Source organism: Telluria sp. B2 (assembly GCF_051789535.1).
Taxonomy (GTDB): Bacteria; Pseudomonadota; Gammaproteobacteria; order Burkholderiales; family Burkholderiaceae_D; genus Telluria.
Map to the genome: position 1 here is coordinate 1,700,080 of NZ_CP196525.1, position 112,138 is coordinate 1,812,217.

Annotated in this window: 103 protein-coding genes and 1 tRNA gene (2 of these 104 running past the window's edge); 66 read left to right on the plus strand and 38 right to left on the minus strand. The window is 65.5% G+C overall.

Features of this window, described 5'->3' with window-relative positions; all coding sequences use genetic code 11:
* The 8 genes from ACSUZJ_RS07590 to ACSUZJ_RS07625 form a co-directional block, all read left to right on the plus strand.
* On the plus strand, window positions 1-812 hold the final stretch of the coding sequence (locus ACSUZJ_RS07590) for a RecQ family ATP-dependent DNA helicase (RefSeq protein ID WP_499414821.1). 898 nt of this gene lie to the left of the window's left edge; the window shows 812 of its 1,710 coding nt (coding positions 899-1,710); its start codon lies beyond the left edge, outside the window; it ends in the stop codon at window positions 810-812.
* A gap of 16 nt (window positions 813-828) precedes the next feature.
* Complete coding sequence (locus ACSUZJ_RS07595; protein ID WP_499414823.1) at window positions 829-1,893, plus strand: ligase-associated DNA damage response exonuclease; 1,065 nt, start codon at window positions 829-831, stop codon at window positions 1,891-1,893.
* The gene (locus tag ACSUZJ_RS07600; protein ID WP_499414825.1) at window positions 1,886-3,520 is read left to right on the plus strand and encodes an ATP-dependent DNA ligase; all 1,635 of its coding nucleotides are present in this window, start codon (window positions 1,886-1,888) and stop codon (window positions 3,518-3,520) included. Before ACSUZJ_RS07595 ends, ACSUZJ_RS07600 begins: the two co-directional genes overlap by 8 nt.
* Window positions 3,517-5,985 (plus strand): ligase-associated DNA damage response DEXH box helicase, encoded by a 2,469-nt coding sequence (locus ACSUZJ_RS07605; RefSeq protein WP_499414827.1) that lies wholly within the window; start codon window positions 3,517-3,519, stop codon window positions 5,983-5,985. Before ACSUZJ_RS07600 ends, ACSUZJ_RS07605 begins: the two co-directional genes overlap by 4 nt.
* Window positions 5,982-6,638 carry a ligase-associated DNA damage response endonuclease PdeM gene (gene pdeM, locus ACSUZJ_RS07610; protein ID WP_499414829.1) on the plus strand — a complete coding sequence of 219 codons (657 nt, stop codon included), beginning with the start codon at window positions 5,982-5,984 and terminating at the stop codon, window positions 6,636-6,638. The genes ACSUZJ_RS07605 and pdeM overlap by 4 nt, the downstream gene beginning before the upstream one ends.
* Window positions 6,639-6,771: 133 nt before the next feature.
* On the plus strand, window positions 6,772-7,896 hold the full coding sequence (locus ACSUZJ_RS07615; protein WP_499414831.1) for a sensor histidine kinase: 1,125 nt from the start codon (window positions 6,772-6,774) through the stop codon (window positions 7,894-7,896).
* Window positions 7,893-8,684, plus strand: coding sequence for a LytR/AlgR family response regulator transcription factor (locus tag ACSUZJ_RS07620; RefSeq protein ID WP_499414833.1), 792 nt, complete (start codon window positions 7,893-7,895; stop codon window positions 8,682-8,684). The genes ACSUZJ_RS07615 and ACSUZJ_RS07620 overlap by 4 nt, the downstream gene beginning before the upstream one ends.
* A 127-nt stretch (window positions 8,685-8,811) precedes the next feature.
* Complete coding sequence (locus tag ACSUZJ_RS07625) at window positions 8,812-9,612, plus strand: outer membrane lipoprotein (protein WP_499414835.1); 801 nt, start codon at window positions 8,812-8,814, stop codon at window positions 9,610-9,612.
* Between the two features lie 120 nt (window positions 9,613-9,732).
* On the opposite strand, the gene ACSUZJ_RS07630 is transcribed toward ACSUZJ_RS07625, so the two are convergent.
* From ACSUZJ_RS07630 to ACSUZJ_RS07640, 3 genes are all read right to left on the minus strand, one after another.
* A complete protein-coding gene (locus ACSUZJ_RS07630) occupies window positions 9,733-10,530 on the minus strand; it encodes a Crp/Fnr family transcriptional regulator (RefSeq protein WP_313703357.1) in 798 nt (265 codons plus the stop codon).
* Between the two features lie 548 nt (window positions 10,531-11,078).
* Window positions 11,079-11,723, minus strand: a complete 645-nt coding sequence (locus tag ACSUZJ_RS07635; protein WP_229438905.1) for a response regulator — start codon at window positions 11,721-11,723, stop codon at window positions 11,079-11,081.
* Between the two features lie 93 nt (window positions 11,724-11,816).
* Window positions 11,817-12,284 carry a universal stress protein gene (locus tag ACSUZJ_RS07640; RefSeq protein ID WP_499414837.1) on the minus strand — a complete coding sequence of 156 codons (468 nt, stop codon included), beginning with the start codon at window positions 12,282-12,284 and terminating at the stop codon, window positions 11,817-11,819.
* A 389-nt stretch (window positions 12,285-12,673) separates the two neighbouring features.
* On the opposite strand from ACSUZJ_RS07640, the gene ACSUZJ_RS07645 reads away from it, so the two are divergent.
* From ACSUZJ_RS07645 to ACSUZJ_RS07705, 13 genes are all read left to right on the plus strand, one after another.
* Entirely contained in the window at window positions 12,674-13,513 is an 840-nt protein-coding gene (locus ACSUZJ_RS07645; RefSeq protein ID WP_499414839.1) for a protein phosphatase CheZ, read from the plus strand.
* Complete coding sequence (locus ACSUZJ_RS07650) at window positions 13,513-15,402, plus strand: chemotaxis protein CheA (RefSeq protein ID WP_499414841.1); 1,890 nt, start codon at window positions 13,513-13,515, stop codon at window positions 15,400-15,402. The genes ACSUZJ_RS07645 and ACSUZJ_RS07650 overlap by 1 nt, the downstream gene beginning before the upstream one ends.
* 241 nt (window positions 15,403-15,643) lie before the next feature.
* Window positions 15,644-17,044 (plus strand): 3-isopropylmalate dehydratase large subunit, encoded by a 1,401-nt coding sequence (gene leuC, locus ACSUZJ_RS07655; protein ID WP_499414843.1) that lies wholly within the window; start codon window positions 15,644-15,646, stop codon window positions 17,042-17,044.
* Window positions 17,045-17,087: 43 nt separating this feature from the next.
* Window positions 17,088-17,210: an entericidin A/B family lipoprotein gene (locus ACSUZJ_RS07660; protein ID WP_499414845.1), complete on the plus strand. Its 123-nt coding sequence runs from the start codon at window positions 17,088-17,090 to the stop codon at window positions 17,208-17,210.
* A 57-nt stretch (window positions 17,211-17,267) separates the two neighbouring features.
* Complete coding sequence (gene leuD, locus ACSUZJ_RS07665; protein WP_499414847.1) at window positions 17,268-17,915, plus strand: 3-isopropylmalate dehydratase small subunit; 648 nt, start codon at window positions 17,268-17,270, stop codon at window positions 17,913-17,915.
* Between the two features lie 23 nt (window positions 17,916-17,938).
* Complete coding sequence (leuB, locus tag ACSUZJ_RS07670; protein WP_499414849.1) at window positions 17,939-19,012, plus strand: 3-isopropylmalate dehydrogenase; 1,074 nt, start codon at window positions 17,939-17,941, stop codon at window positions 19,010-19,012.
* 142 nt (window positions 19,013-19,154) lie between these two features.
* Entirely contained in the window at window positions 19,155-20,282 is a 1,128-nt protein-coding gene (gene asd, locus ACSUZJ_RS07675; protein ID WP_499414851.1) for an aspartate-semialdehyde dehydrogenase, read from the plus strand.
* A 395-nt stretch (window positions 20,283-20,677) separates the two neighbouring features.
* Entirely contained in the window at window positions 20,678-23,800 is a 3,123-nt protein-coding gene (locus tag ACSUZJ_RS07680) for a motility hub landmark protein FimV (protein ID WP_499414853.1), read from the plus strand.
* Window positions 23,801-23,808: 8 nt separating this feature from the next.
* Window positions 23,809-24,609: a tRNA pseudouridine(38-40) synthase TruA gene (gene truA, locus ACSUZJ_RS07685; protein WP_499414855.1), complete on the plus strand. Its 801-nt coding sequence runs from the start codon at window positions 23,809-23,811 to the stop codon at window positions 24,607-24,609.
* A 15-nt stretch (window positions 24,610-24,624) separates the two neighbouring features.
* Window positions 24,625-25,329 (plus strand): phosphoribosylanthranilate isomerase, encoded by a 705-nt coding sequence (locus tag ACSUZJ_RS07690; protein WP_499414857.1) that lies wholly within the window; start codon window positions 24,625-24,627, stop codon window positions 25,327-25,329.
* Window positions 25,301-26,557: a tryptophan synthase subunit beta gene (gene trpB, locus ACSUZJ_RS07695; RefSeq protein WP_499414859.1), complete on the plus strand. Its 1,257-nt coding sequence runs from the start codon at window positions 25,301-25,303 to the stop codon at window positions 26,555-26,557. The genes ACSUZJ_RS07690 and trpB overlap by 29 nt, the downstream gene beginning before the upstream one ends.
* Window positions 26,558-26,749: 192 nt before the next feature.
* Entirely contained in the window at window positions 26,750-27,550 is an 801-nt protein-coding gene (trpA, locus tag ACSUZJ_RS07700) for a tryptophan synthase subunit alpha (RefSeq protein ID WP_499414861.1), read from the plus strand.
* Between the two features lie 118 nt (window positions 27,551-27,668).
* A complete protein-coding gene (locus tag ACSUZJ_RS07705) occupies window positions 27,669-27,944 on the plus strand; it encodes a hypothetical protein (protein ID WP_499414863.1) in 276 nt (91 codons plus the stop codon).
* A gap of 50 nt (window positions 27,945-27,994) precedes the next feature.
* Here ACSUZJ_RS07705 and ACSUZJ_RS07710 read toward each other — a convergent pair whose 3' ends face one another.
* Entirely contained in the window at window positions 27,995-28,345 is a 351-nt protein-coding gene (locus tag ACSUZJ_RS07710; RefSeq protein ID WP_499414865.1) for a hypothetical protein, read from the minus strand.
* Window positions 28,346-28,553: 208 nt separating this feature from the next.
* Here ACSUZJ_RS07710 and ACSUZJ_RS07715 point away from each other — a divergent pair, with 208 nt between their 5' ends.
* From ACSUZJ_RS07715 to ACSUZJ_RS07750, 8 genes are all read left to right on the plus strand, one after another.
* Window positions 28,554-28,829, plus strand: coding sequence for a hypothetical protein (locus tag ACSUZJ_RS07715; RefSeq protein ID WP_499414867.1), 276 nt, complete (start codon window positions 28,554-28,556; stop codon window positions 28,827-28,829).
* Between the two features lie 96 nt (window positions 28,830-28,925).
* Window positions 28,926-29,798, plus strand: coding sequence for an acetyl-CoA carboxylase, carboxyltransferase subunit beta (accD, locus tag ACSUZJ_RS07720; RefSeq protein WP_499414869.1), 873 nt, complete (start codon window positions 28,926-28,928; stop codon window positions 29,796-29,798).
* Window positions 29,799-29,888: 90 nt separating this feature from the next.
* Complete coding sequence (folC, locus tag ACSUZJ_RS07725) at window positions 29,889-31,187, plus strand: bifunctional tetrahydrofolate synthase/dihydrofolate synthase (RefSeq protein WP_499414871.1); 1,299 nt, start codon at window positions 29,889-29,891, stop codon at window positions 31,185-31,187.
* Between the two features lie 10 nt (window positions 31,188-31,197).
* Window positions 31,198-32,181 (plus strand): SPOR domain-containing protein, encoded by a 984-nt coding sequence (locus ACSUZJ_RS07730; protein WP_499414873.1) that lies wholly within the window; start codon window positions 31,198-31,200, stop codon window positions 32,179-32,181.
* A 16-nt stretch (window positions 32,182-32,197) separates the two neighbouring features.
* Window positions 32,198-32,686, plus strand: coding sequence for a CvpA family protein (locus ACSUZJ_RS07735; RefSeq protein ID WP_499414875.1), 489 nt, complete (start codon window positions 32,198-32,200; stop codon window positions 32,684-32,686).
* A gap of 38 nt (window positions 32,687-32,724) precedes the next feature.
* A complete protein-coding gene (gene purF, locus ACSUZJ_RS07740) occupies window positions 32,725-34,248 on the plus strand; it encodes an amidophosphoribosyltransferase (RefSeq protein ID WP_499414877.1) in 1,524 nt (507 codons plus the stop codon).
* A 15-nt stretch (window positions 34,249-34,263) separates the two neighbouring features.
* Window positions 34,264-35,505 (plus strand): cystathionine gamma-synthase family protein, encoded by a 1,242-nt coding sequence (locus tag ACSUZJ_RS07745; RefSeq protein WP_499414879.1) that lies wholly within the window; start codon window positions 34,264-34,266, stop codon window positions 35,503-35,505.
* Between the two features lie 96 nt (window positions 35,506-35,601).
* Window positions 35,602-36,345: a tetratricopeptide repeat protein gene (locus ACSUZJ_RS07750; protein ID WP_499414881.1), complete on the plus strand. Its 744-nt coding sequence runs from the start codon at window positions 35,602-35,604 to the stop codon at window positions 36,343-36,345.
* 300 nt (window positions 36,346-36,645) lie between these two features.
* Here the strand turns inward: ACSUZJ_RS07750 and lexA are convergent, their stop codons facing one another.
* Window positions 36,646-37,281, minus strand: coding sequence for a transcriptional repressor LexA (lexA, locus tag ACSUZJ_RS07755; protein ID WP_499414883.1), 636 nt, complete (start codon window positions 37,279-37,281; stop codon window positions 36,646-36,648).
* Window positions 37,282-37,512: 231 nt separating this feature from the next.
* Here lexA and rpsF point away from each other — a divergent pair, with 231 nt between their 5' ends.
* The 7 genes from rpsF (at window position 37,513) to ACSUZJ_RS07790 (ending at window position 42,317) form a co-directional block, all read left to right on the plus strand.
* Complete coding sequence (rpsF, locus tag ACSUZJ_RS07760) at window positions 37,513-37,899, plus strand: 30S ribosomal protein S6 (protein ID WP_136219823.1); 387 nt, start codon at window positions 37,513-37,515, stop codon at window positions 37,897-37,899.
* A gap of 43 nt (window positions 37,900-37,942) precedes the next feature.
* Complete coding sequence (gene priB, locus ACSUZJ_RS07765; protein WP_499414885.1) at window positions 37,943-38,236, plus strand: primosomal replication protein N; 294 nt, start codon at window positions 37,943-37,945, stop codon at window positions 38,234-38,236.
* 42 nt (window positions 38,237-38,278) lie between these two features.
* On the plus strand, window positions 38,279-38,569 hold the full coding sequence (gene rpsR, locus ACSUZJ_RS07770) for a 30S ribosomal protein S18 (RefSeq protein ID WP_036249492.1): 291 nt from the start codon (window positions 38,279-38,281) through the stop codon (window positions 38,567-38,569).
* A gap of 41 nt (window positions 38,570-38,610) precedes the next feature.
* Window positions 38,611-39,063 carry a 50S ribosomal protein L9 gene (gene rplI / locus ACSUZJ_RS07775; protein WP_499414887.1) on the plus strand — a complete coding sequence of 151 codons (453 nt, stop codon included), beginning with the start codon at window positions 38,611-38,613 and terminating at the stop codon, window positions 39,061-39,063.
* 130 nt (window positions 39,064-39,193) lie between these two features.
* Complete coding sequence (locus ACSUZJ_RS07780) at window positions 39,194-40,579, plus strand: replicative DNA helicase (protein ID WP_499414889.1); 1,386 nt, start codon at window positions 39,194-39,196, stop codon at window positions 40,577-40,579.
* A 77-nt stretch (window positions 40,580-40,656) separates the two neighbouring features.
* Window positions 40,657-41,283: a DUF47 domain-containing protein gene (locus ACSUZJ_RS07785; RefSeq protein WP_312549315.1), complete on the plus strand. Its 627-nt coding sequence runs from the start codon at window positions 40,657-40,659 to the stop codon at window positions 41,281-41,283.
* A 23-nt stretch (window positions 41,284-41,306) separates the two neighbouring features.
* A complete protein-coding gene (locus ACSUZJ_RS07790) occupies window positions 41,307-42,317 on the plus strand; it encodes an inorganic phosphate transporter (protein ID WP_499414891.1) in 1,011 nt (336 codons plus the stop codon).
* A gap of 67 nt (window positions 42,318-42,384) precedes the next feature.
* Here the strand turns inward: ACSUZJ_RS07790 and ACSUZJ_RS07795 are convergent, their stop codons facing one another.
* Window positions 42,385-42,540: a hypothetical protein gene (locus ACSUZJ_RS07795; RefSeq protein WP_499414893.1), complete on the minus strand. Its 156-nt coding sequence runs from the start codon at window positions 42,538-42,540 to the stop codon at window positions 42,385-42,387.
* Between the two features lie 175 nt (window positions 42,541-42,715).
* On the opposite strand from ACSUZJ_RS07795, the gene ACSUZJ_RS07800 reads away from it, so the two are divergent.
* A complete protein-coding gene (locus ACSUZJ_RS07800) occupies window positions 42,716-45,448 on the plus strand; it encodes a bifunctional diguanylate cyclase/phosphodiesterase (RefSeq protein WP_499414895.1) in 2,733 nt (910 codons plus the stop codon).
* 300 nt (window positions 45,449-45,748) lie between these two features.
* Here the strand turns inward: ACSUZJ_RS07800 and ACSUZJ_RS07805 are convergent, their stop codons facing one another.
* The 4 genes from ACSUZJ_RS07805 to ACSUZJ_RS07820 form a co-directional block, all read right to left on the minus strand.
* A complete protein-coding gene (locus tag ACSUZJ_RS07805; protein ID WP_499414897.1) occupies window positions 45,749-47,521 on the minus strand; it encodes a PhoH family protein in 1,773 nt (590 codons plus the stop codon).
* 228 nt (window positions 47,522-47,749) lie between these two features.
* Entirely contained in the window at window positions 47,750-48,172 is a 423-nt protein-coding gene (locus tag ACSUZJ_RS07810; RefSeq protein WP_499414899.1) for a peroxiredoxin, read from the minus strand.
* A gap of 564 nt (window positions 48,173-48,736) precedes the next feature.
* Window positions 48,737-49,780 (minus strand): IS110 family RNA-guided transposase, encoded by a 1,044-nt coding sequence (locus ACSUZJ_RS07815; protein ID WP_499408564.1) that lies wholly within the window; start codon window positions 49,778-49,780, stop codon window positions 48,737-48,739.
* 272 nt (window positions 49,781-50,052) lie between these two features.
* Window positions 50,053-50,430, minus strand: a complete 378-nt coding sequence (locus ACSUZJ_RS07820; protein ID WP_499414901.1) for an Mth938-like domain-containing protein — start codon at window positions 50,428-50,430, stop codon at window positions 50,053-50,055.
* Window positions 50,431-50,596: 166 nt separating this feature from the next.
* Between ACSUZJ_RS07820 and ACSUZJ_RS07825 the strand changes: the two genes are divergently transcribed.
* Both ACSUZJ_RS07825 and ACSUZJ_RS07830 read left to right on the plus strand, forming a co-directional pair.
* Window positions 50,597-51,823, plus strand: a complete 1,227-nt coding sequence (locus ACSUZJ_RS07825) for a pyridoxal phosphate-dependent aminotransferase (RefSeq protein ID WP_499414903.1) — start codon at window positions 50,597-50,599, stop codon at window positions 51,821-51,823.
* Window positions 51,824-51,840: 17 nt separating this feature from the next.
* Window positions 51,841-53,148: a homoserine dehydrogenase gene (locus ACSUZJ_RS07830; protein WP_499414905.1), complete on the plus strand. Its 1,308-nt coding sequence runs from the start codon at window positions 51,841-51,843 to the stop codon at window positions 53,146-53,148.
* A 32-nt stretch (window positions 53,149-53,180) separates the two neighbouring features.
* Here the strand turns inward: ACSUZJ_RS07830 and ACSUZJ_RS07835 are convergent, their stop codons facing one another.
* Window positions 53,181-53,405, minus strand: a complete 225-nt coding sequence (locus ACSUZJ_RS07835) for a hypothetical protein (protein WP_499414907.1) — start codon at window positions 53,403-53,405, stop codon at window positions 53,181-53,183.
* A 315-nt stretch (window positions 53,406-53,720) separates the two neighbouring features.
* Here ACSUZJ_RS07835 and ACSUZJ_RS07840 point away from each other — a divergent pair, with 315 nt between their 5' ends.
* Window positions 53,721-55,607, plus strand: coding sequence for an MFS transporter (locus tag ACSUZJ_RS07840; protein WP_499414909.1), 1,887 nt, complete (start codon window positions 53,721-53,723; stop codon window positions 55,605-55,607).
* 112 nt (window positions 55,608-55,719) lie between these two features.
* A tRNA-Pro gene (locus ACSUZJ_RS07845) sits at window positions 55,720-55,796 on the plus strand.
* A gap of 109 nt (window positions 55,797-55,905) precedes the next feature.
* On the opposite strand, the gene ACSUZJ_RS07850 is transcribed toward ACSUZJ_RS07845, so the two are convergent.
* Window positions 55,906-56,574, minus strand: a complete 669-nt coding sequence (locus ACSUZJ_RS07850; protein WP_499414910.1) for a glutathione S-transferase family protein — start codon at window positions 56,572-56,574, stop codon at window positions 55,906-55,908.
* Between the two features lie 309 nt (window positions 56,575-56,883).
* On the opposite strand from ACSUZJ_RS07850, the gene ACSUZJ_RS07855 reads away from it, so the two are divergent.
* A complete protein-coding gene (locus ACSUZJ_RS07855) occupies window positions 56,884-58,341 on the plus strand; it encodes an SGNH/GDSL hydrolase family protein (RefSeq protein WP_499414911.1) in 1,458 nt (485 codons plus the stop codon).
* Window positions 58,342-58,534: 193 nt separating this feature from the next.
* On the opposite strand, the gene ACSUZJ_RS07860 is transcribed toward ACSUZJ_RS07855, so the two are convergent.
* The 8 genes from ACSUZJ_RS07860 to ACSUZJ_RS07895 form a co-directional block, all read right to left on the minus strand.
* Window positions 58,535-59,638 (minus strand): glycosyltransferase family 9 protein, encoded by a 1,104-nt coding sequence (locus ACSUZJ_RS07860; protein ID WP_499414913.1) that lies wholly within the window; start codon window positions 59,636-59,638, stop codon window positions 58,535-58,537.
* Entirely contained in the window at window positions 59,635-60,195 is a 561-nt protein-coding gene (locus ACSUZJ_RS07865; protein ID WP_499414915.1) for a D-glycero-alpha-D-manno-heptose-1,7-bisphosphate 7-phosphatase, read from the minus strand. The genes ACSUZJ_RS07860 and ACSUZJ_RS07865 overlap by 4 nt, the downstream gene beginning before the upstream one ends.
* Window position 60,196: 1 nt before the next feature.
* On the minus strand, window positions 60,197-60,964 hold the full coding sequence (locus tag ACSUZJ_RS07870; RefSeq protein WP_499414917.1) for an SDR family oxidoreductase: 768 nt from the start codon (window positions 60,962-60,964) through the stop codon (window positions 60,197-60,199).
* Window positions 60,965-60,972: 8 nt separating this feature from the next.
* On the minus strand, window positions 60,973-62,295 hold the full coding sequence (locus ACSUZJ_RS07875) for a glycosyltransferase (RefSeq protein WP_499414919.1): 1,323 nt from the start codon (window positions 62,293-62,295) through the stop codon (window positions 60,973-60,975).
* Between the two features lie 12 nt (window positions 62,296-62,307).
* The gene (locus tag ACSUZJ_RS07880; RefSeq protein WP_499414921.1) at window positions 62,308-63,261 is read right to left on the minus strand and encodes a glycosyltransferase family 4 protein; all 954 of its coding nucleotides are present in this window, start codon (window positions 63,259-63,261) and stop codon (window positions 62,308-62,310) included.
* A 7-nt stretch (window positions 63,262-63,268) separates the two neighbouring features.
* Window positions 63,269-64,276 carry a glycosyltransferase family 2 protein gene (locus tag ACSUZJ_RS07885; protein WP_499414923.1) on the minus strand — a complete coding sequence of 336 codons (1,008 nt, stop codon included), beginning with the start codon at window positions 64,274-64,276 and terminating at the stop codon, window positions 63,269-63,271.
* Window positions 64,277-64,331: 55 nt separating this feature from the next.
* Window positions 64,332-66,119, minus strand: coding sequence for an ABCB family ABC transporter ATP-binding protein/permease (locus tag ACSUZJ_RS07890; RefSeq protein WP_499414925.1), 1,788 nt, complete (start codon window positions 66,117-66,119; stop codon window positions 64,332-64,334).
* Between the two features lie 404 nt (window positions 66,120-66,523).
* The gene (locus ACSUZJ_RS07895; RefSeq protein WP_499414927.1) at window positions 66,524-67,417 is read right to left on the minus strand and encodes a hypothetical protein; all 894 of its coding nucleotides are present in this window, start codon (window positions 67,415-67,417) and stop codon (window positions 66,524-66,526) included.
* Window positions 67,418-67,761: 344 nt separating this feature from the next.
* Between ACSUZJ_RS07895 and ACSUZJ_RS07900 the strand changes: the two genes are divergently transcribed.
* From ACSUZJ_RS07900 to ACSUZJ_RS07920, 5 genes are all read left to right on the plus strand, one after another.
* Window positions 67,762-68,034, plus strand: a complete 273-nt coding sequence (locus ACSUZJ_RS07900; RefSeq protein WP_499414929.1) for a KGG domain-containing protein — start codon at window positions 67,762-67,764, stop codon at window positions 68,032-68,034.
* 238 nt (window positions 68,035-68,272) lie between these two features.
* Window positions 68,273-68,635, plus strand: a complete 363-nt coding sequence (locus tag ACSUZJ_RS07905) for a hypothetical protein (protein WP_499414931.1) — start codon at window positions 68,273-68,275, stop codon at window positions 68,633-68,635.
* A gap of 84 nt (window positions 68,636-68,719) precedes the next feature.
* Window positions 68,720-69,841, plus strand: coding sequence for a M14 family metallopeptidase (locus ACSUZJ_RS07910; RefSeq protein WP_499414933.1), 1,122 nt, complete (start codon window positions 68,720-68,722; stop codon window positions 69,839-69,841).
* Window positions 69,842-69,849: 8 nt separating this feature from the next.
* Window positions 69,850-70,326, plus strand: coding sequence for a CYTH domain-containing protein (locus ACSUZJ_RS07915; protein WP_499414935.1), 477 nt, complete (start codon window positions 69,850-69,852; stop codon window positions 70,324-70,326).
* Window positions 70,323-71,495: a serine hydrolase domain-containing protein gene (locus tag ACSUZJ_RS07920; RefSeq protein ID WP_499414937.1), complete on the plus strand. Its 1,173-nt coding sequence runs from the start codon at window positions 70,323-70,325 to the stop codon at window positions 71,493-71,495. Before ACSUZJ_RS07915 ends, ACSUZJ_RS07920 begins: the two co-directional genes overlap by 4 nt.
* Before the next feature lie 72 nt (window positions 71,496-71,567).
* Here ACSUZJ_RS07920 and ACSUZJ_RS07925 read toward each other — a convergent pair whose 3' ends face one another.
* Window positions 71,568-72,824 carry a DUF2863 family protein gene (locus tag ACSUZJ_RS07925; RefSeq protein ID WP_499414939.1) on the minus strand — a complete coding sequence of 419 codons (1,257 nt, stop codon included), beginning with the start codon at window positions 72,822-72,824 and terminating at the stop codon, window positions 71,568-71,570.
* Window positions 72,825-73,141: 317 nt separating this feature from the next.
* On the opposite strand from ACSUZJ_RS07925, the gene ACSUZJ_RS07930 reads away from it, so the two are divergent.
* Both ACSUZJ_RS07930 and ACSUZJ_RS07935 read left to right on the plus strand, forming a co-directional pair.
* Entirely contained in the window at window positions 73,142-75,460 is a 2,319-nt protein-coding gene (locus ACSUZJ_RS07930) for a TonB-dependent receptor (RefSeq protein ID WP_499414941.1), read from the plus strand.
* 105 nt (window positions 75,461-75,565) lie between these two features.
* Window positions 75,566-76,246 (plus strand): Fe2+-dependent dioxygenase, encoded by a 681-nt coding sequence (locus ACSUZJ_RS07935; RefSeq protein WP_499414943.1) that lies wholly within the window; start codon window positions 75,566-75,568, stop codon window positions 76,244-76,246.
* A gap of 179 nt (window positions 76,247-76,425) precedes the next feature.
* Here ACSUZJ_RS07935 and ACSUZJ_RS07940 read toward each other — a convergent pair whose 3' ends face one another.
* A complete protein-coding gene (locus ACSUZJ_RS07940) occupies window positions 76,426-76,896 on the minus strand; it encodes a hypothetical protein (protein ID WP_499414945.1) in 471 nt (156 codons plus the stop codon).
* Between the two features lie 174 nt (window positions 76,897-77,070).
* On the opposite strand from ACSUZJ_RS07940, the gene ACSUZJ_RS07945 reads away from it, so the two are divergent.
* Window positions 77,071-77,409: a hypothetical protein gene (locus ACSUZJ_RS07945; RefSeq protein ID WP_499414947.1), complete on the plus strand. Its 339-nt coding sequence runs from the start codon at window positions 77,071-77,073 to the stop codon at window positions 77,407-77,409.
* Between the two features lie 122 nt (window positions 77,410-77,531).
* Here ACSUZJ_RS07945 and acnA read toward each other — a convergent pair whose 3' ends face one another.
* The 4 genes from acnA to ACSUZJ_RS07965 form a co-directional block, all read right to left on the minus strand.
* Complete coding sequence (acnA, locus tag ACSUZJ_RS07950; RefSeq protein ID WP_499414949.1) at window positions 77,532-80,240, minus strand: aconitate hydratase AcnA; 2,709 nt, start codon at window positions 80,238-80,240, stop codon at window positions 77,532-77,534.
* Window positions 80,241-80,333: 93 nt separating this feature from the next.
* On the minus strand, window positions 80,334-80,885 hold the full coding sequence (locus ACSUZJ_RS07955) for a hypothetical protein (protein ID WP_499414950.1): 552 nt from the start codon (window positions 80,883-80,885) through the stop codon (window positions 80,334-80,336).
* Complete coding sequence (locus tag ACSUZJ_RS07960) at window positions 80,885-81,874, minus strand: HpcH/HpaI aldolase/citrate lyase family protein (RefSeq protein WP_499414952.1); 990 nt, start codon at window positions 81,872-81,874, stop codon at window positions 80,885-80,887. The genes ACSUZJ_RS07955 and ACSUZJ_RS07960 overlap by 1 nt, the downstream gene beginning before the upstream one ends.
* A gap of 116 nt (window positions 81,875-81,990) precedes the next feature.
* Window positions 81,991-82,980 carry a malate dehydrogenase gene (locus tag ACSUZJ_RS07965; protein ID WP_499414953.1) on the minus strand — a complete coding sequence of 330 codons (990 nt, stop codon included), beginning with the start codon at window positions 82,978-82,980 and terminating at the stop codon, window positions 81,991-81,993.
* Window positions 82,981-83,278: 298 nt separating this feature from the next.
* Between ACSUZJ_RS07965 and ACSUZJ_RS07970 the strand changes: the two genes are divergently transcribed.
* The 8 genes from ACSUZJ_RS07970 (at window position 83,279) to rnk (ending at window position 90,777) form a co-directional block, all read left to right on the plus strand.
* Window positions 83,279-84,046: a GntR family transcriptional regulator gene (locus ACSUZJ_RS07970; RefSeq protein ID WP_499414954.1), complete on the plus strand. Its 768-nt coding sequence runs from the start codon at window positions 83,279-83,281 to the stop codon at window positions 84,044-84,046.
* A gap of 465 nt (window positions 84,047-84,511) precedes the next feature.
* Window positions 84,512-84,934, plus strand: a complete 423-nt coding sequence (gene sdhC / locus ACSUZJ_RS07975; RefSeq protein ID WP_499414956.1) for a succinate dehydrogenase, cytochrome b556 subunit — start codon at window positions 84,512-84,514, stop codon at window positions 84,932-84,934.
* 2 nt (window positions 84,935-84,936) lie between these two features.
* Window positions 84,937-85,305: a succinate dehydrogenase, hydrophobic membrane anchor protein gene (gene sdhD / locus ACSUZJ_RS07980; RefSeq protein WP_312548893.1), complete on the plus strand. Its 369-nt coding sequence runs from the start codon at window positions 84,937-84,939 to the stop codon at window positions 85,303-85,305.
* A gap of 2 nt (window positions 85,306-85,307) precedes the next feature.
* On the plus strand, window positions 85,308-87,086 hold the full coding sequence (gene sdhA, locus ACSUZJ_RS07985) for a succinate dehydrogenase flavoprotein subunit (RefSeq protein WP_499414958.1): 1,779 nt from the start codon (window positions 85,308-85,310) through the stop codon (window positions 87,084-87,086).
* Window positions 87,087-87,161: 75 nt separating this feature from the next.
* The gene (locus tag ACSUZJ_RS07990) at window positions 87,162-87,872 is read left to right on the plus strand and encodes a succinate dehydrogenase iron-sulfur subunit (protein ID WP_499414960.1); all 711 of its coding nucleotides are present in this window, start codon (window positions 87,162-87,164) and stop codon (window positions 87,870-87,872) included.
* A 342-nt stretch (window positions 87,873-88,214) separates the two neighbouring features.
* Window positions 88,215-88,484, plus strand: a complete 270-nt coding sequence (locus tag ACSUZJ_RS07995; RefSeq protein WP_499414962.1) for an FAD assembly factor SdhE — start codon at window positions 88,215-88,217, stop codon at window positions 88,482-88,484.
* Window positions 88,485-88,539: 55 nt separating this feature from the next.
* Window positions 88,540-89,841, plus strand: coding sequence for a citrate synthase (gltA, locus tag ACSUZJ_RS08000; RefSeq protein ID WP_499414964.1), 1,302 nt, complete (start codon window positions 88,540-88,542; stop codon window positions 89,839-89,841).
* Window positions 89,842-90,369: 528 nt separating this feature from the next.
* A complete protein-coding gene (gene rnk, locus ACSUZJ_RS08005) occupies window positions 90,370-90,777 on the plus strand; it encodes a nucleoside diphosphate kinase regulator (RefSeq protein ID WP_499414966.1) in 408 nt (135 codons plus the stop codon).
* A gap of 22 nt (window positions 90,778-90,799) precedes the next feature.
* Here the strand turns inward: rnk and ACSUZJ_RS08010 are convergent, their stop codons facing one another.
* Window positions 90,800-91,096 (minus strand): hypothetical protein, encoded by a 297-nt coding sequence (locus ACSUZJ_RS08010; RefSeq protein WP_499414968.1) that lies wholly within the window; start codon window positions 91,094-91,096, stop codon window positions 90,800-90,802.
* A 242-nt stretch (window positions 91,097-91,338) separates the two neighbouring features.
* On the opposite strand from ACSUZJ_RS08010, the gene ACSUZJ_RS08015 reads away from it, so the two are divergent.
* Together ACSUZJ_RS08015 and gluQRS are read left to right on the plus strand one after the other, a co-directional pair.
* On the plus strand, window positions 91,339-91,833 hold the full coding sequence (locus tag ACSUZJ_RS08015) for a nuclear transport factor 2 family protein (protein WP_499414970.1): 495 nt from the start codon (window positions 91,339-91,341) through the stop codon (window positions 91,831-91,833).
* A gap of 48 nt (window positions 91,834-91,881) precedes the next feature.
* Window positions 91,882-92,793: a tRNA glutamyl-Q(34) synthetase GluQRS gene (gluQRS, locus tag ACSUZJ_RS08020; protein WP_499414972.1), complete on the plus strand. Its 912-nt coding sequence runs from the start codon at window positions 91,882-91,884 to the stop codon at window positions 92,791-92,793.
* Here the strand turns inward: gluQRS and ACSUZJ_RS08025 are convergent.
* The 6 genes from ACSUZJ_RS08025 to ACSUZJ_RS08050 all read right to left on the minus strand — a co-directional run bounded on the left by ACSUZJ_RS08025 (window position 92,790) and on the right by ACSUZJ_RS08050 (window position 99,459).
* A complete protein-coding gene (locus ACSUZJ_RS08025; RefSeq protein ID WP_499414974.1) occupies window positions 92,790-93,377 on the minus strand; it encodes a CHRD domain-containing protein in 588 nt (195 codons plus the stop codon). The two genes, gluQRS and ACSUZJ_RS08025, sit on opposite strands and share 4 nt — an antisense overlap.
* A 224-nt stretch (window positions 93,378-93,601) precedes the next feature.
* Window positions 93,602-94,063: a DUF421 domain-containing protein gene (locus ACSUZJ_RS08030; protein WP_499414976.1), complete on the minus strand. Its 462-nt coding sequence runs from the start codon at window positions 94,061-94,063 to the stop codon at window positions 93,602-93,604.
* A gap of 101 nt (window positions 94,064-94,164) precedes the next feature.
* Window positions 94,165-94,605 (minus strand): hypothetical protein, encoded by a 441-nt coding sequence (locus tag ACSUZJ_RS08035; RefSeq protein WP_499414978.1) that lies wholly within the window; start codon window positions 94,603-94,605, stop codon window positions 94,165-94,167.
* Window positions 94,606-94,855: 250 nt separating this feature from the next.
* Window positions 94,856-95,509, minus strand: a complete 654-nt coding sequence (locus tag ACSUZJ_RS08040) for a response regulator (protein ID WP_499414980.1) — start codon at window positions 95,507-95,509, stop codon at window positions 94,856-94,858.
* Window positions 95,506-97,044 carry an ATP-binding protein gene (locus ACSUZJ_RS08045; RefSeq protein WP_499414982.1) on the minus strand — a complete coding sequence of 513 codons (1,539 nt, stop codon included), beginning with the start codon at window positions 97,042-97,044 and terminating at the stop codon, window positions 95,506-95,508. The genes ACSUZJ_RS08040 and ACSUZJ_RS08045 overlap by 4 nt, the downstream gene beginning before the upstream one ends.
* A 135-nt stretch (window positions 97,045-97,179) precedes the next feature.
* Window positions 97,180-99,459, minus strand: a complete 2,280-nt coding sequence (locus tag ACSUZJ_RS08050) for a catecholate siderophore receptor Fiu (protein WP_499414984.1) — start codon at window positions 99,457-99,459, stop codon at window positions 97,180-97,182.
* A gap of 304 nt (window positions 99,460-99,763) precedes the next feature.
* Here ACSUZJ_RS08050 and ACSUZJ_RS08055 point away from each other — a divergent pair, with 304 nt between their 5' ends.
* Both ACSUZJ_RS08055 and ACSUZJ_RS08060 read left to right on the plus strand, forming a co-directional pair.
* The gene (locus ACSUZJ_RS08055) at window positions 99,764-100,300 is read left to right on the plus strand and encodes a hypothetical protein (protein ID WP_499414986.1); all 537 of its coding nucleotides are present in this window, start codon (window positions 99,764-99,766) and stop codon (window positions 100,298-100,300) included.
* On the plus strand, window positions 100,297-101,703 hold the full coding sequence (locus ACSUZJ_RS08060) for an NAD(P)-binding protein (protein WP_499414988.1): 1,407 nt from the start codon (window positions 100,297-100,299) through the stop codon (window positions 101,701-101,703). Before ACSUZJ_RS08055 ends, ACSUZJ_RS08060 begins: the two co-directional genes overlap by 4 nt.
* A 157-nt stretch (window positions 101,704-101,860) precedes the next feature.
* On the opposite strand, the gene ACSUZJ_RS08065 is transcribed toward ACSUZJ_RS08060, so the two are convergent.
* The 5 genes from ACSUZJ_RS08065 to ACSUZJ_RS08085 are packed head-to-tail and all read right to left on the minus strand — an operon-like array spanning window position 101,861 to window position 106,324.
* On the minus strand, window positions 101,861-103,204 hold the full coding sequence (locus ACSUZJ_RS08065; protein ID WP_499414990.1) for a sulfite reductase subunit alpha: 1,344 nt from the start codon (window positions 103,202-103,204) through the stop codon (window positions 101,861-101,863).
* A 29-nt stretch (window positions 103,205-103,233) separates the two neighbouring features.
* Entirely contained in the window at window positions 103,234-104,235 is a 1,002-nt protein-coding gene (locus ACSUZJ_RS08070; RefSeq protein ID WP_499414992.1) for an FAD:protein FMN transferase, read from the minus strand.
* 12 nt (window positions 104,236-104,247) lie between these two features.
* The gene (locus ACSUZJ_RS08075) at window positions 104,248-105,075 is read right to left on the minus strand and encodes a DUF4198 domain-containing protein (protein ID WP_499414994.1); all 828 of its coding nucleotides are present in this window, start codon (window positions 105,073-105,075) and stop codon (window positions 104,248-104,250) included.
* Between the two features lie 38 nt (window positions 105,076-105,113).
* Complete coding sequence (locus tag ACSUZJ_RS08080) at window positions 105,114-105,629, minus strand: DUF2271 domain-containing protein (protein WP_499414996.1); 516 nt, start codon at window positions 105,627-105,629, stop codon at window positions 105,114-105,116.
* 17 nt (window positions 105,630-105,646) lie between these two features.
* Window positions 105,647-106,324 (minus strand): PepSY-associated TM helix domain-containing protein, encoded by a 678-nt coding sequence (locus tag ACSUZJ_RS08085; protein ID WP_499414998.1) that lies wholly within the window; start codon window positions 106,322-106,324, stop codon window positions 105,647-105,649.
* Between the two features lie 298 nt (window positions 106,325-106,622).
* On the opposite strand from ACSUZJ_RS08085, the gene ACSUZJ_RS08090 reads away from it, so the two are divergent.
* From ACSUZJ_RS08090 to lpdA, 4 genes are all read left to right on the plus strand, one after another.
* Window positions 106,623-109,478 (plus strand): 2-oxoglutarate dehydrogenase E1 component, encoded by a 2,856-nt coding sequence (locus ACSUZJ_RS08090; protein ID WP_499415000.1) that lies wholly within the window; start codon window positions 106,623-106,625, stop codon window positions 109,476-109,478.
* A 71-nt stretch (window positions 109,479-109,549) separates the two neighbouring features.
* Entirely contained in the window at window positions 109,550-110,809 is a 1,260-nt protein-coding gene (gene odhB / locus ACSUZJ_RS08095) for a 2-oxoglutarate dehydrogenase complex dihydrolipoyllysine-residue succinyltransferase (protein ID WP_499415002.1), read from the plus strand.
* A gap of 94 nt (window positions 110,810-110,903) precedes the next feature.
* Complete coding sequence (locus ACSUZJ_RS08100) at window positions 110,904-111,284, plus strand: PspC domain-containing protein (protein WP_499415004.1); 381 nt, start codon at window positions 110,904-110,906, stop codon at window positions 111,282-111,284.
* Window positions 111,285-111,300: 16 nt separating this feature from the next.
* Window positions 111,301-112,138, plus strand: the 5' portion of a protein-coding gene (lpdA, locus tag ACSUZJ_RS08105; RefSeq protein WP_499415006.1) for a dihydrolipoyl dehydrogenase. Its footprint extends 596 nt past the window's final position; the window shows 838 of its 1,434 coding nt (coding positions 1-838); it begins with the start codon at window positions 111,301-111,303; its stop codon lies off the right edge, out of view.

A 112,138-nucleotide genomic window follows, 5' to 3' on the forward strand; every position in this document is an offset into this window, starting at 1 on the left:
TGGTCGCGACCAATGCCTTCGGCATGGGCATCGACAAGCCCGACACCCGCTTCGTGATCCACCTGCAGATTCCGGCCAACCTCGAATCCTATTACCAGGAGTCGGGCCGGGCAGGGCGCGACGGCCAGGATGCGAAATGCACGCTGCTCTTCCTGCAGGACGACAAGCGCGTCCAGCAGTTCTTCCTGGTGAAGCACTATCCGGACGCGCTTGAAATCCGCTCGGTCTACGAGGCCGCGAAGGAACTGGCCGAGGAGGGACCGGTGACGAGCGAGCGCATCGAGGAAAAGCTCGGCGACCTGAACGAGGCCAAGGTCAAGGTCTGCCTCAAGCTGCTGAAGGACGGCAAGCTGGTGCGCCAGAACCGCAAGCTCGAGTTCGTGCTGACCCATGCCGAGCCGAAGGCGGCGGTGTTCGAGCAACTGGCCGAGGTCTACGTGCAGAAGCAGGAGCACGACCGCGAGGCGCTGGAGAAAATGGTGAGCTATGCGGTGAGCGGCTTCTGCCGCTGGAAGCTGCTGCTCGACTACTTCGGCGACGAGGTCGAAGGCTTCGAGAAGTGCTGCCGCTGCGACAACTGCCGCAATCCGCCGGCGCTGACCCTGCTTGATGACATCGAGATCCGCGACGACGAGTTCGACCACGAGCCCGAACCCGAGCCGGCCGGCCCGCAGTTCGAGGTGGGCGCGCGCGTGAAGGTGGCCAAGTACGGGGAGGGCGTGGTGAGCTCCTTCGCGGGCGGCCAGGTCGGCATCGACTTCCCGGACGGCGAGCACCGCAGCTTTATGGCAGACTTCGTGGAACCCGTATAAGCAAAGAAGGGACCGCATGGCTGACATGGTGGTAGTGCGCAAGGAGGGCCTGTACTGCGTACCTGGCCAGTTCTACATCGACCCCTGGCGGCCGGTGGAAAGGGCCGTGATCACGCATGCGCACGGCGACCACGCGCGCTACGGCCACGGGCGCTACCTCACGGCCGCCAGCGGTGTGCACGTGCTGCGCTCGCGCCTGGGCGAGATCGCGGTCGACGGCCTGGAATACGGCGAGCGCATCGTCCACAACGGCGTCACCATCTCGCTGCACCCGGCGGGACACGTGCTGGGATCAAGCCAGGTGCGCATGGAGTGCGGCGGCGAGGTCTGGGTCGCTTCCGGCGACTACAAGGTCGAGCCCGATAAAACCTGCGCGCCCTTCGAACCCGTACGCTGCCACACCTTCATCACCGAATCGACCTTCGGGCTGCCGATCTACCGCTGGGAGCCCGAGCAAAGCATTTTTGACGACATCAACCGCTGGTGGCGCAAGAACGCCGAGGAAGGGCGCTGCAGCGTCATCTTCGGCTATTCCTTCGGCAAGGCCCAGCGCATCCTGTCGGGACTCGATCCCGCGATCGGCCCCATCGTCTGCCATGGCGCGGTCGAGCCGCTGAACCGGGTTTACCGCGAGGGTGGCGTCGAACTGCCGCCGACGCTGATGGTGAGCGAGGTGTCGAAAGCCGACCTGAAACGGGCCATCGTCGTCGCGCCGCCGTCCGCATCCGGTTCGCCCTGGATGAAGCGCTTCGGCGACTACAGCGACGCCTTTGCCAGCGGCTGGATGCAGTTGCGCGGCGCGCGCCGGCGGCGCGGCGTCGACCGAGGCTTCGTGCTGTCCGACCACGCCGACTGGCCCGGCCTGATGAGCGCGATCGGCGCCACTGGCGCGCAGCGCATCATCGTCACCCACGGCTCGATTCCGGTGCTGGTGCGCTGGCTCTGCCAGCAGGGGCTGGATGCGGCCGGCTTCGACACCGAGTATGGCGACGACGATGACGACGTCGCCATCCCGCCGCAGCCGGCCGAAGCTGCCCAGGCGGACGACAGCGCGGAGGCAAAGGAGGCGAGCGATGCGTGAATTCGCCCGCCTCTACGCCGAACTCGACGAAACCACCGCCACCAACCGCAAGCTCGACGCACTGCAGAACTATTTTGCGAACGCCGCGCCCGAGAACGCCGCCTGGGCCGTCTACTTCCTCGCCGGCGGCAAGCCGCGCCAGGCCGTGCCGACCAAGCTGCTGCGCCAGTACGCCATCGAATACGCGGTGCTCGACGACTGGCTGTTCGACGAATCCTATAACGCGGTCGGCGACCTGGCCGAGACCATCGCCCACATCCTGCCGCCGCCGGAAAAGCGCAGCGACGTGGGACTCGCGCAGTGGATGGAGCAGCGCATCGGCCCCTTGCGCGGCGCCGACCCCGGCGCGATCCGCGAAGCCCTGTTCGGCTACTGGAACGAGCTCGACTGGCGCGAGCGTTTCCTCCTCGTGAAACTGATCGGCGGGGGCTTCCGGGTCGGCGTGTCGAAACTGCTGGTCACGCGCGCGCTGGCGAACATCGCGGCGGTGGACAGCAAGCTGATCGCCCAGCGCCTGATGGGCTGGACCGACGGCAGCGTGCGCCCGACCGCCGCCGGCTTCCTGCAATTGATCGCCGCGCAAAGCGACGAGGAACACAAGCTGCGCGGCGGCCAGCCTTACCCCTTCTTCCTCGCCCATCAGCTGCAGGGCGACCCGGCGGCGCTGGGCGAACTGGCCGACTGGCAGGTCGAGTGGAAGTACGACGGCATCCGCGCCCAGCTGGTGCGCCGCGGCGGCCAGAACTACCTGTGGTCGCGCGGCGAAGACCTGATCTCGGAGCGCTTCCCGGAGCTGTGCAACGCGCGCCTGCCCGAAGGAACGGTGCTCGACGGTGAAGTGCTCATATGGGATCACCAGCACGACGTGCCGGCCCCGTTCGCCGAACTGCAGCGCCGCATCGGCCGCAAGACCCTGAGCGCCAAGCTGCTCGCCGAGCTGCCGGCGGTGCTGGTCTGCTACGACCTGCTGGAACTCGACGGCGTCGACCTGCGCGCGCTGCCCCAGATTGAACGGCGCGCCCTGCTGGAAACCCAGGTGGCGCAGCTGGACCTGCCGCAGATCAAGCTTTCTCCGCTGGTCCATGCCGACTCCTGGGAGGCGCTGGCCGAGCTGCGCGCCGAGTCGCGCGCGCGCGGCGTCGAGGGCATGATGGTCAAGGCCAGGAATGCCCAGTACGGCGTGGGCCGCACCAAGGACGTCGGCACCTGGTGGAAGTGGAAGATCGATCCCTATTCGGTCGACGCGGTGCTGATCTATGCCCAGGCCGGGCACGGCCGGCGCGCTTCGCTCTACACCGACTACACGTTTGCGGTCTGGGACGGGGAGGAGGGCGAACGCCGGCTGGTGCCCTTCGCGAAAGCCTATTCCGGGCTGACCGACGCCGAGATCGCCCAGGTCGACAATGCGATCCGCAAGACCACGGTCGAGAAGTTCGGCCCGGTGCGCTCGGTAAAACCGACCATGGTGTTCGAGATCGGCTTCGAGGGCATCGCCCTGTCGAGCCGACACAAGGCGGGCATCGCGGTGCGCTTTCCGCGCATCCTGCGCCGGCGCGACGACAAGACGGTCGAGGATGCCGATACCCTCGACACCCTGAAGGGGCTGCTGGGGGCGGCCGGGGCATGAGCGGGCCGACGGCAAGCGCGGTGCGCGCCTGGTTCGCAGCGCGCGGCTGGAAAGCCTTTCCCTTCCAGCGCGCCGTGTGGAAGGCGGCGCTCGCCGGACAGTCCGGGCTGCTGCATGCAAACACCGGTGCCGGCAAGACCTTCGCGGTCTGGCTCGCGGCCCTGCAGCGCGGCGCCCTCGGCAAGGGCAAGAAGATGAGCGGCCTGCGCGTGCTGTGGATCACGCCGATGCGCGCGCTCGCCGCCGACACCCAGCGCGCCCTCGAGGAATCGGCGGCCCAGCTCGCGCCCGGCTGGACGGTCGGGGCGCGCACCGGCGACACCGGTTCGGCCGAGCGCGCACGCCAGTCGCGCAGCTGGCCGACCGCCCTCGTCACCACGCCGGAGAGCCTGTCGCTGCTGCTGTCGCACGCGGCGGCACGCGAGCAGTTCAAGCACCTGGACATGATCGTCATCGACGAGTGGCACGAACTGATGGGCAGTAAGCGCGGGGTGCAGGTGCAACTGGCGCTGGCGCGCCTGCGCACCTGGCGTCCGGAGCTGGTGATCTGGGGCGTCTCGGCGACGATGGGCGACCTTGATCTCGCGCGCCAGGTGCTGCTGGGCGGCGAACTTGCAAAATCAGGCGTACTGGTCGAGGGCGACACGAAGAAGCAGATCGTGGTCGACTCCCTGATCCCGAAGGATGTCTCGCGCTTTCCCTGGGGCGGGCACCTGGGCATGCAGATGCTCCAGCCGGTGATCGACGAGATCGAGCACTACGACGCCACGCTGGTGTTCACCAACACCCGCGCCCAGTCCGAGATCTGGTACCAGAACATCCTCGATGCGCGTCCCGACTGGGCCGGCGTGATCGCGCTGCACCACGGCTCGCTGGCGCGCGAGGTGCGCGACTGGGTCGAGATGGGCCTCAAGAAGGGCGAGCTGAAGGCCGTGATCTGCACCGCCAGCCTGGACCTGGGCGTGGACTTCCTGCCGGTCGAGCGCGTGCTGCAGGTCGGCAGCGCCAAGGGCATCGCGCGCCTGCTGCAGCGCGCGGGACGCAGCGGCCACGCGCCGGGACGGGTCTCGCGCGTGACGCTGGTGCCGACCAACAGCCTGGAAATCCTGGAGGCGGCCGGCGCCAAGGTCGCGGTCGCCCAGCGCAGGATCGAAGGCCGGTATGTGCCCAATAAACCCTTCGACGTGCTGGTGCAGCACCTGGTGACGGTGGCGCTGGGCGGCGGCTTCCGTTCCGAGGAGCTGTTCGAGGAGGTGAAGCGCGCCTGGTCCTACCGCGAGCTCAACGAAGAGGAATGGCAGTGGGCGCTCGATTTCGTCGCACGCGGCGGGCAAAGCCTGACCGTGTATCCGGAATACCGGCGCGTGCTGCCGGACGAGGAGGGCGTCTACCGGGTGCCCGACGTCGGCATCGGCCGGCGTCACCGGATGGGCATCGGCACCATCGTCTCGGACGCGACCATGCAGGTGAAGTACGTGAGCGGCGGGCGCATCGGCAGCATGGAGGAGTCCTTCATTTCGCGCCTGAAGCCGGGCGACCATTTCCTGTTCGGCGGGCGCATCCTGGAATTCGTGCGTGTGCACGAGATGACGGCTTTCGTGAAACGCGCGACCGGCAGCCGCGGGGCGATCGCGCGCTGGCAGGGCGCGAAGATGCCGATGTCCTCGGAGCTGGCGCACGCGGCGCTCGAGCAGCTGCGCCAGGCGGCGCAAGGGCGCTTCGAGGGGCCGGAAATGCAGGCGATCTGTCCGCTGATCGAGATCCAGCAGCGCTGGTCGGCGCTGCCCACCATCGATACACTGGTGATCGAGACCATGAAGAGCCGCGAAGGCTGGCACCTGTTCATCTACCCGTTCGCCGGGCGCTCGGTGCACACCGGCCTGGCCTCGCTGTTCGCCTGGCGCATCGGGCGGCGCCAGCCGATCACCTTCTCGATCGCGGTCAACGACTACGGCTTCGAGCTGCTGTCGCCGGACCCGGTCGACTGGGCCGGCGAGTTCGACGGCGAGACTGGGCTGGAAGTCGGCCTGTTCGATACCGGCCGCCTGCTGGAAGACGTGCTGGAAAGCCTGAACGCGACCCAGCTCTCGCAGCAGCGCTTCCGCGAAGTGGCGCGCATCGCCGGACTGGTGTTCCAGGGCTACCCGGGCCAGCCAAAGTCGACGCGCCAGGTGCAGGCCTCGTCTTCGCTGTTCTTCGAGGTCTTCCGCAAGCACGACCGCGGCAACCTGCTGCTCACCCAGGCCGAACGCGAGGTGCTCGAGCAGGAGCTGGAGCTGACCCGCCTGCGCGACACCTTGCTCGAGCTGCATGCCCGCAGGATCGCCTACCGCGAGGTGCGGCGCGCCACGCCCTTCGGCTTCGCCCTGATGGTCGAGCGCTTCCGCGAGAAGGTCAGCACTGAGAAGCTCTCGGACCGGGTGGCGCGCATGGTGCGCGAACTGGAAAAGGCGGCGGCTGCATGAGCACGGGTGCGTTGGCTGTGGAGGTGGCGGGCGAACACCTGCTGCTGTTGCCGGAAAAAGCCGTCTACTGGCCGGCGCAGCAGATGCTGGTCATCGCCGACATTCACTTCGGCAAGGCGGCCTCGTTCCGCGCGCTCGGGGTGCCGGTGCCGCGCGGGACCACCACCGAGAACCTGAACGCGCTTGACGCCCTGATCGAGACCCACGGCGCGCGCCAGGTCGCCTTCCTCGGCGACTTCCTGCATGCGCGCGCGGCCCACGCTTCCAGCACCCAGCAGGCGATGCTGGCCTGGCGCGCGACTCGGCCAGGGCTGCGCCTGCTGCTGGTGCGTGGCAACCACGACCGCCATGCCGGCGACCCGGCGGCGGCGCTCGGCATCGAGCTGGTCGACGAGCCGCATGCGCTTGGCCCCTTCGCCTTCTGCCACCACCCGGACCTGGAGACGCCGGGCTATGCGCTGGCCGGACACGTGCATCCGGCCTGGGTGCTGGCCACCCGCTTCGACGCGCTGCGCCTGCCGTGCTTCGTGGTCGGGAGGCGCCGCATGATCCTGCCTTCCTTCGGTTCCTTCACCGGCGGGCACGTCGTCACACGCGAGGCGGGCGACGCGATCTACGTCACTTCGGGCGAAGCGGTGCACGCGGTGCGCTGAGGCGCATACCCGGCTTCGCGCCGGATTCTCCCCGTTTCGCTCCTGCGCAAGCCGGCTTCGTCGCAGCCGGCTTGCCTGCTGGCGCGGCGCTCGGCACAATCGTCACTATTGCCATCCAGACAAAGCGAAGCCGATGTCCACGACCGTTCACACTGCCGCCGCCGGCGCGCCTGCGGCCCCGCTGCCGCTGCTGCGGCGCCTGCTGGCCGACCTGCGCATCGGGGTGCCGGTCAGCCTGTTCGCCGGCCTCCTTGTCACGCTCGCCACCGGTTCTCCCGAGCAGCTCTACCAGCAGCTGCTGTATTCGCTGTGTATCGGCATGGCCAGCTTTGCCATGGTCGACCTGGCGCGCCTGCTGCTCTGGCCGGACCCGGCACGACGCGCGCACCAATGGCTTGCCTTCCTGGGCCTGATGCTGGCCGCGTCGGTGCTCGGGCATTTCATGGGGCACCACGCTGCCGCGACGATGCTCGGCCACAAGGTGCCGACGCTGACCGAATACCCGTCGGTCGGCCGCGTCAGCATGATCCTGTTCACCTTTGTCGGCATGGTCACGATGATGCTGCTGGTCGAACACCGCGAGCGCGTCGCCCGCATCCGGCGCGAGCACCAGGAGGCGCGCCTGCGCGCCGAAGTGGTCGAGCGCCAGGCCCTGCAGGTCCAGTTGCGCCTGCTCCAGGCCCAGATCGAGCCGCACATGCTGTTCAATACCCTGGCCAACCTGCAGGGCCTGATCGCGCTCGATCCGGACCGCGCCAGTCTCATGCTCGACCAGCTGATCCAGTACCTGCGCGCCACGCTGGGCGTCTCGCGCTCGGAAAGCACCACGCTGGAACAGGAATTCGCCGCGATGGAAGCCTACCTCGGCCTGATGGGCGTGCGCATGGGCGAGCGCCTGGCCTACCGCCTGGACCTGCCGCCGCGGCTGCGCGCCGCGCGCCTGCCGCCGCTGCTGCTGCAACCCCTGGTCGAGAACGCCATCGTGCACGGGCTGGAACCGAAGATCGAGGGCGGCGACGTCCTCATCAGCGCCGAGGCGCGCGACGGCCTGCTCGAGATCACCGTGCGCGACAGCGGGCTCGGCCTCCCTGCGGCAGGCGAGGGCGGCAAGCGCGCGCACCGCGGCGGCGGCGTGGGCGTGGCCACCACCCGCGAGCGCCTGCAGGTGCTGTACGGCGAGCGCGCCAGCGTCCTGCTCGCCCCCGCCCAGCCCGAGGGCACCATCGTCCGCCTCACCCTTCCACTGGAGACCCCATGAGCATCCGCGCCCTGATTGCCGAAGACGAACCGATCCTTGCCGCCACCCTGGCGCGCAGCCTGCAACGGCTCTGGCCGGAACTCGAGATCGTCGGCACGGCGCCGAACGGCGTGGCCGCGGTCGAGCAGGCGCTGGCCCTGAAACCGGGCGTGCTCTTCCTCGACATCAAGATGCCGGGCCAGACCGGGCTGGAAGCGGCCGAGGAACTGGCCGAGCGCTGGGAAGGTCCCGAGCCTTTCCCGCAGGTGGTGTTCGTCACCGCCTACGACGAGTACGCGGTCCAGGCCTTCGAGCATGCCGCCGCCGACTACGTGCTCAAGCCGGTCAACGATGCGCGCCTGGCGCGCACGGTCGAGCGCCTGCGCACCCTGCTGGCGGCGCGCCTGGACGATGGCGGCCTTTCCGGTCTTTCCGGGCTGGTCAGCCAGCTCCGGGCCCTGCTGCCGGCGTCGTCAGGCCCGGAGCGCCTGACGACGATTCGCGCGGCGGTCGGCAACATCGTACGCATGATTCCGGTGGAGGAGGTCGTGTTCTTCCAGGCAGTCGACAAATACGTGAATGTCGTCACCGCCGACAGCGAAGCCCTGATCCGGCTCAGCCTGAAGGAACTGCTGCCCCAGCTCGACCCGCAGTGTTTCCACCAGGTCAGCCGCGGCGCGGTGGTCAACATGCGCTGCGTGGCCGCGGCCTCGCGCGACACGATGGGGAAGGTGGTGCTGGCGCTGCGCAACCGTCCCGAGAAGCTGCGCGTCAGCCCGGTCTATGCGCACCTGTTCCGGCAGATGTAGGCGTCGGCCGCGGTAATACGCTTGTGCTCGCCGCGCACGGTACGCTGGCGCACGGTCACGGCGGCTGCACAGGCGTAATTTCCTCTCATGCCTCGGGTGCAAGTACCCGCCTTATCCGATGGAGGCCATGATGAGATTACGAGCCACCCTGCTGTGCGCGCTGCTGCCGCTGGTGCCGATGACGCTGGCGCCGCTGCCTGCCCAGGCCCAGCACACCGCGCGCGACAACCTGCCCACGCCAGCGATCCGCGGCTTCAACGTCGAGGAAGTGCCGCGCATCGCGCCCGGCGTCGAGCTGCATTTCGACCTGTATGGCACGCCCGGCGGCAACGCGACCGTGAAGATCGATGGCGCCACGCGCAACCTGCACCTGACCGAAACCGATCCCGGCCAGTACGTCGGCACCTATACGGTCGGCGCCCACGACCGCATCCGCAACGACAGCGCGGCCAGCGCCGACCTGCGCCTGGGCGCCCGTTTCGCCAGCGCGACGCTGCCCGAAACCCTGGTGCGCAACGGCGCGCCGCCGGTGGCCCGGCGCGAGCTGACCGCCCAGCGCACGACCACGGCGCCAAGGACGGCGCGCTACTGCACCAACTGCGCGACGGTCGAAGCGGTGAACGTGGTCGAGGCCGAAGGGCAGGGCGGCATGCTGGGCACGGCCGGCGGCGCCGTCATCGGCGGCTTGCTGGGCAACCAGGTCGGCAGCGGCAGCGGCAGGACTGCGGCGACCGTTGCCGGCGCGGTGGGCGGCGCGATGGTCGGGCGCAACGTCGAACGCAATGCGCGCCGCAGCCAGCGCTACGAGGTCGTGGTGCGCTATGCGGGCAATGGCGCTACCCAGACCCTGCAGTACGAGAACGATCCGGGCTTCCGGGTCGGCGACGCCGTGCGCGTGAACGACGGGGTGCTCTCGCGCGACCAGTGAAGGGGCGGTGTTCCCCCTCGAGGTCAAAAAATCAGCCCCGGAGGTTCGCGGTCTCGTATCGAAACCCTGAACTTCCGGAGCCGACGATCCGTACACCGGGCCTGGCGATGAGGATGTCGTTCAGGCCGTGGCGAGGATCTGATCGTCGCCGGCGGCGTCCAGCTCGGCCTTCTGCTTGGCGCCCGCCTGCTTGGTACGCGAACGCGAGGGCGGCAGGCGGCGCAGGGTCTTGAGCGCTTCGGCGTCCTTGATGCCGATGGTGCGCTGGTCGACGGTGATCAGGCCGATCTCGTTGAAGGCCGACAGCGTGCGGCTTACGGTTTCCAGGGTCAGGCCGAGGTAGCTGCCGATCTCGTGGCGCGTCATGCGCAGGTTGAACAGCTTGCTCGAGTACCCCATGGCGGCGAAGCGGTCGGCCAGCGACACCAGGAAGCGCGCCACGCGGGCTTCGGCGGAGAGCGCGCCGAGCATGCCGATCATGGCCTGTTCGCGCACCAGTTCGCGGCTCATGACGCCGTACATCAGGTTTTCCAGCTCCATGTGCACGCGGCCCAGGGCGGTCAGCTTCTTGAACGGCAGCAGGATCAGGTCGCAGTCCGACAGCGCCACCGCCTCCGAAGCGTAGTGGCGGGTGTGGATGCCGTCGACGCCGAGCATGTCGCCCTTCATGGGGAAGCTCAGCACCTGTTCGTTGCCGAACTCGTCGATGAGGACGGTTTTCAGGAAGCCGGAGTTGACGATGTACAGGGTGTCGAAGGCCTGGCCGATGGTGTGGACGCGCTGGCCGGTCTTGAACTGCACGTGCTGGAACAGCAATTCTTCGGAATTGACCGAGACCGCGGCCGGGATATGGAGCAGGTCGCAGACCTCCTTCAGGTTGGACCACAGCCGGCCCTGGCGTTGACGCCCTGCTTCCATTGGGGCCGAATGCATGGTCGACGTGCTGGCATTGCGTTGATCTGTCGTTGGCTGGGACTGCATGCTCATCTCCAGTGAAGGAATCATTCGGGCTTGGCCAACCGGGCCGCACCGGTACTTCAATAGGAATTCAGAAAAGCGGCAGGCTTGGCTTACGGTGAGAAAGTAGATCGCAAGCAAGTCGAAACGCTGGATTCAGTATGCCAACACGAGTTCGGCAGGGGTATCAGCAATGGCTGAATGTGTAGGTAGGACGGTTGGTAGGAGTGTAGGAATATTCTTACCGAAACAGGCTGCCTCCGAAGGAGGGAGCGGCGAAAACATACCGGACACGATATCCGGTTTGCGCAAGCTGCGCGTTGCGCTGGTGGCACGAATGCGACTGGACGGTGTCAAACTTCATTCACCCAACGCTTCGTGCCGGCGACATCCATCAGTGCATCCGACCGGTCATTCAGGGCCGGCGCCTGGGCCGCGGCGCGGCGTCGAAGACGGCACGCCCCCGCGGCGACACGCTGCAGCGCAGCCACCGTGTCCTGCCAGGCGCATCATGCCTTCATCGGCGCCAGAAGGCGGTGCGCCACCGCGTACTGGACCATTTCCGACAGCGAGGTCATGCCCATTTTCTGCATGATACGCGTCTTGTGGGTGCTGACGGTCTTCACCGACAGGTGCAGGTTGTTGGCGATCTCGGTGATCGACTTGCCCCCCACCAGTAGCGAGAATACCTCGAATTCGCGGTCCGAGAGCTGTTTGTGCAGCAGCTGCTCGTTCGGCGCCATGATGTTCAGGGCCAGCTGCTCGGCCACCTCGGTGCTGATGTAGGGGCGGCCCGAGGCAACCTTGCGGATCGCCCCGACGAGCTGGGTGCCCGCGCTTTCCTTGGTCAGGTAGCCCTGGGCGCCGGCGCGGATCGCGCGCACCGCGTACTGTTCTTCCTCGTGCATGGTCAGGATGAGGATGGCCAGCTTCGGCGCCTCGCTGCGCACCTGGCGGATCAGGTCGACGCCGCTGCGCCCCGGCATCGACAGGTCCAGCAGCAGCAGGTCGAAGCCGCCCTGGCGCACCAGCGACAGGACCTCGAAGCCGTTGGTGGCCTCGCCGACGATCTCGACGTCGAGCGCGCCGTCGAGGATGCGCTTGAGCCCTTCGCGCATGATGGTGTGATCATCTGCGATGACGATTCTTATCATGTTGCATTCCCCCAGTGCCGCGGCAGGCCGTGGCTGTCTCCATTATCAGTGCGCGCCGCGGGCGGGTGCGTCCCGGCGCGCTCCCTTTTCGGCTCAGCTTGCGGCCGGCTCGCTGATCAGGCGGTGCACCAGCACCGGCTTGGTCGTATGCGACAACACCTTGTTGGTCACGCTGCCGAGCAGGAGCTGGCCCCAGCCGCTGCGTCCGTGCGAGCCCATGAAGATCAGGTCGCAGCCCTGTTGCTCGGCGACTTCGACGATTTTCAGCGCGGTGGCGTCGGAAAACGCCGTCATGCAGCTGTGCTGCAGGTTGGCTGCGGCGCAGGAACGCATGATGCGGCCCATGTAGTCCTCGCCCATGCGCTTCATCTGCTCGACATACTCTTCCTCGCTGGGATAGGAGGGCGGGATGATTTCGACGTAGACGGGGTACTGGTACTCGGGCGCCACGAACAGGGCCAGCACTTCGGCGCCCATCTGCTGCGCGAACTTGACGCCGGCGCAGGCCGTGTGCTGCGACACGGCCGAACCGTCGGTGGTGATCAGAATTTTCCGGTACATGATGAGCCCTCCCTGACAGCACGTATTGTGGCGTCTACTTTGCGGCCAGAGGATTGTGATAACGCAACCTATTGACTTTGCTCAAACATGAGTTCGCTTACGCAAGAGCCCTCGGGAAAACAGTGCACAATCGACGCGACCACAAAAACAACACCTGGCTTGTAAAAAGATGCAGGAACCGCATGGTTTTATTGTCGCGGAATTAAGTTTCCTTGTCCATTTTGTTGTACCTCGATCTCCGACATTTACCTAGAGCAACTACGCTGCTACACTCGCTCACTACGATTTGGGCTTCCAGCGAGGTGAATTCACGCGCGCGGAAGTCCGCATTACCCAACGGACCGAAGCACGCAGATCGTGACATTTATATATATGGAGAAGCAGGGATTATGACCGACGCCGCTGACGATTTCGACGCACTTTTCGAGGAAGTGGCGGCCCAGCGTGCCAGCGCGACGGCACCGGCTCCTGCCGCGCCGGCCCCGGCCCCGGCCAGCGTCGACGAAGACGACCTGGACGCGCTGTTCGAACAGGTGGCGGCAAGCCAGCCGGCCGCTGCAGTGCCCGCTGCAGCGGCTGCCGCGCCAGTTGCCGTTTCTGCTCCCGCCGCCGAAGGCGAGGGCGACAAGAACATGTACGAACGCCTGGGCGGCATCGTGCGCCTCCTGCATGACTCGCTGCGCGAGCTGGGCTACGACCGCGCGCTGACCGAAGCCTCGTCGCAGATCGTGGACGCCCAGGACCGCCTGGAATACGTCGCCACGCTGACCGAACAGGCCGCCAACAAGGTGCTCAACACCCTCGACGACGGCATGCCGGCGCAGGACAAGCTGTCGAAGCAGGCCCAGGACATGGAAACGCGCTGGGACGACCTGTTCTCCGGCAAGCTCAGCCTCGAGCAGTTCAAGGCCCTGGCCGGCGACTCGCGCCAGTTCGCCAAGGCCGTGTCCGAAGCGACCGAAGCCGAGAAGGCGCGCCTGCTCGAGATCATGATGGCCCAGGACTTCCAGGACATCACCGGCCAGCTGATCAAGAAAGTGGTCGCGATCACCAAGACCGTCGAGAACGAGCTGGCCCAGCTGCTGCGCGACAACGCACCGCCGGAAACCCGCGCCAAGCTGGCCGAGAAGGAAGCCGCGCCGGCGCCGCTGATGCAGGGGCCGTCCGTGCCGGACGTGGCGCTGGACCAGGACAATGTCGATGACCTTCTTGCCGAGCTGGGATTCTAATGGACGATATGCTCAAGGATTTCGTCGTCGAGGCGATGGACCTGGCAGTCAATGTTGAAGAGCATCTGCTGCGCCTCGAACGCGACCCTGAAAACAAGGAAACGCTGAACGCGGTCTTCCGCTCCTTCCACACGATCAAGGGCGGCGCCGGCTTCATGGGCCTGCCGGCCCTGGTGGCGGCCTGCCACCTGACCGAAAACCTGTTCGACGCGCTGCGCACCGGCGCCGCTCCCGTGACGCCGCTGGCGATCGAGGCGGCGCTGCAGGCCTCGGGCTTCGTGGCCGACCAGCTGGGCGACCTGAACAACGGCACCCCGCCGGAACAGCTCGCGTCCATGCCGCAGGACCTGGAACGCATCCTGATGGACGCGATCGAAGGCAAGACCGAGGCCGCGCCGGCCGCGCCCGCACCGGCTGCCGCGCCTGCGGCTGCACCTGTTGCCGAGGCCGCTCCAGCCGCCGCATCCGCCGCTTCGTCGGTCGGTGAAGACGGCCTCGACTGGACCGCGATGTACAACGCCGTGGTCCCGGCCGCAAACGCCATCGCCGCCGATGCGCCCGCGGCCGTCGCCGCCGCTCCGGTGGCCGCGCCCCAGGCCGAGGCCGCGCCGGCTGCCGCCGCCGCCGGCAACAAGCCGGGCTGGGACGGCATCGAACGCCGCCAGGAAAACAAGGTGGCCGAAGCGCGCGCCGCCGCCGCGCCGGCCAAGGACGAGAGCATCCGCATCGACGCGGTCAAGCTCGACGCGCTGCTGGAAGTGGCGGGAGAATCGGTGCAGGCCGCCAACCAGGCCGCCGTGCTGCTCGAGCGCCTGTCGCAGTTCAAGTTCGAAGGCCAGGCCGCCACCCTGATGGCGACCCTGACCGAAACCCTGGAACGCGCCTCGCGCTACTCGGCCGAACTGCAGCGCGCCACGCTGGCGACCCGCATGCAACCGGTCGGCCGCCTGTTCCAGAAGTTCCCGCGCCTGGTGCGCGAACTGGCGAAAGACCTCGGCAAGGACGTCGAGCTGACCATCGAAGGCGCCGAGACCGAAGTCGACCGCGTGGTCGTGGACAGCCTCTACGACCCGCTGGTGCACATGCTGCGCAACGCGCTCGACCACGGCGTCGAGTCGCCGGAGGAGCGCGTTGCAGCCGGCAAGCCGGCCAAGGCCTTCATCCTGCTGAAAGCCTGGCAGGAAGCCAACAGCGTCATGATCGTGCTGCAGGACGACGGCAAGGGCATGGATCCGGCCAAGCTGCGCAAGAAGGCCTTCGAAAAGGGCCTGATCGGCGAGAACGGCGCCCCGAACGACGAGGATGCCTACCAGCTGGTCTTCCTGCCGGGCTTCTCGACCAAGGAAGTGGCGTCGTCGGTCTCGGGCCGCGGCGTGGGCATGGACGTGGTCAAGACCGCGGTGGAAAAGAACCGCGGCGCGATCCGCATCGATTCCCGGCTCGGCTCGGGCACCAAGTTCGCGATCCGCCTGCCGATCGAACTGTCGATCGTGCCGACCATGCTGGTCTCCACCTCGGGCGCCTCGCTGGCGCTGCCGATGGCGGTCGTCGAGCGCGTGGTCGAGCTGCCGGAAACCTTCTCGAATGTCGGCGGCGCGCCGGTGCTGAAAGACCAGGGCCGTCCGCTGCCGGTGCGCTCGCTGGCCGGCGCCCTCGGCTACGAGGAAGCGCCGGAACGCGTCGGCATCGTCATCAACGCCCCGCAGCCCTACATCCTGGCGGTGGAAGCGGTTGATGGCACGGCCGACCTGGTGATCAAGCCGATGACGGCGCTGACCGTCGAAGGCATCACCGGCACCGCGCGTTCGGCCGAAGGCGAGCTGGTGCTGGTGGTCGGCCTGTCCTTCCTGATGGACGGCTGCCGCAGCACGGTGCGCATGGCGGCCTGATTTCGCCGCGGTCGCACCATCCGGGTGAAAAAGGGCCACCCCGGCCCTTGCAACAAAAAGCCTGTGCATCCGATGCGCAGGCTTTTTTTATTTGCATGCCTGTCTTTACATGCAAACAAAATTTGCATTAGAAAGCATTAATTGGCAGAATCGTGCGGAAGGCTGCCGCTTGCCGCACTGCACAATTATGTGCATAATCAAAAACGCTTCCCCATTTCAGGCGCCTGCCACAGGAAACCGCATGTTAAAGACCCTCTACGACAAACTCTGGGATGCCCACGTCGTGCGTGCCGACGCCGACGGCACGACGGTGCTCTACATCGACCGCCACCTGGTCCACGAAGTGACGAGCCCCCAGGCCTTCGAAGGCCTGCGCGAAGCCGGCCGCGGCCTCTGGCGCACCTCCGCCAACCTGGCGGTGGCCGACCACAACGTCCCGACCACCGACCGCCGCGAAGGCATCCTTGATCCGACCTCGCGCCTGCAGGTCGAGACGCTCGACGCCAACACGAAGAGCTTCGGGCTCACCTACTTCAACATGAACGACAAGCGCCAGGGCATCGTCCACGTGATCGGGCCGGAGCAGGGCGCGACCCTGCCGGGCATGACCGTGGTCTGCGGCGACTCGCACACTTCGACCCACGGCGCCTTCGGCTGCCTGGCGCACGGCATCGGCACCTCGGAAGTCGAGCACGTGCTGGCCACGCAAACCCTGCTGGCCAAGAAATCGAAGGCCATGCTGGTCCAGGTCGACGGCGAACTGCCGCCGGGCGTGACCTCGAAGGACATCGTGCTGGCCGTGATCGGCAAGATCGGCACCGCCGGCGGCACTGGCTACGCCATCGAATTCGCCGGCTCGACCATCCGTTCGCTCTCGATGGAAGGGCGCATGACGGTCTGCAACATGGCGATCGAAGCGGGCGCGCGCGCCGGCATGGTGGCTGTCGACGACACCACCATCGAGTACGTGAAGGGCCGTCCCTTCTCGCCTGTCGGCCCGCAGTGGGAGCAGGCGGTGGCTTACTGGCGCACCCTGCACACCGACCCGGGCGCGAAGTTCGACATGGTCGTCACGCTGAACGCCGCCGACATCCGTCCGCAGGTCACCTGGGGCACCTCGCCCGAGATGGTCACTTCGATCGACGGCCGCGTGCCCGATCCGGAACAGGAAAAGGACGCGGTGCGCCGCGACGCCATGGAAAAGGCGCTGACCTACATGGCGCTGGAGCCGAACACGCCCATCGAGAACATCCGCATCGACAAGGTCTTCATCGGTTCCTGCACCAACTCGCGCATCGAGGACCTGCGCGCCGCCGCCGCCGTCGTGCGCGGCCGCCAGCGCGCCTCGAACGTGAAACTGGCGATGGTGGTGCCGGGCTCGGGCCTGGTCAAGGAACAGGCCGAGCGCGAAGGGCTTGATAAAATCTTCAGGGCCGCCGGTTTCGAATGGCGCGAGCCGGGCTGCTCGATGTGCCTGGCGATGAACGCCGACCGCCTCGAACCGGGTGAGCGCTGCGCCTCGACCTCGAACCGCAATTTCGAAGGGCGCCAGGGGCAGGGCGGACGCACCCACCTGGTGTCGCCGGCCATGGCCGCGGCAGCGGGCATCGCCGGTCACTTCGTGGACGTGCGTGCGCTCTGATGTCGCATCACTTCTGTCTGAATACTGATCTACTGGAAACATCATGAAAAAAGCAATCGCCCTCTCCCTCCTTGCCCTGGCCCTGACGGGCTGCAACACCATTTCGGGCATCGGCAAGGACGTGCAAAAGGTCGGCCAGGTCGTCACCAGCGCCGGCGGCAAATAAGCAAACGAGAAGCCGCGCGCAGCGGCGATGCAAGGCGAGGACATTCAAGGCTAGGACATGGATAAATTTACCGTACACGAAGGACTGGTGGCGCCGCTCGACCGCGCCAATGTCGACACCGACGCCATCATTCCCAAGCAGTTCCTGAAATCGATCCGGCGCACCGGCTTCGGTCCGAACCTGTTCGACGAGTGGCGTTACCTCGACCACGGCGAGCCGGGCCAGGACAACAGCAAGCGTCCGCTGAACCCGGACTTCGTGCTGAACCAGCCGCGTTACCAGGGGGCCTCGATCCTTCTGACCCGCAAGAACTTCGGCTGCGGCTCCTCGCGCGAGCACGCGCCCTGGGCCCTGCAGCAGTACGGCTTCCGCGCCATCGTCGCGCCGAGCTTCGCCGACATCTTCTTCAACAACTGCTACAAGAGCGGCCTGCTGCCGATCGTGCTGACCGAAGCCCAGGTCGACCAGCTGTTCAATGAGGTCAAGGCTTTCAGCGGTTTCAAGCTGGTCGTGGACCTCGAGAACCAGGTGCTGCGCACCCCCGACGGCCGCATCGGCTTCGAGTTCGCCATTGACGAATTCCGCAAGTACTGCCTGCTCAACGGCCTGGACGACATCGGCCTGACCCTGCGCCACGCCGACGAGATCCGTGCTTTTGAAGAACGCCACCTGGCGCGCCAGCCCTGGCTGGCCAACACCATCTAAAAGAAGAACGCATGACGACGCATATGAGTAAGATCGCAATCCTGCCGGGCGACGGCATCGGTCCCGAAATCATGGCCCAGGCCGTGCGCGTGCTGGAAGCACTGGGCGAATCCTTCGAGATGGAGCGCGCGGAAGTGGGCGGCGCGGGTTATGCGGCCCACGGCCACCCGCTGCCGGAAGCGACCCTGAAGCTGGCGAAGGAAGCGGACGCCGTGCTGTTCGGCGCCGTCGGCGACTACAAGTACGACACGCTCGAGCGCGCCCTGCGCCCGGAACAGGCGATCCTCGGGCTGCGCAAAGAACTGGGCCTGTTCGCCAACCTGCGCCCGGCCATCCTGTACCCGGAACTGGCCGGCGCCTCGACCCTGAAGCCCGAAGTGGTCTCGGGCCTGGACATCCTGATCATCCGCGAGCTGACCGGCGACATCTATTTCGGCAAGCCGCGCGGCGTGCGCGAATGCCCGGACGGCCCGTTCAAGGGCCAGCGCGAAGGCTTCGATACCATGCGCTACGCCGAAGGCGAGATCCGCCGCATCGCCCACGTGGCCTTCCAGGCCGCGCAGAAGCGCGACAGGCGCGTGACCAGCGTCGACAAGGCCAACGTGCTGGAAACCTTCCAGTTCTGGCGCGATATCGTCACCGATGTGCACAAGGACTATCCGGACGTCGCGCTCGAACACATGTACGTCGATAACGCCGCGATGCAACTGGTGCGCGCGCCCAAGAAATTCGACGTCATCGTCACCGGCAACATGTTCGGCGACATCCTGTCCGATGCCGCCGCCATGCTGACCGGCTCGATCGGCATGCTGCCCTCGGCCTCGCTCGACGCCAATAACAAGGGCCTGTATGAGCCCTCGCACGGCTCGGCGCCGGACATCGCCGGCCAGGGCATCGCGAACCCGTTGGCGACCATCCTGTCCGCCGCGATGATGCTGCGCTTCTCGCTGGGCAAGGCCGAACAGGCCGACCGCGTCGAAACCGCAGTCAAGAAGGTCCTGGCGCAAGGCCTGCGTACCGCCGACATCTTCGAGGAAGGCACGACCCGTGTCTCTACCGAACAGATGGGCGACGCCGTCGTCAACGCGCTGGCCTGAAGCGCCGTTGATGCGAAACGCTTAGAATAACGTCGATGCGGGCTGCGCGCCCGCGCGCAATGTTGACAATCCGAGAACCGTAGGGTGGGCGCCCCGTGCCCACGCGTGAACGATGATCATCGTTGAAATGTAAAGGAACAAAATGAAGTTAGTAGGCCTAGTTGGTTGGCGCGGCATGGTCGGGTCGGTCCTCATGAAGCGCATGCAGGACGAGGGCGATTTCGATCATATCGAGCCGGTGTTCTTCACCACGTCGAACCCGGGCGGCGACGCCCCCAAAATGGCGAAGAACGAAACCAAACTGAAAAGCGCCACCGACATCGCCGAACTGTCCAAGTGCGAGATCATCATCTCCTGCCAGGGCGGCGACTACACGACCGAGGTGTACCCGCAACTGCGCGCGGCCGGCTGGAACGGCTACTGGATCGACGCCGCGTCGACCCTGCGCATGAAGGACGACGCGATTATCGTGCTCGATCCGGTCAACCTGGACGTGATCAAGAACGCCATGGGCCGCGGCGTGAAGAACTTCGTCGGCGGTAACTGCACCGTCTCATGCATGCTGATGGGCCTGGGCGGCCTGTTCAAGTACGACCTGGTCGAGTGGATGACGTCCATGACCTACCAGGCCGCATCGGGCGGCGGCGCCCAGCACATGCGCGAACTGCTGACCCAGTTCGGCACCATCAACAGCTCGGTCAAGCACCTGCTGGACGATCCGGCATCGGCCATCCTCGAAATCGACCGCACCGTGCTGGCGACCCAGCATGGCCTGTCCGCCGAGGAAACGAAACAGTTCGGCGTACCGCTGGGCGGCAACCTGATCCCCTGGATCGACAAGGACCTGGGCAACGGCCAGTCGAAGGAAGAGTGGAAGGCCGGCGCCGAGACCAACAAGATCCTGGGCCGCGGCGAAGGCTTCGGCACCAACGCCATTCCGGTCGACGGCCTGTGCGTGCGCATCGGCGCCATGCGCTGCCACTCGCAGGCGCTGACCATCAAGCTGAAGAAGGACGTGCCGCTGGACGAGATCAACGACATCATCGCCTCGGACAACGAGTGGGTGAAGTTCGTGCCGAACTCGCGCGAAGACTCGATGCGCGACCTGACCCCGGCCGCCGTCACCGGCACCCTGAGCATCCCGGTCGGCCGCGTGCGCAAGATGTCGATGGGCCCGGACTACCTGTCGGCCTTCACCGTCGGCGACCAGCTGCTGTGGGGCGCCGCCGAGCCGCTGCGCCGCATGCTGCGTATCGTGCTGGACAAGTAATTCGTCCGAAGCCGGCGCCGCAAGCAAACCGCGGCGCCGGGTTTCGTAGGGTGGACACCTGTGTCCACGCGGTATGGTACTGATGATCAATCGGGAACTCTGCCTTGATCTACGTTCGCTTGCACATGATCTTGTCGGAACATCGGCTGATTCAATGCCGTACAGCGTGGACACAGGTGTCCACCCTACAAAAGCATTGACCCCTCGACCACACCCGTTGGCACCCCGCCAATTCCCCGCCTCCCGCGGCGATGTCGATTCGATATCGTTAGCTCATCCATCCCACAGTTTGATCCCTCTACGCCCCGTGGAGCTTGCATGCTCCAGTGCATGATGATATGTTGAGACTTCCGGGAAACCGTCCTTTCCCCAGCTAACCATTTCCGCTCTCAACTATGCCATTGAACCGCCGCCCTCAGATCATGTCGTCTGCGTTGAAAACACTCACCGCCGCGGTCGCAAGTGCAGTGCTGCTGTCGTCGGCAGGGATGGCAGCGGCAGCGGGACTGGGCAAGCTGACCGTGCTGTCCGCCCTCGGCCAGCCGCTGCGCGCCGAGATCGAGCTGACCTCGGTATCGAACCAGGAAGCCGCCGGCCTGGTCGCCAGGCTGGCCACGCCCGAGGCCTACCGCGCGGCCAACATCGAATTCAACCCGGCGCTGCTGTCGCTGCGCTTCAATGTCGAACAGCGCGCAGGGCGCCAGTTTATCCGCGTCACCTCGACCCAGCCGCTGAACGAACCCTTCGTCGACCTGCTGCTGGAGCTGGCCTGGGACAACGGCCGCCTGGTGCGCGAATACACCTTCCTGCTCGATCCGGCCGAACTGCGCGCGCCGCAGCCGGCCCAGGTTGCCGCCGCACCGGCTGCAGCAGGGCGCCCGCGCGCCGCTACGCCGGCGCCGGCAGCCCAGCCGCAGTCCCAGCCGCAGTCCCAGCCGACCCCCGCGCCGGCCCGTCCGCAACGAAGCGCCCGTGCAGAAGAGACCGCCGCCGCAGCGAACGCCGCGCCGCGCCCGCCCGCCGCCGCGCGCTACCGCGTCAGGTCGGGCGATACCCTCAGCCGTATCGCCAGCCGCGTCAAGCCGGTCGACGTCTCCCTCGACATGATGCTGGTCGCCCTGTACCGCGCCAATCCCGAGGCCTTTATCGGCAACAACATGAACCGCCTGAAGTCGGGCCAGATCCTGTCGGTGCCCGATGCGGACGCCCTGCGCGGCATCGACGCCGGCGAAGCTCACGGCACCGTGGTCGCCCATGCGGCCGACTTCAACGCCTACCGCGCCAAGCTGGCAGGGCAGGTCGCCACCAGCACGCCGGCGCGCGAAGCCCCGGGCGGCCAGAGCGCGACCGGCCGCATCACGGCCAAGGTCGAGGAGCGTCCGACCGCCGCCAACGAATCCCAGGACCAGCTGCGCCTGTCGAAGGCGCTGCCGCCGCCGGCAGCGGGCGGCGGCGACAAAGCCGGCGCCACCACCAGCGCCGAAGACACGATCGCCAGGGAAAAGGAACTGGCCGAGGCCCAGCAGCGCGTCAAGGAGCTGGAAAAGAACGTCAACCAGCTCGAAGAGCTGATCACCGTGAAGAGCGGCGCCGGCGCCGCCGCGACCCAGCGCTCGCTTGATGCCATGAAGCCGATCACGCCGGCCGACGCTCCTGCCGCAAACACGGCCGCCAATACGGCCGACACCAAGCCGGCGCCGAAGATCAAGCCCAAGGCCAAGCCCGCGCCGCAGGAGAAGTCGCTGCTCGATACGCTGATGGACAACATCGTCTATATCGGCGCCGGCGCCGCCGTGCTGCTGCTGGCGGCCCTCGGCGTGTCGCAGCGCCGCCGCAAGCAGGCGGCGCCGAAAGCCGCCGCGGCCGAGCCGAGCATCCTGGGCGCCGCCGCCCAGCCGTCCGGCCAGGCCCTGTTCGCCGAAACCGGCGGCCAGAGCGTCGACACCAACGACAGCGTGTTCAACTCCAGTTTCGCGCCGTCGGCGAGCCAGCTCGACACCAACGAGGTCGATCCGCTGGCCGAGGCCGAGCTCTACCTGGCCTATAACTTCGACACCCAGGCCGAGGATATCCTCAAGGAAGCCCTGCGCAACGACCCGCACCGCCATCCGGTGCGCCTCAAGCTGCTGGAAATCTACGCCGCGCGCAAGGACGTGCGCGCCTTCGAAACCCAGGCCACCGAGCTGTACAGCCTGACCGGCGGCAAGGGCGACGAGTGGGTCCAGGCGGCGGCCATGGGCCATGCCCTCGACCCGGCCAACCCGATGTACGCCACCGCGGCCGGCACCGGCATCGGTGCGGGTGCCGCCAGCGGTGCAGCGCTGGCCGCCGGCGCTGCCGCCTTTGCCACCGAATCCAGTCCGCAGAGCCTGCTCTCCCAGCAGCTCGAACAGGCCTTCCGCAACCGCGTCGAGAGCAGCGAGATCATCGAGCCGGCCACGACCCTGGACGCGGTCACCGGCGCGCCGCTCGACACCAGCTTCAACCTCGACAGCCTGGGCCTCGGCAACGACGCCATCGCGCTGCCGCAGGCGGGCGCCGATGCCAAGGCGGAAGCGAAGTTGGACGATAACCTGCTCGACTTCGACCTGGGCGGCCTGAGCTTCGAGCCGGTCCCGGCGCTGGACCCGGCCGCGGCCGGACGCAACGACGCGACCGCCGTGCCTACCGCCGTGCCGGACCTCCAGTTCGACATGGAGCCGTTCGCGCCCCTGGAGCCGGCCGCTGCCACGACTGCCGCGGCGGCCTCGGCCGCCAGCCTCGACGACCTGGCCTTCGACATGGATTTCGACGCGCCGGCAGCGCCCAGGCAGGCCGCCGAGCCGGGTCCGGCCGACCAGGACGAGGGTTTCGTGCTCGACCTGTCGAGCAGCGGTCCGTCGACCGATATCGACATGGCCCAGTTGGCCAAGGAATTCGAACTGCCGCCGCTGCCGGACGTGCCGCAGTCCCCGCAGGCGTCGGATCTGGAGGATCCGCTGTTCGACCTCGACGCGATGGACTTCAGCCTGGTCGACGACACGCCCGTGACCCCTGCCACCCCGGCGGCGCCGAAGCAGGACTTCGATTTCTCGACCGACCTCGACTTCGCCACCCCGGCCGTCGCCGAGGCATCGGCACAGGCGCAGGCGAAGGACCCGCTATTCGATCTTGACACCATGGACTTCGGCCAGCCGGCGGCGCCCGCCGCGCCGCAGGACGATCCGTTCGCGCTGCCGGAGGTGCCGCCGATCCCGAACCCGGGCACGCCGGTGCCGCGTTTCGACATGTCGGGTTTCGACCTCGACCTGCCCGCGGCCGACCTCGACGTGGCCACCCAGGCGGCGCCCCAGGAGCAGGGCGCAGCCGTGGAGCTGACCCCGGCGCAGATGGAGATGGAGACCAAGCTCGACCTGGCCATTGCCTACCAGGAGATCGGCGACAAGGAGGGCGCACGCGAGCTGCTCGATGAAGTCATCAAGGGCGGCAGCGTCGAGCAGGCCAGCCGTGCCAGCGCCATGCGCGCGCAGTTGGCGTGATTCGTGGCGTGAGGCGCATCGCACTCGGACTCCAGTACGTCGGCACCGGCTGGAATGGATATCAGAAACAGCCGACCCGTGACACCGTCCAGGACGCCCTCGAGATCGCGCTCGAGAAATTCGCCTGTACGCACTTGCACACGACCTGCGCCGGCCGCACCGACGCCGGCGTACATGCGGTCGAGCAGGTGGTTCACTTCGACACCGAACTGAACCGCTCGATGCAGAGCTGGGTGCGCGGCACGAATACCTTCCTGCCCGATTCGATCTCGGTGCGCTGGGCGGCCGAGGTGCCGCCCGACCTCGAGGGCAACCAGTTCCATGCGCGCTTCTCGGCGCGTGCGCGTACCTACCACTACGTCCTGTACAACAACCCGAATCCTTCGGCGCTGCTGGCCGGGCGCGCCGGCTGGGTGTTCCGCCCGCTCGACGTCGAGCGCATGCGCGCCGCCGCGCGCCACCTGATCGGCCTGCACGATTTTTCATCCTTCAGGGCTTCCGGCTGCCAGGCGAACACGCCGGTGAAGGACATGCAGGAAATCTCCATCGAGCGGCGCGGCGACATCATCGTGTTCACCGTGCGCGCCAGTGCTTTTCTCCACCACATGGTGCGCAACATCGTCGGCTCCCTGATCTATGTCGGCACCGGCCGCAACGAGCCGGACTGGATGGCCGAGGTGCTGGCCGCGCGCGACCGCGACGCCGCCGCGCCGACCTTCATGCCGGACGGCCTGTACTTTGCCAAAATCGATTACGATCCGAAGTGGGGGCTGCCGCAGGAGGCGCTCTCGCCACTGCCCTGGTTATAGGTTGTCAAGTTTTCCATGAATCGTACCCGCGTCAAAATCTGCGGCATCACCCGCGAACAGGACCTGGCCGCCGCCGTCGATGCCGGCGCCGATGCGCTCGGCTTCGTCTTCTATCCGAAGAGCCCGCGCTACCTCACGCCTGAAGCATTCGCCGCGCTCGGCCCGCGCATTCCTCCCTATGTCAGCTCGGTGGCGCTGTTCGTCAACGCCACGGTGGAAGAGGTGAGGGCGACCGTCGAGGCGGCGCCGGTCGCGCTGCTGCAGTTCCACGGCGACGAAACCGCCGAACAATGCGCGCAGATCGCGGCGGCCGTGAAGCGTCCTTTCGTGCGGGCCTACCGCGTCAAGCCGGACACGACGCACAATGAGCTGCTAGAATGCGAACTCGCATACCGCGCCGCCAGTCCCTGGTTCTCGAGCCTGTTGCTCGATGCCTACGTGGACGCCTACGGGGGCGCAGGAAAGGTCTTCGATTGGTCTCTTATCCCAAAAGAGCTCGCGCCTCGGGTCGTTTTGAGTGGTGGCTTGAGCGTGCAAAACGCGACTGAGGCGGTGGCAAGCGTACGCCCCTACGCCGTCGACATCAGTAGTGGTGTCGAGGAGGCCAAGGGGATCAAGGACGCCCGCAAGATCGCGGCCTTCATTGCCGCGGTGCGGGCAGCCGATGCCATCATCGAAAGCGAGCACGATCATGAAAGAAGCACTGACCCGAGGAATTGAGAGCGGCGCCGCCGCATTGTTCCAGACCCCCGACTACCAACTGCCCGACGCGCGCGGCCACTTCGGCCCCTATGGCGGCAGCTTCGTTGCCGAGACCCTGACACACGCGCTGGCCGAGCTGAACGAGGCCTACGCCCGTTTCTCGACCGATCCCGAATTCCTCGAAGAATTCCGCTACGAGCTGGCCCACTTCGTCGGCCGTCCGTCGCCTGTGTATCACGCGAAACGCTGGTCCGAACTGGCCGGCGGCGCGCAGATCTACTTCAAGCGCGAAGACCTGAACCACACCGGCGCCCACAAGATCAACAACGTGATCGGCCAGGCCCTGCTGGCGCGGCGCATGGGCAAGAAGCGCATCATCGCCGAGACCGGCGCCGGCCAGCACGGCGTGGCCACCGCCACCATCTGTGCCCGCTTCGGCATGGAATGCGTGGTCTACATGGGCAGCGAGGACGTCAAGCGCCAGGCCCAGAACGTCTACCGCATGAAGCTGCTCGGCGCGACCGTGGTGCCGGTGGAAAGCGGCTCCAGGACCCTGAAGGACGCGCTCAACGAAGCGATGCGCGACTGGGTCACCAACATCGAAAACACCTTCTACATCATCGGCACGGTGGCCGGACCTCACCCGTATCCGATGATGGTGCGCGACTTCCAATCGGTGATCGGCGAAGAATGCCGCGTGCAGATGCCGGCCATGACCGGCCGCCAGCCCGACTACGTGCTGGCCTGCGTCGGCGGCGGCTCGAATGCGATGGGCATCTTCTATCCCTACATCGACGAGCCGGGCGTCAAGCTGGTCGGCGTCGAACCGGCGGGCGAGGGCATCGAGACGGGCAGGCACGCCGCTTCGCTGTCGGCGGGCTTCCCGGGCGTCCTGCACGGCAACCGCACCTATCTGCTGCAGGATGCGAACGGCCAGATCATCGAGACCCACTCGGTCTCGGCCGGCCTGGATTATCCGGGCGTGGGCCCGGAGCACGCCTGGCTGAAGGATACGGCGCGCGCGCAGTACGTCTCGATCCTTGATGACGAGGCGCTGGCCGCCTTCCACGACTGCTGCCGCATCGAGGGCATCATTCCGGCGCTGGAGTCCTCGCACGCGATCGCCTACGCGGTGAAGCTGGCGCCGACCCTGGCGAAGGACGAGATCATCCTGGTCAACCTGTCGGGCCGTGGCGACAAGGACATGCATACGGTGGCGCAGAGGATGGGGCTGGATTTCAGCTGAGCCCTGCGTTGAACGCTGAACGAGGTTTGCGAGCGTGCGTTGAACGCGTGGACGGGAGACCCGTCCACCCTACGTCCCTACGTTCACCCGTAACGCAAATCGGAGAAGCGTAGGGTGGACGGCTCCGCCGTCCACGCGTTCAACGGACACACGTGAACCGAAGCCACCAAATACCTGATAGAGAAAACAACCATGTCCCGCATCGAACAAACCTTCGCCGCCCTGCGCGAACAGAACAAGACCGGCCTCGTCACCTTCATCACCGCCGGCGACCCCGGCCCCGACCTCACCGTGCCCCTGATGCACGCCCTGGTCGAGGGCGGCGCCGACGTCCTGGAACTCGGCGTTCCCTTCTCCGACCCGATGGCCGAAGGCCCGGTCATCCAGCGCGCCTGCGAGCGTGCGCTGAAATTCGGCATCGGCCTGCCCGATGTCTTCGACTTCGTGCGCGAATTCCGCAAGACGAACACCACGACGCCGGTGGTCCTGATGGGCTACGCCAACCCGATCGAACGCATCGGCCCGGATGAATTCATCCGCTGCGCCAGGGAAGCCGGCGCCGACGGCGCCATCGTCGTCGACTACCCGCCGGAAGAGTGCGAAGCCTTCGCCGACGCCATGCGCGCGAACGGCCTCGACCTGATCTTCCTGCTGGCGCCGACTTCCACGCTTGACCGCGTCCAGCAGGTCGCGCGCTACGGCAGCGGCTTCAGCTACTACGTCTCGCTCAAGGGCGTCACCGGCGCCGGCAGCATCGACACCGAAGACGTGGCGCGCCGCGTGGCCGCGATCCGCGAACACGTGCGCCTGCCGATCGGCGTCGGCTTCGGCATCCGCGACGGGCAAACGGCGAAGGCGGTCGCGTCCGTGGCGGACGCCGTCGTCATCGGCAGCCGCATCATCCAGGAAATCGAGAACGCGGGCATGGATGCCGCCGTGCCGGCGGTGCGCGCCTTTGTCGGCGGCATCCGCACGGCGCTCGACGCCCGCTGAAGTCCCGGCACACTTCCCTGAGTTCGCTCAAGCGGAAGTGTGCGTCCTGGGCTATAGGCCATTCCGGGGCCAAGGTACATTGCTGTTTCCTCATCTCAACATTTCCGGGAGTTGCCGAATGAAGAAGCAGATCCAGCGTGTTTCCGTAGTACAGAACGCCAAAATGATGGCTGCACTCTACCTCGTCTTGTCGGTGCCGATGGTGGTGGTCTTTCTTCTTTTCCAGTCGGTGCCCGGAATGGGTGGGATCTCGGTCGTGGGAATGATCGTATTCCCGCTGGCCTACGCGGCGTCCGGTTTCGTCTTCACGCTGATCGGCGCCTGGATCTACAACCTCGTGGCATCGATGGTCGGCGGATTCGAATTCACCACCCGGGAAGTCAAGGCCGGCTGAGGCGTCCTGGCGCCGCGCCGGTTCATCGACGAACGGCCGCGGTCTGCTGCTCAATCGGCGTCGCGGTAAGCCGCCACCTGCACCGGGCGGCCTCCCGCGCACATCGTGCCCTGCCATGCCGGAGGCGGTCCGCCGGCGGCGGGCGCATCCAGGCTCAGACGCAGGCGCGTCTGCGGCCGCTCCAGTCCCAGGTTCTCGAACACGACGATGTTCGCCGGCCGCAGGATCGCCACCAGGACTTCCTTGCGGCTTGCATTCATCGTGCCGACCAGGGCGTTCATGCTCTTCTCGTCATCAAAATCCTTCTCGATCGTCTGCTTCGCGCGACCCAAGCCGGCCGCCGCGGCCGCCAGCATCGGCGCGACGCGCAGCATGCAGGACAAGCGGCCGGGCCTTTTCATGACGGTTCGCGTCCGGCGGACAGGGTCCGCGCAAGGGTTCTCGCCATTCGACCCGCGCCGGCCGCGCGAATGCCGGGCCGCGTCGGCTGGAACGCCCTTCGCGACGACGGGCAGGGAATAGTGCGTGTATTCCATTGCCCTACTTGTCTAGTTGCTATCGAGTACGGTACATTAACCAAACTCAATGTTTGGACGGACAAGGCATTCCATGAAGAAGCAAGTAGTCAGTGTATCCATTCTGCAAAACGCGAAGGTAATGGGGGCCCTGTATCTGGTCATTTCCATCCCGCTCACCTTGTTCATGACGATCCCAACGCTGCTTACACAGGGCGCCGGCGTATCCATCCTGGCGATGATCCTGATGCCGCTGCTCTACACCGCGTTCGGATTCGTGTTCACCCTCTTCGGCGCATGGGTGTATAACCTCATTGCAGCGCGCGTCGGTGGGTTCGAGTTCACCACGGCCGAGGTCGGCAAAGAGTGATTGGAAGGCTCATTGTCAGAAAACCAAGCGGTCGACAAGCCCGGCGCTAGCGGCTACACTACGCGCCAACCCAAGAATTGCCGCAAAGGAGAGAACATGAGTTGGTTGGAAAAACTGCTGCCCCCCCGAATCCAGCGCTCCGATGCCGCTAACCGCAAGACCATGCCCGAGGGCCTGTGGGTCAAGTGCCCGTCGTGCGAAGCGGTCCTGTACCGCGCGGACCTCGAGTCGAACCTGCACGTGTGCCCGAAGTGCGATCACCACATGCGCATCCGTGCCCGCGAGCGCCTCGATGCGCTGCTCGACGAAGGCGGCCGTTACGACATCGGCCAGGAAACCCTGCCGGTCGACACCCTCAAGTTCAAGGACAGCAAGAAATACCCGGACCGCCTGAAGGCCGCAATGGACGCCACCGGCGAAACCGACGCGCTGGTGGTGCAGGGCGGCTCGATCATGAGCCTGCCGGTCGTGGTGGCCTGCTTTGAATTCGAATTCATGGGCGGTTCGATGGGCTCGGTCGTCGGTGAGCGCTTCGCGCGCGGCGCCCAGATCGCACTCGAACAGAAGGTGCCCTTCATCTGCATCACCGCCACCGGCGGCGCGCGCATGCAGGAAGGCCTGCTGTCGCTGATGCAAATGGCCAAGACTACCGCCATGCTGACCAAGCTGTCGGAAAAGAAACTGCCGTTCATCAGCGTGCTGACCGACCCGACCATGGGCGGCGTCTCCGCCTCCTTCGCCTTCATGGGCGACGTCGTGATCGCCGAGCCGAAGGCCCTGATCGGTTTCGCCGGCCCGCGCGTCATCGAGAACACCGTGCGCGAAAAACTGCCGGAAGGCTTCCAGCGCGCCGAGTTCCTGGTGCAGAAGGGCGCCGTCGACATGATCGTCGACCGCCGCAAGATGCGCGAAGAGATCGCCCGTCTTCTCGCTCTGCTGCAGAACCAGCCCGCTGAAAGCATTGCCTAAGGCGTCAAGGCACGCTTAAAACATTGCACGGCCGGCCGTCCGCTCAAGCGGGCCGCCGGCCGTTCTCATCATTAGTTTCACATCGAATCCATGCAAAACCTTCCCACCACCTTGCCCGACTGGCTGGCGCTGATCGAATCGCGCCATGCGGAAACCCATATCGACATGGGCCTGGAACGCGTGCGCGCCGTCAAGGAGCGCATGGGCCTGGCGTTCGACTGCCCGGTCATCATGGTGGCCGGCACCAATGGCAAGGGCTCGACCTGCGCGATGCTCGAATCGGTCCTGCTGCACGCCGGCTACCGTGTCGGCCTCTACATCAAGCCGCACTTCCTCGACTTTAACGAGCGCGCCCGCATCAACGGCGACATGGCGACCGACGCCATGCTGGTGGACGCCTTCAACTTCGTCGAAGCGCAGCGCGGCGACATCTCGCTGACCTATTTCGAATTCACCACGCTGGCGATCATGCACCTGATCTCGAAGGCCGGCGTCGACGTCGCGATCCTGGAAGTGGGCTTGGGCGGGCGCCTCGACGCGGTCAACGTGGTCGACGCCGACGTGGCCATCGTCACCAGCATCGACATCGACCATGCCGACTACCTGGGCGACACGCGCGAAGCGATCGCTTACGAGAAGGCCGGCATCTTCCGTCCGGGCAAGGCCGCGATCTGCAGCGATCCGGTGCCGCCGAGCACCCTGATCAAGCATGCCGAGGACATCGGCGCCGACCTCTGGCTGATCGGCCGCGATTTCAACTACCAGGGCGACCAGCAGCAGTGGAGCTATGGCGGGCGCAGCCAGCGACGCAATGCGCTGGCCTATCCGGCCCTGCGCGGCGCCAACCAGTTGTTGAACGCCTCGGCCGCGCTGGCCGCGCTCGAGGCCCTGCGCCTGCAGTTGCCGGCCGGCGCCCAGGAAGTGCGTACGGGCCTGGCCCTGGTCGAGCTGCCGGGGCGCTTCCAGGTGCTGCCGGGTCGTCCGACCACGGTGCTCGATGTGGCGCACAATCCACATGCGGCGGCGACGCTGGCCCAGAACCTGGGCAACATGGGTTTTCATCGCTACACCTATGCCGTGTTCGGCATCATGGCCGACAAGGACATCGAGGGCGTGGTCGCGCCGATGGCCGGGCTGGTCGACCACTGGTGCGTGGCCGACCTGCCGTCGCCACGCTCGGCCAAGGGCGAAGAACTGGCGCAGCAACTGGCCTCCCTGCGGCCCGCGGGAGCGAAAGAGGGCGATTTTTCGGTCACGACCTTTGCCGATCCGGCAGCAGCCTTTGCAAATGCGATGAGCCGTGCCGGGGAGAATGATAGAATTGTGGTCTTTGGCTCGTTCTATACCGTCGCCGGCGTGATGGCGGCCCGAAAAAACTCTCTTCACTGATTAATGACGCATGGGCTTGTTCTCGATCTTTAGTAAAAACAAGCAAGAAAGCACCGCCCAGGACAGTGGCCGTTTTTCCCGCGATGACGACAATCTCGCCGAGCGCGCCCGCGCCAAGCGTGCCGCCTACGCGGGCGAAGCCGCGGCCGCCTCGCGCCGCAGCCGCAGCGGCGGCGATCCCATGCTGCCGGAGAAGAAGCGCGCGCGCCGCCGCCTGGTAGGCGCGATCGCCTTGGCCCTGGCCGCCGCAGTCGGCCTGCCGATGCTGCTCGATTCCGAACCGCGCCCGCTGGTCGGCGACATCGCGATCCAGATTCCCGCGAAGGACAAGGCGCCGGCGCTGCCGATGCCGTCCGATCCGGTGCCGGCCGCCGAGAGCGTCGACCAGGGCGAGGAAATCGTCGAGGCGCCGCCCGTGACGCCCCCGGGCGCGCGCGCCCAGGAAGCGCCGGCCGTCATGCCGCCGCCGGTGAAGACGGTCGAGGTCGCAAAGGCCGAGCCGAAGGAGCCGATGCGCACCGAACCCGTACATAAGCTGGAGTCGAAACCGGAACCGAAGCCGGAGCCGAAGAAGCCCGAGCCCAGGGTGGCCGAGCACAAGCCTGAGCCGAAGAAGCCCGAGCCGAAGGTGGCCGAGAAGCCCGTCGAGAAGCCGGCGCCGAAGAAGGTGGAAGACAAGCCGCTGCCGCCGCGCGCCAAGGATGAGGACGCCGCACGCGCGCTGGCGCTGCTCGAAGGCAAGGCGGCCGCGAAGCCGGTCGAGAAGCCGGAAGCGAACCAGCGCTTCGTGGTGCAGGTCGCCGCCCTGGCGAGCCAGGAGAAGGTCTCTGAATTGCAGAACCGCCTGCGTGCGGCCGGCGTCAGCGCGCACACCCGGAAGTCGGGTGAGCTGATCCGTGTACAGGTCGGCCCGTTCGGCAGCCGCGAAGAAGCCGAAAAGGCACGCGCCAAGCTCGGCGCGCAGGGCTTCAGCGGTTTCCTGGTACCGATGTAAGCATGGTCGGGACGGCGTGACGATTTTCGATTATCTGGTATTGTTCGTGCTGGTTTCCTCGGTCGTCATCAGCACCATGCGCGGCCTGGTGAAGGAAATCCTGTCGCTGCTGGGCTGGGTGGTCGCCTTCGTGGTGGCCAACGCCTACGGCGCCGGGCTGGCGCCGCTGCTGCCCGAACTGATCCCCGGCGAAACGGTACGCCTGATGGTCGCCTTCGTCGCCCTGTTCCTCGGCGTGCGCATCCTGATGGGGCTGCTGGCGCTGGCGCTGGGCGCCCTGATCGAGGCCTCTGGACTGTCGCTGGCGGACCGTGGCCTGGGCGGCCTGTTCGGCCTGGCGCGCGGTGTTGTAATCGTACTGGCCGCCGTCATATTGTGCTCGATGACATCCATCCCCCAACAAGATTTCTGGAAGGACGCGCTGCTGTCCCCCCTCGCGGAAACCGGCGCGCGTACCGTCAAGCCTTTCCTTCCCGCTGCGCTGGCGCAGCACGTACAGTTTTGAATTTTTCTGTAACAGCATTCTGTTCTTAGGAGCACACCATGTGTGGCATCGTCGGCGTCGTCTCGCAAACTCCCGTCAACCAGCTGTTGTATGACGCATTGCTGCTATTGCAGCACCGCGGCCAGGACGCGGCGGGGATTGCAACCAATCACAGCAGCATGTTCTCGATGTACAAGGCCAACGGCCTGGTACGTGACGTGTTCCGTACCCGTAACATGCGTTCGCTCCAGGGCAACACCGGGATTGGCCACTGCCGCTATCCGACCGCCGGCTCCTCGAGCGAGGAAGAGGCGCAGCCGTTCTACGTGAACGCGCCTTTCGGCATCACCCTGGCGCACAACGGCAACCTGACCAACCAGGCCGAACTGAAGGAAGCGCTGTTCCGCAACGACCGCCGCCACATCAACACCAATTCCGACTCGGAAGTGCTGTTGAACGTGCTGGCGCACGAGATCCAGGAAGCGGCGCACGGCTATTCGCTCGACGCCGAGGCCGTCTTCAAGGCGGTCGGCGTGGTGCACCGCCGCGTGCGCGGCGCCTACGCCGTCGTGGCCCAGATCGCCGGCCACGGCATGCTGGCCTTCCGCGACCCCTTCGGCATCCGTCCGCTGTGCCTGGGGATGAACGAAGGCGAGAATGGCGTCGAATACATGGTCGCCAGCGAATCGGTGGCCCTGGAGGGCATCGGTTTCCGCTTCGTGCGCGACATCGCCCCGGGCGAAGCCATCTTCATCGGCGAAGACGGCCAATTGCACGAGCGCCAGTGCGCCGAGAACCCGTCCCTGAATCCCTGCGCCTTCGAGTACGTCTACCTGGCGCGCCCGGATTCGGTGATCGACGGCGCCTCGGTCTACGCGGCCCGCCTCAAAATGGGTGAATACCTTGCCGACAAGATCCGCAAGGAAATTCCGGTCGAGGAAATCGATGTCGTCATGCCGATTCCCGATTCCTCGCGTCCGGCCGCGATCCAGCTCGCCCTGAAGCTGGGCGTGGAATACCGCGAAGGCTTCATCAAGAACCGCTACATCGGCCGCACCTTCATTATGCCTGGCCAGGGGATGCGCAAGAAGTCGGTGCGCCAGAAGCTGAACGCCATCGGTTCCGAGTTCAAGGACAAGAATGTGCTGCTGGTCGACGACTCGATCGTGCGCGGCACCACCAGCCGCGAGATCGTGCAGATGGCGCGCGACGCCGGCGCCCGCAAGGTCTTCTTCGCCTCGGCCGCTCCGCCGGTGCTGTTTCCGAACGTCTACGGCATCGACATGCCGACCCGCGACGAGCTGATCGCCTATGGCCGCACCGTCGAGGAAGTCTGCAAGGAAATCACGGCCGACCGCCTCGTCTACCAGGACATCGACGCGCTCAAGCGCTCGATCTCGGACGTCAACCCGGCGCTGACCAACTTCGAGGCCTCCTGCTTCGACGGTGTCTACATTACCGGCGACGTCACGCCCGAGTACCTGGACAAGCTGGAAACCCATCGCCACAAGAGCTCGGGCAAGTCCTCGGAGGATGTGGTGCGCACCCAATTGAACCTGAACCCTCCGGTCGCCGCCGAATAAGTTTCCATACGCACCATGAGCGATACCAAACAATACGGATTCACCACCACGGTCCTGCACAACGACCGCCGCAAGGCGATCGAGCAGGGTTCGCTGCACAAGCCGGTCCACACCTCGGTCGCCTTCGGCTACGGCGATGCGCGCCAGCTCGCCTCGGTATTCCAGGGCAAGGAGCCGGGCTTCCGCTACGGCCGCCAGGGCAACCCGACGGTCGCCGCACTGGAAGACAAGGTCACGAAAATGGAAGACGGCGTCGCTACCCTGTGCTTCGGCACCGGCATGGCGGCCATCGGCGCGCTGTTCCAGGCGCTGCTGCGCGAGGGCGACCACATCGTCTCGTCTTCCTTCCTCTTCGGTAACACCAACAGCCTGTGGCAGACGGTGGCCGGGCAGGGCGTCGAGGTCTCTTTCGTCGACGCTACCGATGTCGCCAACGTCGCGGCCGCCCTGCAGCCGAACACACGCTTCGTGTTCGTGGAGACGATCGCCAATCCGCGCACCCAGGTCGCGGACCTTGCGCGCATCGGCGCCCTGTGCCGCGAGCGCGGCATCCTCTACGTGGTCGACAACACCATGACCACGCCCTGGCTGTTCCGCCCGAAAGCGGTGGGGGCCGGCCTGGTCGTCAATTCGCTCACCAAGTCGATCGCCGGCCACGGCATCGCCCTGGGCGGCGCCCTGACCGACACCGGCCTGTTCGACTGGAGCGCCTACCCGAACATCGCCGCCAACTTCCGCAAGCAGCCGCCGGCCGCCCAGGGCATGGCCCAGCTGCGCGCGAAAGCCCTGCGCGACTTCGGCGCTTCGCTCGGTCCGGAAGCGGCGCACCACATCGCGGTCGGCGCCGAAACCCTGGCGCTGCGGATGGAACGCACGACAGGCAATGCGCTGGCGCTGGCGCGCATGCTGGAGGCCGACGATCGGGTCGCCGCCGTCCACTATCCGGGCCTGCAGTCGCACCCGCAGCACGCCATCTCGAACGAACTGTTCCGCGCGGGCGGTTCGCTGCTGAGCTTCGAACTGAAGGACGGCATCGACTGCTTCGACTACCTGAACCGCCTGAAGCTGGCCATCCCCGCGAGCAACCTGGGCGATACCCGCACCCTGGTGATTCCAGTGGCGCACACGATCTTCTTCGAGATGGGGCCCGAGCGCCGCGCCAGCATGGGCATCGCCGAGTCCCTGATCCGGGTATCGGTGGGCATCGAAGACACCGAGGACCTGCTGGAAGACTTCCGGGCGGCGCTGGACGCCTGAAGCGCCGCATCGCCTGAATCGCTTGAATCGCCTGTTCCGCACGGCGGGGCGCCGTACGGAACATTCTCCCGAATCCCTGACTGACGACGCGACGACATGAAAAAGAATGCGCTGACACTTGCGGGCTCGATGCTGGCAGGCCTGCTGCTGGCGGGCCTGGCCAACGCGGGCGAACTGGAAGACGCCAAGGCCCTGTTCGAGCAGAAGAAGTATCCGGAAGCCATGAAGCTGTACACGAAGCTGGCAAATGCCGGCAACGTCGAGGCCCAGCAGCTGCTGGGCCAGATGTACTGGTACGGCGAAGCCGGCACGGTGGACGAGGCCAAGGCCACGATGTGGTTCCAGAAGGCGGCCGCCAAGGGCAACAAGGTCGCCGAAGCCTCGCTCGGCGTCATGCAGCAGCGGGTCGCGCGCCGCGCCGACATCGACTACTGGGTGTCGAAGTACGACGGCGAAGACCTGCGGTCCGGCAAGTTCCGCTGCCCCAAGCCGCGCGTGCCGGCGATCTCGAAGCAGACTGACGAGATCGAGCGGGTCTCGAACGCGATCAACAAGTGGCAGGACTGCTATAACGGCTTCGTGCAGAACCTGAACGCCGCCTCCCCGCTCGAAAACCGGATCCCGGCCGACATCGCCAAGCTGATGAACCTGGCGGAGATGCAGCAGGCGAAGAAGCACCTGGCCCAGGTCCAGGAAAACCTGTCGGAAGAAGCCAAGGTCGGCGCCAAGATGGTGCTGGCCGACGTGGCGGTCTGGCGCGGCGCGACCGAGGCGTATATCGCCGAGCACAATGCGATCGTGACCAAGGCGCCGAAGGACGAGTCGGTGCGAACGAAGTAAGGCCGTGTTGGAGTAAAAAAGGCCGCGTCAGCGGCCTTTGTTTTTCGTAGGGTGGACACCTGTGTCCACGCTGTAGGACGGATGAGCTGCCGCAAAGCGTCGCGTAGCCCCGGCCGCCAATCTGCCGGCAGAGCGCCCGGCCTGCTCGCCTTGTACCGCGTGGACACAGGTGTCCACCCTACAAAACCGGGGCCAGGGAATGAGCTGGCGATTCGCAGGCGTCGTACCGCGTGGGGTCGAGACCCCACCCTGCAAAATCAAAAAAGGCCGCATCAAGCGGCCTTTTCTTTCATCTGCGGCTCAGTGCCAGCTGCGCATCAAACCCACAGCCAGCCCCTCGAGGGCGAACTCGTCGTCCGGCTCGACGCGGATCACCTTGAAGTCCGGATTTTCCGGCAGCAGTTCGATCACGTCGCCGGTCTTGCGGTAGCGCTTGACGGTCACGTCTTCGCCCAGGCGGGCCACGACGATCTGGCCGTTCTTGGCGCTGTCGACCTTCTTGACCGCCAGGAAGTCGCCGTCCATGATGCCGGCGTCGCGCATCGACCAGCCGCGCACCTTCAGCAGGAAGTCGGGGCGGGCGCCGAACATGGCCGGGTCGACGTTGTAGGTTGCTTCCACGTGTTCCTGCGCGAGGATGGGCGAACCTGCCGCGACACGGCCGACCAGGGGCAGCGACATCAGCAGGGCAGGGGGAATGGCCGGGACGGCCGGCTCCGATGCCGCGCCGATCAGGCGAATCCCGCGCGAGGTGCCCGAGACGATCTCGATCGCGCCTTTGCGCGCGAGCGCCTGCAGGTGCTCCTCGGCCGCGTTGGCCGACTTGAAGCCCAATTCCTTCGCGATCTCGGCGCGGGTCGGCGGGAAGCCGGTGTTGTCGATCGCTTCCTTGATCAGGTTCAGGATCTGTTCTTGCCTTGCAGTGAGCTTGAGCATGGGTGTACCACTGGTTATCGATTCAGACTGTATTTTTGTACAGTGCTTCTGTAAATGCAAGGGAAATCGTTGTTTTCGCTGGAATTTCCGGACGGCTGCTGTCGCGAAAGGGGTACGCCGGCCGCCGATTGTGTTGCTGCCCGCTTCGGGTTATAATTGCAGGCTTTCCCTTCCCACACTCGTCTTGACGCCGAGGTGGGCATTTGTTTAAACGTCCTCAAGGAGTGTTGCATGCGTCATTATGAAATCGTTTTTATCGTCCACCCGGACCAAAGCGAGCAAGTCCCGGCGATGATCGAGCGTTACAAGACCACGGTGACCAGCCGCGGCGGTAACATCCATCGCGTGGAAGACTGGGGCCGTCGCCAGATGGCTTACCAGATCCAGAAGCTGCCGAAGGCACACTACATCTGCATGAACATCGAGTGCGACAACGAGACCCTGGTCGAGCTGGAAACCGCATTCAAGTTCAATGATGCCGTGCTGCGTCACCTGACCGTGAAGATGAAGAAGGCTGAAACCGCTCCGTCGCCAATGATGAAGTCGGTACAGCGCGAAGACGCAGCCAAGAGCCACCGCGCAGAAGCTCCGGCTGCTGCCCCGGCCGCCGCTGCCTAAGGTTTTTCGCCAGGATCGTGAACGGGCTCAGGCCCGCTGAGAAGTGAACCAGCTACAAGTCGTCGCCACCATCGCTGAACGCGACGTACTGCGCTATACCCCCGCCGGCGTGCCGGTCGTGTCCGCAATCCTGCTGCACAGTTCGCAGCAGGTCGAGGCAGGGGTGCCGAGGCTGGTCGAGTTCGAGATTGCCGCGTTCGCCGCGGGAGAGATTTCGGGCCGCTTCGCCAGCGCCGAGCTGGGCGCCGCCCACCAGTTCACGGGCTTCCTGGCCAGGAAGAACCGCAACAGCAAAGCCCTGGTGTTTCACATCATTGATTTCAGTGCTGCCGCTTAAATTACCCAGCGGCCCACCTTTTAGATATACAGGAGCCTCAAAATGGCATTCGGTAAAAAGTTCGACAAAAACAAAGCCAAAGAAAAACTGAAGCGCAAACAGCAGAACCCGCTGTTCAAGCGCAAGAAGTTCTGCCGCTTCACCGCCGCCGGCGTGGAACAGGTCGATTACAAAGACGTCGACACCCTGAAGGACTTCGTCCAGGAAAACGGCAAGATCATGCCGGCACGCCTGACCGGCACCAAGGCGCACTACCAGCGTCAAGTGGACACCGCGATCAAGCGCGCACGTTACCTGGCCCTGCTGCCGTACACCGACCTGCACAACGCTTAAGTCGCTACGGCAACGAGCACAAGTAAATACTGGAGAATAATATGCAAGTTATCCTGCTGGAAAAAGTCGTCAACGTCGGCAACCTGGGCGACGTCGTCAAGGTCAAGGACGGTTACGCACGTAACTTCCTGATCCCGCAAAAAATGGCCCGCCGCGCTACCCAGGCTGCTGTGGCCGAGTTCGAAGTCAAGCGCGCCGAACTGGAAAAAGCTGCTGCCGAGAAGCTGGCTGCTGCACAAGGCCAGGGCGACAAGCTGAACGGCATGACCATCACCATCGCTCAGAAAGCCGGCGTCGACGGCCGTCTGTTCGGTTCGGTCACCAACTTCGACATCGCCGAAGCCCTGACCAAGCAAGGTTTCGCCGTCGAAAAGGCGCAAGTGCGCATGCCGACCGGCCCGCTGAAGACCACCGGCGAACACCCGGTTGCGGTCGCTCTGCACACCGACGTCGTGGTGGATGTCACCATCGCTGTCGTGGGCGAAGCTGCCTAATCAAGTATTACCGCACAGCTCCTTTGGAGCTGTTGCAAAAAGGAAAAAGCCGGGCTTGCCCGGCTTTTTTTATGCTCAGAAACTCGCCAATTATTTCAGCCGTGTGACCGGAGAAGGTATAATGCCCGCCATGAATACCCCCGCAGATCCGCAAATCGAATCGCTGCGCATCCCCCCGCACTCCATCGAAGCAGAACAGTCCGTCATCGGCGGCCTGCTGCGCGATAACGCGGCCTGGGACCGTATTGCCGACTTCATGCACGCGGACGATTTCTATCGTTACGATCACCGCATCATCTTCGAACAGATGGTCCGCCTGATCAACAGCGGCAAGCCGGCCGACGTCATCACCGTCTACGAGGCGATGGTTTCCCTCGGCAAGGCGGAAGACGTGGGCGGCCTGCAGTACCTGAACGCGATGGCGCAGAACACGCCGTCGGCCGCCAACATCCGCCGTTACGCCGAGATCGTGCGCGACCGCGGCGTGCTGCGCAAGCTCATTACCGTTGCCGACGAAATCTCGGGCAATGCGTTCAATCCACAAGGCAAGGAAGTCAAGCAGATGCTTGACGAAGCCGAATCGAAGATCTTCGCCATCGCCGAGCAGGGCGCCCGCGGCGCCCAGGGCTGGAATCCGATCCAGCCGCTGCTGACCCAGGTCGTCGAGCGCATCGACGAACTGTATTCGCGCGAGAACCAGGGCGAGATCACCGGCGTGCCGACCGGCTTCATCGACCTCGATCGCATGACCTCGGGCCTGCAGCCGGGCGACCTCGTGATCGTCGCCGGCCGTCCATCGATGGGCAAGACCGCCTTCTCGGTCAACATCGGCGAGAACGTCGCGATCGAAGCGGGCCTGCCGGTCGCCGTGTTCTCGATGGAGATGGGCGGCGCCCAGCTGGCCATGCGTATGCTCGGCTCGGTGGGCCAGCTCGACCAGCACCGCCTGCGTACCGGCCGCCTGAACGACGAGGACTGGCCGCGCCTGACGCACGCCATCCAGAAGATGAACGATGCCCAGCTCTACATCGACGAGACGCCGGCGCTGAACCCGATCGAGATGCGCGCACGCGCGCGCCGCCTTGCCCGCCAATGTGGCAAGCTCGGCCTCATCATCGTCGACTACCTGCAGCTGATGCAGGGTAGCCAGCCGGGCGACAACCGCGCGGCCGAGATCTCCGAGATCTCGCGTTCGCTCAAGGGCCTGGCGAAAGAGCTGCATTGTCCGGTCATTGCACTGTCCCAGCTGAACCGCTCGCTGGAACAGCGGCCGAACAAGCGTCCCGTCATGTCCGACCTGCGCGAATCCGGCGCTATCGAACAGGATGCGGACGTGATCATCTTCCTGTACCGCGACGAGGTGTACAACCCCGACTCGCCGGACAAGGGAACCGCCGAAATCATCATCGGCAAGCAGCGTAACGGTCCGATCGGGGCCGTGCGACTGACCTGGATTGGCCAGTACACCAAGTTTGGCAACTACAGCGGTAACCTCGCCATCTACCAGGGCGACTAAGCCGATATTGCGCCGCTGCCGGCAACAGAAGCCGGAGCGGACCTCGCAGTCCCAAGAGTTTTACAACGGAGAGTTAAATGTTTGGACGCCTGATGCCCACTGAGGGCAAGTTTTTTGATCTGTTCAACCAGCACGCCGCATTGTGCGTGAAGGGTGCGCAGGAAATGGTTGGCCTGATGACCAACTTCGACGACCTGGAAAACCGCACCCACGCCGTGGAGAGCATCGAAAAACAGGCGGACAAGATCACCTACGCCACCGTCGACCTGCTGCACAAGACCTTCATCACCCCGCTCGACCGCGACGACATCCACAAGCTGATCACCCGCATGGATGACATCCTCGACATGATGGAAGACGCGGCCCAGACCATCTCGCTGTACGACCTGCACGCTGTGACGCCGGAAGCCAAGCGCCTGGCCGAGCTGTGCCTGGCCGCCTGCCAGAAGGTCCAGGAAGCCGTGGCCCTGCTGCACGACATGGGCAATGCCCAGAAGATCGTCGCCATCTGCGAAGAGATCGACCGTTTCGAGTCGGACGCCGACCACGTGATGCGCGCCGCCATGTCGAAACTGTTCCGCGACGAGCCGGACGTGCGCAACCTGATCAAGATGAAGGCGATCTACGAGATCCTCGAGACCGTCACCGACCGCTGCGAAGACGTTGCGAACATCATCGAAGGCATCATCGTCGAGAACGCTTAAGTCTCCTAACAATAAAAATAATTATGGAACATCTCACCATCAGCATTTACGTGCTGGGTCTGCTGGTGCTGCTGGCACTGGTATTCGACTTCATGAACGGCTTCCATGATTCGGCGAACGCGATTGCGACCGTCGTCTCGACCGGCGTGCTGAAGCCCCAATCCGCGGTCGCCATGGCCGCCTTCTTCAACTTCATGGCGATCTTCGTGGTCAGCATGAAGGTGGCGCAAACCATCGGCAAAGGCACCATCGATCCCCATGTGGTCGACCATTATGTGATTTTCGGGGCCCTGGTCGGGGCCATCGTCTGGAACGTCATCACCTGGTACTACGGCATTCCGTCCTCGTCCTCGCATGCCCTGATCGGTGGCCTGGTCGGCGCGGCAGTGGCCAAGTCGGGTACCGGCGCGCTGGTCGCGGCAGGCCTGTGGAAGACCGTCATCTTCATCGTCGTCGCGCCGCTGCTCGGCTTCGTGCTTGGCTCGATCATCATGCTGATCGTCTCCTGGGTGTTCGTCAGGAGTACGCCGCGCAAGGTCGACGTCTGGTTCCGCCGGCTGCAGCTGCTGTCGGCCGCGGGCTATTCGCTGGGCCACGGCGGCAACGACGCGCAAAAGACCATGGGCATCATCTGGATGCTCCTGATCGCGGCCGGCTACACCAATCCGGCCGACGCGCACCCGCCGGCCTGGGTCATCATCTCCTGCTACGCGGCGATCAGCTTCGGCACCCTGTTCGGCGGCTGGCGTATCGTCAAGACCATGGGCCAGAAGATCACCAAGCTCAAACCGGTCGGCGGCTTCTGCGCCGAAACGGGCGGCGCGATGACCCTGCTGATGGCGAGCTTCTGGGGCATCCCGGTCTCGACCACCCACACCATCACCGGCGCGATCGTCGGCGTGGGCGCCTCGCAAAAGGCCTCGGCCGTGCGCTGGGGCGTGGCGGGCAACATCGTGTGGGCCTGGATCTTCACGATTCCGGCATCGGCCTTCGTTGCCGCGATCGCCTGGTGGATCGGTACCCACATCATGTAATTGCGGTCAGTGACCGCGAAGAAGACGCCCGGCCATGTGCCGGGCGTTTTTGTTTCCGGCGCGGGAATCAGTGCGTGAGGTCGTGCAGGGCCCGTCCGACTGCCTCTCCGAAGTCCATCGCGTTGTACAGGGCAAATACCGCGAGGGCGCCGGCAATGAGTGCGCGATATCCCTTCGGAAGCGTGCCGAAACGTCGAGATAGTTCCAGAATGAGCGCCTTCATGATGTCCTCGCAGGTCATAAGGGAGAGGGTTGCTTCGTCAAGCCATCATCGTGAGCAACTTGCCCTCACGCAAGCGGGGAACGCAAAGCCTGCGCCTTGCCTGCGGTACGGCGGCCAACTTGCGCCGCGACGGCGTGTCATACTTGCTGCGGTGCCTTGACGTGCTGGAGCTCAGATGGACTTGCGTATTGACAAGGTGGTGCCGGCCGCAAACTGGAATCGAGCGGTCGGCCGCCTGCGCCCCTTCCTGGCTTTCCTGGGCCAGCGGCTGCCGCTGCTGCTGGTGTGGCCGGTGCTCGCGCTGATCGCCATCGCCGCGCTATGGGGTTTCGTGCTGGTCGACCTCGAGCACGAAAGGCAGGACCGGATGGCCGAGCTGGAGCAGCAGGTCGACGCCTATACGCGCAGCCTGATCACCCGCACCAGCCGCACGATCGGCGACACCGATCGCCTGCTGCTGCTGTTGCGCCATAACTGGGCCCTGTCCGGCAAGCGGCTCAGCCTGGAGGGGACGATCGATTCCGGTATCTTTTCCGAGCAATACATTTCTACCGTGGCCATACTCGACCGCCACGGCATCGTCGTGACCAGCTCCTACCCGCAGGCCGTCGGCAGGTATTTCGGCGACAGGCCATATTTCACCGAGCAGCAGCATGCCGCCGCCGACCGGCTATACCTGAGCGGGCCGCTGACCGCCCAGTTGCGCAACCGCGAAGTGGTGGTCTTCTCGCGCCGGCTGCTGTCGCCCGACGGGCAGTTCGCCGGCATCGTGCTGCTCTCGGTGTTTCCGTCCTTCTTCACCCAGCACTACGCCGAGCCCATTCTCGCGGAATACGGTTTCGTGGGATTGACGCGGCCGGACGGCACGGTGCTGGCCACCCGCAGCGGATCCAGGGTCCACACCTACCGGGAGCCTTTCCTGCTGGCGCCGATGCCTGCCGACAGGCCGGCCGGCGTGGCCAGGCTCGAGAGCCGGCGCTGGTTTGCCGACGGGCGCGCCCGCGTGGTCGGCTGGCGGCAGTTTCCGGACCATGGGCTCATCGGCATCGTCGGGGTGGACGAGTACACGGCGTTGGCGCCCTACCGCCTGCACCGGGACGCCAACATCCAGGGTGCCTGGTGGAACACCGCATGGCTGGTGCTGGCCGGGCTGCTGGCCACCAGCTTCTACGTGCACGCGAAATGGAAGGAGCACCAGATCGAGGCGATCCGCGCCACCTACCGCCTGGCGACCGAGGAGGCGGGCGAGGGCTTCTTCATCAACCGTCCCCTGCGCGACGCCGCGGGCGTGGTCTACGATTTCGACGTCGTCGACTGCAACCAGCATGGCGCCGACATGTTCGGCATGCATCCGATGCAGCTGATCGGTCACCGCCTGTCCGAGTTCTACCAGGGCGAGCTGTTCCGCTCGGCCTGCGCGCGGTTGTGCCAGGCCCTCGAGACCGGCGTCTACGACTGCGAGCTGCCGGTGACGCCCGGTCCCGAGCAGCCCCTGAAAGCCCAGTGGATACGCTACAAGGCGGTGCGCGCCGGCGGCGACCTCGCGGTCACCATCCGCGACATCAGCGAGAGCAAGGCCCACCTGACCGAGCTCGAGCGCAGGAGCAACTCGGACGAACTGACCGGCCTGCCCAACCGCTACTGGATCCAGCAGTACCTGCCGCGCGCGATCGAGGACGCGCGCGCACGCGGGCAGCGGCTCGCGGTGCTGTTCGTCGACCTCGACGGCTTCAAGACCGTCAACGACGTGCTCGGCCATGCGGCCGGCGACGAACTGCTGCGCACCGTCGGCAAGCGCCTCAAGACCGCGGTGCGCCCGCGCGACCATGTGGTGCGCCTGGGCGGCGACGAGTTCGTGATCGTGCTCGAGCAGATCGAGGGCACCGAGGACGTCGAGCACGTGGCCGGCCGCGTGCTCGCCGCCTTCCGCGACGGCTTCCACCTGCAGCACTCGGTCCAGGTGCTGAACGCGTCGATCGGCATCAGCCTGTTTCCCGAACATGGAGACGATGCGGAGACCCTGCTCAAGCACGCCGACATCGCGATGTATTCGGTCAAGACCGAGGGCAAGGGCAGTTTCCGCTTCTTCCAGGCGCGCTTCTTCGAGGCCATCCGCACCCGGCTGGAAACCGAGATGGAGCTGCGCCACGCGCTCGAGCAGCAGCAATTCGTCGTGCATTACCAGCCGCGCGTGGACCTGGCCGCCGGTACGGCGTCGAGCATGGAAGCGCTGGTGCGCTGGGAGCGACCGGGCAAGGGCCTGACCGGGCCTGACCGCTTCATCCCCCTGCTCGAGGAGACCGGCCTCATCGTGCGCCTCGGCGAACAGATCATCGACAGCGTCTGCCGCCAGCTGGCCCACTGGTCGCGCGACGGGACGGCGCTGATCCCGGTATCGGTCAACGTGTCGCCGCGCCAGTTCAGCCAGTCCGACATCCTGGCCCAGTTCCGCACCGCGATCGAGCGCCACGGCATCGATCCCGCCCTGCTGGAAATCGAGGTGACCGAGTCGTCGATGATGCAGGAAGGGATCGTCGAGTCGACCGTGTTCCGCCAGCTGCGCGAGCTCGGGATCAAGCTGTGCATCGACGACTTCGGCACCGGCTACTCCTCGCTGTCCCAGCTGCAGAGGCTGCGCTTCGACGTCCTCAAGATCGACCGCGCCTTCGTGCTGCGCATCGAGAACCCGGAGGGCGACACCCTGATTGCCTCGATGATCGCCATGGCGCACGCGCTGGGCATGCGGGTGGTCGCCGAGGGCGTCGAGAGCCAGGCGCAGATGCAGCTGCTCAAGACGCTGGGCTGCGACGAAGGGCAGGGCTACTTCTTCTCGCGGCCGGTTCCGCCGGGCGAGCGCCAGCCGCAGGCCAGCCGTGCGTTCGAGATGGCGGGCGGGGCGAAGTCGTGAAGAGTCGTTGGTTGTCGAGGCACTGCGTTGGCGAATGCGTGCACCTTTGACCGGTGCGTAACGTAGGGTGGGCACCTGTGCCCACGCGGTCTCACCGGTTGATTGGCGGCGCCAACCAGCGCGAGCCATCATGCCGGCGAAACCGGCTGTCTGCATGCGCAAGCGCGTATCCGCCGCCGTACAGCGTGGACACAGGTGCCTACGCCGGCCGCGTCCACCCTACGCCCTCATCACCGTTCGCGGGCGTAAAAAAACCTGCGGGCCTTTCGGCGCGCAGGTTTCTGGTGGAGCGGGAAAGGCTTACAGCACGTCGCTCGCGTGATCGGCCAGGCGCGAGCGCTCGCCGCGCGCCAGGGTCACGTGGCCGCTGTGCGACCAGCCCTTGAAGCGGTCGACCACATAGGTCAGGCCGCTCGAGCCTTCGGTGAGGTAAGGCGTGTCGATCTGGGCGATATTGCCCAGGCAGAGGATCTTGGTGCCGGGGCCGGCGCGCGTGACCAGGGTCTTCATCTGCTTCGGCGTCAGGTTCTGGGCCTCGTCGATGATCAGGAACTTGTTCACGAAAGTACGGCCGCGCATGAAGTTGAGCGACTTGATCTTGATGCGCGAACGGATCAGGTCCTGGGTGGCCGCGCGGCCCCAGTCGCCGGCGTCGTTGTCCGACTTGTTCAGCACTTCCAGGTTGTCGTCGAAGGCGCCCATCCACGGCGACATCTTTTCTTCCTCGGTGCCCGGCAGGAAGCCGATGTCCTCGCCGACCGGCACGGTCACGCGGGTGACGATGATTTCGTTGTAGAGCTTGGTCTCGAGCACCTGGGCCAGGCCGGCGGCCAGGGCCAGCAGGGTCTTGCCGGTGCCGGCCTGGCCGAGCAGGGTGACGAAGTCGCACTCCGGATTCATCAGGAGGTTGAGCGCGAAGTTCTGCTCGCGGTTGCGCGCGGTGATGCCCCAGACGCTGTTCTTGGTATGGGTGTAGTCGCGCAGCACCTGCAGCACGGCGGTCTTGCCGTTGATCTCCTTGACCTGGGCGTAGAAGGGCGCCTCGCCGTCGTTCTGTTCGAGGTAGACGAACTGGTTCACCAGCAGGCTGTTGATGAAGGGGCCGGTGACGCGGTAGAAGGTGGTGCCGTTGCGGGTGTCCTGCCACGATTCCATGTTCTTGCCGTGCTTGTCCCAGAAGTCGTCCGGCAGCTGATTGATGCCGGAGTACAGCAGGTCGGTGTCTTCCAGCACATGGTCGTTGAAGTAATCCTCGGCCGGCAGGCCCAGGGCGCGCGCCTTGATGCGCATGTTGATGTCTTTCGACACCAGCACGATGGCGCGATTCGGCTGGTCGGCGGCCAGGGCTTTCACCACGCCGAGGATCTGGTTGTCGGCCTTGCCGACCGGCAGGCCCTCGGGCAGGGTGGGACCGTTCTGCAGCCTGGTCTGGAAGAACAGGCGGCCCTTGGCGTCCTTGTTGCCCAGCTTGGCCAGCTCGATGCCGGCCTCGATGGCGTCGTCGTCGATATTGGCGATCAGGGCGTCCAGGGTGCGCGAGACCTGGCGGGCGTTGCGTGCGACTTCCGACATGCCCTTCTTGTGGTCGTCGAGTTCCTCGAGCGTCATCATCGGCAGGTAGACGTCGTGTTCCTCGAAGCGGAACAGGCAGGTCGGGTCGTGCATCAGCACGTTGGTGTCGAGCACGAAGACCTTGGTGGCGCCGGCCTTGTCGGCCTTGCGGCTGGCGGAGGACTTGACGTTGACCTCGACCGGCTTGTGCTTGACCGGATGCGGCTCGTCCATGTCGGTCTCGCGCAGCTTGGCGACGGTTTCCGGCTTGGCCGGACGCTCGGGCGCGGCCTGGAAGGTTTGCGAGGGCGGCACTGCGGCGAGCGGCGTGGCCTTGGCCTTGCGGGCGCGGGTGGATTTTGCGGCGGGAACGGCCTTGCCGCTGATGAGGTCTTCGACCGGATCGGCCTCGACCGGCGCTGCGCTCACGGCGCGCACGGGAGACTTGCCGGGCTCGGCTTGGGGATATTCGCTGACCGGCAGCAGGGTGGCCGGCTTGGTCGGGATTTTTGGTAGTGGCATCAGGTTCTCAATCTAGAAAAAGTGGAGGACGCCTCGCGTCCAGCGCGTCGTTGAAGACGCGCTGCCGGGCGGGTTCGATGCAACTGGAAAAACATTGCGGGAGGCGCGGACCAGGGCCGGATGAACACCGGCTTGGCAGGCAGCCAGATTGGAATGATGCAGGGATAAAACGCTTCGACTCAAAATAGGCGGTATGGACCAGCAGGTTGATCGACTGGAGCCATCCGTTCAGGGCTGGCTCTTCACAAATTCCAGCACTTCATCGACGTGATCGTTGACCTTCACGCCACGCCATTCTTTCACCAATCGGCCTTGAGCGTCAACGACAAACGTACTGCGCTCGACCCCTCTTACTTGCTTGCCGTACATGTTCTTCATCTTCATGACCTTGAACTGGTTGCAGACCAGTTCCTCGGGGTCCGAGATCAGCTCGAAGGGGAGACCCAGCTTGGACTTGAAGTTCTCGTGCGAGCGCAGCGAGTCGCGGCTGATGCCGTAGACCTCGGTGTTCGCCGCCAGGAACTCGTCGTGCCTGTCGCGGAAGGCCATGCTCTCCGTGGTGCAGCCCGGGGTATTGTCCTTCGGGTAGAAATACAGCACCGTGTACTTCGCGGGACGTCCGCCAAGCTGGAAGGTCTGGTCGCCGGTCATGGCGGCACTAAAGTTCTCTACGGTTACTGCGCTGGGGCTGTCGGCCACGTGGATTCTCCTGGACTGGTATCGGGCTGGTTCGTAGCCCTCATCATAATCTGCTGCGCTGCGGGAGGATAGTACTTACACGTCCGGCAGCGGCTCGATAGCCCAGATGGGGGTGAAAAATTGCCTTTCAACCACAATAGTCGGAATTTACACGAGAAAACCGGAGGAGGGTGGTTCGATTGGGTGCAGGTGCAAAGGATATTTGCATGAGAGGCGTCGAAGGCAAATATCGTTCGTAACCGTATCTATGGACTCCACCCGATTTGCAAGAAGAAGATTGAATTTCTGCCGTTAGGAAGAGTTTGCTTGTATCTATTCGGCCTGTATGTTGAGCGTTTCCAGTGCTCTGGCCCTGATGTGATACGCGCGTCAGGATCCTCATAGGGTGACGGCCTTGATGGCCACTACAGTTTACGGATTCACCCGACGCCGGTCCAACCTGTTGGCATCATTCTTTCTTCTCGTCGCAAACTTGGCGGTTGCTCCTTGCTGTTGCTGAGTTAATCGACAGTCTTTTCAGGCCGGCCTGGGCGTGTCTTTCGACCAGGCCGGAACGTACGGGCGTCCATGCGCCATCAACGCCCAGATCACCCTGGCCATCTTGTTGGCCAGCGCAGTCGCGGCAACGTTGAAACTGCGCCGTTCTGCCAGCCTTGTTGCCCACTGCAGCAGCTTGTCGGGCTTGCCGCTTGCTGTTCTCAGTGCACTGCGCGCTCCGTGTATGAGCAGGGTGCGCAGATAGCTGTCGCCCCTGCAGGTAATGCCATACAGGCGCTGCTTGCCTCCACTGCTATGCTCGCGTGGCACGAGGCCTAAATTCGCTGCAAAGTCCCGCGCGCTCTTGTAGTGGCGCGGATCGGCGATGGTTGCCTGCACTGCCGTTGCCGTCAACGGCCCCACACCCGGCACCTCCATCAGTTTCTTCGCCAGTTCCGACTTGGCTGCCTGGTTCAAACGTCGGTCGTACGCCTGAATCCTCTCGTCCTTGTCGTCCAGCTGGGCCTTGAGCTCCCGGAACGTCTCCAGGGCCATACCAGACAAACCATTGTCCAGATCGTTCAGCCATGCTTTCAGTCCGTCGCGGAATCTTTCCACGCGCTTGGGAAACACCCGGCCATATTCCCCGGCAAACGCCCTGATCCTGTTGATCATCGCCACCCGTTCCGTCATCAGGGCGCTGCGAGCGCGGTGCAGCATCTGCAAATCTTGCTGTGCAGCCGTATTGATCGGCACATACTTGGTTGCCCCACGCGAGCGCGCCTCGGCAATTGCAGCAGCGTCGTTCATGTCGTTCTTGTTACCGGTGACATATGCCCTGACGTGTTGGGCCGCAATCAGTTTGGCGTCGTGTCCCATTTCGACGAGCTTGCGTGCCCAGTAATGCGAACCCGCGCACGCTTCGATACCAATCATCGCCGGAGCCATCTGCGCGAACTGCGCAAGCACCTGGTCTCGAGAAAGCTTACTCTTGAACACCCGTTTGCCGTTTCCATCGAGCCCGACCGCGAAGAACACGTCCTTCGCAATATCCAAACCAACTACTTTTGCGCTAGCATTCATGGTGACTCCCCCTCTTGTTTTAGCGTGCCAGCCCAATCTGGCACGCTTGGCACAATGATGCCGATATCAGGAGGGTGGAGTCCATCACATTAGGGTGGGCACCCCGTGCCCACGCGTAAACGATGAGCAGACGCAGCGCTTTATGAACGCCAACACGACGCAGGCTTTACGCGTGGGCACAGGGGCGCCCACCCTACGTTCTGTCGGCCGATCGGGAGAGGCGGTGTCGACGCGTGTACGCCAGACGGCAAGGCCGGCCGCGCGCTGAGCGATCAGGCCGGGTTGATGATCAGCGCCAGCGTGACCTTGCGGCCTTCGCCCATCAGCACGTTATAGGTGCGGCAGGCGGCCTGGCTGTCCATGCTTTCCACGCCGGTGCGGCGCGAGGTGAGGCTGGCGATCAGGCGCGGATGCACGAAGCGCTGGCGCTCGCCGGTGCCGAGGATGACGACGTCCGGTTCATCAAGCGCGATCTGTTCGAAATGCGCGCTCGTCAGGTCCTCGAAGCGCGTCACGTCCCATGCGCGCGGCGGCGTTTCCGGCATCACCAGCAGGCTGTAGTTGAAGCGCTGGGCATTGATTTCGACACCCGAAGCGTCGTAGCCGGTCACTGTCTGGTATTGTTGAGTGTTGTCGGAATGAAGTTTCATGTCGTCGGCAGGTTGGGTCGGCGTGCGCCGCGGCCCGCCATTATAAACTTTTCGACTTCAACGACGTTCCGGTTCGCCGGACGGCCGCAAGCTTGCTTAACGCTGGCGCTTTCGGCAGAATGGTATTTTTCGCACTGCAACATGTAGGCTAACCACGGGTGACAATGTGAGACCGATCCTGAAATCGAACAAGCTGGATGAGGTGTGCTACGAGATCCGCGGCCCGGCGCTGCAGAAGGCGCGCCAGATGGAAGACGACGGTCAGAAGATCATCAAGCTCAACATCGGCAACCTGGCTGTCTTCGGTTTCGACCCGCCCGACGAGATCATGCAGGACATGATCCGCAACATGCACGGCGCCGCCGGCTACACCGATTCGAAGGGCCTGTTCGCACCGCGCAAGGCGGTCATGCACTATACCCAGCAGAAAAAGATCGCCGGTGTCGGCATCGACGACATCTACCTGGGCAATGGCGCTTCCGAACTGATCGTCATGGCCATGCAGGGCCTGCTGAACAATGGCGACGAGGTGCTGGTGCCGGCGCCGGACTATCCGCTCTGGACCGCCGCCGTCAGCCTGGCCGGCGGCTCGCCCGTGCACTACATCTGCGACGAGCAGGCCGACTGGATGCCGGACATCGCCGACATGCGCCGGAAAATCACGCCGAACACGCGCGCGATCGTCGTCATCAACCCGAACAACCCGACCGGCGCGCTGTATCCGCGCGAAATCCTGCTCGAGATCATCGAGCTGGCGCGCCAGCACAGCCTCATCGTCTACGCCGACGAGATCTACGACAAGGTCCTCTACGACGGCCACAAGCACGAGTCGATCGCCTCGCTGGCCGACGACGTGCTGTTCGTGACGCTCAACGGCCTGTCGAAGAACTACCGCTCCTGCGGCTACCGCGCCGGCTGGATGGTGATCTCGGGCGAGAAGCGCCACGCGAAAGACTATATCGAGGGCCTGAACATGCTGGCGTCGATGCGCCTGTGCGCCAACGCGCCGGGGCAGTTCGCGATCCAGACCGCGCTCGGCGGCTACCAGAGCATCGACGACCTGGTGCGCCCGGGCGGACGCCTGCTCAAGCAGCGCGACCTCGCGTACCAATTACTTACCGACATACCGGGTGTGTCCTGCGTCAAGCCAAAAGCGGCGCTGTACATGTTCCCGCGCCTGGACCCGGCGATGTATCCGATCGCCGACGACCAGCAGTTCATCTGCGAGCTGCTGGCCGAGGAAAAGGTCTTGCTGGTGCAGGGCACCGGCTTCAACTGGGGCGCCCCGGATCACTTCCGGCTGGTGTTCCTGCCCAATTCCGACGACCTGACCGACGCCTGCGGCCGTATCGCACGCTTCCTCGACGGTTACCGACGACGCCACGCGCGCTAGAACAGACACGATCGACCATGAAACCCATCAAAGTTGGCCTCCTCGGCATCGGCACCGTCGGTGCCGGTACCTTCAACGTCCTGCAACGCAACCAGGAAGACATCCGCCGCCGCGCCGGCCGCGGCATCGAGATCACCATGGTTGCCGCGCGCAACCTGGAACGCGCCGCCCAGTTGACCGGCGGCCAGTGCCGCGTCGTCGACGATCCCTTCCAGGTGGTCGACAGCCCGGATGTCGACATCGTGGTAGAACTGATCGGCGGCTATGAATTGCCGCGCGAACTGGTGCTGCGCGCGATCGCCAACAACAAGCACGTGGTCACGGCCAACAAGGCGCTGCTGGCGCTGCACGGCAACGAGATCTTCGCCGCGGCCCAGGAGAAGGGCGTGATGGTCGCTTTCGAAGCGGCGGTGGCCGGCGGCGTGCCGATCATCAAGGCGCTGCGCGAAGGCCTGACCGCGAACCGCATCGAATCGGTGGCCGGCATCATCAACGGCACCACCAACTTCATCCTGTCTGAGATGCGCGACAAGGGCCTGGATTTCGCCACCGTGCTGAAACAGGCCCAGGAACTCGGCTACGCCGAAGCGGATCCGACCTTCGACATCGAGGGCGTGGACGCGGCCCACAAGCTGACCATCATGTCGGCGATCGCCTTCGGCATTCCCGTGCAGTTCGACAAGGCCCATGTGGAAGGCATCAGCCAGCTGCAGGCCGACGACATCCGCTATGCCGAGGAACTGGGCTACCGCATCAAGCTCCTGGGCATTACCCGCCGCACCAGCGCCGGCGTCGAGCTGCGCGTGCACCCGACCCTGATCCCGGCCAAGCGCCTGATCGCCAACGTCGAAGGCGCGATGAACGCCGTGCTGGTCGAGGCCGACGCCGTCGGCTCGACCCTCTACTACGGCAAGGGCGCCGGCTCCGAGCCGACCGCCTCGAGCGTGATCGCCGACCTGGTCGACGTCACCCGCCTGGCCACCGTCGACCCCTATTGCCGCGTGCCGCACCTGGCCTTCCAGCCGAACCAGATGAGCGACGTGGCGATCCTGCCGATGTCGGAAATCACGACCAGCTATTACCTGCGCGTGTACGTGAACGACCAACTCGGCGTGATGGCCGACCTGACCCGCATCCTGGCCGACGCCGGCATCTCGATCGACGCCGTGCTGCAGAAGGGCACCCGCAGCGGCGCGCGCACCGACATCATCATGATCACGCACCAGACGCGCGAGAAGAATGTCGATGCGGCCATCGAACGCATCGAGGCGCTCGCTTCGGTCGTCGGCAAGGTCATCCGGATCAGGCTCGAGACGCTGAGCTAAGCGAGCCGGCCCAGCTAAGCGAGCCGGCCCAGCTAAGCGAGCCGGCTCTGGCGGGCCGCCCTGGCTGTGGGGCGGCCTGTTTCTGTCAGGCTCAGTTCAGACAGAAAGTCATTGGCGAACTCGTCCACGCTGGTGCCGGGCAAGGCTTCGTCCTCGTCGAGTGAGGCGGTGGTGAGCGCGAGCAGTTCCTGCTCGATATCGTCGAACAGCGCATCGAGTGCGCCGAGCTGGGTGATGTGGAGGTTGGGCGAAGTCATCCGAGCATTCTACCCACGTTGCACTGCACAACAAGCCGTACGGCTACGCTACTTGTCTTGTCTCAAGCGCGTTGAAACGTGTCAATAAAGCTGCGTTTGCGCTGCGGACATTGCCACTTCCTTGTCCCCGTCGTCCCTCCTGCCTTGTCCAAGCTCAACGAGTTGGCCGTCCTTGTGGAGGGTATCGCGCGGCGCTACCGGAAGTATTACCATTTGGCCGATGAATTGCTCCGCAGGAAATATTGATGTGCAAGCCTGGCAAGGTGTTGTAGATTACGCAGCGCGATCCCGACCGACGCTTAACGAGACCCGAGCATGAGCCAATCGAGCCAGTTTTCCCTGCTGACCCAGCGCCGCTTTTCGCCCTTCTTCTGGACCCAGTTCCTGGGCGCCTTCAACGACAACCTGTTCAAGACCGCGCTGATGGTTGCGCTGACCTATGACGCGCTGTCCTGGACCACGCTCGAGCCCGGCCTGTTGAACAACCTGATTCCGGGCCTGTTCATCCTGCCTTATGTGATCTTCTCCGCCACTGCCGGCCAGATCGCCGACAAGGTCGAGAAGGGCAGGCTGGCGCGCTTCGTGAAACTGCTGGAAGTCGCCATCATGGCCATTGCCGCGATCGGCTGGCTGACGCACACGCTGTGGCTGCTGATCGCGGCGGTGGTCGGGATGGGAGTGCATTCGACCCTGTTCGGGCCGGTCAAATATGCCTACCTGCCGCAACACCTGAAGCCCGAGGAACTGGTCGGCGGCAATGGCGTGGTCGAGATGGGCACCTTTGTCGGCATCCTGCTGGGCGAAGTGATGGGCGCCCTGCTGGTCGCCCACAAGCCCTGGGGCATCGAGCTGGTGGCGGGCGGCAGCCTGCTCATGGCCCTGCTGGGCCTGGCGGCCAGCTGGCGCATCCCGCCATCTCCGGCGCCGGCGCCGGAACTCAGGATCAGCAAGAACTTCGCCGCCGAGTCGGTGTGCAATCTGCGCTACTCCTCCCAGAACCGCACCGTGTTCCTGTCGATGCTGGGCAATTCCTGGTTCTGGTTCTACGGCGCCCTGGTGCTGTCGCAATTTCCGGTCTATGCCAAGGACTACCTGCACGGCGACCACAGCGTCTTCGTGCTGCTGCTCACCGTGTTCTCGCTCGGCATCGGCGCCGGCTCCCTGCTGTGCGAAAAACTCTCCGGCCGCAAGGTCGAGATCGGCCTGGTGCCCTTCGGATCGATCGGCCTGTCGGTCTTCGGCATCGACCTGTATTTCGCCAGCCAGGCCTTCACGAATACCGCGACGGTGGACGCGTTCGCGTTGCTGGCGCTACCCGGCACGCTGCGCATCCTGGCCGACCTGGTGCTGATCGGCGTGTTCGGCGGCTTCTTCATCGTGCCGCTGTTCGCGCTGATCCAGACCCGCTGCGACCCGAAGCACGTCTCGCGCACCATCGCCGGCATGAACATCCTGAACGCCCTGTTCATGGTGGCGGCCGCCGGCGTGGCCATCCTGCTGCTGGGCCAGGGCTTCACCATCCCGCAGATGTTCCTCGTCACGGCCCTGCTGAATGCCCTGGTCGCGGTCTACATCTTCTCGCTGGTGCCCGAGTTCCTGATGCGCTTCCTGGCCTGGCTGCTGATCCATACCATCCACCGGGTGAAGACAGTGGACGTCGAGCGCATTCCGGACGAGGGGCCGGCGGTACTGGTGTGCAACCACGTCAGCTACGTCGACGCCCTGGTCATCGGCGCCGCCAGCCCGCGCCCGATCCGCTTCGTGATGGACCACCGCATCTTCAAGACGCCTTTCCTGGGCTGGATCTTCCGCACCGCCAAGGCAATCCCGATCGCGCCGGCCAAGGAAGACCCCTTCCTGATGGAGCGCGCCTTCATCGACATCGCCGAGGCCCTGCACCAGGGCGACCTGGTCTGCATCTTCCCGGAAGGGAAGCTGACGACGACCGGCGAGATGAACGAATTCCGCGGCGGCATCGCCAAGATCGTCGAGCGCAGCAAGGTGCCGGTGATTCCGATGGCCCTGCGCGGCCTGTGGGGCAGCGTCTTCACGCGCGACCCCGGCAACCTGTTCGAGCGCTCGTTCGCACGCGGCTGGCGCTCGAAGCTGGCGCTCGCCGTCGGCGTGCCGGTGCCGCCGCAGGAGGTGACGCCCGAGCGTCTGCACGAGCAGGTGCGTGAGCTGCGCGGGGACTGGAAGTAGGGTAGTCGGCGCCATGCCTGGGCGCTCGTCGCCAGCTCTTGGCGGCCGTCAACAATGACGTGTGACAAAAACCTAAGAATTTTTTCTGTCTCTGGTATAATTGTTGGCTAGTCGGGGCGTAGCGCAGCCTGGTAGCGTACCTGCATGGGGTGCAGGGGGTCGGAGGTTCGAATCCTCTCGCCCCGACCATAGAATCAATGAGAAGGGCCAGCTTTCGAGCTGGCCTTTTTCATTTCCGGACGCCTGGCAAGCGAATACCGGCGCCATGGCCTAGCCTGGCCTAGCCTGGCCGGCGCCGCTAGAGCACGTGGGCAGGTGCGGGAACCGCGCTCACATTCTGCTCGCAGGCGCTGGCCCGCTCGATCTCGCAGGCCCGCCTGAATGCCGGACGCTGCTGCAGGCGCCGCCAGTAGGCGAGCACGTTTGGCGGGAATTGCGCTTCCAGGTCGAGATAGCTGGCCAGCAGCAGGGCGTAGCCGATCGAGATGTCGGCCATGGTGAACCGTCCGCCGCAGATGCCCTCTGCATCTGCGAGCAGGGGCTCGAGGGTGCGCAGCCGTCCAAGGAACCAGCGCCGGTAGTCCAGCGCGGCCTGGGGCAGGCGGCGTTCCTCAGGTTCGAAGCGCTCGTAGCGCAGAACGAGGGTCTGTGGGAAGGTCAGCGTTGCTTCCCCGAAGTGCAGCCAGTTCAGGAAGGGACCGAAGTCGGGCTCGTCCGGACCGACGACCAGCGGCGACGGACCGTATTTCACCCCCAGGTAATGGCAGATCGCGGCCGATTCGGTCATCCGCATCTCGCCATCGAAAAATGCCGGCACGGTGCCGAGGGGATTGATCGCCAGGTAGCGCCTGTCGGCGACGCGCGGCGGGAAGGGCAGCATCTGCAGCGTGTAGGGGAGGGCGAGCTCTTCCAGCGCCCACAAAGGCCTGAACGAGCGGGCCGCAACGCAGTGGTAAAGGGTGATCATGCTTCGGTCTCTTCCTTTCATCTCGTTATGCCCCCACGAGGATATCAGCTGGGAACTGTTTTGCACCCATCGTTCGCTGAACGACAGGCATGGCAGGGAGTGCCTGCTGTCACTGGGCAGTTCTTTTTTCGCCTGTCCAACAAAGTTCCCTTTACTCATCAGTTTTCTGCGCGTGTTTCGACCTTGCGCAAAGTTGCATACTGTCCGCGGCTTGTCCGCAACGGTCGAGCTCGATAGATTGGGGGCGTTCCGCCGGATGGCCGCGCTCGCGGCGCCGGCGGCGCCACCAAAACATTGAGGAGCGCAAACATGAAGATGATGTTGCAGTCCCGGTCCGGGCCCGTGTATCCGGCGCCGCGTTCACGCAGGTATTCGTTCACGCATTCGCTGACGGAATCGCTGATGGGTTCGCTGGCGGCGCTGCGCCGCTCGCCTCGCCGCCTGCTGGCCGCCGGCACGCTGGCGCTGGCCAGCCTGGCCTTGCCGCTGAGCGCGCATGCCGACAAGGGCTTGTGGGACACCAGCCAGCAGTGGGTTGGCACCTGGGGCACCGCGCCCGCCGGGCCGCCGCTGCCGGCCCAGACGCAAACCTTCACCGACCAGACCTTGCGCCTGATCGTGCACACCAGCATTGGCGGCTCGCAGGTGCGCATCCGCGTGTCGAACGAGCTCGGCACGACGCCGCTGCGTATCGGCGCCGCCCACATCGCGCTGCGCCAGGCCGGTTCGGACATCGTGCCGGGTACCGACCGCGTGCTGACCTTCAGCGGCGCCACTTCGATCACGGTGCCGGCCGGCGCGCCGGTGCTGTCCGACCCCGTCGACCTGAACGTGCCGGCGCTGGGCGACCTCGCCGTCAGCCTCTACCTGCCGGGCGAGGTCCAGGCCACCACCATCCACGGCTCGGCCTTCCAGACCAACTATGTTTCCCTGCCGGGCAACTTCACCGGCGCGGCGACGCTGCCGACCCAGCGCACCATCACTTCCTGGCCCTTCCTCACCGAAGTCGACGTCAGCGCGCCGGGCGCCGGCGCCATCGTCGCCCTGGGCGACTCGATCACCGACGGCGCCGTGACCACGATCGACGCGAATCGCCGCTGGCCCGACCTGCTGGCCCTGCGCCTGCAGACCACGCGTGACCAGGCTGGCTCGAATGCCGCTTCCCCGGCCCTGCGTGCGCTGAACAGCCGGCTGGGCGTGGTCAACCGCGGCATCGGCGGCAACCGCCTGCTGCGCGACCCGGGCGAACAGCCGCTGTTCGGCCGCGCCGCCCTGGCCCGCTTCGACCGCGACGTCCTGGCCACCGCCGGCGTGCGCCACCTGATCGTCCTGATCGGCATCAACGACATCGGCCACCCGGGCACCGGCACGATTCCGGTAACCGAAGCGGTGACGCCCCAGGATTTGATCGCCGGCTACCGCCAGCTGATCGCGCGCGCCCACGCCAAGGGTATCCCTGTCTACGGCGCGACGCTCACGCCTTTCGAGGGCACCGTCTTCCCCGGCTATTACACGCCGGAGAAGGAAGCGGTGCGCCAGGCCGTGAACAACTGGATCCGTTCGAGCGACGAATTCGACGCCGTGATCGACTTCGATCGCGCCGTGCGTGACCCCTCCCACCCGACGCGCATGCTGCCGGCCTACGACAGCGGCGACCACCTGCATCCGAACGACCTGGGCATGCAGGCGATGGCGAACGCCATTCCGCTCGAGCTGTTCCGCAACAGCGGGGCGGCGGTGGCGCCGGTGCAGCAGAAGCGCAAGTGAACTTGGGCGGTAGGGCGCGCGCCGGCTGGTCATCCGGACGGCGCGCAAGCGTGATCGAGAAAGCGTGGATAGAAAGTCTTTCGCGTATTGGTTCAGTTGCAGGCGAGATCACACGGCGCAGGCCATCAAACGATGAGACCGCGTGGGCACAAGTGCCCACCCTACCAACCCACAGGCCTAGGAGCGGCGCCGTTCAACTCCGTGCCCGCACCTCCCTTTCTCTGTACGGCTCTGTTTGCTTGAGCAGGCTGCAAACGGCCTCGACCACCTGCTCGGGCAGCAGCTTCTCCAGGCAATCGTGGTGGCCCTGCGGGCAAATGCTGCGCTCGCAGTTGCGGCACTCGACATCGTGGTTGAGCACCCGGCTCGGCACGCGCCACGGCGTATGCTGGGGGTTGGTCAGCGCGTACAGGTCGACCACGGGCGCGCCTACCGCAGCGGCGAGATGGGCCGGTCCGGTGTTGTTGCTCACCACCAGCGAGGACAGCGCCAGCAGGGCGCCCAGCTCCCCGATGCCGAGTTGTCCCGCAAACGAGTGCACCGGCGCCGCGCCAGGCGTCGCGATGCTGTCGATCAGCGCCGCCTCGTGCGCGGCGCCGGTGAAGACCAGCGGGCAGCCGATCCGCTCGCCCAGCATGCGCACCAGGGTTTGCCAGTGGCGCGGCGGATAGCGGCGCGAGGGCGCGCTGGCGCCGGGGTGCAGCACCAGCCAGCGTCCGTCCGGATCGATGCCGGCCTGGCGCAGGCGGCATCGCACGGCGTCGACGTCGGCAGCGCGGGGCGTGAAGGCCAGGCGCTCGTCGGCGATCTCGGCGCCGATGTGACGCACCAGGTCGAGCTGGCGCTGCACCTCATGCCGGACCAGGGCGCCCGGCTCGGGATCGGCGATCCAGTCGGTCAGGAGCTGGTAGGGCTTTTCCCGGCAGTAGGCCAGGCGCAAGGGGATCCCGGCAAGCTGGCACAGGAGCGCGGCCGGCAGCGCGCTCTGGCTGTAGCAGGTGAACACGACAGCGGCGTCGAAACCCTGCCTGGCGAGCGAGGCGATCCAGTCCAGGTGCTGTTCGGGCCGCGCGGGCGCACTGCTTTTCATCCACGGCGCCTCCCAGGCGATGGCGGCGTCGACATCGTCGAGGTAGGGCGCGAGCGCCGCCCCCGCCGGCGAAGTCAGGAGGGTCAGGCTGCGCTCGGGGTGTTGGGCGCGCAGGGCTCGCATCGCGGGCGTGCACATCAGGACGTCGCCGAGCGAGTCGAGGCGCACGCACAGGACGCGGCGGGCCTGGTTCCAGGAGGTCGTCATTCGTTCTCGTGGCTGGCGATGAGCACGGCCGCCGCGTACAGGTCGGGCGCCATGCGGGTGGGAATGCGGCGCGGGCCGAGCCGCCATTCGGTTTCGTTGCCGTTGTCGAGCAGGATGGTGCGGCAGCCGGCGCGGTTGCCCGCTTCGACATCGTGCAGGATGTCGCCGATCATCCACGACGCGCGCAGGTTCACGCCATGCTCGGCCGCGGCCTTCAGGATCAGGCCGGGCATCGGCTTGCGGCAGTCGCACTCGATTGCATAGGGCGCCACCGTGCCGCCGGGATGATGCGGGCAGTAATAGAAACCGTCGAGCAGCAGGTTTTCGCGAAACAGCAGGTCGGCGATGCGGTCGCTGACCGCATGCATCGCGGTTTCCGGAAAGCGTCCCTCGGCGATGCCCGACTGGTTGCTGACCACGAACAGGCGGTAGTCGAGCTTGACCAGCAGGCGCAGCGCGGCGCCGGCCCCGGAAGCGAGGCGGATGCGGCGCGGTTCCACGTTGTACGGCAGGTTGTCGATCAGGGTGCCGTCCTTGTCGAGAAAGATCGCTTTCATGTCAGGGCCAGGAGCTTTCGCGCATCGGCAGCACGGTCAGTTCGGCGATCACGGTCTCGCGCGGCATGGTCAGCACCGCGCGGATGGCGTCGGCGACATTGGCCGGGTCCTGGAGCAGGGCAGGGTCGAGGTCGGGAAAGCGTTCGAGCAGGAAAGGTGTGCGCATGCCGCCGGCAATGACGGCGGTGACGCGGATGTTCTGCGGGCGCAGCTCGGCATGCAGTGCGTGCGACAGGCCCAGCAGTCCCCATTTGCTGGCGTGGTAGGCCGCCGCGTTGGGCCAGGCGCGCTTGGCGGCCGTGGACGCGACGTTGACGATGTGGCCGCCGCCCAGGGTGCGCATGTGGGCCGCGGCATGCTTGGAGAGAAGGAAGGGGCCGTTCAGGTTGGTGCCGATGACGCGCAGCCATGCCTCTTCGGTCAGCTCGTCGATCGGCAGGGTGACGTCGGTGCCGGCATTGTTGACGAGGACGTCGAGGCGGCCCATGGTGTCCACCGCTTCCTCGATGGCGCGGCGGCTTGCCGCCGGGTCGGCGACGTCGAAGCCGATGGTGTGCACGCGCACGCCGAGTTCGCGCAGTTGGGCCGCCGCATCCGCCAGTGCGTCGAGGCGGATGTCGGTGGCGGCGATGTCGGCGCCGGCGCGCGCCAGGGTGGAGGCCAGTGCCGCGCCCAGTCCGCTGGCCGCGCCGGTGATGAAGACGGTCTGGCCGCGTAGCTGGGCCGGGCGATCTGGTGGATCCTGCTGTGCTGCTTGCGCTTCGGGCATGTTTGCTCCTACAGGGTGGAAATTCCGGTGAGGTGGCGTGCGCGCGTCTCGTCCAGCACGGTGGCGTAGATGGCGGCGGCCTGCTGGGCCACCGCGCGCCAGGTGTAGTGGCGGTAGGCGCGGCGCAGGCCTTCGTCGCCCATGCGCCGGGCCAGTTGCGGGTCGGCCTGCAGCACGGCCAGCCTGTCGGCCAGCGCGCGCGGGTCGCGCGAAGGGATCAGGAAGCCGGTCACGCCGTCGATCACGGTGCTCTTGATGCCGCCCACCTCGGCGCCGATCACAGGGCGCGCGCAGGCCATGGCCTCGACCGGGGTGATGCCGAAGGGCTCGTACCAGGGCGTGGTGGCGAACACGTCGGCGGCGCTGAAGTAGTGGCGCAGCGTGGCGCGCGGCTGCTGGCCGACGAAGCGCACGTGCTGCTCGATGCCGAGCTGGCGCGCCAGCGTGCGCAGCCGCGCCATTTCGGGCAGGTCGCGCCCGTCCGGGCGTTCGTGGTCGCCGCCGACGACCAGCAGCTCGGCGTCGACGCCGTGCTGTTCGCGCAGCAGGGCCACGCCCTGGATCACGGTGTCCACGCCCTTGCGCGGCACCATGCGCCCGAGCTGCAGCACGACGAAGCGCCCCGGAGCGATGCCCAGGCGCGCGCGCGCGGCCTCCTGGGATTCCGGCCACAGTTCCTCGGGATCGAAGCCGCAGGGCGCCGTGCAGATGCGGCCCGGGGCCGCGCCGTACAGCTGCTCCATGTCGAGCCGGTCCTGCGGGCACTCGGCGATGATGCGGTCGGCATGGCGCATCAGCGAGCTTTCGATGCGCATGCGCGCCGAAGGAAAGGCATCGGCCGCGCCCTGGGCCAGGCGCCGTACGTGTCCGAGCGCGTGGAAGGTGATGACGAAAGGGATGCCGAGCGTGTGCTTCAGGTGTTGCGCGACCATGCCCGACATGAAGAAGTTGGCGTGGACGATGTCGTAGGCGGCTTGGCGCCGCGCAGCATGCGAGCAAAAACGTGCAACGAAGCGCGAGAAGTGCCCGATATAGGGAAGCATGTGCTCCTTGGGCACGTAGTGCGCCGGGCCGGCCGGCACGTGCACCACGCGCACGTTGTCGGCGCAGCGCACCAGCGTCTTCTGCGACATCGCGTCGCGGCGCGTGAACACGTCGACCATGTAGCCGGCCAGCGCCAGTTCGCGCGCCAGGTTGGCTACGTACACGTTCTGTCCGCCGCAGTCGATGCTGCCCGGCTGCGCCAGGGGCGAGGCGTGGTCGCTGATGATGGCGATGCGGCGCAGGGCCGCGCCTGCCGGCACCCGGGCGGGATGTTCGTTCAGTCTCATGCGTCCTCCTGGCTAGGCGCCGTGGCCGGTCACGTAACGCAGCGCGGCATCCCAGTCGGCGCTGAAGCGCTCGATCGAGAAGCGCTCCTGGGCGCGGCGCCGTCCGGCCTGTCCGATGTCGCGCGCCAGCGAGGGGCTGCGCAGCAGTTCGCGCATGCACTCGCCGAGCCGCTCGAAGCGGGTGTCGGAAAAGCCGTTGGCGCCGTCTTCGATCACCGTGGCCATCTCGGCGGTGGCCAGGGCCACCACCGGCATGCCGATCATCATCGCTTCGATGACGGACAGCCCCAGGCTGGAGTAGCGGATCGGGCTGAACAGGAAGCGGTAGTGCGCGGCAAAGGCCGGCAGGCGGGCATGCTGCACTTCGCCGATGCCGCCCAGCTCCTCGGCGGCCATGCCGACCAGGTCGAGCGGCAGCTCGGCGCGCGCGCGCAGGAACAAATCGGGGCCCATGCGGCGGCCGCGCCGGCCCAGGTGGTTGCTGATCACCAGGCCGCGCTCGAGCTCGCCCCGGTAGCGCACCCCGTCCGGCACCAGCACGCCGTGCTCGATGACGCGGGTGGGTGTCCGGCCGTTGTCCCACATCAATTCGTTGAAGGGCGTGACATGCACCAGCAGCACGTTCGGATCGTCCACGAGGTGGGGCGTGTCGGTCGGGTGGGCGCGCGGCGGGTCGTGTTCGAGGTAGATGCGCGGCAGGGCGCGCTGCGCCGGCGTGAGGAATTCGTACTGGTCCTTTTCCCACTGATGGTCGTCCTGGAACAGGATGCAGTCGAATTCCTCGCTGCGCACGTTCGCCACCGGCAGGTCGTGCACGTTGTCGCCCCAGGGGATGTGGCCGCAGCGGCCGCCATAGCCGGGAGGACGGCCGGGCTTGGAAAGGACGAAGAAATCGTGCGGCGCCTGCGACAGGTAGTACAGGTAGCTGCCGTGGGTGTGCCAGGTAAGGACCTTGAGTCGGCGCATGGGAACCTCAGGTGAAACGGACGCGGTAACGGATGGCTCCGGCCAGGCGCCAGAACACGGCCAGCGGAGGGATCAGGGCCGAGGTCACGATCATCTCGGCAATGTGGGAAGCGGTTTTCGCGGTGCCGCGCAGGCGCCGCAGGCACAGGCGCGCGGTGAGTCCCAGCCAGGCCAGGCCGGCCGCGAGCGCGACGCCGGTGCTGCCGGCCAGCAGCGCGCCCAGCGCCAGCAGCAGCGCGGCCACCGCCAGGTAATGGTCCCAGCACGGCATGGCCTCGATCCTGGCGCGGTAGAGCTGCGGGTGTTTCTTGTAGAGCAGGGCGTCGAACACGGCCCTGCGCGTCTGCAGCAGGCTCACGCCCCAGGGCGCCGGGCGCAGCGGATGCACCACCAGCGCCTGCGGTGCGCGGGCGATGCGCGCGCCGATGCCGAGCAGGCGGAAATGCAGGTCGCTGTCCTCGCGGCAGGGCTCGGTGAAGCGCTCGTCGAAGCCTTCCAGGCGCTCGAGGATGCTCTTGCGGCAGAAGCAGTTGCAGGCCGCGAACTCGGCGCTTTCGCGCTGGCGCGTCGCGCGCTGGTAGTCGGTGGGGTGGCGCGGGAGCGGCATCTCGATGCGCCCGCACAGGACATCGACGCCGTCGTCGAAGGCGGCCAGGCCCTGGGCCAGCCAGGTGGTGGCGGGCACGGTGTCGTCGTCGGTGAAGGCGACGATCGGCGCCTGGGCGGCGCGCCAGCCGAGGTTGCGCGCGGCGGCCGGGCCGTGCTGGCCGGAATTGGCCAGGTAGACCAGGCGCGGCCCCCGTTCGACCGTGCGTGCGCGCCAGCCAGCGACCAGGTGCAGGGTGTTGTGGTTCGGCTCGTCGTCCACGATGATGACTTCGTAGGCGCCGGCCGGCAGGGTCTGGCGGGTGAGGGCGTCGAGGCAGCGGTCGAGCAGGTCCATCCGGCCACAGGTCGGGACCACGACCGAGACCCCGATCGTGGTGCTTGCCGTCGCTGTATTCGTTGTGGGCATTGCTCGTCTCCAAAATGTGGCGCAGGGCCGGCGGTCGCCAGGGCGGTGGCGCGTTCTACCTCGCCATGTCCTTGTCCATCCGCTGTTGCAGCAGCCACAGCCTTGCGTACATGCCCTTGCGGCGCAGCAGCTCGGCGTGGCTGCCCTGTTCGACGATGCGGCCGCGATCCATGACGACGATCGCGTGGGCATTGACGATGGTGGACAGGCGGTGCGCAATAATCAGGGTGGTTCGATTGCGCGACAAACGGTCGAGTTCCTGTGTGATGGCGTGCTCTGAATCTGAATCAAGTGCCGACGTCGCTTCATCGAAGATCAGGATGGGCGGGTCCTTCAGGATGGCGCGGGCGATGGCGATGCGCTGCTTTTCGCCGCCGGAAATGTTGACCCCGCGTTCGCCGACCGGCGTATCGTATTTCTGCGGCAGCGAGACGATCAGCTCGTGCAGCTGGGCCGCGCGGCAGGCGGCGATGACCTCGCCGTGGCTGCTGCCGACACGGCCGTAGGCGATGTTGTTGCCGATCGTGTCATTGAACAGGGCGGTGTCCTGGGGCACCACGCCGATCGCGCGGCGCAGGCTGGTGGCGCTGACCGTGCGAATGTCCTGGCCGTCGACCAGGATGCGGCCGTTCGCCGGGTCGTAGTAGCGCAGCAGCAGGCGTGCGAGCGTGGACTTGCCCGAGCCGCTGCGCCCGACCACGGCCAGCGTGGTGCCGGGCGCGATGCGCAGGCTGAGGTCGACCAGCACCGGGCGCGAGGGTTCGTAGTGGAAACTGACGTGCTCGAACACGACCTCGCCCGGCCCGGCGCGCAGCGGCGGCGCATCGGGCGCGTCGCTGATCTCGGGACGCTCGCGCAGCAGCTCGAACAGGCGCTCGGCGTTGACCCAGGCGTCGCGTGCTTCGCGGTAGACGAAGCCGAGCGCATTGAGCGGCAGGCAGACCTGCAGCGCATAGGCGTTGATCAGGACCAGGTCGCCCACGCTCATGCGGCCCGCCATCACGGCCTGCCCGGCCAGCAGCATGATCGCGCCCACGCCCACCGCGATGACGGCGCTCTGGCCCACGTGCAGCGTGAACAGGGCGCGCTGGTTGCCGGCGCCGGCCTCGCGCCAGTCGCGCATGATGGCGGCGAAGCGTTCGGCCTCGAGGGCCTCGTTGGTGAAGTACTTGACCGTGTCGTAGTTGATCAGGCTGTCGGCCAGGCGGCCCTTGGCCGTGGAGTCGAGCTTGTTGACGCGGCGCTGGTAGACCACGCGGCGCGCGGTGAACACCAGGGTGAAGCCGGCGTACACGAGGAAGGTGACGAGGATGATGCCGGCAAAGCCGGCCGCGTAGCGGCTGAGCATGATGGCCAGCACCAGGCCGATCTCGACGAGCGTCGGCACGATGGTGAACAGGCCGACCCCGAGCAGGAAGGCGATGCCGCTGGTGCCGCGGTCGATGTCGGGCAGCAGGCTGCCGAGCTTGCGCCGGGCGTGGAAGCGCGGTCCGAGGGCGTGCAGGTGGGCGAAGGTCTTTTGCGCATAGGCCGACACGGCGGCGAGTGTCACGCGCGCGAACAGCAGGTCGCGCCATTCGTTGAACAACGTCGACGAAAAGCGCAGGATGGCATAGCCAGCGAGAAGGTAGACCGGCAGCTGCGCGGGCAGGCCCCCTTGCGGGAAGGCGTCGATGATGCGCTTGAGCAGGAGCGGCACCGCGACCGTGGCCAGCTTGGCGACCAGCAGCAGGACCACGGCCGCGGCAATGCGCCAGCGGTGGCGCCCGAGCACCTGCCACAGCTCGCTGCTGATGCGTGTGTCCGCACGGCTGTGGTCGGCGCTGCCCGTCATCGCTCGCATCCCGGATGGTCTGTTCGTTGGACCATGCGGGCATGCCCGTCATCGCGCCTGATTGCTGTGATGGCTCAAATACTGTTCAGTTATTTGCGGGAACTTGCTACGCGTAGCTTGCAAAAGGTGGGCTGCAAGGCAGGCTTGCGGCGGCCCCGGCACGCTGGCAAACCATCGGCGCGCTGGCGCATCGTGTACGCGAAGCGTGCCCCAGGCCGGCGCCATCCGCGTGAATCTGCAGCGGTGGACCTCTCCAATATTTCCCATGCTGAGCAGGATTCATCCTACATCGGACCCGTGGAAAACCGGGAAGGGAAGGCTGCGCGGACAAAAAAACGGCCGCCTCGCGGCAGCCGGTTGAGGGGCCCGGGCTGAAGCCGGGGCCGATGGGAGCGGGTGAAATGCGCAGCGTCTTATTTGCGCGAGAAGCCGGTGTCGTCGTCCATCTTGCGGTCGCCGGCCAGCCTGTTGGCGCCGGCCGGGCTCTTCGGATAGCCGCCTGCGGCATCGTTCGATTCGTGGACCGGGTTTGGTTCCTGCTGCATGCTGGCGCCCGGACGCCAGCGGTTGGTTTCGGTGGTGGGCCCGCTGTTGCCCGGGCTGCGCGGCAGGCCGCCAGTGGTGTCGTTCGACTTGTGCATCTCGGCGTGGCCCTCGGTGCCCATTTCGCGTCCGCCTGCGCCGGTCTGCGAGCCGCCGCGGTCGGTACTCTGTTGGGCGCCCTGGGCGCCTTCGCGCTGGACCGATCCCTGCGCGTTCTGTGTGGCGCCGCGCGGGGGCTGCTGCATTGCTTCCATTGCTTCCTGGCGCACGCCATGGTGATGCCCCAGCGAGCCGCCCTGCAGTTCGGGCTGGCGCGCGTCCTGCGGATTCATCCGGTGCGCGGCCTGGGTGTTGCCGGCGTGTTCGCCTTCGCGATGCAGCAGGTCGGTGCCGCTGCCGGCTGGGCGGTGGCCGACTGGCTGTTCGAGCTGGCCATAGGCTTGCGAGCGTTGTTCCATCTGGACCTGGTGGCTGTCGGTGATGCCCTGCTGCGGACCGCTGCCGCCGCTTTGCTGGGTCTGCATCGAGCCGCCCGGCAGGTCCCAGCGGCTGCTTTCTTCAGTCCACGGGCCCGGGCCCATGCCGCTCTGCTGCGTGCCCATCTGGTCGATGCCCTGGTGGCCCTGCTGCTGCGCAGCGCCTTGCGGATAGGTGTGATCGAGCGGCGCGTCGGGGCCAGTCTTGCCCTTGGCATTCTTGTTCCACTTCTCGTTGCCGCCGTTGTTGGTCTGGTTGTTCATTTCGCTACGTTGATTCGCGTCCATGTCGTTTCCTTTCAAAAAAACGAGTTCGCTGGCGGGCGCCCGTCGGCGCCGCCTGATCCCGCCATCATGCGCGTGCCTTCCCACAACCAGTATAGGAAGACGCATCGGTAGTGTGTAGGACTAGAACTGATGGGCTTTTTTGTTCAGTAGAACTCAATTTCGCAAGTGCATTTTCTCCTTCCTTAAATCCTACAAAGTCATCTGAAAACGTCCTATACCCTCATCCAATTGCCCTGCCTAAGATGATTTCAACCGAACGCTCATCGGCCAATTGCGGATGGGCACGGGCCCACAGCCTGCCGCAGGACGCGGCGGTTTTACAAGTGAACAGGGAGAACATGATCATGGCTAACCAAGGTAACAAGCAGGGCGGCAACCAGTCCAACAGCCAGAGCAGCGGCACCCGTAATCGCGGTTTCGCTTCGATGGATCCGGCGCGCCAGCGCGAAATCGCCAGCCAGGGCGGCAAGGCGGCGCACCAGAAGGGCACCGCACATGAATTCACCTCGGAAGAAGCACGCCGTGCCGGCAGCATGAGCCACGGCAACCGTCAGTCGGCCAGCGCCGGCTCGGCCAGCGGCTCGCGTACCTCGTCGAAGAGCCGCAGCTCGAAATAAGACGGAGCAGCAAGCCGTACTCCAGGCCGTGCCGGCAGCACGCGCCGCCCACCGCCGATCGGGGCGGTAGGCAAACACACCTGAGCTGGGCGAAGCGGGGAGCATTGCGCTCCCCGCTTTCTTTCCAAAGACACACAATTCACCGATGGGATCAGGTAGAATCGCTGCGCCTTTTCAACCCAACCTGAGGAACATCGTCGTGAAAGAAGCGGTCATTCGTCAAGTCAAGAGCATGTCCATGTCGTGCGATCGCGTCGGCAATTCGCTGCTCGCGAAATTCTCCACGCAAGGCGCAAGTGACGTCTGCCTGCACATCCCGGCCAACATCGTGTTCTGGCTGATCAAGCACCTGCCGGTGAACCAGGACCCGAACCTGGCACCGCCGCCGGCGTCGCCGCAGATCACCCAGTTCGACTGGCAGAACCCGAACACCCCCAGGGCGATCAGCCTGAACTGCCGCGAGCTGCCGGGCAAGCTGCGCATGTCCTTCAACCTCGACCGCAAGCCGGACCTGGTCGTGGTGCTCGACCGCAGCAACGTCGAACTGCTGCGCCAGATCCTGAACCTGTACAGCCGCGAACTGATCGATCTCGACGCCTGATCGATCTGTCAAGCAGCCGGGATGGGGGCATGGCCAAATCCGGTATCATGCTCCACTTTGTGAACGGGCCAAAAAGGATCAGCCATGCCTATCAAAATCAGCCAGCATTTCGACTCCGGCGCCATCGAGGTGGTCGCCTGCGAGAATGCGAAACAGATCGACCTGAACCTGCGCCGCGATAACAACGCGGACATCCACCAGTGGTTCCACTTCCGCCTGCAGGGCGCACGCGGCCAGGCCTGCACGATCCGTTTCCTGAATGCCGGCCAGGCAACCTACCCGAAGGGCTTCGAGGACTACCAGGTCGCGGCCAGCTACGACACCGAGAACTGGTTCCGCGTGCCAACCAGCTTCGACGGCCAGGTCATGACCGTCAACCACACGCCTGAACTCGACAGCGTCTACTACGCCTACTTCGAGCCCTACACCTGGGAGCGCCACCTGCGCCTGCTGGGCGAGGTGGCCGAGAACCCGATCGCGCGCGTGATTGATATCGGCACCACCGTCGACGGCCGCGACATGAACCTGGTCGTGATCGGCAACCCGAGCGCCGAAAAGAAGATCTGGGTCATCGCGCGCCAGCACCCGGGCGAGACCATGGCCGAGTGGTTTGTCGAAGGCATGATGGATGCGCTGCTCGACGACGCCAATCCGATCGCGAAGAAACTCCTGCAGCGCGCCGTGTTCTACATCGTGCCGAACATGAACCCGGACGGCTCGGTACGCGGCAACCTGCGCACCAACGCGGCCGGCGCCAACCTGAACCGCGAGTGGATGAACCCGACCCCCGAGCGCAGCCCGGAAGTGCTGTGCGTGAAGAACAAGATCCACGAAACCGGCGTCGACATGTTCTTCGACATCCACGGCGACGAAGCCCTGCCGTACAACTTTGTGGCGGGCAACGAGATGCTGGCCGACTTCACGCCCGAGCGCGAAGCGCGCCAGAAGGCCTTTGTCGAGCAGTACATGGCGGCCAGCCCGGACTTCCAGAATGTCTACGGCTATGCGGCCAGCAAGTACAACGAGGAACTGCTGACCCTGGCCTCGAAGTACATCGGCCACACCTTCAAGTGCCTGTCGCTGACGCTGGAAATGCCGTTCAAGGACAACGCCAACCTGCCGAACCCGCACACCGGCTGGAACGGCGCACGCAGCGCCGCCCTCGGCGCCGCGATCCTGCAGCCCATCCTGCAGTCGCTGGACTGAGGCCGGGCGTGGGCGTCGAAATCGAGCGCAAGTTCCTGTTGCAGGGCGAGGCCTGGCGCACGCTGGGCGAGCCGACCTTGTTGCGCCAGGGCTACCTCAGCGCCGACCCCGCGCGCACCGTGCGCGTGCGTATCGATGGCGCGCGCGCTTTTCTCACCATCAAGGGCAAGAGCGTGGGCGCCACCCGCGGCGAGTGGGAATACCCGATCCCCATGGAGGAAGCCGCGGAACTGCTCGACCACCTGTGCCAGCAGCCCCTGGTCGAGAAAGTTCGGCGCCGCATCGCCGTCGGCCCGCACACCTGGGAAGTCGACGAGTTCCTCGGGGCGAACGCGGGGCTCGTCGTCGCCGAGATCGAGCTGGCTTCCGAGGACGAGGCTTTCGACAGGCCCGACTGGGTTGGCCGCGAGGTGACCGGGGACGCGCGCTACTTCAATTCCAACCTGATTCGTCACCCTTATTCGCAATGGAAGGACCCTGCATGACCCACTTCACGCGGCGCAAGGCGCTGGCCCTCGGACTCGCATTGGTGCTGCCGGCAGGTGCAAGCCTGGCAGCGGACCAGGCCGCAGTTACCGCAAAACCGGCTGCAAGCTACTTCCCGCCGGCAGGCGAGTGGGCGCGCAAGTCGCCCGCCGAACTGGGCATGGACCCGGCTGCGCTGGCCGCCGCCGTCCAGTATGCGCAGTCGCACGAGACCGAGCGCGCGCTCGATTTTTCCGACCAGGAGAAAACCTTCGGCAAGCCCCTGGGTTCGCTGCCGACGCGCCGCGCCCACACCAATGGCGTGGTCATCTACAAGGGCTATGTGGTGGCCGAGTTCGGCGACACGCAGTTCGTCGACCCGACTTATTCGGTGGCGAAGAGCATGCTCTCGACCGTGGCCGGCGTGGCCCAGCGCGACGGCCGCATCGGCAAGCTCGACGAGCCTGTTGCGAAACGCGTGAACGACGGCGGCTATGCTTCGGCGCGCAACGCGCAGGTCACCTGGAAGCAGCACCTGCAGCAGGAAACCGAGTGGGAAGGCAGCCTCTGGGGCAAGAACGCCGACTTCGTGGGCAAGGCTGAATTCGGTGCTGGCGAGCGCAAGCCGCGCGCCCTGCAGGCGCCGGGCAGCTTCTACGAGTACAACGACGTGCGCATCAACCGCTTCGCGCTGTCGCTGCTGCGTGTGATGGACAAGCCCGTGCCCGAGGTGTTCCAGGAGCAGGTGATGGACGTCATCGGTGCCTCGAACACCTGGAAGTGGGTGCCTTACCACAACAGCTATGTGGAACTGAACGGCAAGCAGGCGCCGTCGGTCAGCGGCGGGACGCGCTGGGGCGGCGGCATGTGGATCAATTCCTGGGACATGGCGCGCTTCGGCTACCTGTGGCTGCGCGGCGGCCAGTGGAACGGCCGTACGGTCGTCCCGGCTGGCTACGTCAGGGAAGCCCTGACTCCGAGCGCGCACGGCCCCGACTACGGCTACCTGTGGTGGCTCAACACCAAAGGGAAGAACCTGCCGGGCCTGCCGGCGAACGCCTTTGCCGCACTGGGCGCGGGCAGCAACACCATCGTGGTCTCGCCGGATCATGACCTGGTGGTCGTCTGGCGCTGGCACGCGGGCAATCCTGCCGAGTTCACCAAGCGTGTGATCGCAGCGATCCGTTAAAAGAGCAAGGATGAAAAAACGCCCCACGACTGCGCGAAGCAGTCGTGGGGCGTTTTTCTTTACACCTTGCGCTTAGTGGAAGTGCTCGGTACCCGCCGGGGTGTCTTCAGGCATCTCGGCATGCACCAGTTCGCCCGTCGGATCGGCGAACAGCGGCGCGCCGCAATCGTCGCAATACTCGACCACATAGCGCTCGTTGATGCGCTTGACGTGGGTGACGCCCGCCTCGTTCAGGTAGGCAATGATTTCGTTCACTGGCGTGAGCGGCGCCGGCAGCGCGCCGCCGAAGCCGCCTTCCATCGGCGTGCCTTCCTCGTCTTCCTGGCCATACAGCGGCCAGACGATGCCGTACACCACTTCCGAGCTCTGGCGCATGGTGAAGCCGACGCGGTATTCGTCGACCTGGCCGTCGGCCGCTTCCTCGCCGAAGCCGGCGATCACGGCGCGCAGGTCGGACGGTTCGACGTCGAGTGTGTTGGTGAGATAGTGCACGGCGGCGCGGATCGATACCGGGCGGATCAGCTTGTCGGCTTCGCGGCAGGCCACGTAGTACGCTTCCGGCAGCAGCAGTTCGACGCCGCAGCCCGGCAGCAGGCGCGCGACGTTGGCCGTGGCCTGGTCGCGCCATGCCAGCAGCGAATTGTTGCGTTCGGTCTCGAACACGAGCTGGTGCTGCGGCTCCTGCCAGCGGAACAGCGGGGCGCCCACCGGGGCGACGATGGCCACCAGCAGGTAGCGGGTGTCGGCCAGGAAGGGTGCGGTCTCCGGCGCGCGCACGGCCGGCTTGATGCTGGTGCCCTTGTGCGCCGCCTGGGCCAGCTTGTGGGTCAGCGCATAGGTTTCGGCGTGGCTGCGCGGCAGCTGGTCGATCGCGTACAGCGTCGGCGCCATTGCCATCTGCGTGCCTTCGGCCAGCAGGTGGGCCGAGAAATGGGCCGACAGCGTGTTCAACAGGTCCGGCGGGATGGTGCCGGAACCGATGGAAAAGCGGGTCCAGGCCAGGATGGGCGCGGCCACGAGCAGGGCTTGCCAGGCAACATCCTTGCCGTCCTGCTGCTCCACCATCGTCGACGATTCGCTGACCGCCTCGACGCTATCCATCAGCACGTCGTAGGCCGCCAGGTCGTCCTTGAACAAGGCGTTGAGCGCGGCGTCGATGCTGTCCTGGTGGTTGGTCTTGAGCAGTTTTTGCAGCTGCGTATCCAGTTGCCGTTCCCAGGTCCGTTCTTCGACGCGGCTGGCGGACTGCACGATGGCTTGGGCAATGCTGGAGAGACGCTGGCTTTCTGCGGAGAGTTTTTGGGATGAATCTTTGGAGGGACGACGCATGGCGCTGAAAGAGTCTCTTTGTAAATAGGTGAGGATCGAAGTCCAAGGGGTCATGATAAACCCATATCCCCGGTATTGTAGTTGATTCGGCCACATGCCATGAACACAACGGCAGCCCCGGGGCAAGACGGGCGCAAACCTGCCGGCCGCGCTTTGTGGCGCAAAGCGGACGCAGGCATCCCTACCCAGCCCCTTGCCGCCATGATTTCTGAACAATACTTGCCAAACCGGGCAGTAGAAATCATAATGCGAATCGTTCTCATTAATTTTTCGTGTTTCGCGTCTCCTGCGCGATGGACCAACGGCAAACCAACAATATGAATAGCAAAGCAGCTCCAGCAGTGCAGCACGCCACCTCTTTCATTCGTAGCCGCAAGCACGCGGCCCCATGCCTGACCGGTTCCGCGCTGGCGGTATTGGCGACGCTGGCGGCGCCGGCGGCCCAGGCCGAGGGCGGCTACAAGGATGTCGATCCGGCCGTCCCGGTGGTGGAAATCAGCGGCGCCGCGCGCCGCGACGTCCAGACCCCGGTGATGTCGAGCTCGGACAAGTTCACCGCGCCGCTGCTGGATACGCCGAAGTCGGTCACCGTCATCGGCCAGGAAGTGATCTCCCAGACCGCCGCCGTGTCGCTGGCGGACGCGCTGCGCACCGTGCCGGGCATCACCATCGGCGCAGGCGAGGGCGGCAACCCGGTCGGCGACAACCTGTTCATCCGCGGCTACAACGCCCAGACCGACACCTATGTCGACGGCATCCGCGACGCCGGTTCGCAGTCGCGCGAAGTGTTCAACCTCGAGCAGGTCGAAGTCGTGAAGGGCCCGAACTCGGCCTACGGCGGCCGTTCCTCGGCCGGCGGCGGCATCAACCTGGTCAGCAAGAGTGCCCAGGCCGACAACTTCTCGAACGCCACCGTCGGCGTCGGCAGCCACGACTACCGCCGCGTCACCGGCGACATCAACCGTACGGTCGGCGACAACGCCGCCTTCCGCCTGAACGTGATGGCGCACGAGAACAACGTGGCCGGGCGCGACGTCGTGGGCGGTGACCGCTGGGGCATCGCGCCGACGGTCACCTTCGGCCTGAACGGCCCGACGAAGGCCATCCTCAGCTACTACCACCTGAGCACGAGCGAGATCCCGGACACCGGCATCCCGTTCGACAACCCGTTCTCGAGCGGCGCCAACGTCGCCCTCAACGGCAACGGCACCCCGGTCGACGTCGACCGCTCGACCTTCTACGGCCTGGCCAACCGCGACTTCCGCGACACCAAAACGGACATCGGCACCGTCGACCTGCGCCACGACTTCGGCGGCGGCCTGGTGCTGCGCAACGTGACGCGCTACGGCAAGTCGAAGAACGACTACGTCTGGACCCAGCCCGACGATTCGAAGGGCAACGTGATCCTGTACGGCACCGTCTGGCGCCGCGCCAACACCCGCTTCACCGACACCGAGACCGCCGCCAACGCGACCAGCCTGTCGGGCAAGCTGACCACCGCCGGTATCAAGCACAGCTACAACGTCGGCGTCGAGTTCAGCAAGGAAAACACCGAGCGCGGCACCTATGTCTTCACCCCGGGCACCAACAACCTGCTGACCAACAACACGGTCTGCGCCACCTCGGGCGCGGCCACCGGCTACAACTGCGCGCCGCTGAACAACCCGAATCCCTACGATCCCTGGGTCTATACCCGCAGCGTGGCGCCGGCCCTGAACGAGATCGAGACCCGGACCCGCGCCGTCTACGCCTTCGACACCATCGAATTCAACCCGCAGTGGATGCTGAACCTGGGCGCGCGCTGGGACGACTTCGAGAGCGAGCTGAACGTGAGCAATGCACCGGCCTCGCGTGCCCGTGTGCGCAGCACCTTCGACACCTACCAGGCCGGCCTGGTGTTCAAGCCGGCCGCCAGCGGCAGCGTCTACCTGTCCTGGGCCACCTCGGCCACGCCGCCGGGCAACGACGGCGGCGACGGCTTCGACGGCCTGACCGTGGCGATCCAGAACCTGCAGCCGCAAAAGAGCAGGAACCTGGAACTGGGCACCAAGTGGGAAGTGCTGAACAACCGCCTGTCGCTCAACGCGGCCGTCTTCCAGAGCAACATGGACAATGCCCGCGTCACCTCGCCGGACGGCACCAGCCAGAACGTCGGCAAGAAGGAACTGAAGGGCGTCGAACTGGGCTTTTCCGGCAAGCTGACCAACGCCTGGCAGGTCTTCGGCGGCTATACCTGGCTGGACGCGATCGTCAAGGACAACGGCTACCTCAACGTGGCCCCGAGCGGCAGCCCCGCGGTGTACCAGCCGTCGCCGTACAACGGCAACGTGTTCCCGACCACGCCGGAGCACAGCGCCTCGCTGTGGACCTCGTATGCCTTCAGCAAGGACTTCAGCGCCGGCATCGGCATGAACTATGTCGGCAAGGTCTACGCCAACGTCAACAACACGAAGTATGCGCCGGGCTATACCCGCTTCGACGCGATGGCCAGCTACACGCTCAACAAGAACGTGTCCTTCCAGCTGAACATCCAGAACCTGGGCGACAAGGTCTACTTCGACCGCGTCTCCTCGCCGCACTATGCAGGCGTCGGCGCCGGCCGTTCGGCAAGCCTGACCGCCAACCTGAAGTTCTGATGGGCTCGCCTGCTCCAGGCGCAGCGCGATGAACAGGTAGTTTTTGCACGGCCCTCCCTGCTTGAAGCGGGGAGGGCCTTGCTGTTTTTGGAAAGGAAGCGACACATGATGGTGCATATTCCCGGCGTCCTGAGCCTTGACCAGGTAGCGCAGATGCGCAAGCGCCTCTCGGAGACCGACTGGATCGATGGCCGCGCCAGCGTCGGCGCGCAGGGCGCGCAGGTGAAACGCAACCGCCAGCTGGCCGAAGGCTCGCCCCTGGCCGTGGAACTGGGCGGCATCGTCAGCGCGGCGCTGATGGCGAACCCGCTGTTCTTCTCCTCGGTGCTGCCGCTGCGCATCCTGCCGCCTTATTTCAACAGCTATGGCGGCGGCGAACACTACGGCCTGCACGTGGACGGCGCGATCCGCGCCCAGCGTCCCGGCATGGCGCCGGTGCGCGCCGATGTCTCGACCACGGTCTTCCTGAGCGGCCCGGACGAGTACGAGGGCGGCGAGCTGGTGGTGGTCGATGCCTACGGCACCCACGAAGTGAAACTGCCGGCCGGCGACGCGATCGTCTACCCGTCAGGCAGCGTGCACCAGGTGCTGCCGGTCACGCGCGGCGAGCGCATCGCGTCTTTCCTGTGGACCCAGAGCATGGTGCGCGAGGACGCCAAGCGCGCCATGCTGTTCGAGCTCGACACGAACATCCAGAAGCTGCGCGGGACCTACGGAGAATCGGATGCCACGGTCGGGCTGACCGGGCACTATCACAACCTGTTGCGGATGTGGGCGGAGGTGTGATCCTCGCCCACGGGCTGCATCAACGGCCGTTCGCGCGTACATCGAACGGCCGTTGATGCACGGCGCCGCCTACCGACACCCGGTCGCCGAAGCGCGCCCTGCAGGGCTGCTCGGGCATGGGAAAGCGGGATGCACCGGCGCGCCGGCCTGGCTCTACGGCCGGGCACATCGGCGGGAAGTCAGCGGCGCAGGAGCAGCATGCGCGCGTAGACCAGGCGCACGCCGAGGTGGATGATGGCGCCGACTAGAGCGAAGAGGCAAGCCGGGATGATCGGCAATACGGGGCCGAAGGCCCAGCTCATTCCGAGCACGAAGCCGAGCACGTATTCGGCACGGTAGATCGGGTAGAACAGCGCGACCACGACGAGGGACTGCACCAGGTACTCTATGGCCGCCTCCTGCCCGGTGCTGAAGAGCAGGCCCAGCGTGACGCCGAACAGCAGGGAGCCCGCGAACGCGCCCTTGATCCGCGATGCGCTGCCCGGGTCGCCCGCACGGCGGCGTTCGATGCGCCCAAGCAGGTACCAGGCAAGCAGCGGCAGGGCGAGCAAGCCCCACCAGTTCGACAGGGAAGGCAGGCTGGGGTCGGCCAGCAGGTGGTGAGCGGGAACGCCGCCGTTGAAGTGCTGCCAGCCCAGAAGCAGGGCCATGAGAACGGCAGTGGCGATTGTCGCTTTCGTGCGCATGCAGGCTCCCTGTTTTGTATGGGATTCATTTTCCAGATTATTGGTTCAGTTTCAAGAAAAACCGGTTATGCATGTGCCCGCCCGTTCCGTAGCCGCCCAGCCACTTTGGCGAACTCAATAGAAGCGTATGATCGTTCCATGGACTCTCAGGACGGAGCCGGTTCGATCTATTGCTTAAGGAGAACAACCATGCGCGTTTTCATATTGGCGGCGGCAAGTGCATTGTGCCTGCTCGGCTGTGCTACCCCACAAGACCGGGCAGTGGCCCAGCAGGCGCAAGTGGAGCGCATGATGGCCGAATACGGGCCCGCATGCACGCAGATGGGTTATGTGGCGAACACGGACCCCTGGCGGGAGTGCATTCTTCGTTCAGCGGGGCAGGACAGCGCACGCGGCGGCGTATCGACCTCGATTTTCGGCGGCGTGGGCAGTGGAGGACGCGGCGGTATCGGCATCGGCATCGGCATAGGACGCTAGCGGGCACGCCGCTGGGGGAGGATAAAAAAGAACAAAGGCCGGAACCTGCAAAGGTTCCGGCCTTTTTTGTCGTCCGTTCAGGTTCCCCGGCGGGGTGCCTGAACGGAGGTCCTTTTACTGCATTACGCAGCCAGCAGCTGGCGCAGCACGAACGGCAGGATGCCGCCATGCTTGTAGTAGTCGACTTCGATCGGGGTGTCGATACGCAGCAGCACTTGCACTTCCTGGGTCTCGCCGTTTTCGCGGTGGATCACCAGGGTGGCCAGTTGTTGCGGCTTGATCTCGCCTTCCAGGCCCTTCAGGTCGTAGGTTTCCTTGCCGGTGATGCCCAGGGTTTCGACGCTGTCGTTGCCGATGAACTGCAGCGGCAGCACGCCCATGCCCACCAGGTTCGAGCGGTGGATACGCTCGAAGGAACGCACGATGACGGCCTTCACGCCCAGCAGCTGGGTGCCCTTGGCTGCCCAGTCGCGCGAGGAGCCGGTGCCGTACTCTTCGCCGCCGAACACCATGGTCGGGGTGCCTTCGGCCACGTACTTCATGGCCGCGTCGTAGATCGACATCTGCTCGCCCGACGGCTGGTGGATGGTGATGCCGCCTTCGACCGCCGAACCATCCGCCTTCGGCGGGATCATCTTGTTCTTGATGCGCACGTTGGCGAAGGTGCCGCGCATCATGATCTCGTGGTTACCGCGGCGCGAGCCGTAGGAGTTGAAGTCGGCCTTCAGCACGCCGTGATCCTTCAGCCACTTGCCTGCAGGACCGTCTTCCTTGATCGAACCGGCCGGCGAGATGTGGTCGGTGGTGATCGAGTCGCCGAACACGCCCAGCGCGCGGGCGCCGGTGATGCCGGTGGCGGCTGCTTTCGGGGTCATCTCGAAGTCGGCGAAGAACGGCGGCTCGGCGATGTAGGTCGATTCCGGCCAGTTGTACACCTGGCCTTCGGTCGACGACACGCGCTCCCACAGTTCGCCCGGGTTGCCCTTCACGTCGGCGTAGTTCTTCTTGAACACTTCCGAGTTCATCGCGAAGCGCATCAGCTCGCCCACTTCCTGCGACGACGGCCAGATGTCGCCGAGGTAGACGTCGACGCCGTTCGGGTCGCGGCCAACCGGCTCGGTCATCAGGTCGCGCGTCATGTTGCCGGCGATCGCGTAAGCGACGACCAGCGGCGGCGAGGCCAGGAAGTTCGAACGGATGTTCGGGTGGATACGCGCTTCGAAGTTACGGTTGCCCGACAGGACAGCCGAAGCGACGATGTCGTTCTGCACGATCGCTGCGTTCAGTTCCGGGGTCAGGTCGCCGGCGTTGCCGATGCAGGTGGTGCAGCCGTAGGCGGTCACACCGAAGCCCAGCTTTTCCAGGTAAGGCAGCAGGCCGGCAGCGGTCAGGTACTCGGTGACGACGCGCGATCCCGGCGCCAGCGAGGACTTGATGTGCGGAGCGACGGTCAGGCCGCGCTCGACGGCTTTCTTGGCCAGCAGGCCGGCAGCCAGCAGCACGCTCGGGTTCGAGGTGTTGGTGCACGAGGTGATGGCGGCGATCAGGACGTCGCCGTTCTTCACGCGCACGCCGTTGGTCGTTTCGTAGACCTTCGACAGGTCTGCCGGGTTCTTGTTGAAGCCGTTCTCGGTGGTCGGCTTGCTGAACAGTTCGGTGAAGGTGTTCTTCACGTGGCCCAGCTCGATACGGTCCTGCGGACGCTTCGGGCCTGCCAGCGACGGGGTGACGGTCGACAGGTCGAGGGTCACGACGCGGGTGTAGTCGATCTCGCCTTCCTGCGGGATGCCGAACATGCCCTGGGCCTTGTAGTAATTCTCGAAGGCGGCCAGTTCTTCTTCGGTACGGCCGGTGCCGCGGAAGTAGTCGACGGTGGCTTCGTCCACAGGGAAGAAGCCCATGGTCGCGCCGTATTCCGGAGCCATGTTGCCGATGGTGGCGCGGTCGGTGGTCGACAGCGAGCGGGTACCTTCGCCGAAGAACTCGACGAACTTGCCCACGACTTTTTCTTTACGCAGCAGTTCGGTGATGGTCAGCACCAGGTCGGTCGCGGTGCAGCCTTCGCGCAGCTTGCCCTTCAGGTTGACGCCGATGACGTCCGGGGTCAGGAAGTAGACCGGCTGGCCCAGCATGCCTGCCTCGGCTTCGATGCCGCCCACGCCCCAGCCGACGACGCCGACGCCGTTGATCATGGTGGTGTGCGAGTCGGTGCCGACCAGGGTGTCAGGGTAGTAGGTGTTACCGTTGTGCATGACGCCGCGCGCCAGGTACTCGAGGTTGACCTGGTGGACGATGCCGAAGCCCGGCGGCACGACGCCGAAGGTGTCGAATGCCTGCATGCCCCACTTCATGAACTGGTAGCGCTCGTTGTTGCGCTGGAATTCCAGTTTCATGTTCAGGTCCAGCGCGCCCGGCTCGCGGAAGTGGTCGATGGTGACCGAGTGGTCGACCACCAGGTCGACCGGCACCAGCGGCTCGATCTTCTTCGGATCGGCGCCGGTCTTGGCGGCGACGTTGCGCATCGCGGCCAGGTCGGCCAGCAGCGGCACGCCGGTGAAGTCCTGCAGCACGACGCGGGCGACGACGAACGGAATCTCGTCGGTGCGCTCGGCGGTCGCGCCCCAGTTCGCCAGCTGGCGGACGTGTTCTTCGGTGACCTTCTTGCCGTCGCAGTTACGCAGCACGGACTCGAGGACGATACGGATCGACACCGGCAGGCGCGACAGGTTCACGCCCAGGCTTTCGCCCAGTGCCGGCAGCGAATAGAACTGGCCGGACTGGCCGCCCGCGAGCGGGAAGTCCTTCAGCGTGTTCAGGGTGTTGCGAGACATAAGCTCTCCTTCAGTAGGGGTCTCTTGTTATTGCTTCATATACGACGTAATCAGCAACGGTAGGGTGACGCGCAGTGTTGGCTTCTCTTCGCGTCAGCTTTTCTTTTCTTCCAGCCCGGCCGTGACGAGCGGCTTGGACTGTTCGGCGTTCTTGCATTCGTTGGCCAGCTGGCGGTTCAGCTTCGAATCGAGCAGCATGCCCTTCGACGGGATGCCGATCCAGACCAGGCCGTAGTTCGTGTTCTCGAAACGCAGCGCGCCGGTGGTCGTGCCCACGCGCGCCAGGCGGTGCAGGCGCTTCTTCCAGCGCAGGGCGATGTGCGAATCGTCCTTCTCGCTGGTGTAGATCGTGATCTTGTTGCCCAGCTCGCAGGCATAGTCGGTCACCTTGGTGTCGGTGATGTCCGGTTCCGGTTCCTCCACGGTAGCGGCAACTGCGGCGGCGCCGGCGGCGCCTGCTGCTGCGCCGGCCGCGGCTTTCTTCGCCTTCGAGGATTTGGTTTTTGCCTTGGACTTTGCCTTGGCGACGTCGGCCGCTTTCGGATGGTTCTTTTCTGGAGCGGCGGACGCTGGCGCGGCGCACAGGCCGAGGGCCGCGAGCACGAAGGCGCCGGCGGCGAGGAGGTGTTTGACTGGGGTGGCCATTAGTTGGATTCCGTTTGGTTGACGATTGCCGCCGCGGATTCAGGCAGCGCCAGGCCGGCCAGCTTCGCGCGCTGCAAAACGGTCCAATAATATCGGTAGCTGGCGCGGTCGTGCAAGCGCCCATGCTGAGCGATCGGGCCCCAGTTCACGGCCATCGCTTCCTGCAGGATGTTGGTGGCTTCGTTCACTTCCGACAGCCTCGGCGTGAACGCCTTCAGGATCGGCTTGATCTGGTCCGGATGGATGCTCCACATGCGCGTGAAACCGAATTCGGCGCCAGCGCGCTGGGCATCGTTCGCCACCACCGCGCTGTCCTTGATTTCGGTCGTCACATTATGCGAGGCGACCTTGCCGTGCGCATGACATGCCGCAACCATTTCCAGCTTGGCGCGGACAACTAATGGATGCGAAAACTGTCCCGGGGTGCGCATCGCGCTGGCAGGAACGGCGCCGTAGTGCGCCGAGACGAAATCCATGATGCCGAAGGACAGGCACTCGACCTGGGGCAGGGCGGCGATGTCGTAGGCTTCGCGCAGCGCGCCGTGGGTCTCGATCAGCACGTGTACCGGCAGCGCCGCGCGTCCGGCCGGGACCGCGACGCCGTTGATCACTTCCAGTGCGCGCCGCACGTCGGCCAGGCCGGCCGGCTTGGGCAGCACCACGTAGGCCAGGCGGTTCGCGGCGGCGCCGACGATGGTGGCGACATCGCGTTCGAAGAAGGGGCTGTCGATGTCGTGCAGGCGCACGCCGATGCGGTTGTGGCGGTTGTCCTCGCTGTTGAGCAAGTCCGCGACGAGCTGGGCGTGCGCGGCTTCGTTGCCGGCGGCGGCGCCGTCCTCGCAGTCGAAGGTGATGTCGAACAGGGGGCCAAGCTCTTGTTGCAGGGCCATCGACTTGCGCATCAGCTTCTCGGAGCCGCAATAGTGGTCGCAGGCGGGAAGAAGGAGCGGCTGGCGTTTGCCCTGGAATAAAACCTCGGAAGGATGCATGTGTGTTTCGGTCGTTACGCTGGCAGGAAAAGAAGAAGCCGCCGTGCCCGCTTGAGGGGCACGACGGCTGCGGCGCACGGTCGGCTTGGCCGGTTCCATGGACGCCGCGTCGTGTTTTAGGCCAGCAGGTGGGCCACGCCTTCACGCTCTTCGGTCAGTTCCTTCAGCGTGAGGTTGATGCGCTCTTGCGAGAACTCGTCGATCTCCAGGCCCTGGACGATCTTGTACTCGCCGTTTTCGGTGGTGACCGGGAAGCCGAACATCACGCCTTCCGGGATGCCGTACGAACCGTCCGACGGGATGCCCATGGTGGTCCACTTGCCGTTGGTGCCCAGCACCCAGTCACGCACGTGGTCGATCGCTGCGTTGGCGGCCGAAGCTGCCGACGAGGCGCCGCGGGCGTCGATGATAGCGGCGCCGCGCTTGCCGACGGTCGGCAGGAAGGTGTCGCGGTTCCAGACGTCGTCGTTGATCGCTTCCTTGACCGACTGGCCGTCGACGGTGGCGAAACGGTAGTCCGCGTACATGGTCGGCGAGTGGTTGCCCCAGACGACCATCTTCTCGATCGAACCGACCGGCTTGCCCAGCTTGGCGGCAACCTGCGACAGGGCGCGGTTGTGGTCCAGGCGCAGCATGGCGGTGAAGTTCTTGGCCGGCAGGTTCGGGGCCGACTTCATGGCGATGTAGGCGTTGGTGTTGGCCGGGTTGCCGACGACCAGCACTTTCACGTTGCGCGAAGCGACGGCGTCCAGCGCCTTGCCCTGCACGGTGAAGATCTGCGCGTTCGCTTCCAGCAGGTCCTTGCGCTCCATGCCTGGGCCGCGCGGACGGGCGCCGACCAGCAGGGCGACGTCGACATCCTTGAAGGCGGTCATCGGGTCGCTGTGCGCGGTCATGCCGGCCAGCAGCGGGAATGCGCAGTCGTCGATTTCCATCATGACGCCCTTGAGCGCCTTCTGTGCCTTCTCGTTATCGATCTCGAGCAGCTGCAGGATGACCGGCTGGTCCTTGCCCAGCATGTCGCCGTTGGCAATGCGGAACAGCAGGGAATAGCCGATCTGGCCGGCTGCGCCGGTGACGGCAACGCGCATTGGGGTTTTAGCCATGATGAATCTCCAAAAGTGGGAATGAAAACGGTCGAAGCCGAGGATACGCCTGTTTCCGAGCGTCGGCCGGGAAAAACCGCAATGATACCAAAATCGCACTGCGTCCAATTGGGTAGCCGTGACCGCGCGGCGCTTCCCGCCAGGCGCGGCCAGCGGGGCGTACTGGCGTCCGATCGACCGCGAGTGTAGTCCTCGGTAGTTCTACCTGTCAATTGATATCATATGTCTTATATAAGACACATGTCATTGCCATGTGTACACTGGACGGGGAGGGGCTTTTGTGGTGAAATCGCGGTCTATGAATCCAGTCTCGTCCAACCCGGCCAGCGACGGCGCAAGCGGCAACGGCTCGCCCTCGTTCCGTCCGCTGTACCAACAGATCAAGGCGCTGATCACCCAGAGCCTGCAAGCGGGCGAATGGAAGCCGGGCGAACTGATGCCCAGCGAAGTCGAACTCGCCGCGCGCTTCAAGGTCAGCCAGGGCACCGTGCGCAAGGCGATCGACGAGCTCGCGGCCGAGAACCTGGTCGTGCGCCGGCAGGGAAAGGGCACCTTCGTTGCCACCCACCACGAAGAGCGCGCCCACTTCCGTTTCCTCAAGCTGATGCCCGACGAGGGCGTTCCCCACCATCCCGACAACCGCATCGTCGAGGTCAAGCGCATCCGTGCACCGGCCGAGGTCGCCCGTTTGCTCGAGCTGAAGTCGGGCGACGCGGTCGTCTACATCAAGCGCGTGCAGTCCTTCGACGGCGCGCCGACGATCCTGGAGGAGCTGTGGCTGCCGGGCCAGCTGTTCAAGGGGCTGACGGCTGAACGGCTGGTTGAGTACAAGGGTCCAATGTACGGATTGTTCGAGTCGGAGTTCGGCACCCGGATGATCCGCGCGACCGAGAAGATCCGCGCGGTCGGCGCCGACAGCGCGGCCGCGGAATACCTGCAGGTGGCCGAAGGTACGCCGCTGCTGTGCGCGGAGCGGGTCTCGTTCACCTACGGGGACAAGGCGGTGGAATTGCGGCGCGGGTTGTACTTGACCGCCAAGCATCATTACCAGAATGAGTTGTCGTAAGGCGGGCGTTTGCTGTCGATCGCCGAATTGTGGTGATGATTGCAAATGGTGGCGGCGTCAACCGTAGGGGGGGGCGCCCCGTGCCCACGCGGAACGACGAGCAGTGTTGGCGTGTCGATGATGCGTCAAAACGGCAAGCCCGCGGCGCTCCGGGGATGCCCCGGTAACGGTCCCAACGCCGCGAGCGGATGAGATGTGACCGCCACCCGAGCGTGCCAGCGCACGTACCGCGTGGGCACGGAGTGCCCACCCTACGGAGGCGGCAGAGCAGGACTTTGCCAGGACCAGGTCGGTCCCGGCAGCAATCGCTTCATGCGATTAAAATATGTTGGTTTGGAGAAAGCGCCGAACAAAACCCTGTTCCTCGCGCTGCATCCTGATAATCGGGCTTCGGTTATTGGTGCGGATCAAAAAATCGGCGAAAATTAAGGGTTTTTTAAATTTTGTCAGTTAAGGAGGTGTTGTATGTCCGAAGCCATAACAAAGCAGCAAAAGAGGGGACAGCCGATTCGTAATGTCAACATTACCGACATTACGATGAACTATCGCCAGCCGCCCTCGGCGATTGTGTCGATCCTGCACCGTATCAGCGGGTTCGTCATGTTCCTGATGCTGCCTTTCCTGCTGTACCTGCTGCAGGAAAGCCTGCGCTCGGAGATTTCCTTCGCCCACTTCGCCGGTGTGGTCGACAACGTCTTCGTCAAGATCATCCTGCTGGGCCTGTCCTGGGCCTACCTGCACCACTTCACCGCCGGCATCCGCCACCTGTTCATGGACAACCACCTGGCCCTGGACAAGGACGCATCGCAGAAGACCGCACGCTGGGTCCTGGTGATCAGCCTGGCGCTGACCGTCATCGTCGGCCTGAAACTGTTTGGAGTATTCTAATCATGGCAACCAAGAATAATATCGGCCCGCGCCGCCTCGTCGTCGGCGCCCACTACGGCGTCAAGGACTGGCTGGCGCAGCGCGTCACCGCGATCGTGATGGTGGTCTACACCGTCATCCTGCTGGGCACCTTCCTCACCGCACAGAATTTCACCTACGAAGGCTGGGCGTCGCTGTTCTCCCGCCAGTGGTTCAAGCTCTTCACGGCCGTCACCTTCTTCGGCCTGTTCTACCACGTCTGGGTCGGCGTCCGTGACATCTGGATGGACTACGTCAAACCGGCCGGCATCAAGCTGGCCCTGCAGATCGCCACCGTGCTCGTGCTGATTGCCTACGCCGTGTGGACTGTGCAAATTCTCTGGAGCGTGTAATCGTGGCAGCAATCAATACTGCAATCCCCACCCGTCAATTCGATGTAGTCATCGTCGGCGCCGGCGGTTCCGGCCTGCGCGCCGCACTGCAACTGACCGAAGCCGGCCTGAACGTCGCCGTGCTGTCGAAGGTCTTCCCGACCCGTTCGCACACCGTGGCGGCGCAGGGTGGCATCGGTGCTTCGCTGGGCAACATGAGCGAAGACGACTGGTACTGGCACATGTTCGACACCGTCAAGGGCTCGGACTACTTGGGCGACCAGGACGCAATCGAATTCATGTGCCGCGAAGCACCGAAGGTCGTGTACGAACTCGAACACTTCGGCATGCCTTTCGACCGCAACCCGGACGGCACCATCTACCAGCGTCCGTTCGGCGGCCACACCGCCAACTTCGGCGAGAAGCCGGTGCAACGCGCCTGCGCGGCCGCCGACCGTACCGGCCACGCGCTGCTGCACACCCTGTACCAGCGTAACGTCCGCTCGCGCACCCACTTCTTCGTCGAGTGGCAGGCCCTGGACCTGGTGCGCAACGCCGACGGCGACGTGCTGGGCGTGGTCGCCCTGGAAATGGAAACCGGCGACGTCATGATGCTGCAGGCGAAGACCACCATCTTCGCCACCGGCGGCGCAGGCCGTATCTTCGCCGCGTCGACCAACGCCTTCATCAACACCGGCGACGGCCTGGGCATGGCGGCGCGCGCCGGCATCCCGCTGCAGGACATGGAGTTCTGGCAGTTCCACCCGACCGGCGTGGCCGGCGCGGGCGTGCTGATCACGGAAGGTGTCCGTGGCGAAGGCGGTATCCTGATCAACTCGAACGGCGAACGCTTCATGGAGCGCTATGCGCCGACCCTGAAGGACCTGGCGCCGCGCGACTTCGTCTCGCGCTCGATGGACCAGGAGATCAAGGAAGGCCGCGGCGTCGGCCCGAACAAGGACCACGTGCTGCTGGACCTGCGCCACATCGGCGCCGACACCATCAAGAAGCGCCTGCCGTCGATCCTGGAAATCGGCCACAAGTTCGCCAACGTCGACGCGACCAAGGAACCGATCCCGGTCGTCCCGACCATCCACTACCAGATGGGCGGCATCCCGACCAACATCCACGGCCAGGTCGTCACCCCTGACGGCACCGGCGGCCAGAAGGTCGTCAACGGCCTGTACGCGATCGGCGAATGCTCCTGCGTGTCGGTGCACGGCGCCAACCGCCTGGGCACCAACTCGCTGCTCGACCTGGTCGTCTTTGGCCGCGCCGCCGGCAACCACATCGTCGCCCAGAACCTGAAGGCGCAGGGCAACCGCGCACTGCCGAAGGACTTCGCCGACTACGCGCTGGGCCGTCTCAACAGCCTCGAGAACTCGACCGGCGGCGAGAAGGTGCAGGACGTCGCGAACGCAATCCGCTCCACCATGCAGAAGCACTGCGGCGTGTTCCGTACCCAGGCCCTGATGGACGAAGGCGTCAAGGAAATCATGAAGCTGGACGAGCGCCGCAAGCATGTCTCGTTCAAGGACAAGTCGAAGGTGTTCAACACCGCCCGTATCGAAGCGATCGAACTGGACAACCTGATCGAAGTGGCCAAGGCGACCATTGTCTCGGCAGCGGCGCGCAAGGAATCGCGCGGCGCCCACGCCCACAGCGACTACGAGCAGCGCGACGACGAAAACTGGATGAAGCACACGCTGTTCTTCTCGGAAGGCAACCGTCTCGACTACAAGCCGGTCGTGACCAAGCCGCTGACGGTCGACACCTTCAAACCGAAACCACGTACGTTCTGATCCACCGATCGAACGCGAGAACGACAGAATTTTTGCGGACGGGAGCTGCTCCCGTCCCCACTTGATAGGTAAAACATGGCACGCACAGTCCACCTGAAGATCTACCGCTACGATCCGGACAAGGATACGAAGCCTTACATGCAAGACGTCACCGTCGAACTGAAAGACACCGACAAGATGCTGCTCGACGCACTGCAGCGCATCAAGGCGGACGTCGACGATTCGCTGGCCCTGCGCCGCTCCTGCCGCGAAGGCGTGTGCGGTTCGGACGCGATGAACATCAACGGCAAGAACGGCCTGGCCTGCACCACCAACCTGAACGAGCTGACCCAGCCGATCGTGCTGCGTCCTCTGCCGGGCCTGCCGGTGGTGCGCGACCTGATCGTCGACATGACCAACTTCTTCAAGCAGTACCACTCGATCAAGCCGTTCCTGATCAACGACTCGATCAAGCCGGAGAAGGAACGCCTGCAGACGCCGGAAGAGCGCGAAGAGCTCGACGGCCTGTACGAGTGCATCCTGTGCGCCTGCTGCTCGACCTCCTGCCCGTCGTTCTGGTGGAACCCGGACAAGTTCGTCGGTCCTGCCGGCCTGCTGCAGGCCTACCGCTTCATCGCCGACTCGCGCGACGAAGCCACCAACGAGCGCCTGGACAACCTGGAAGACCCGTACCGCCTGTTCCGCTGCCACTCGATCATGAACTGCACGGACGTCTGCCCGAAGGGCCTGAATCCGAACAAGGCGATCGGCAAGATCAAGGAATTGCTGGTTCGCCGGGCGATCTGATCGCCTGGTTCAATGTACGGCGCTCGCGCGCTTGGGCCGCGCCGATGAATTGGTCGTGAGACCGCGTGGGCTCGGGAGCCCACCCTACGGGTTTGCTGGTTTTGTAGGGTGGACACCTGTGTCCACGCGGTACACCGCATGCACATCGCACCGCATGCAACCGGACAATTACGTCCGGAAAGTAACAGTCAGAACGAACAGCCTACCGTCCGTCCTGAGTCGCAAAAATCGGATATCCTCCGCCTCATTGCGCCCAAAGTATTGCCATAAATACAGTAGAAATACGGTACTGCCGAATGACGGCAGCCGGAGTATAGTGTTGACCCAACAACGGACTCTAGTGTGACTAAGCTGCATCAATCCGACCCCGCCAACCGTGCCCGCCTGCGCTGGCGTGCACGCCGGGGACTGCTCGAAAACGATCTGATCCTCACGCGCTTCCTCGATGCGCACGAAGAGGAACTGACCGACGAAGAGGTCGATGCGCTGACCCGCTTGCTGGACCTGGCGGACAATCCGCTCATGGACCTGCTGCTGGGACGCGCCGAGCCCGAAGGCGAAGTCGACCTGCCGCATGTGCGCGCCCTGGTGGCGCGGCTGCGCGAAGCGTGAGCGAAACCAGTTTTCGTTTTACATTTTGTAGATCCACTCCCAAGAAGGAAGTGCCATGAATATCTCTGATACCAAAGCCACACTGTCGTTCTCCGACGGCAGCCCATCGGTCGACATGCCGATTTACAAAGGCACGATCGGCCCGGACGTCATCGACATCCGCAAGCTGTACGGCCAGACCGGCAAGTTCACGTATGACCCTGGCTTCATGTCGACTGCCTCGTGCAATTCGAGCATCACCTACATCGACGGTGACAAGGGCGAGCTGCTGTACCGCGGCTACCCGATCGAACAGCTGGCAGTGAACTGCGACTTCCTGGAAACCTGCTACCTGCTGCTGAACGGCGAACTGCCGAACGCCGAGCAGAAGGCCAAGTTCGAGAACACCGTGACCCGTCACACGATGATTCACGAGCAGATGAACTTCTTCTTCCGTGGCTTCCGCCGCGACGCGCACCCGATGTCGGTCCTGGTCGGCACCGTCGGCGCCCTGGCGTCGTTCTACCACGACTCGCTCGACATCAACGATCCGGAACAGCGTGAAATCTCCGCGATCCGCCTGATCGCCAAGATGCCGACCCTGGTCGCGATGGCCTACAAGTACTCGATCGGCCAGCCGTTCGTGTACCCGCGCAACGACCTGTCGTACAGCGCCAACTTCATGTACATGATGTTCGCCAACCCGTGCGAAGAGTACAAGGTCAACGACGTGCTGGTGCGCGCCCTGGACCGCATCCTGATCCTGCACGCCGACCACGAGCAGAACGCATCGACCTCGACCGTCCGCCTGGCCGGTTCGTCGGGCGCCAACCCGTTCGCCTGTATCGCTGCCGGCATCGCCTGCCTGTGGGGCCCTGCCCACGGCGGCGCCAACGAAGCGGCACTGAACATGCTGAAGGAAATCGGCTCGGTCGAGAACATCCCTGCCTTCATCGAGAAGGTCAAGGACAAGAACTCGGGCGTGAAGCTGATGGGCTTCGGTCACCGCGTGTACAAGAACTTCGACCCGCGCGCCAAGCTGATGCGCGAAACCTGCCACGAAGTGCTGAACGAGCTGGGCCTGCAGGACGACCCGCTGTTCAAGCTGGCCATGGAACTGGAACGCATCGCCCTGGAAGACGAATACTTCGTGTCGCGCAAGCTGTACCCGAACGTCGACTTCTACTCGGGCATCGTGCAGTCGGCCCTGGGCATCCCGGTCTCGCTGTTCACCGGCATCTTCGCGATGGCCCGTACGATCGGCTGGATCGCACAATGGAACGAAATGATCGCCGATCCGGAACAGAAGATCGGCCGTCCGCGCCAGCTGTTCGTCGGCTCGCCGGTACGTGATGTGCCGGCTATGGACAAGCGCTGATTCGTCTGCGTTGTTCTTGAGAAGCGGGCTGCGGCCCGCTTTTTTATTGTCCCGTCGTCACGGGTGGTGTTGACGGAATGGACAGGGGGGATATACTGGGCTCCTGTATGCGCATGCGCTACCGACAACCACGCGTTGTACAGCGTGGACACAGGTGTCCACCCTACGAAAACCATACCGTGCGGGTCAATCAGCCCAAGCGTTAAATGCAAGCACCGACGACCATGAACCATCTGAGCAATTGCCAGCATTGCGGTTCGCCCCTGAACGAGGGAGGTCTGTTGTCGCCCGTTCGTTTCAAATCTTCCTGCACGCCGTCCGAGCGCGCCGTCATGGCCGCGCGCGCCGTGCAGCTCTCCGCGCGAGATCTCGCCTGGCTCTCCCGGGCTCGGCGAGGATAAGCACCGGTCGGCGCCACGCCACCCGTCCTCCCGAGCCTCTCCATCGCATCGACTCCGCTCGCACCCGCGGGCGGTTCCTACATCCGGCCGCGCCATGAAAAGCGGCCAAGCACCTTGGAGTCACAACATGAGACCGAACATCGTCGTATCGTCGCTGGATATCGAACGCCTGGAGGCGTTGATCGATTCGCTGCCGGCCGCCCAGGCCGACAACTGCGCCGCGCTGCTGGAGGAGCTGTCGCGCGCGGACATGGTGGAGCCGCAGGACATGCCGCCCGACGTCGTGACCATGAATTCGCGTGTGCGCTTCGTGCTCGACGGCCAGGCCGAGGAATTCGACATGCAGCTGGCCTATCCGAAGGACGTGAACGGCGCGGAAGACAAACTGTCGGTCCTGACGCCGGTCGGCAATGCGCTGCTCGGCCTGAAGGTGGGCGACAGCATAGCCTGGAAGCGTCCCGATGGCGGCGCCTTCCAGGTGCGCGTGCTCGACATTGTCTACCAGCCTGAACGCGCGGGCGAGCTGCACCGCTGATCCGTTCGCAGTTCTATTGTTGTCAACGGCACTTGCCCCGGATCTTCGCCACCGCCACAAAGGGCAGCGCCAGCAGGCCGGACAGGAAGAAGGTCGGTTGCCGCTTTAGGCCGTCCGGATGCAGGCAGTCGGGCACCTTGGCCTCGTGGAACTCGCGCCCGAACTGCTCATAAGCGGCGCCGCTGAGGGTGTCGCCCTGGTACAGCTGCGGGTAGTCGTCCGCGTCCGTCAACGTGTCCTTGACGGCCTTGCGGATAGCGTCTTCGCTGAGGCGCGCGCGCAGCGACAGGGGCGCCGGCGCTTCGCTTCTCTGCTTCACGGCCGGCTCGGCATCCCATCGCGCAGGGACGGGAGCGGCGGCAGGCGCGACGGCGGGAGGTTCGGCGCGCGCGGCGACGGCAAGGCAGAGCAGGCAAACGACAAGTTGGCGCATGGTGCGAAGCTGGAAAGGTAAGAAGTAGCGTTGCCAAATGTACACGAACAAAGGCGGAATGGGGCGCTTTGTACGAATAGTTACATACTGCTGTGTACAATCAGACTTTCAGTCGACGGAACCTGCCCATGAAACGCCTGCTGCTCGCTTTCGCCCTGCTGTTTTGCTCTCTCGCTGCCCAGGCGGACCCGAACCTGAAACGCCAGGTCGATGCCTTTGTGGACCGCTGGCACGACGATGCGGCTCATGCCCGCATGAGCTACTTCGACAAGATCGCGAAAGACGGCATCTACATCGGCACCGACAAGACCGAGCGCTGGCGCCGCGACGAGTTCAAGGCCTGGGCCCGCCCCTATTTCAAGCGCAAGTCGGCCTGGGCCTTCAAGGCCATCAAGCGCCATGTGTATGCTTCCGGGGACGGCTCCATGGTCTGGTTCGACGAACTGCTCGACACCCAGATGGGCGTGTGCCAGGCCAGCGGCGTCATGCGCCGCAAGGGCGAGAGCTTCGAGATCGTGCACTACCAGCTCTCGATGGCGGTGCCGAACGAGGTGGGCGGGCAGGTGACGCGCCTGATCAAGGATTTCGAGGCGAAGGACGGCTGGAAGGAAAGCCGGAGCTGAGCCCCTGTGGTATCGTGATGCCCCCGTAAAACGCATCCTGTTCCACACGTGAGCAACACCTACATCGGCCGTTTCGCGCCATCGCCCACCGGGCCGCTGCATGCCGGTTCGCTGGTGGCGGCGCTGGCCAGCTACCTCGATGCGCGCGCCCACCACGGCCAGTGGCTGGTGCGCATCGAAGACATCGACGAAGGCCGCAGCGTACCCGGCGCCGACCAGGCGATCCTGGCGCTGCTCGATTCGCTCGGCATGCATTCCGACGTCGACGTGGTCTGGCAGAGCCGCCGCAAGCACCTCTACCAGGCCGCCGCCGAGCGGCTGGGCGAGCACGCCTACGCCTGCGGCTGCAACCGGCGCGAGATCGTCGATTCGCGCCTGGGCGTGGCGCCCGACGGCGCGGCGATCTATCCCGGCACCTGCCGCGCCGGCCTGGCGCCGGGGCGCAGCATGCGCAGCCTGCGCCTGCGCGTGCCGGATGCGGGCCAGGACGCCATCACCTTCACCGACCGCTTCATGGGCACGCTCACCCAGCATCTGGCGATGGAAGCCGGCGACTTCGTCCTGAAGCGCGCCGACGGTTACTGGGCCTACCAGCTGGCGGTGGTGGTCGACGACGCCGACCAGGGCGTGACCGACATCGTGCGCGGCGCCGATTTGATCGATTCGACCGCGCGCCAGATCTACCTGCAACGCTTGCTCGGGGTGCCGACGCCGCGCTACCTGCACGTGCCGGTGGTGCGCAACGCCGCCGGCGAGAAGCTCTCGAAACAGACCGGTGCGCTCGCCGTCCTGCCCGGCGACGAAGCGGCGGCGGTAGCGGCCCTGCTCGACGCCGCCCGCTTCCTCGGCCTGCCGCTCGAACGCCCCGACAGCCTCGCCAGCTTCTGGCGGGCGGCGATTCCTGCCTGGTCAGCCATGCTGGCCGAACGGGAGGGGCGGTCCTCGCTTTCCGCAACCTAGGCCCGGCGCCGGCGCGCCATCATGCCCAGGCCGGCCATCCCCATCGCCAGCATGCCCCAGGTCGCCGGTTCCGGAATCGGCGCGGCGACCATGAAGCCGCGGATCTCGCCCTGCGGATAGCGGTCCGTGTGGATGTTGACGTAGGCCGTGCTGGCGTTGATGGCGTCGATCAGGGCGCTGCTGGCGCCCTGGGGCGTGCCGCCGTAGGAGGCCAGGAAGGCCGGATCGTAGATGGTGGCGTCGGTCAGGTCGAAGGCATGCGTGTACAGGCCGCCCTTCACCCCGAGCGGAAAGTCGACGAAGGGAACCGCGACCGGCGCAACGTCGGTGAACGAGGCCGTGGTGCAGCAGTGGATGTGGGCCGCGACGGTGTCCCCGAGCAGGTCGCGGAAGGGTACTTCGGCGCGCAGGATGTTGCCGTCGAGTTCGAATGTCGCCACGCTCGAGCCGGGTGAGCCGTTCGGCGGGCTTTCCGCCGGGCCGCTGGCGGTCGCCTTGATGATGGTGCCCGTCTGCGCCTGGGCGAGCACCGGGGCGCAGGCCGCCGCCGCGGCCAGGGCCAGAATGCTTAAGCTGTGCTTCATGGTAGACCTCCTGATCAGGAAAGAATCCAACGCGCCACGACGTGACGCTGCACAAAAAACTAGCACGTTGGCAGGAGGGCTCACACACCATACGGATGGGCATTGACCGCTGAGCAATTGGCTCACGAGGGAATGTTACCGCGGCAGTAAACGGCGAGAACATGATTCATTTTCCGAAGCATATGCCTCGAAGGTGAATCATGTTGCGGCTGCCACAGCCCGGCTTATTTTCTCTTCTGGATCGTGATGTCGCCGTCGGCCTCCAGGAAGGCCGACTGCATGTCCTGGCGTGCGCAGTCGGCCGCGCGCAGGGCCTGTTCGAGGTCGGCTTCGGTGATGCGGCAGCGCCGCACGATCCTGTCGAAGAAGACACCGTCGCGCCCGATCAGGATGGCGGTGCCGTCCAGCACCTTCGACATGCCACGGCTGTTCGCCGACAGCGCCGCGACGAGCGCATTGAGCACCAGCAGCGTGGCCGCGATGATCAGGCCGCCGCCGAGGGAATCGTCGCCGCCGGACAGCGAGTTCGACACGGCTTCGGACAGCAGCAGCATCACCAGCAGGTCGAAAGGCGTGAACTGGCCCACGGTGCGCCGGCCCGACAGGCGCACCATCACCAGCAGCGCCAGGTAGACGACCGCGCCGCGCACGACGAATTCCCACCACGGCAAATCCATATCGAACATAGCCACCTCGACGAATCCACGCTGATGAGCCGATTCTAATCATTTTGCCAACAGGCTGCCGTTCGCTTCGTGCGCTTGCGTGTCCCCTCGCTCAATCTTCCTTAGTCTTCCTTCCTGTAGCTGCGCAGGCGAAACACCATCTTGCCGCCGCTACGCTCGCAGAAGCCGCTCATCGTTTCGCCGGGCGCAATGGTCCGGCTCAGACGGGCGCCGGACTGCATGCCGGCGCAGGCCGCGTGCAGCGCGTCGGGGATGCCGGGCAGGGCCGGCGGGGCCGGCGGCGCGGGCAGGGCCGGGGGCGCCGGTGGAGCGGGCGGCGCAGGCAGGGCGGGCAGGTGCCCCGGCAAGCCGTCGTCGGGAGCGGGCGGAGCGGGCGCCACGGGCGCCGCGGGAAGAACGGGCGGTGCCGGCGGGGCCGGCGGCGCGGCGCAGGGGCCGCTTTCCGCCGGCCTGCAGTCGATGTGGACGGCGGCCTGGCTGGCGCCGGCGGTGTACAGCAGGACCGGCAGGGCCAGCAGGGCGAAGCAGCGTGGGGTAGGCATGGTGTTCTCCTCTTGATGGGCGCACGCGGCGCCGACCACTGCATCCTGCCTGGGCAATGTGGAGGAAAAATGGAGACCGGCGCTTCGCTAGGGAAGCAATGATTTATTCTGACGGATGGGATTGGCCATGGAAAAAAGCGGCCGGCAAGGCGCAAACCGCAGCCATACCGCGTGGTATGGCGAGGATTTGCAACGCAGCAGGACGTTTTTTCCGGGCCAAGACCGCCGACATGAATAAATCAGTGCTTCCCTAGAGGTCGAAACGGTAGCCGAGCCCGTAGATCGAGCGGATCGGCTCCAGGCCGGGCGCGGCCGCGTCGATCTTGCGGCGCAGGTTCTTGATGTGGCTGTCGATGGCGCGCTCGGTCACGTCCAGGTCGTCCTGGCGCACGAGCTCTAGCAGCTGCGCGCGCGTGAACACCTGGCCCGGACGGCGCGCAAGCGCGGCCAGCACCTCGAATTCGCTTGGCGTGAGCGTGAGCGGCCGGCCATGCACCAGGGCGCGGCGCGCCCCGGTATCGACGGCCAGGCCCGGGGGCGCCGTGCCGGTCCGGCGCAGGATCGCCTTGATGCGCGCCACCAGTTCGCGCGGGCTGAAGGGCTTGCACAGGTAGTCGTCGGCGCCTGCCTCGAGTCCGAGCAGGCGGTCGATCTCCTCGACGCGCGCGGTCACCATCACGATCGGCACCGTCGAGAAGGCGCGCAGCCCGCGGCACAGCGACAGCCCGTCCAGGCCGGGCAGCATCAGGTCGAGCACGACCAGCAGCGGCGGCGCGCGCCGGATGGCTTCCAGGGCCAGGGCGCCGTCGCCGAAGACGGTGGCCTCGAAACCGGCGCCGCGCACGTAGTCGGCCACCAGCGAGGCAAGCTCGGGTTCGTCCTCGACGACGTAGATGCGGTTCATGCGTCCTCCAGCGGCAGGGTGAGGTTCACGCGCAGCCCGCCCAGCGGCGAGTGCGCAAAGGCCAGCGCGCCGCCCTGGGCCTCGGCCAGGCGCTGGCACAGGGCCAGGCCCAGGCCGGCGCCGCCACCGGCGCGGCTGCGCGAAGCATCGACCCGATAGAAGCGCTCGCCCAGGCGCGCCAGCGCCTCGTCCGGCACGCCGGGCGCGCTGTCGTCCACGCTCAGGCGCAGTTGCCCTTCGCTAGCCTGGGCTGCGATGCGCACGTGGCCGCCCCCGGCGGTGTAGCGCAGGCTGTTTTCCAGCAGGTTGCGCAGCACCTGGCGCAGGCGCTCGGGATCGGCCAGCACGCACGCCCGCGCCGGTGCGGGACCGCGCTCCAGCGCCAGCCCGGCATCGCGCAGGCGACCTTCGAAGTCGTCCGCCTCCTCCATGGCCAGCGCCCACAGGTCGACCCGTTCGCGCCGGCACTCGAGCGCGCCGACGTCGGCGCGGGCCAGGGCGTACAGCTCGCCGATCAGGCGGTTCAGCGACAGGACCTGGCGCAGCATGGCCTCGACGCTGGCGGCATCGGCCTTGCGTACGCCATCCTGGATTGCTTCCAGCTGGGCGCGCAGCACGGCCAGCGGCGTGCGCAGCTCGTGCGAGGTGTCTGCTACCCATTGACGGCGCGCGCTCTCGAGTCCGCCCAGGCGCGCCGCCAGCATGTTGAAGTGGCCGGCCAGTTCGCCCAGTTCGTCGCTGCGGCCGGCCGGCAGGCGGATCTCGAAACGCCCTTCGGCAAGCGCGCGGGCACCCGCGGCCAGGCGTCCGATCGGACGGCGGAAGTGCGCCGCAAGCAGCACCGAGACAAGCAGGCTCAGGACCACGCCGGCGCCGACGATCAGCCACAGGCTGGCGCCCAGCTGCTGCAGGAAGGCATAGGCCAGGGCATCGGTCGGGCGGCTGGTGCGCGCCACCGCCAGGTAGCCGACCGTGCGGCCGTCGACCAGGATGGCGCGCCGGGTCAGCGGCAAGGCGCCGGGCGGGCGGCCGGCGAGCCAGGCGCCGCTGGAGTCGAGCAGGGTGGCGCGTTCCTGCAGGCTGGCGCCGTCCTCTCCCGCCATCAGGGGCAAGGGCGGCAGCGGCGGGGCAGGAGGCGCCGGCGGCGCCGGCAGGGCTGGCGCCGCCGGGGCGGCGGGAAGCGCGGGTGCGGCCGGCGACGCTGGCGCGGCTGGCGGGGCAGGCGGCGGGGCCATCGGGGCCGCAGGAGGGGACAGGCGGCGCAGGCGTTCCTGCCGCAGCCGCTCCAGCTCCCCGGCCAGCCAGGCGCGGCGCGCGCCCTCGTCGGCCGGCAGGAAATCCCAGCCGCCCTGCCGGGCATGGCGGCGCGCGAGATCGGACGACAGTTCGTCGAGGCGGTCCAGTTCGATCTGCGCCGCATAGTCGCCGAAGCTCTCCAGCACGTTCTGGCGCAGCAGCCAGACGGCGCTCGCCGCCACGGCCAGGATGGCCAGCAGGACCGAGACGAACAGGCGAAGGCCGATCGATATCTTCAAGGAGGCTTTGCTTGGGAGTGGAGGGCACCCCATTCTAGGCGAAGGCGCCGCCCGGGTCACCCATCGGCGGCGGCCATGAAAAAAACGCCCTGCGCCGCGAAGGCGAGGGCGTTGGCGCGGTATCCGCAGGAACGCCTAGAAGCGGAAGTTCGCCGTCAGGCTGGCCGAGCGCGGCGTGCCCGGGTTGTAGCGGTAGCCGCTCTTGTTGATGCTGGCGACGTAGCGTTCATCAGCGAGGTTGTAGACGTTCAGGCGCAGGTCGATGTTGCGGTTGATCGCATACGAAGCCATGGCGTCGAACACCCAGTACGACTCGGTATAGGCCGGGGTGCCGATTGCGCCATCGGTGCCGCGCAGCAGCCTGTCGCTGAAGCGCGCGCCGCCGCCGATCTTCAGGCCCATCGGCAGCTGGTACGAGGTCCACAGGGTGAATGACTGCTTCGGCGTGTAGGTGAGCACGTTCTCGCCGTTGGCCGTGAGCAGGCGTCCCGCTTCGACATTCGTGTCCATGTAGAGGTAGCCCGCGCTCACCATCCAGTTGCGCGCCAGTTCGCCGGTGGCGCCCAGCTCCACGCCCTGGACGCGCTTCTTGCCCGACTGCGACCAGCTGAGGTCGACCGGATCCTGCTCGACCTCATTCTTCACCTCGGTGCGGAACAACGCGGCGGTGAGGCCCAGCTTGCCCCTGAAGAGGTCGAGCTTGCCGCCGACCTCGGTGGTGAGGGTTTCCTGCGGATCGTAGATCGGGTTCTGGGCGCTGTTGAGGTTGCCCGACACCGTGAAGTTCGAGCCCGGCGGCTGCTTCGAGCTGGCGGCCATGGCGTACACGCTGCTGTTGGCGCCCGGCTTGTACAGGACCGAGAGCTTGCCGTTGACAACCGTGTCGCCCACCGTGAAGTGGGTCGGCACCAGTACGTTGTTGGTGAGGGCGACCACGGTGTAGTCGCCGCTGTAGTGGTCGGCGCGCACGCCGCCGTTGACGATCCAGTTCTCGCCGAACTTGATGGTGTCGAAGGCGTACAGGCTCTGGGTGTCGATCGCGCCCTGGTTGTAGGCGCCGGTGCGGTGTGGCGCCAGGCCCGTGACGGCCACGCCGGCGTCCGGATGGTAGAGGTTCGCCGGCGCCAGGGTACCCAGCCCGCTCAAGCCGTAGGTGACCTGCTTCTCGCTGGTGAACTCGATGCCGGTGACCAGGGTGTGGCGCAGGGCGCCGGTCTCGAACTGCGAGGTCAGCGCAGTCTGGTTGGTGAGGATGCGGTTTTCCTGGTCCTTCACCGTGCGGGTGTTGCGCACCAGGGTCCAGGTCGACGGGTCGCTCGGGTCGACCAGGTTCAGGTTGGCGCCGCTGGCGAGGAAGGCCGAGAGCAGGTAGTCCTGGCTGGTGCGGCCGTAGCGCGAGATGTTGTGCAGCCTGAAGCCTGGCGAGAAGTCGTGCTCGACGCGCACGGTCGCCATGTCGGCCTTCACCCTGTCGTAGTCGGTGCTGGAACCGTAGAAGTTCTGCGGGTCGACCGGCGCCGCGCTCGACAGTTGAGGCTTGTTCACGCGGTCCGGGCTGGTGTAGCCCGGTAGGCCGACGGTCGGCACGCCGCCGTCGGGAATGTTGTCCTGCTTGACGTGCAGGTAGTCGAGGACCACGCGGGTCGGGCCGTTCAGGCCGAAGGCGATGCTCGGCGCCACCGCCCAGCGCTTGTCGTTGACGACGTCGCGCGCGGGACGGCCCGAATCCTGGGCCATCGCGTTCAGGCGCAAGGCGATGCCGCGCTCGGCGTCGAGCACGCGGTTGACGTCGGCGGTGACGCGTTTCTGCGAGGCGCTGCCGATGGTGGCCGAGGCGCTGGCCATGTCGTCGAGCCTGGCCTTCTTCGTCACCAGGTTCACCGAGCCGGTCGGCGCGCCGCGGCCGTTGTCGGTGCCGGCCGGGCCCTTCACCACGTCGATCTGTTCGAGGTTGAAGACGTCGCGCGAGATCGAACCGACGTCGCGCACGCCGTCCACGAAGATGCTGCCCGAGGTGTCGAAGCCGCGCATGAAGATGGCGTCGCCGGTATTCGTGTTGCCGTTCTCGCCCAGGAAGAAGGCGCCCACGCCGGGCGTGTTGCGCAGCGCCTCGGTCAGGGTGAGGGCGCCTTGCTGCTCGATCAGTTCCTTCCTGATGACCTGCACGGATTGCGCGGTATCGACCAGCTTCTCGGTGTACTTCGGCGAGGACGGGCGCTCGGCGAGAAAGCCGGCATCAAGCTTGCCGCTGACTTCCACCTTCGCCACCGGGGCGCCGGCAGCCTCGTCATAAGCGACCGGCGCCGCGGTCTCGGCGGCGCCCGCTGCGAGCGGCAGCAGCATGGTGGCGAGCGCGGCGCTCATGTGTTGATGGAGGCGGGTGTGGGTGTGTTTGCGGCTGGTGATGGCTTGCATGGACCTTCCTGTTTTTCTCTCTTGATTGTCATGAGGCCCGCTGGGCGGGTCGCGTTTGTCGAACTGGACTATATGGTAATGAGAATCGTTCAACATGTAAACGAGAATCGTTATCATTTGCATTCCTATTGGGTTGACACAAATGAACTGATCAGGGAGGGCTGAGAGTCATGGTCGCAAAACAACGCTTCCTGTTGGTATGCGACTGGAATTGTCAGTAGCGAAGCACGTACAGTAGACTGCGACGTTGCTTTCCGCACAGCATCCATTGGCCTGCGCAGGAGGCGTTCACTCAGGAGTAGCCATGTTGAGAGAAATCGTCCGTGAATTATTCCGCCAGCTTGCGGAACTGGATGCCGACCGCGTGTACCGCCGCAGCGACCTGGTTGCCGCGGCGCTGGCCCTTGCTGTGGAGAAGAGGGTGCCGGATCCTTCTCCATCCGGCATGACCAGTGCGGTGGACTCGGAACTGGGCCAGAAGCAGCCACGATGGGGCTACTGGGTGGATCGGGTCGGTTCCGGCCTGTATCGCTTTCATCGGGAAGGGTCGGTGCTGGCCAGCGGCGCGCCGCCGCTCAGCCGGCAGGTCCTCGACAAGCTGCTCCCACCGGAAGTGCGCAGACAGCGGCAACGGCCGGACGCGGCGCCGCCTGTGATCGACAGGCGTGCACCCACCGGGCTGGTTGACGAGTTCCGCCAGGAGGCACCACGCGCCGCGCGCAGCTTCCTTGCGAGCGAATTCGGCGGGATGGACGCACGTACGCTGGTTGCCACCGACCTGTTGAAGCTCGATGAGAAAGAGCTGCAGGCATTGTTCGCATTGCAGGGGATAGCCTTATGACCATCAAGGACGAGAACAGTCTTGCCCTTCTTGCCTTCAACGTCGGCAGCAACCAGTTCGATATCAACCGCGGGCTGGCCTATATCAGCATGCGCGACCAGGTATTGCGGGCGCGGACGCTGGTCAATGCGGCGGTGGGCGCGAAGCTCTTCGAGGAAAGGACCGAGAGCGAGCAGGAGTATGCGGACAAGCCTGTCGACTACGACGTGACCGTGCTGGGAGCCGGCGTGGGCGGCATTTCGGTCGCGCTCGCGGCGGTCGAGAACGGCCTGAGGACCCTGGTCATCGATAAGAACGATCACTGTTTCTCGCTCCTGCGCCTGGGGACCGACCGGCTGCTCAGTACGACTGTCTACGATTGGCCGGCAAATCACTTCAGGAAGCATGCGTTTCCCGATTTGCCGGGCATTACATGCTCCGCCATGAACGATGAGTTCATCCTGAAATTCCCGGACAAGGCGGTGCGTGCCGATGCGCTTGCGGAGCATCTGGAAGCCCAGGTCGTAGTGGCCAGGCTAAAGTATGCCGATCGCCTGCGTTTCGCGCATGGCGTCGAAATCGATCACGATGACGCCATCGCGGCCCTTCACGGACGGCGGCTGTCGGTGCGTCACGAAGCTGGCTTGCCCCTACGGGGCGGCAAGATGGTCCGCGACATCAAGAGCAGGATCGTGGTCTATGCCTTCGGCTTCGGATCGGAAAAGGTGATGACGATGCCGGCCGCGCACATCAACGACTCGTTCTGGGGCTACGCCACGCTCGACGCCGACCTCGAAAAACTGGCAAGCGCTTCCGGCCCCGGTTTTGTCGATGTCCAGGGCGCTGGCGATGGCGGCCTGCAGGAAGCACTCCGGTTCGCGCTGGGACCGGACTGGCAGGACCTGGCGGCCGTCGCCGCCGAACTCGACGAAGCGGTCAAGCAGGATTTTCCGGAATGGGAAAACCGGCTACGGGACATCATGCTGGCCGAGGACAATGCCGCCCGGGCCTACATGTGGGGTTATGGCCCGGAAATCGTTTTCGAGCCGGTGGATGCCGTTCACCAGCTCCTGGTCGACGACTTGTTGAAGCATGTGCCGAAGCAGGTGGTGCAGTGGTTCGACAAGGTCGGCCGCAAGCAGGATCTGGAGATCACGGTCCATGACAGCCATGCGTTCTCCGGACGTGTGTATGCCTTGAACCGTTTCCTCTTCAAGCTGTTGGTCAAGCTCACGAGCGGGCATAAGGCACAGGTGAAGGTTCGCCGCGAGATGAAGGCCATGCCCAAGGTGGGGGGACGGATCCAGATCGACCGCAGCGGCCTGGCCCAGCTCTACGACAGGGTCGGAACCGCAAGCAAGTCCGATTACCTGCGCCGCGCCACGCTGCGCGCGATACCGAACCAATACGGCATTGCCGGGTGAGGCTGAGCAGCGCGACGGGCATCCATGTTCTTCACAGAAACTGTGGATAAACTTGTGAGTCGGTGCGGTTCTGGCGAGTCAAGTCATTGATCCGAAAAGGAAAACTTTCTTCGATGAGGAATTGGGCAGCGGGGCGGTACTGATCACGCCCTCGGGTTCAATAGACGTCGCGGCGGTAACGGCCCTGGGCCGCCAGATCATCAAGGGCATCGGGCCCGAGTATGTCGGCCAGCGCCTCGTGCACCCCGGTCGCCATGCCCTGCAGGCTGCCGCACACATAGATCGCCGCGCCGCGCTCGACCCAGGCGCGCAGCTCGTCGGCGTGTTCGAGCAGGGCATGCTGCACATAGCGCGGACCCGTGCCGTCGCGCGAGAAAGCCAGGTCGAGCCGCGCCAGTTTGCCCCCGTCGCGCCAGTCCTGCAGCTCCTCGCGGCACAGGAAATCGTGCGCGGCATTGCGCTCGCCGAAGACCAGCCAGTTCTGATGAACGCCTTGCTCGATGCGGGCCAGCAGGTGCGCACGCAGGCCCGCCAGCCCCGTGCCGTTACCGACCAGGATCAGCGGCCGCGCCGCGTTCTCGCCGAGGCGGAAGCGGGCATGGCTGCGCACGCGCAGGGCGATGCTGTCGCCCTCGTTCGCATCCAGGCAGAGCCAGCCCGATGCGGCGCCGGCGCTGCCGTCGGCATGGCGCTGCAGGCGCACCAGCAGTTCGATCCTGCCCTTGCTCGGGATCGAGGCGATCGAGTATTCGCGCGGCAGGCCGGGGTCGCGCGGCGCACTCACCTGCACCAGGTCGCCGGCTTCCCAGTCGGGCAGGACGCCGTCGACGGGCGCCAGCGCTACGCGGTAGAGCGGGGCGCCGGCGCTGCCGGGGTTGAGCAGGCGCCGCTCGGCGATGCGCCACTGCCCATAGGCTGGGGCCTCCCAGTCCGGCGCGTCGCTGGTGCCGGCCAGGTGGCTGAGCTGGTGCTGCCAGTTGGCGATCGCGTCCATGTCGCCGCGGTCGACGTCGATGCGCTCGAACAGCGGCGTGGCGCCGCGCGCCCGCAGCCAGGCGTCGAGCGCGCGGCCGAAGCCGCAGTAATTCGTGTAGCTGCTGTCGCCCAGGGCCATGACGCCATAGTGCAGCCGCGACAGGTCGGCGTCGCCGGCCATCGTAACGCCGGCAAAGCGCGCCGCCGCGTCGGGGGCGTCGCCTTCGCCATAGGTGCTGGCGATGAACAGGGCGCGCGTGGCGCCGGCCAGCGCGGGCGGGTCCAGCGCCGACATGCAGACGGCGCGCGCGTCCAGGCCGCTGGCACAGAGCGTGGCCGCGGTCTGCCGCGCCAGGTATTCGGCGTTGCCGGTCTGGCTGGCGTAAACCACCAGCCAGTCGCCCTCGAGGGGGGCGGGCAGGGCAGGCGCTTTCGGCCGGCGCAGCAGGGCGGCGCACATGCCGCCATAGGCGGCGAGGAGGGCGAGGGCGCTGCCCCAGCGCAGGGGATCGATGGTCAGCATCATTGCGGGGTCATTGCAAGCTTATTGCAGGGTCATTGCAACATCGCGCGCCAGGCGCTCGTCGTCAGTTCTTCCAGCCTGTGGGGACGCCGCAGCAGCAGGCGCGCGGCCAGCCCCTGCTCCTCGGCGAAGGCCAGGCCGGCATCAGGCCCGAGCACGGTGATCGTGGTCGAGAGGGCATCGGCCGCCATGCATTGCGGGTGCAGCACGGTGGCCGAGGCGATATCGTTGGCGATCGGGTAGCCGCTGCGCGGGTCTAAGGTGTGCGAGGCGCGCCCGGCGCCGTGGTCGAAATAGCGGCGGTAGTCGCCCGAGGTGGCGATCGCCAGGCCGTGCAGCGCGGCCACGGCCGGCACGCTGTCGCAGCCCGGCACGCCTTCGACCGTCACCCACCAGGGTTCGCCGCCGGGTTTCATGCCCGCGCCGCGCAGCTCGCCGCCGATCTCGACCACGTAGTGGCGCACGCCGTGCTGCTCCAGGCAAAAGGCGAGGCGGTCGACCGCATAGCCCTTGGCCACCGAGGATAGATCCAGCAGGGCGCCGCCCGGTTGCAGCAGACGCCGGCTTTCGCGGTCGAGCACGGGATGGAGCGAGGCGCGGTGGCTCAGCGTTTCCTGTACGCGCCCGGGCGCCGGGGCGTAGAAGCCGGGCTGGTTGTAGCGCCGCTCGGGACCGAAGCCCCACAGGTTCACCAGCGCGCCGGCAAACGGGTCGTAGGCGCCGCCGCTGGCCTCGTGCACCTGCAGCGCGCAGTCGAGCACGGCAAAAAAGCGCGGCGGCAGCGCGTGCCAGCTGCCCGCTTCGCTCCGGTTGTAGCGTCCGAGGACGGAACCGGGCTCCCAGTGGCTCATCTCGTCCACGATGCCGTCGAGCTCGTCCTGCATTTGCGCGCCCAGCTCGCTGCGCACGCCAGGGGGCAGCATCAGCCGCGCCGACCAGCTCGTCCCCATGGTCGCGCCGGCCTTCTCGACCAGCACGCTGCCGGCTGGGGGAAGGGAAGGATCGATGTCGAGGGGAACGAGGACCTGGCGCATGCGGGAAGCGAATTACTCCGGCAGGATCTCGAGCGAGGCCGTGTAGGCGTAGCGGCGGGTTTCCGGCGCATCCGGTGGCGGCGCGCCCTTGCCCGGCGCCGGCGGATAAACGGCGTTCACCCAGTACATGTTCGGCGCCGGCAGCTTGAAGCTGGCTTCGCCCTTGGCGTCGGTGGTGTGGCGGATCTCGCCGACCGTGCCGCGGTAGCGCACGCCGCCCGGCACCATGCTGAAGCCCAGCTTGGGCAGCGGCTTGCCGTCGAGCAGGAAGCGCACGCGCATGGTCTCGCCGGCGCGCAGGTCGTTCGGGTGGGTCAGCGGTACCATTTCCAGGCCAACATTGGTCGGCTTCAGTGCGCCTTCGCTGGTCTTGCGGGCCGAGACGAAGGTCTCGATGCGCTGGTTGGTGATGGTTTTCTTTACCTCAAGCGCGCCGGCCGGCACCTGCTTGGCGAAATCGGCTTCACTGCCGCGGAAGCGCTTCGTTTCACTACCTAACTTGTAGCTGCCCATCACATTGTTGCTGACCAGCGCGATGCGGTAGGTGCCGTCCTGCGGGAGCGGGATGTCGACGCTCGAACGCATCTTGCCCATCACCGACTCCGGCGCCGGGGAAGTCGTGCCGTCCGGGGCGGTGACGGTCAGGCCGTTCATGCGCAGCGGCACGTGGTCGACGTCGAACAGGCCGTCGGAGACGGCGCCGTCGATGGTCACCCAGGCGTCGTCCTTTTCCACCAGGGTCGAGGTCGGCACCATCCAGGGACGGTGGGCGCTGGCGCCGCCGGCCGCTGCGGCCAGGACGAGGGCGAGGACGCCGTGTTTGATCAGCTTGTTGTGCATGTTGGCTCCGCTGTTGGAATTGGCTTTAGTGGATTTGCTTATTTGATCTCGATCGAGACGGCGCCCAGCTCTTCCTTGCCGTTGGCGCTGGCAGCCACCTTGCCCTTGGCGGGCAGGGTGAAGGGCACGCGCACCAGCTCGCGGCCGCCCGCTTCGCGCGCCGCCTCGACGACCAGCTTGTAGTCGCCGGCGGGCAGCTTGTCGATGCCGGTGCGCGCGGGGCCGAAGCGCATGGTGTGGGTGCCGGCGGCCTTGGTGGCGCCGCTCACGCCGTCGATCGGCAGCTGGGCTTCGCGGCCGGCCTTGCGCCACCAGGTGCGCATGTCCTTGACCCATTTTTCGCCGGCATTGTCTTTCTTCTTGACGTCGTACAGCACGGCGAGCGTGGAAGCGACAGTCTGGTCGGCGCGTTCGATCCAGATCGCCACATAGGGCTTGTGGTACTCGGCCACGTTCATCTGCGGCAGTTCGAACTTGACGGACAGGTCGGCCGCCACCGCGCCGCTGGAAATCAGCGGCAGCGACAGGGCGGCAAGCGATGGGGACAGTTTCATGCGGTGCCTTCTTTAAATTAGTGAACGAACAGGAGCGCGAGCACGGCCGGCAACACGATGCCGAGGCCGATCACCGGCCAGGTCGACGGCCGGTTGGCCGCGTGGTACTTCAGGATCAGGAATCCGGTGATGCAGAAGACGATGCAGGCGAGCGCGAAGATGTCGATGAACCAGCTCCACACGGCGCCGGTGTTGCGGCCCTTGTGCATGTCGTTGAGCCAGGAAATCCAGCCGCGGTCGGTTTTCTCGTATTCGGCCTTGCCGTCGAGGCCGATGCGCAGCCAGGCGTCGCCGCCCGGACGCGGCAGGGCGATGTAGGCGTCTTCCTCGCTCCATTCGGCACTGCGGCCGCGCAGGTCGACCGGGAAGGCGCCGTTCGCCCATTCGGCCAGCTCCGCCGGCACCGGGGCCTCGGCGTCGGCATGCTGTTCGGCATAGGCCTGCAGTCCCGGCAGCAAGGCTGCCGGCACCGCGTTCGTCAGGCGTGTCACCTCGGGTTTGGCCTCGACCTGGGCCGCGTGGTTGAGGGTGAAGCCGGTAATACTGAAGAGCAGCATCGCCATCAGGCAGATTGCCGAGCTGATCCAGTGCCACTGGTGCAGCTGCTTGAGATAGACGGCGCGGCGCGGCCCCGGCAAAGCCGGGGCGGAAGGGGCGGCCGGGGTTGCTGGAGTAGTAGGTCCGGATGAGCTCATCCTCAAATGATAACGATTATCATTTAGCCGGTCAACCGCAGACCTCGTATCGCGTGCAGCTTTACAAATAGAAATAAATAATTTCTGGCTACAGAGCCCGTCTGGCCACTGCGCTTGCGTTACAATGTTGCGGGCCAGGTTGCCTACGCCAGGCAGCCAGGACCCCGTTTGCCTTGTAATACGTCCTTCCCCCACAACTTGATGTAGTAAGTGCGATCCGCTAACCGGTCAGGCCGTGTCGCGGAAGGTTAGATTAACCCGCCCCATACTCGCGAAGCGCGAAGAAAGGTGAGCAAGAATGATGCAGCAACAGAATGCGAACTCGTACCTGTTCGGCGGTAATGCGCCGTACGTGGAAGAGTTATACGAAGCGTACCTGAATAATCCGGGCTCGGTTCCGGAAAACTGGCGTGCTTATTTCGACCAGATGCAGCACGTGCCCGCGGTTGACGGATCGAACCGCCCGGACGTGGTCCACTCGTCGGTGGTCGCTTCGTTCGCGGAACGCGCGAAACAGGGTCCGATCCGCACCGTGATCGCCTCCCCGGATGCTGAACTCGGCCGCAAGCGCGTCGCCGTGACCCAGCTGATCGCCGCCTACCGTTACCTCGGCTCCCGCTGGGCCAACCTCGACCCGCTGCAGCGCCAGGAGCGTCCGCCCCTGCCGGAACTCGACCCGAGCTTCTACGGCTTCACCGAAGCGGACCTCGACACCGTCTTCACCATCAGCAACACCTACTTCGGCAAGGAAACCGCGCCCCTGCGCGACATCCTGAACTGGCTGCGCGACACCTACTGCCGTTCGATCGGCGCTGAGTTCATGTACATCAGCGATCCGGCAGAAAAGCGCTGGCTGCAGGAACGCCTGGAGTCGATCCGCTCGACCCCGGCCTTCACCGCCGAAAAGAAAAAGCACATCCTCGAGCGCCTGACCGCGGCCGAAGGCCTGGAGCGCTACCTCCACACCAAGTACGTCGGCGCCAAGCGTTTCTCGCTGGAAGGCGGCGAATCCTTCATCGCCTCGATCGACGAAGTGATCCAGCGCGCCGGTGAAAAGGGCGTGCAGGAAATCGTCATCGGCATGGCCCACCGCGGCCGCCTGAACGTGCTGGTCAACACCCTGGGCAAGAGCCCGGCCGACCTGTTCGAGGAATTCGAAGGCAAGCACGCCGACGACCTGCCGGCAGGCGACGTGAAATACCACCAGGGCTTCTCGAGCGACATCTCGACCCCGGGCGGCCCGGTCCACCTGTCGCTGGCCTTCAACCCGTCCCACCTCGAGATCGTCAACCCGGTCGTCGAAGGCTCGGTCAAGGCACGCATGGAACGCCGCGGCGACCGCCAGGGCAAGGAAGTGCTGCCGATCCTGGTCCACGGCGACGCCGCCTTCGCCGGCCAGGGCGTGGTCATGGAAACCCTGAACCTGGCCCAGACCCGCGGCTACGGCACGGGCGGCACGGTCCACATCGTCATCAACAACCAGATCGGCTTCACCACCTCCGACCCGCGCGACGCCCGTTCGACCATCTACTGCTCGGACGTGGTCAAGATGATCGAAGCGCCGGTGCTGCACGTGAACGCCGACGATCCTGAAGCGGTCGTGCTGGCCTCGCAGATCGCGATGGACTACCGCACCGAATTCGGCAAGGACGTGGTCGTGGACATCGTCTGCTACCGCAAGCTGGGCCACAACGAGCAGGACACCCCGGCCCTGACCCAGCCGCTGATGTACAAGAAGATCGCCAAGCACCCGGGCACCCGCAAGCTGTACGCGGAGAAGCTGGCTGCCCAGGGCACCATTCCGGCCGAAGCGGGCGACCAGCTGGTCGCCGAGTACCGCGCCGCCATGGACGCCGGCAAGCACACCGTCGACCCGGTGCTGACCGACTTCAAGAACAAGTACGCCGTCGACTGGGCGCCGTTCCTGAACAAGAAGTGGACCGACGCCGCCGACACCGCCGTGCCGCTGACCGAGCTGAAGCGCCTGGCCGAACGCATCACCAAGGTGCCCGAGAACTTCAAGCCGCACTCGCTGGTCGAGAAGGTCCTGAACGACCGCGCCGCCATGGGCCGCGGCGAGATGAACCTCGACTGGGGCATGGGCGAGCACCTGGCATTCGCTTCGCTGCTGGCCTCGGGCTACGCCGTACGCCTGTCGGGCCAGGATGCCGGCCGCGGCACCTTCGTGCACCGCCACGCCGTGCTGCACGACCAGAACCGCGAGCGCTGGGACCAGGGTATCTACCTGCCGCTGGCCAACGTGTCGGAAAACCAGGCCAACTTCACCGTGATCGACTCCGTGCTGTCGGAAGAAGCGGTGCTCGGCTTCGAGTACGGCTACTCGACCGCCGAACCGAACACGCTCACCATCTGGGAAGCCCAGTTCGGCGACTTCGTCAACGGCGCCCAGGTCGTCATCGACCAGTTCATCGCCTCGGGCGAAGCGAAGTGGGGCCGCGCCTCGGGCCTGGTCATGATGCTGCCGCACGGCTACGAAGGCCAGGGTCCGGAGCACTCGTCGGCGCGTATCGAGCGCTTCCTGCAGCTGTGCGCCGACAACAACATGCAAGTGGTGCAGCCGACCACGGCCGCGCAGATCTTCCACCTGCTGCGCCGCCAGATGGTGCGCCAGTTCAGGAAGCCGCTGGTGATCTTCACGCCGAAGTCGCTGCTGCGTAACAAGGACGCCGGCTCGCCGCTGACCGACCTGGCCAAGGGCGGCTTCCAGACCGTCATCGGCGAAGTGGACGAGAAGATCGACGCAGCCAAGGTCAAGCGTGTGCTGGTCTGCTCGGGCAAGGTCTACTATGACCTGGTCAACACCCGCAAGGCCCGCAACGCCAACGACGTGGCGATCATCCGTATCGAACAGATGTATCCGTTCCCGCACAAGTCGTTCGCGGCCGAGCTGAAGAAATTCAGCAACGCGACCGAAGTGGTGTGGACGCAGGATGAACCGCAGAACCAGGGTCCGTGGTTCCAGATCCAGCACAACATCTTCGAAAGCATGGAAGAAGGCCAGCGCCTGGCATACGCCGGTCGCGCCGCTTCCTCGTCGCCTGCGGTCGGTTATGCCGACAAGCACGTGGCGCAGCAGAAGGAACTGCTGGAAACCGCGTTCTCGAAGCTCAAGGGCTTCATCCTGACGAAATAACACCACTGCCCCCGTCGCGCCACAAGCGCCGCGGGGGCCTTTGCATACAGAATAATCAATCGGAGTTTTACATGGCACAAATCGAAGTCAAGGTCCCCCAACTGTCGGAATCGGTCGCTGAAGCAACCCTGCTGTCCTGGCACAAGAAGGTCGGCGAGCAGGTCGATCGCGACGAAAACATGATCGACATCGAGACCGACAAGGTGGTCCTGGAACTGCCGGCCCCGAGCGCCGGCGTGATCGTGCAGCTGATCAAGGCCGATGGCGCGACCGTCACCTCGGGCGAAGTCATCGCGATCATCGATACCGAAGCCTCGGCACAGACCAGCCCGGTCGCAGTGCGCTCGGCGCCGGTGCAGCAGGCCCCTGAAGCGGCAGCGCCTGCCGCCGCTGCGGCAACCGCATCGACCGGTTCCAAAGGCGACGTCGCCATGCCGGCCGCCGCCAAGATCCTGGCCGACAACAACATGAGCGCCTCGGATGCCACCGGCACCGGCCGCGACGGCCGCGTGACCAAGGGCGACGCCCTGGCCGCCGTTGCCAACAAGCCTGCGCAGGCGCCGGCGGCCGCTCCAGCGGCGGCCAAGCCAGCGCTTCAACAGGTCGCCGCACCGGTCGCGAACCTGGGCGACCGTCCGGAAGAGCGCGTGCCGATGAGCCGCCTGCGCGCCCGTATCGCCGAGCGCCTGCTGCAATCCCAGCAGACCAACGCCATCCTGACTACGTTCAACGAAGTGAACATGGCCCCGGTCATGGAACTGCGCAACAAGTACAAGGACAAGTTCGAGAAAGAGCACGGCGTCAAGCTGGGCTTCATGTCCTTCTTCGTCAAGGCCGCTGTCGCCGCCCTGAAGAAGTACCCGATCCTGAACGCCTCGGTCGACGGTAACGACATCGTCTACCACGGCTACTTCGACATCGGTATCGCGGTCGGTTCGCCGCGTGGCCTGGTGGTGCCGATCCTGCGCAACGCCGACCAGATGTCGATCGCCGAGATCGAGAAGAAGATCGGCGAATTCGGCCAGAAGGCAAAAGACGGCAAGCTGACCCTGGAAGACCTGTCGGGCGGTACCTTCTCGATCTCGAACGGCGGCGTGTTCGGCTCGATGCTGTCGACCCCGATCATCAATCCGCCGCAGTCGGCAATCCTGGGCGTGCACGCGACCAAGGACCGCGCTGTCGTGGAAAACGGCCAGATCGTCATCCGTCCGATGAACTACCTGGCGATGTCGTACGACCACCGTATCATCGACGGCCGCGAAGCCGTGCTGGGCCTGGTCGCCATGAAGGACGCGCTGGAAGATCCGGCCCGCCTGCTGCTCGACCTGTAATTCCGCAGTAACGTAGCAGGTAGTGAAGTAGAAGTAGTACGGAAGTCATGCCGCCGGGCGGCGCGCATGACTTCCGCAACCAGTGAGGACTGCCATGATCTCCGACGAAATCCGGCGTTTGCACGAACTGCACCAGGCCGGCGCCCTGAGCGACGCCGAATTCGAACAGGCCAAGGCGAAGGTCTTGTCGGGATCCTATCCCGGCAACGGCGCTGGCGGCGCCGGTCCGCGCGTCAACCTGAACAAGGGCGCCAGCGAGTTCAAGGCCGGCTGCAGCGTGGTCGAGACCCAGTTGCGCGCGCTGCGCCGTTCGCGTACCGACCGCTGGATCGGCGGCGTTTGCGGCGGCCTGAACGGCGTGCTGGGCATCGAGGCCTGGGTCTGGCGCCTGGTCTTCGTGTTGTTCACCCTGCTGACCTCGGGGTTTGGCGCACTGGTCTACCTGCTGATGTGGATTTTTGTCCCAGAAGAATAAATAAGGAAGCGTATTCATGAGTAACGAGAAACAATTCGACGTCGTCGTCATCGGCGGCGGCCCTGGCGGCTACATCGCCGCCATCCGCGCGGCCCAGCTGGGCTTCAAGACCGCCTGCATCGACGAGTGGAGCAATGCAGCGGGCAAGCCGGCTCCGGGCGGCACCTGCACCAACGTCGGCTGCATTCCGTCGAAAGCGCTGCTGCAGTCGTCGGAACACTTCGAGCACGCCGGCCACGCTTTCGCCGAGCACGGCATCAACGTGTCGGGCCTGGAACTGAACCTGCCGCAGATGCTCAAGCGTAAGGATTCGGTCGTCAAGGCGAACAACGACGGCATCCTCTACCTGTTCAAGAAGAACAAGGTCTCCTTCTTCCACGGCCGCGGCTCGTTCGCCGGCAAGGCCGAAGGCGGCTACACCATCAACGTCACCGGTCCGACTACCGAGACCCTGACCGCCAGGAACGTCGTCGTCGCCACCGGCTCGAACGCGCGTGAACTGCCGGGCGCACCCTTCGACGAGAAGCTGATCCTGTCGAACACCGGCGCGCTGGCCATCGAGGCCGTCCCGGGTAAACTCGGCGTGATCGGCGCCGGCGTCATCGGCCTGGAAATGGGTTCGGTATGGCGCCGTGTCGGCGCGGACGTCACCATCCTCGAAGGTCTGCCGACCTTCCTGGGCGCGGTTGACGAGCAGATCGCCAAGGAAGCGCACAAGCTGTTCACCAAGCAGGGCCTGAAGATCAACCTGGGCTGCAAGATCGGCGCCATCACCAAGGGCGAGAACGACGTCACCGTCGCGTTTGCCGATTCGACCGGCGCCGAGCAGACCGTCACCTTCGACCGCCTGATCG

Excerpts from the sequence above, each read along its gene's own strand:
- ACSUZJ_RS07595 (WP_499414823.1), top strand. The coding sequence starts at position 829 with ATGGCTGACATGGTGGTAGTGCGCAAGGAGGGCCTGTACTGCGTACCT.
- ACSUZJ_RS07600 (WP_499414825.1), top strand. The coding sequence starts at position 1,886 with ATGCGTGAATTCGCCCGCCTCTACGCCGAACTCGACGAAACCACCGCC.
- ACSUZJ_RS07605 (WP_499414827.1), top strand. The coding sequence starts at position 3,517 with ATGAGCGGGCCGACGGCAAGCGCGGTGCGCGCCTGGTTCGCAGCGCGC.
- pdeM (WP_499414829.1), top strand. The coding sequence starts at position 5,982 with ATGAGCACGGGTGCGTTGGCTGTGGAGGTGGCGGGCGAACACCTGCTG.
- ACSUZJ_RS07615 (WP_499414831.1), top strand. The coding sequence starts at position 6,772 with ATGTCCACGACCGTTCACACTGCCGCCGCCGGCGCGCCTGCGGCCCCG.
- ACSUZJ_RS07620 (WP_499414833.1), top strand. The coding sequence starts at position 7,893 with ATGAGCATCCGCGCCCTGATTGCCGAAGACGAACCGATCCTTGCCGCC.
- ACSUZJ_RS07625 (WP_499414835.1), top strand. The coding sequence starts at position 8,812 with ATGATGAGATTACGAGCCACCCTGCTGTGCGCGCTGCTGCCGCTGGTG.
- ACSUZJ_RS07630 (WP_313703357.1), bottom strand. The coding sequence starts at position 10,530 with ATGGAAGCAGGGCGTCAACGCCAGGGCCGGCTGTGGTCCAACCTGAAG.
- ACSUZJ_RS07635 (WP_229438905.1), bottom strand. The coding sequence starts at position 11,723 with ATGATAAGAATCGTCATCGCAGATGATCACACCATCATGCGCGAAGGG.
- ACSUZJ_RS07640 (WP_499414837.1), bottom strand. The coding sequence starts at position 12,284 with ATGTACCGGAAAATTCTGATCACCACCGACGGTTCGGCCGTGTCGCAG.
- ACSUZJ_RS07645 (WP_499414839.1), top strand. The coding sequence starts at position 12,674 with ATGACCGACGCCGCTGACGATTTCGACGCACTTTTCGAGGAAGTGGCG.
- ACSUZJ_RS07650 (WP_499414841.1), top strand. The coding sequence starts at position 13,513 with ATGGACGATATGCTCAAGGATTTCGTCGTCGAGGCGATGGACCTGGCA.
- leuC (WP_499414843.1), top strand. The coding sequence starts at position 15,644 with ATGTTAAAGACCCTCTACGACAAACTCTGGGATGCCCACGTCGTGCGT.
- ACSUZJ_RS07660 (WP_499414845.1), top strand. The coding sequence starts at position 17,088 with ATGAAAAAAGCAATCGCCCTCTCCCTCCTTGCCCTGGCCCTGACGGGC.
- leuD (WP_499414847.1), top strand. The coding sequence starts at position 17,268 with ATGGATAAATTTACCGTACACGAAGGACTGGTGGCGCCGCTCGACCGC.
- leuB (WP_499414849.1), top strand. The coding sequence starts at position 17,939 with ATGAGTAAGATCGCAATCCTGCCGGGCGACGGCATCGGTCCCGAAATC.
- asd (WP_499414851.1), top strand. The coding sequence starts at position 19,155 with ATGAAGTTAGTAGGCCTAGTTGGTTGGCGCGGCATGGTCGGGTCGGTC.
- ACSUZJ_RS07680 (WP_499414853.1), top strand. The coding sequence starts at position 20,678 with ATGCCATTGAACCGCCGCCCTCAGATCATGTCGTCTGCGTTGAAAACA.
- ACSUZJ_RS07690 (WP_499414857.1), top strand. The coding sequence starts at position 24,625 with ATGAATCGTACCCGCGTCAAAATCTGCGGCATCACCCGCGAACAGGAC.
- trpB (WP_499414859.1), top strand. The coding sequence starts at position 25,301 with ATGAAAGAAGCACTGACCCGAGGAATTGAGAGCGGCGCCGCCGCATTG.
- trpA (WP_499414861.1), top strand. The coding sequence starts at position 26,750 with ATGTCCCGCATCGAACAAACCTTCGCCGCCCTGCGCGAACAGAACAAG.
- ACSUZJ_RS07705 (WP_499414863.1), top strand. The coding sequence starts at position 27,669 with ATGAAGAAGCAGATCCAGCGTGTTTCCGTAGTACAGAACGCCAAAATG.
- ACSUZJ_RS07710 (WP_499414865.1), bottom strand. The coding sequence starts at position 28,345 with ATGAAAAGGCCCGGCCGCTTGTCCTGCATGCTGCGCGTCGCGCCGATG.
- ACSUZJ_RS07715 (WP_499414867.1), top strand. The coding sequence starts at position 28,554 with ATGAAGAAGCAAGTAGTCAGTGTATCCATTCTGCAAAACGCGAAGGTA.
- accD (WP_499414869.1), top strand. The coding sequence starts at position 28,926 with ATGAGTTGGTTGGAAAAACTGCTGCCCCCCCGAATCCAGCGCTCCGAT.
- folC (WP_499414871.1), top strand. The coding sequence starts at position 29,889 with ATGCAAAACCTTCCCACCACCTTGCCCGACTGGCTGGCGCTGATCGAA.
- ACSUZJ_RS07730 (WP_499414873.1), top strand. The coding sequence starts at position 31,198 with ATGGGCTTGTTCTCGATCTTTAGTAAAAACAAGCAAGAAAGCACCGCC.
- purF (WP_499414877.1), top strand. The coding sequence starts at position 32,725 with ATGTGTGGCATCGTCGGCGTCGTCTCGCAAACTCCCGTCAACCAGCTG.
- ACSUZJ_RS07745 (WP_499414879.1), top strand. The coding sequence starts at position 34,264 with ATGAGCGATACCAAACAATACGGATTCACCACCACGGTCCTGCACAAC.
- ACSUZJ_RS07750 (WP_499414881.1), top strand. The coding sequence starts at position 35,602 with ATGAAAAAGAATGCGCTGACACTTGCGGGCTCGATGCTGGCAGGCCTG.
- lexA (WP_499414883.1), bottom strand. The coding sequence starts at position 37,281 with ATGCTCAAGCTCACTGCAAGGCAAGAACAGATCCTGAACCTGATCAAG.
- rpsF (WP_136219823.1), top strand. The coding sequence starts at position 37,513 with ATGCGTCATTATGAAATCGTTTTTATCGTCCACCCGGACCAAAGCGAG.
- rpsR (WP_036249492.1), top strand. The coding sequence starts at position 38,279 with ATGGCATTCGGTAAAAAGTTCGACAAAAACAAAGCCAAAGAAAAACTG.
- rplI (WP_499414887.1), top strand. The coding sequence starts at position 38,611 with ATGCAAGTTATCCTGCTGGAAAAAGTCGTCAACGTCGGCAACCTGGGC.
- ACSUZJ_RS07780 (WP_499414889.1), top strand. The coding sequence starts at position 39,194 with ATGAATACCCCCGCAGATCCGCAAATCGAATCGCTGCGCATCCCCCCG.
- ACSUZJ_RS07785 (WP_312549315.1), top strand. The coding sequence starts at position 40,657 with ATGTTTGGACGCCTGATGCCCACTGAGGGCAAGTTTTTTGATCTGTTC.
- ACSUZJ_RS07790 (WP_499414891.1), top strand. The coding sequence starts at position 41,307 with ATGGAACATCTCACCATCAGCATTTACGTGCTGGGTCTGCTGGTGCTG.
- ACSUZJ_RS07795 (WP_499414893.1), bottom strand. The coding sequence starts at position 42,540 with ATGAAGGCGCTCATTCTGGAACTATCTCGACGTTTCGGCACGCTTCCG.
- ACSUZJ_RS07800 (WP_499414895.1), top strand. The coding sequence starts at position 42,716 with ATGGACTTGCGTATTGACAAGGTGGTGCCGGCCGCAAACTGGAATCGA.
- ACSUZJ_RS07805 (WP_499414897.1), bottom strand. The coding sequence starts at position 47,521 with ATGCCACTACCAAAAATCCCGACCAAGCCGGCCACCCTGCTGCCGGTC.
- ACSUZJ_RS07810 (WP_499414899.1), bottom strand. The coding sequence starts at position 48,172 with ATGACCGGCGACCAGACCTTCCAGCTTGGCGGACGTCCCGCGAAGTAC.
- ACSUZJ_RS07815 (WP_499408564.1), bottom strand. The coding sequence starts at position 49,780 with ATGAATGCTAGCGCAAAAGTAGTTGGTTTGGATATTGCGAAGGACGTG.
- ACSUZJ_RS07820 (WP_499414901.1), bottom strand. The coding sequence starts at position 50,430 with ATGAAACTTCATTCCGACAACACTCAACAATACCAGACAGTGACCGGC.
- ACSUZJ_RS07830 (WP_499414905.1), top strand. The coding sequence starts at position 51,841 with ATGAAACCCATCAAAGTTGGCCTCCTCGGCATCGGCACCGTCGGTGCC.
- ACSUZJ_RS07835 (WP_499414907.1), bottom strand. The coding sequence starts at position 53,405 with ATGACTTCGCCCAACCTCCACATCACCCAGCTCGGCGCACTCGATGCG.
- ACSUZJ_RS07840 (WP_499414909.1), top strand. The coding sequence starts at position 53,721 with ATGAGCCAATCGAGCCAGTTTTCCCTGCTGACCCAGCGCCGCTTTTCG.
- ACSUZJ_RS07850 (WP_499414910.1), bottom strand. The coding sequence starts at position 56,574 with ATGATCACCCTTTACCACTGCGTTGCGGCCCGCTCGTTCAGGCCTTTG.
- ACSUZJ_RS07855 (WP_499414911.1), top strand. The coding sequence starts at position 56,884 with ATGAAGATGATGTTGCAGTCCCGGTCCGGGCCCGTGTATCCGGCGCCG.
- ACSUZJ_RS07860 (WP_499414913.1), bottom strand. The coding sequence starts at position 59,638 with ATGACGACCTCCTGGAACCAGGCCCGCCGCGTCCTGTGCGTGCGCCTC.
- ACSUZJ_RS07865 (WP_499414915.1), bottom strand. The coding sequence starts at position 60,195 with ATGAAAGCGATCTTTCTCGACAAGGACGGCACCCTGATCGACAACCTG.
- ACSUZJ_RS07870 (WP_499414917.1), bottom strand. The coding sequence starts at position 60,964 with ATGCCCGAAGCGCAAGCAGCACAGCAGGATCCACCAGATCGCCCGGCC.
- ACSUZJ_RS07875 (WP_499414919.1), bottom strand. The coding sequence starts at position 62,295 with ATGAGACTGAACGAACATCCCGCCCGGGTGCCGGCAGGCGCGGCCCTG.
- ACSUZJ_RS07880 (WP_499414921.1), bottom strand. The coding sequence starts at position 63,261 with ATGCGCCGACTCAAGGTCCTTACCTGGCACACCCACGGCAGCTACCTG.
- ACSUZJ_RS07885 (WP_499414923.1), bottom strand. The coding sequence starts at position 64,276 with ATGCCCACAACGAATACAGCGACGGCAAGCACCACGATCGGGGTCTCG.
- ACSUZJ_RS07890 (WP_499414925.1), bottom strand. The coding sequence starts at position 66,119 with ATGCGAGCGATGACGGGCAGCGCCGACCACAGCCGTGCGGACACACGC.
- ACSUZJ_RS07895 (WP_499414927.1), bottom strand. The coding sequence starts at position 67,417 with ATGGACGCGAATCAACGTAGCGAAATGAACAACCAGACCAACAACGGC.
- ACSUZJ_RS07900 (WP_499414929.1), top strand. The coding sequence starts at position 67,762 with ATGGCTAACCAAGGTAACAAGCAGGGCGGCAACCAGTCCAACAGCCAG.
- ACSUZJ_RS07905 (WP_499414931.1), top strand. The coding sequence starts at position 68,273 with ATGTCGTGCGATCGCGTCGGCAATTCGCTGCTCGCGAAATTCTCCACG.
- ACSUZJ_RS07910 (WP_499414933.1), top strand. The coding sequence starts at position 68,720 with ATGCCTATCAAAATCAGCCAGCATTTCGACTCCGGCGCCATCGAGGTG.
- ACSUZJ_RS07920 (WP_499414937.1), top strand. The coding sequence starts at position 70,323 with ATGACCCACTTCACGCGGCGCAAGGCGCTGGCCCTCGGACTCGCATTG.
- ACSUZJ_RS07925 (WP_499414939.1), bottom strand. The coding sequence starts at position 72,824 with ATGCGTCGTCCCTCCAAAGATTCATCCCAAAAACTCTCCGCAGAAAGC.
- ACSUZJ_RS07930 (WP_499414941.1), top strand. The coding sequence starts at position 73,142 with ATGAATAGCAAAGCAGCTCCAGCAGTGCAGCACGCCACCTCTTTCATT.
- ACSUZJ_RS07935 (WP_499414943.1), top strand. The coding sequence starts at position 75,566 with ATGATGGTGCATATTCCCGGCGTCCTGAGCCTTGACCAGGTAGCGCAG.
- ACSUZJ_RS07940 (WP_499414945.1), bottom strand. The coding sequence starts at position 76,896 with ATGGCCCTGCTTCTGGGCTGGCAGCACTTCAACGGCGGCGTTCCCGCT.
- ACSUZJ_RS07945 (WP_499414947.1), top strand. The coding sequence starts at position 77,071 with ATGGACTCTCAGGACGGAGCCGGTTCGATCTATTGCTTAAGGAGAACA.
- acnA (WP_499414949.1), bottom strand. The coding sequence starts at position 80,240 with ATGTCTCGCAACACCCTGAACACGCTGAAGGACTTCCCGCTCGCGGGC.
- ACSUZJ_RS07955 (WP_499414950.1), bottom strand. The coding sequence starts at position 80,885 with ATGGCCACCCCAGTCAAACACCTCCTCGCCGCCGGCGCCTTCGTGCTC.
- ACSUZJ_RS07960 (WP_499414952.1), bottom strand. The coding sequence starts at position 81,874 with ATGCATCCTTCCGAGGTTTTATTCCAGGGCAAACGCCAGCCGCTCCTT.
- ACSUZJ_RS07965 (WP_499414953.1), bottom strand. The coding sequence starts at position 82,980 with ATGGCTAAAACCCCAATGCGCGTTGCCGTCACCGGCGCAGCCGGCCAG.
- ACSUZJ_RS07970 (WP_499414954.1), top strand. The coding sequence starts at position 83,279 with ATGAATCCAGTCTCGTCCAACCCGGCCAGCGACGGCGCAAGCGGCAAC.
- sdhC (WP_499414956.1), top strand. The coding sequence starts at position 84,512 with ATGTCCGAAGCCATAACAAAGCAGCAAAAGAGGGGACAGCCGATTCGT.
- sdhD (WP_312548893.1), top strand. The coding sequence starts at position 84,937 with ATGGCAACCAAGAATAATATCGGCCCGCGCCGCCTCGTCGTCGGCGCC.
- ACSUZJ_RS07990 (WP_499414960.1), top strand. The coding sequence starts at position 87,162 with ATGGCACGCACAGTCCACCTGAAGATCTACCGCTACGATCCGGACAAG.
- gltA (WP_499414964.1), top strand. The coding sequence starts at position 88,540 with ATGAATATCTCTGATACCAAAGCCACACTGTCGTTCTCCGACGGCAGC.
- rnk (WP_499414966.1), top strand. The coding sequence starts at position 90,370 with ATGAGACCGAACATCGTCGTATCGTCGCTGGATATCGAACGCCTGGAG.
- ACSUZJ_RS08015 (WP_499414970.1), top strand. The coding sequence starts at position 91,339 with ATGAAACGCCTGCTGCTCGCTTTCGCCCTGCTGTTTTGCTCTCTCGCT.
- ACSUZJ_RS08025 (WP_499414974.1), bottom strand. The coding sequence starts at position 93,377 with ATGAAGCACAGCTTAAGCATTCTGGCCCTGGCCGCGGCGGCGGCCTGC.
- ACSUZJ_RS08030 (WP_499414976.1), bottom strand. The coding sequence starts at position 94,063 with ATGTTCGATATGGATTTGCCGTGGTGGGAATTCGTCGTGCGCGGCGCG.
- ACSUZJ_RS08035 (WP_499414978.1), bottom strand. The coding sequence starts at position 94,605 with ATGCCTACCCCACGCTGCTTCGCCCTGCTGGCCCTGCCGGTCCTGCTG.
- ACSUZJ_RS08040 (WP_499414980.1), bottom strand. The coding sequence starts at position 95,509 with ATGAACCGCATCTACGTCGTCGAGGACGAACCCGAGCTTGCCTCGCTG.
- ACSUZJ_RS08050 (WP_499414984.1), bottom strand. The coding sequence starts at position 99,459 with ATGCAAGCCATCACCAGCCGCAAACACACCCACACCCGCCTCCATCAA.
- ACSUZJ_RS08055 (WP_499414986.1), top strand. The coding sequence starts at position 99,764 with ATGTTGAGAGAAATCGTCCGTGAATTATTCCGCCAGCTTGCGGAACTG.
- ACSUZJ_RS08060 (WP_499414988.1), top strand. The coding sequence starts at position 100,297 with ATGACCATCAAGGACGAGAACAGTCTTGCCCTTCTTGCCTTCAACGTC.
- ACSUZJ_RS08065 (WP_499414990.1), bottom strand. The coding sequence starts at position 103,204 with ATGATGCTGACCATCGATCCCCTGCGCTGGGGCAGCGCCCTCGCCCTC.
- ACSUZJ_RS08070 (WP_499414992.1), bottom strand. The coding sequence starts at position 104,235 with ATGCGCCAGGTCCTCGTTCCCCTCGACATCGATCCTTCCCTTCCCCCA.
- ACSUZJ_RS08075 (WP_499414994.1), bottom strand. The coding sequence starts at position 105,075 with ATGCACAACAAGCTGATCAAACACGGCGTCCTCGCCCTCGTCCTGGCC.
- ACSUZJ_RS08080 (WP_499414996.1), bottom strand. The coding sequence starts at position 105,629 with ATGAAACTGTCCCCATCGCTTGCCGCCCTGTCGCTGCCGCTGATTTCC.
- ACSUZJ_RS08085 (WP_499414998.1), bottom strand. The coding sequence starts at position 106,324 with ATGAGCTCATCCGGACCTACTACTCCAGCAACCCCGGCCGCCCCTTCC.
- ACSUZJ_RS08090 (WP_499415000.1), top strand. The coding sequence starts at position 106,623 with ATGATGCAGCAACAGAATGCGAACTCGTACCTGTTCGGCGGTAATGCG.
- odhB (WP_499415002.1), top strand. The coding sequence starts at position 109,550 with ATGGCACAAATCGAAGTCAAGGTCCCCCAACTGTCGGAATCGGTCGCT.
- ACSUZJ_RS08100 (WP_499415004.1), top strand. The coding sequence starts at position 110,904 with ATGATCTCCGACGAAATCCGGCGTTTGCACGAACTGCACCAGGCCGGC.